Genomic DNA, 115,343 nt, shown 5'->3' with positions numbered 1-115,343 from the left:
ACGGCATTGAGCAGTACCACTATTCCCGGTATCCGCTGGGAGGATTTGCAACTCTACGAACAGCTAGGCGAAGGGGCTTCCGGCGTGATCTACCGTGCCAGCACCCGGCATGACGACACCGCAAATCCGCTTGCCGTAAAACTGTTCAAGGGAGCCCTGACCAGTGACGGGTTGCCACGCAGCGAAATGGCAGCGTGCATCGCCGCAGGACAGCATCCGAACTTGATCCCGATACGGGGCAAGCTGACAGGCCATCCCGAGCATGCAGACGGGTTAATCATGCCTTTGATTGCCCCGGAATTTCGTAACCTTGCCGGACCGCCCAGCCTGGCATCGTGCACGCGCGACATCTACGATGACGACCTGTCGATGGGTGGTGCCGAACTGCTGGCTATCGCACTCGGGATGGCTTCTGCAGCAGCCCACTTGCACCAACGCGGGATTTTGCATGGCGACCTGTACGGACACAACTTGCTTCATACCGGCGATGGACGCGCCCTGCTCGGCGACTTCGGTGCTGCGTCATTGTTTGATCCGGATAGTCTGCAAGCAGAGGCACTACAACAGATCGAAGTACGTGCCTATGGCATTCTGCTAACAGAATTAATAGCCTGTTGTCCGACTCCCTTTATGCCGCTTGCAGACATTGCCCGCGCCTGTCTGTCTGAAGACAATCGGTCACGACCGTTATTCAGCGAAATTGTGCATATGCTTTTGCCGCTGGCATAACTGCTGACCATTATTTTTACCACCCACGTCACTGCTTGTCCGGCAGGGGCGCTGTCGCGGTGCTTGCATTACCAACCTGATGAATGGCAAGTGCTTCACGCCGGAAGCCCCGTGCGACCGAATGATAGAAGGCGTGCGGGCTGAGTTGCCGTGCAACAAACGAAGCAATCAAGGTGGCAGCAAGCAGATAGAGCGTCGCATCATGGCTTTTGGTCATTTCCATCACGATGACACTGGCAGTAATGGGTGCTTGTGTGGCGGCAGCCAGAAAGGCAGCCATCGAAATCAGCGCAAATATCCGTGGCTCCATGAGCCCGCCAAATAACAGCGAGATGTTCTCACCGATACCTGCGCCGATCGCCAGGCAAGGCGTGAAGATACCGCCCGGAATTCCCGCAAAATACGTAGCGACCGTTGCGAGCCATTTCGCCATGCCGAACCATTGGCCGTCCGGCGATCGACCATTCAGCAGCGCTGCAGTTTGTGTGTAGCCAGTACCATAAATGGAGCCATCGACTGCCCATCCGACAACGGCAACCACCAGACCGCAACCGAAAGCAATGAGAAGCGGTCGCTTCAACGGAATGTGGCGCCAGCGTGCCGGCAACATGCCGGTTGGTCCCATCAGCAAAATTTTCGAAAACAAACCTCCTAATACTCCATTGATAAGAGCGCACAACAGAACTCCCTTCCAGGCTCCGCGCAGGAGTAATACCGACTCATCAATGCGGAAATAGGACTGTCCGCCCAGTAATGCCAGAGATAAAAATCCTGCCGTTAATACTCCTGACAAGACAATACGATCCCATCGGATAGCGCTGTTACGGCCTAACTCTTCGATGGCAAACACGATCCCGGCAAGTGGCGTGTTGAAGGCGGCAGCCAGACCGCCTGCCGCACCCGCAGCAATCAATGCTTCAGGACGGAATCCCAGACGCAGGCCCAACTTCTGGTGCCACCACTGCCCCCACGACAACATGACGGCTGCCCCGACCTGAACCGACGGACCTTCCCGGCCGCTTGACGCCCCCAACAGCAAACTGGCGGCGGTCAATCCAATCTTCCAGATTGATTGGCGTAGCGAGACAAGGGTGCGTTGCGCACCGCTGCTGGCAGGTAAAGACATGGCAGCGATGACTTGCGGGATGCCGCTACCCCGAGCCTGCTGGGCGTAGCGAATAGTCAGCCAACGCAATCCGACGAAGCCAAACGGCAACATCAGGAACGCACTCCAGGAATAGGCACCGATTATCTTGACATTCATTGACAGCATGGCTTCAGCGAGCATCGCAAATGCCAGCGAGACCAATGCAACACAGGAAGCACCGCCAAGAAAGACGGCATAGGTGAGCGTTGTACGGGAAATACGACCGCGACGCCGCGCTGCTTTCGATGAAGGAATTTTGTTCGATTCGAGGGGTTGTTGCATTGAAAAATCCGGTCGGTGAGATAACGAAAATCACTTCATGTCGCAAACAGAACTGCCGCGACAGAGCAGCACGTTACACCTTTCAGACACGGAAACCGATCCCGGTGCCAGCGAAGTTCAACGTGCAATAGTAATCTAAAGTTGACTAAGAAATATTAATTAACTACACTAGAGTAGATTTTAGGCGCTAATTAAAAGACGATAACCGACTTTAACGGTTTATTTACTACCAACTAGAGCGCATTACCCCCATTCAGTCCAGTAGTTCAAGCTTCGTTATTGCCTTGCGTTGCGCACATTCATCGCGACGCTGAGCAAGGCAGTGAAGCAAACAGTTCCAACGCCGTCGCCCACAGCGCCTACACGAACAAATAGAAAAAATGAACGGAATTTCCATGCAGTGACTTTGCATGTCATCACCCTGCCCGCTCGTCGGGAACGCCGCCTGCGTGCAACGCAGGTCCTTGCCACTTCACCTTCCAACAAAAAAAAGGGAATCGTCATGGCCAAGCAGATCACCATCAATAACGTATTCAAGATTTTCGGCGAAGCGCCGGAAAAAGCGCTCGAACTTGTCAATCAAGGTGTCAGCAAACAGGATATTCTAGCGCGCACAGGCAACTCGATCGGCGTCTTCAACGCGAGCTTTAATATCGAAGCAGGCGAAATCTTCGTCGTCATGGGCTTGTCCGGTTCCGGCAAGTCAACGTTAGTACGCATGCTCAACCGGCTCATTACGCCGACAGCTGGCACGATCACCATTGGTGGCGTCGACATCAACAAACTCTCCGCCAAGGATATGCGCGCACTGCGCCGCAAGGACATCAGCATGGTGTTCCAGTCCTTTGCCTTGATGCCGCACATGACTGTGCTCGACAATACGGCGTTTGGTCTGGAATTGGCCGGCGTGGATCGCGCCACCCGTAACGCCCAGGCACTCAAGGCGCTCGATCAGGTCGGTCTGACTGGCTGGGATGCCAGTTTTCCGGACGAACTGTCGGGCGGCATGCAGCAGCGCGTCGGCCTGGCCCGTGCGCTCGCATCGGATCCGTCGATTCTGTTGATGGATGAGGCGTTTTCCGCCCTCGATCCTATTATTCGTACCGAGATGCAATCCGAGATCTTGCGGTTGCAGCAAGTGCGACGCCGCACCGTGGTGTTCATCTCGCATGACCTCGACGAGGCAATGCGCATTGGTGACCGCATCGCCATCATGAAAGACGGCATGGTTGTGCAAGTGGGCACGCCCGATGAAATCCTGCGTAATCCCGCCGACGATTACGTGCGCAGCTTTGTGCATGGTGTTGATGCTGCGGCCGTTTTCAAAGCTGCCGACATCGCCCGGAAGGGCCAGGTCGTCGTCTCGGAACACCCGAGCCGCGGTGCCCGTGCAGCGCTCAAAATGCTGGAAGACAACGACCGTGAATATGCCTACGTCATCAGTCCCGGCCAGCATTACCTTGGCATGGTTTCAGCCGAATCGTTACGCACGGCGTTGCTTGGCCATGAAGGTCCGCTGGGCCTGGCCCACGCCTTCTTGCCGCACTCGGAAAAAATATCCGGCGAAGCGTCGGTCAGTGATCTGTTCGGGCAAGTTGCCAAAGCGCCCTACCCGATCCCGGTAGTGGCCGAGGATGGCCATTACTGCGGTGCGATCAGCAAGACCACGCTGTTGAAATTTCTTGATCGCGATACCCCACTGGTACCAGCGCAATGACGACTTCTTTGAAAGACCCATCGATGCCGGATATCACCACCACGCAGGCTGTGCCGAATGCCGGCGCAGCATCTTCACTGAATGCAGCCCCAGTTCCGGAGTCAACCACTGCTCCGGTAGACCCGTGGGCTACGGGAAGTGCAGATACCGCAGCCTCAGCTGATCCGTGGGCAACCGGTGGTGCGGACGCAGCGGGTTCGGCCGGAGCCGGAGCCGGCGACTGGATGGATGCGCCGGTCAGTAACGGGCTGGCAGATGCACCGGCAGGTTTCATGGCGCAGATACAGCAGTTTCTTGATGGTTCGTCGCCCATCGAAAGCTGGATTAACCACGGACTGGATTGGTTCGTGACGAATTTTCGGCCTTTTTTCCAGACTGTTCGGGTGCCGATCGATAACACGCTGAGTTGGGTAGAAGGTTCGCTGCAAAGCGTGCCGACCCTCGCAATGATCGCCGTTTTCGGCATGCTGGCCTGGCAATTTGCTGGCCGCGCAGTCGCCGTTGGTACCGTCATTTCCTTGCTGGTCGTCGCCGGGCTGGGTATCTGGCCAGAGGCAATGGTTACGCTGTCACTGGTGCTGACGTCGCTCGCATTTTGTCTGGCGATCGGTTTGCCACTGGGGATTTTGCTTGCCCGCAGTGACAGCGCCCAGCGCATCACGCGGCCGATACTCGATGCAATGCAAACTACGCCTGCGTTTGTCTATCTGGTGCCAGTGGTCATGCTGTTCGGTATCGGCAACGTACCGGGCGTCATTGTGACCATCATTTTTGCGCTGCCTCCTCTGGTGCGACTGACCAACCTGGGAATTCGTCAGGTTCGTCCGGACCTGATCGAAGCCGCCCGTGCCTATGGCGCATCGCCAGCTCAAATGTTGCTCAAGGTCCAGTTGCCACTCGCTTTGCCGTCCATCATGGCCGGGGTCAATCAGACGCTGATGCTGTCGCTGTCCATGGTCGTGATTGCCTCGATGATCGCCGTTGGCGGACTCGGACAGATGGTCTTGCGCGGTATCGGTCGCCTGGATATGGGACTGGCGACCGTCGGTGGACTCGGGATTGTGTTGCTGGCGATTTCGCTGGACCGGATCACGCAAGCCGCCGGCCAGTCTCGCCGCGGCGTTCGTCATTGGTATGAAACCGGACCAGTCGGCTTGTTTTACCGGATGCGGCCTGCTTCCAAGGTTGCACATCTCGTCGCACCTAAATCGACTCCAACCGAGACGGGCAAGTCGCCGCTGTCAACAGCATCAGGCGTAGCAACCTGAGTGGCACGGACGATTTGTCTTCATGCACACCGCTCATGATCAGGTGCCATGACCCGCCCCATCTTCTAAAAGAAGAAATCAGCGACAACAAGTTACGCCATTAAAAAGGAATCAACGAATGAAACTGTCAACAACAAACCATTATCTGGGTGCGATGCTCATAGCGATGAGCTTCGCCGCACCGGCTTCCGCCGCCGACCTGCCCGGTAAAGGCATCAAGGTACTGCCAGTGCAAAATACGATTGCAGAACAAACGTTCCAGACACTGCTGGTCACCAAAGCACTGGAAAAACTGGGCTACGATGTCCAGCCAATCAAGGAAATTGCACCACCCACCGCCCATATCGCGGTTGCTAACGGCGACGCCACCTTCATGGCCGATCACTGGAATCCGTTACATGAAGCGTCTTATCAAAGCGCCGGTGGCGATGCAAAGCTCTCGCGCGTTGGTGTGTATTCGGACAACTCGGCACAAGGGTATCTGATCGACAAGGCAACAGCCATCAAATACAAGATCACCAACATCAGCCAGTTTGCCGATCCGAAAATTGCCAAGCTGTTTGATACCGATGGCGACGGCACCGCTGACCTGACAGGATGCGATCCGGGATGGGGCTGCGAAGCTGCGATCGAACAGCATCTGACAGCATTCAAGCTGCGCGGTGCGATTACACACAAGCAAGGTAGTTATTCGGCGCTGATCGCCGATACGATTACCCGCTTCAAGGAAGGCAAGCCGATTTTCTATTACACATGGACTCCGTACTGGGTCAGCAGTGTGATGGTTCCGGGGCGCGATGTGGTCTGGCTGGAAGTGCCGTTTTCGTCAATGCCCGGCGATCAAGCCAAGGTCAGTACGAAACTACCAAATGGCAAGGACTACGGCTTTATCCCGAACAAGCAAAACATCGTTGCCAACAAAGCGTTCGTGGACGCCAATCCTGCCGCTGCCAAACTGTTTTCAATAATGAAATTGCCAATCGTCGATATCAGTAACGAGAACCGGCGCATGAATCAAGGCGAAGGATCATCGGCTGACATAGAACGCCATACCAATAGCTGGATCAAGGCACACCAGGCGGTATTTGATGGCTGGATTTCCCAGTCACTCGCCGCTGCAAAAAAGCAATGACGGAGACGAGAAACAAATGAAAAAATCAATCAGTATCCTGGCGCTGGGCATGCTGTCCGGCCTGTCCAGCCCGGCCAGTGCACAAGCTTCCAATGTCGAAGTGTACGGATACATCGACCTCGGTCTGGTCAAGGAGTCGGGCAACACGCCACGCATGGATCGTGGCCAGAACAACTGGCTCGGCGTCAGGGGTAGCGAGCAACTTGGCGGTGATCTGTCCGCTATTTTCAATCTCCAGATGCGCTTTAATCCCGACTCCGGCGGTCAGGAAAAATCGACCGCCTTTTTCCAGGGTGAAACGACTGTCGGACTCGCCAGCAAACGTTTCGGCTCGGTCCGTCTGGGTCGCGCACTGACACCACTGTGGGCACAAAAGTGGATTTATGACCCGTGGGCTGACAGCGCGTTCATGGGTTCGCTGGCCAACTACAACGGGGACTTCAATAGCGATGGTCTGGTCTCGGTCGACTTCCATAACTATTCGCGCGCCAGCAATGCCGTGTATTACAGCACGCCGGACATGGCGGGTTTTTCGGTGCATGCCGACGCCGAGATCGAACGTGCCATCGGTGACGATGTTGCCCGCACCGTTGCCGGTACACGCCAGAAAGGTGTCTCGTTGAATTATGCCAACGGCGGCCTCACCACGATGCTGGCCTATGAAAAAAACCATATCGACAGCGACATCACCTACGTCGCCGGTGGTTATACGTTTGGTGCGATGACGCTGCTCGGTTCCTACTCGGAAACCAAGTTCGCACGCACCGATGACAAACTCACCAGCATGATGGTGGCGGCGACTTACCTGGTCGGGATCGATACGATTCGCGGCGGCTACGGCAAGATCAAGGAAAGCGGTAACGACAAGTTCACCGTCGGGATCAACCATCCGCTGTCGAAGCGCACCAATCTCTACGCCGACCTGTACCGTGAAGAACTGCTCAATGTTGGCACCACCGGGGTTGCACTCGGGATCAACCATACTTTCTGAACTTTCTGAATCTGGGATAGCAGGCTTCGTGCGTTAATGGCGTTCAAAGGGCATCACAACCAATCCCGAGAAGGTCTGTGATGCTGACAAACCGAGTGCAGGCTCAGGCCTGTGCTAGAATCTCAGACTCGCGGCCATGGCGAAATTGGTAAACGCAGCAGACTTAAAATCTGCCGGATAACTCCTTCCCGGTTCAATTCCGGGTGGCCGCACCAAGCTCTTTCCTTTCCTTTCAACTAGACAGCCTTCTTCTCATCGCTGTCGGCAACCACCGCCAATATTCCTCTGCTTTGTGTCGAATAGTCACCATTGACATCCAAAGCGCGTACCAGCCTGGAACAAAAAATAAAGCCCCGGTAGCGAGATGTACCTAGCAAGCTGCTGGTACAGGGCAATGCGGCACTTTTTCTGCTGCCGCCAGACCTGAAACCATTCCACAGACAAGTATCGGAGTTGATTGGAACCACGGCATCAGATGCACAATGACTCCCCTACTTCATCACACTGAACAAAGCGTCATCTATGACTTAAACACATAGATAAAATGACCAATCAACGTATATGCGATTTTTTTGTTTGCTTATACTGAGTACTTTACTTAACCATAGTGAGATCCACGTGACGATCAAAGCAATTGTGTTCGATGCCTATGGCACGCTGTTCAATGTGTATGCAATAGCCAGCGAAGCCGAGCGTATTTTTCCTCATCATGGCGAGGCGTTGGCGGCGATGTGGCGCGACAAGCAAATCGAATATACCCGACTGCGGTCCATGTGTTCGATGTACAAGCCATTTTGGGAAGTGACTCAGGATGCGCTGGTGTTTTGCTGCAAGAAAATGAACCTCGATCTGGACGTCAATGCCCAAAAAAGTCTGATGGGCCAATATGCCAATCTGCCGTTGTTTCCAGAAAATCTTGAAGTATTAGAACAATTACAACAACAAGGCTACAAGCTGGCTGTTCTGTCGAATGCCAACACAGAAATGCTCGAAGGCATAGTCAAATCAGCTGGGATGGAGACGCTGCTGCCGCATCTGCTATCGGCCGATAGCGTGCAAAAGTTCAAAACCGCACCGGAGGTATATCAACTGGGCACCGACCTGTTCGGCTTGCCGGCAAGAGATATCCTGTTCGTTTCCGGAAACTGCTGGGATGTGTGCGGTGCGACCTGGTTTGGCTACGCCAGCTTCTGGGTCAACCGGACCGGCTCGCCGCTGGAAGAACTCGGCGTGGCACCACATGGACAAGGCCAGTCACTGACTGACTTGCTCGACTTTGTAGCGCAACAATCCGATCAGAATTAATACCGGAAAAGCGAGGCACCAGATCGCCTGCCCGTTTTCCAAAACCATTTTCAATTTTGTCAACCTGTGAGGTTTCATACCATGACTGCTCGTACCACCTGCCATCAGCTTCAAGTCGCTACCGTTCTGTATCGTTTCATCGAAGACAAAGTCTTGCCGGGTACCGGCGTTGACAGCGCCAGTTTCTGGCAAGGCTTCGATGCACTGGTCCATGATCTCGCCCCAAAAAATGCGGCCCTGCTGACCGAACGTGACCGCCTGCAAACTGCACTCGATCAATGGCACCACGCCCATCCGGGACCCATCAGCGACATGACGGCCTATCGTGCGCAGCTGACGACACTCGGCTATCTGGTACCACGCCCAGCCGAAGTCACCATCACCACTGATAACGTGGATGCTGAACTGGCTCTTCAAGCCGGCCCGCAGCTGGTTGTTCCTGTGCTCAATGCCCGCTACGCACTCAACGCTGCCAATGCACGCTGGGGTTCGCTGTACGACGCACTTTACGGCACCGATGCCCTGCCGGAAACCGACGGCGCAACCAAGGTCGGCGCGTCCGGCGAGAGTTACAATCCGATCCGCGGCGCCAAGGTCATCGCTTTCGCCCGTCACTTCCTCGACAACGCGGCACCGCTGGTCAACGGTTCGCACAAGGATTCCACCGGCTATCACGTCGAAGACGGCCAACTTGTCATCACTCTCAAGGATGGCAGCGTCACGCACCTGGCCGACACGAGCCAGTTTGCCGGCTATCAAGGCGCAGCGACGGCACCGTCCTCCGTGCTGCTGAAAAACAATGGCCTGCACATCGATATCCAGATTGACAACAGCAAAGGCATCGGCAAGGAAGATCCGGCCGGCGTCAATGACCTCGTCATCGAGTCAGCACTGTCGACCATTCTCGACCTCGAGGACTCGGTTGCTGTCGTCGATGCCGACGACAAAGTACTGGCCTACGACAACTGGCTGGGTTTGCTCAAGGGCACACTGGTCGAAGAAATCACGCGCAACGGTAAAACATTCACACGCAGCCTCAATCCGGATCGCGAATATATTGCCGCTGGCACAAACGGCGGCGTGGTCACGCTGCATGGCCGCTCGCTGCTATTCCTGCGCAATGTGGGTCACCTGATGACTAACCCGGCCATCCTGTTTGGTAACAATCAGGAAATCCCGGAAGGCATTCTTGACGCGGTCGTTACCGTCACCATTGCGCTGCACGACCTGCGTCGCCAGGCTGGCCAGAAAATCGGCAACTCGCGCACCGGTTCGGTCTACATCGTCAAGCCAAAGATGCACGGTCCTGCCGAAGTCGCTTTCGCCAGCGAACTGTTCGGTCGCGTCGAAGCCCTGCTGGGTCTGCCTGCCAACACGGTCAAGCTGGGCATCATGGATGAAGAGCGCCGCACCAGCGTCAATCTGAAAGCCTGTATCAACGAAGCCGGCGCGCGCGTCGCCTTTATCAACACCGGCTTCCTCGATCGTACCGGCGACGAAATGCACACCGCGATGCAGGCCGGCCCGATGATGCGCAAGGGCGACATGAAAACCAGCGCCTGGCTGGTTGCCTACGAGCGCAGCAACGTGCTGGTCGGCTTGTCCTGCGGCTTGCGCGGTCGCGCCCAGATCGGCAAAGGCATGTGGGCCATGCCAGACCTGATGGCTGCCATGATGGAGCAAAAAATCGGCCATCCGAAAGCCGGTGCCAACACGGCATGGGTGCCATCGCCTACAGCGGCAACACTGCACGCGCTGCATTACCATCAGGTCAACGTGACGGCGATCCAGAAAGAACTGGAAAAGATCGACGCCAACGTCGAAACCGACCGTCTGCTCAACGACTTGTTGCAGATCCCGGTCGTCGCCAAACCAGTCTGGTCCGCCAGCGACATCCAGCAGGAACTCGACAACAACGCCCAGGGTATCCTCGGCTATGTGGTGCGCTGGATCGACCAGGGTGTCGGTTGCTCGAAAGTGCTGGACATTCATAACGTCGGCCTGATGGAAGATCGCGCCACCCTGCGTATCTCCAGCCAGCACATCGCCAACTGGCTCTTGCACGGCATCGTCAGTGCAGAGCAAGTGCAGGAAACGCTGCAACGGATGGCCAAAGTGGTCGACGGCCAGAATGCCGATGATCCGATCTACAAGCCGATGGCACCTGCCTTCGAGAATTCGGATGCGTTCTGCGCGGCCCGTGATCTGGTCATGAAAGGACTGGAGCAACCAAGCGGTTACACCGAACCGTTGCTGCACGCCTGGCGCCTGAAGGTCAAGGCCAAGGCTGCCGCGAAGTAATTCGTCGCTGTCCTCCATAAAAAACGCCGCGAAGTTCGCGGCGTTTTTTATTCCCGAAAGCCTGACCCGGAGGACGGATCAGGAAGCAGCCAGCGCCTGATCGAGGTCGGCCAGCAAGTCATCAATGTGCTCGATCCCGACCGACAGGCGCAACATGTCTTCGCTCACGCCAGCCTTGTGCAACTCGGCCGGATCAAGCTGCCGATGCGTGGTCGAGGCCGGATGCGTGGCCAGTGATTTGGCATCACCAATGTTGACCAGTCGCGTGAACAGTTGCAACGCATCGAGCACGCGCGCACCCGCTTCGCGCGGCGCACCCTGATCCGCACTGCGCAAGCCAAATGACAAAATGCCGGAGGCGCGCCCGTTCATGTACTTCACGGCCAGTGCATGGTCCGGATGATCTTCCAGCCCGGCATACTTCACCCATGCCACTTTCGGATGCTTCGTCAAATGCCGGGCAATCGCCAGCGTGTTGTCGCAAATCCGGTCCATCCGCAAGGCCAGCGTTTCGATGCCTTGCAGGATCAGGAAGGCATTCATCGGCGAAATCGCCGCACCCATGTTTCGTAACGGCACAACCCGCGCACGGCCAATGAAAGCCGCTGCGCCCAGCGCCTCGGTGTAGACCACGCCGTGATACGACACGTCAGGTTCATTGAGGCGCTTGAAACGCTCCTTGTGCTCGGCCCACGGAAATTTGCCGCTGTCGACAATCGCACCGCCGACACTGGTGCCGTGGCCGCCCAGGTATTTGGTCAGCGAATGGACGACGATATCGGCCCCATGCTCGATTGGCCGACACAGGTAAGGACTGGGCACCGTGTTATCGACAATCAGCGGAATCCCGTGCGCATGCGCGATCTCGGCCAGCCGCGCGAAATCGGTCACGTTACCCAGCGGATTGCCGATCGATTCGCAAAAAATCGCTTTCGTGCGCGCATCGATCAGCGCTGCAAAACTGTCCGGCTGGCGCGCATCGGCAAAACGTACTTCGATGCCCATCTGCGGCAGCGTATGCGCGAACAGGTTGTAGGTGCCGCCGTAAAGCTGGCTGGCCGAAATGAAGTTATCGCCAGCTTCAGTGATGGTCTGGATGGCATACGTGATGGCCGCCATGCCGGACGCGACCGCCAGCGCGGCAATGCCACCTTCGAGCGCGGCAACGCGCTTTTCAAGTACGTCCTGCGTCGGGTTCATGATGCGGGTGTAAATATTGCCCGGCACTTTCAGATCAAACAGGTCGGCACCGTGCTGGGCATTATCAAAGGCGTAAGCCACCGTCTGGTAGATCGGCACGGCAGCCGATTTGGTGGTCGGATCCGGGCTGTAGCCGGCGTGGACCGCGAGGGTTTCGAGTTTCATGACGCTCCTGGCAAAAGTCGGGGGAACAACGGGAAAGGGGGCACGCAGGCGTGCAGCCGGTATGGTACGTGATCCATGCCTTGGGCATCCACCTCGACACGCAAGACTGTTGACATGTCGTCAAACCAATCCCCGTGCAGGCTTTGTCAGAATACTGCCAAGATTTTCCCAGCCAGAAACTCACTCGGAAGTTGTTCACCAAAACTGTGGACAACTTTGGGGACAACTACCGCGCGGCGGTCACCAAGCGCATGGGACTGGGGTTGCGACTCTCTGCCTCAAATTCAGGCAGACCGGTCGGAGTAAAAAAGATAAGACCGACAGGCAACGATATCGGCTATCCTGCCTTCAGAAAAAATTCTGGTGAATTTTCTGCACCTCGCACCGACGTATCCAACCCTGGTGCCCTCAACAAGAAACCGCTACCGCGGGATTCTTCACTCCCCCACACTCATGAACCACACCCGTTTTGGTGCCCGCGATTTTACGGCGGCGCTCTGCATCATCCTGATCTGGGGCACCAACTTCGTTGCGATGAAACTGGCGCTGCGCGGTTTTACGCCCTTTCAGCTCGGCGCACTGCGCTATGCGTTTGCCACACTCCCGCTGCTGCTGTTCATCAAGCCGCCAAAGATGCACTGGAAATGGCTGGTCTCGTATGGAATGCTGCAAGGCGTGGGCCAGTTCGGTCTGCTCTTTGTCGCGCTCAATGTCGGCATGACCGCGGCACTGGCGTCCGTGCTGCTGCAAACCCAAGTGTTCTTTACCGCCTTGTTCGGATTCATCCTGCTCAACGAAGGCATGGGCCGCTCGCTCAAGGTCGGGCTAGTGCTCGCAGCGCTGGGATTGGGCTGCTTCGCTCTGAACTATCTGTTGCCTGACGGCGCGGCGGTCGCCGCGAGTACACCACTGGGATTTGTCCTCTGCCTGGCAGCCGCAAGCATGTGGGCGGGCTCGAACATCGTCGTGCGCAAGGCCCAGAGGGCGACGGCCCATTTTGATGTGGTCGCATTCATGGTCTGGAGCAGCCTGGTGCCGATCTTGCCGTACATCGCGCTGTCAGCCCTCTTCGACGCGCCGGCTAGCCGCTGGGAGTGGCTCAATGCCCCGCTCGGGAGCTGGTCATCGGCCGCCTATCTCGGCTGGATCGGTACCATCCTCGGCTACACCTTGTGGACCGGTCTGCTCACGCGCCATCCGGTCAACCGGGTCGCGCCATTCAGTCTCGGTGTGCCGATCGTCGGACTGGCAACGGGCATGATCGTGCTCGACGAAGTTGTCACGCGCTGGCAATGGAGCGGCATTGTCCTGATCGTCGCCTCGCTGATCTGCGTGCTGTTCGGCGACCAGCTATCCCGAAAAATTCCGGCGCTGTTCAGGGCGAATGCTTAACCCAGGTCGATCGGCACAAAAATACGGACATCATTACGTTGCACCAGCAGCGCCATTTTCTTGCCTGATCTGGCGACCATCTGTTGCAGCTGTTCGCCGCTCTGCACTGCGGCACCGTTGACCGAGACAATCACGTCACCCGGTTCGATGCCGGCCTGCGCAGCGGCACCGCTGACCTGCTCGACCAGCAATCCGGACGGTACCCCGACCTGACGCTGCTCATCTCTGGCCAACTCCCTGACCACAACGCCCAGTTTGCCATGGGATGGCGTGGCATCGCCCGCCATCGCCACCGTCTTGTCACTCATCGCGCCGATGGTTGCCTCAACGGATACTGGTTTGCCGTTACGCAGCAAGCTCAGCGTCGTGCTCGTGCCCGGCTTCATCAACGCAATTTGTACCGGCAAATCGCTCGAATAGTCGATTTCATGGTCGCCGACCCGGGTAATCACATCACCGGACTGCAACCCTGCCCGCCCAGCCGGACTCTCCTTGTCGACCGAACTGACCAGCGCGCCATGCACCGATTTCAAGCCGAACGACTCCATCAGCGCCGGATTAAGCTCCTGTACGGCAATCCCGAGGTGCCCGCGACTGACCTTGCCTGATGCAACCAGTTGCTGCTCGACGTTCTTGGCGACATCAATCGGAATCGCAAACGACAGGCCCTGATAGCCACCGGTGCGACTGTAAATTTGCGAGTTAATGCCGATCACTTCACCTTGCAGATTAAATAGCGGACCGCCGGAATTACCGGGATTGAGGGCAACATCAGTTTGCAGGAAAGGAACATAACTGCCTTCTGGTAACGAACGTGCCTTCGCACTGATGATGCCTGATGTCGCGGTATTTTCGAATCCGTACGGCGAACCGATGGCCAGCACCGGATCACCGACATGTGTTGCCGCCGGATTACCGAATTTCACCACAGGCAGATCGGTTGCCTCGATCTTCAATACCGCAACGTCGCTCACACGATCAGCTCCCAGCACCTTGGCCTTGAATTCGCGTCGGTCAGTCAGTTTGACAACGACTTCGCTGGCACCATCGACCACGTGCGCGTTCGTCAGGATGAGGCCGCTGGAACTGATCACAAAACCCGAACCCAGCGAATGAACCGGTTCGGCTTCTGCACGGCGGGGCGGCTGAAAGCCTCTGAAAAATTGACTCAGATCGGGTTCTTGCTGGTCATCGGACGGATTCGCCAATGCTACCTGGTGGCTTTTGCCAGTCACGCTGATGTTGACCACGGAAGGCCCGTAACGGGCAACAATGTCGGAAAAGTTGGTAGCTGGCGCAAGCAGTGCCGGCGAGGTCGGCGCGGAGCCTGACGCGACGGCGGCAACGACAGGGACGGTTGCATGGGCAAAATTGGAATGACCACTGCCAAAACCGGCATAGGCACCCACCAGGGCAACAAACATGCCGCCGGCAATGGCAGTACGGGTAATGTTTTTAGGTTTCATCAGATTCTCCATCAAGGTTGTCAAATCACGTCGATGGGGCATCGTAGAGTGCGCAACTTAATTGAGACTTAAACCTTGAACCGTCAAGCGTAAAAATTAGCCGGCGAGATGGCGCGCTCCGCTGGCATCTGCTCCGTACAGCGCCATCTCCATGCGCACCAGCAGGCCGCCGGCGACAGGATCGTTGGCCAGCTCGAGGCTCGCACCATGCAGGTCGGCGATACGCCGGACGATCGCCAGGCCAAGGCCACTGCCGCCAGTAGGCGCGTCGGTGCCGCGAAAAAAACGGTCGAACACGCGTGGCAGATCTGCTTCGTCGATACCGGGTCCGCTGTCATGGACCGTCAGCACAGCGCGCTGACCATGAAGTCGAATGGCGACGTCGATCCGGCCGCCATCAGGCGTCGCACCCAGGGCATTGACCAGCAAATTATTGAGCAGGATAGGCAAACTGTCGGCGTCACCGGCAACCTGGCAGGACACTGCGTCGGTGATTCCGAGATCAATGCCGCGCTGGCTGGCACGCAGCGACAGGTCCGCCACCGCTTCGCGCGCGATAGCAGTCAGATCCACCGCCGACAAGTCCTTTTGGACGGCATCGGGGTCCTGGCGTGCCAGCGTCAGCAACTGATGCACCAGTCGACTGGCGCGATCCAGCCCGGCGCGTAATGCGCCGAACGCAGCATCGCGCGAAGCCTGATCGGTCGCGCGCTGCGCCAGTTCCACCTGTAACTTCAAGGCAGTCAATGGTGTACGCAATTCATGGGCGGCATCACCGACAAAAATCCGCTGGGTCGCAGCCGCATGCGCCAGACGGACCAGCAAGTCGTTGACGGCATCAGTCAGTGGCCGGATTTCATCGGGCAGCGCGGCATCCGACACCGGTGCCAGTTGCCCGGCATCCCGGGCCGCCAGCTGTGCCACCACATCATGCACTGGTGCCAGCCCGCGGCTGACCGCCAGCCAGATCAGGCCGCCCAGAAAAGGAACCAGCAACAGCAACGGCGTAATCGTTTTCAAGGCTGACCGCGCGGCCATCTCGCTGCGCACTCGCAGCGGTTGCGCAATCTGCACCACCGTCAATCCTTGCTGCGCGCTATAGACCCGCCAGGCTTCGCCACGTGCTTCGATGTTGGAAAAACCGAGCACCGCCAGTTGTGGCAAGTCCGCGTAATCATGCGAAAAATAAAGTCGCACGCCGCTGGGGTCCCATATCTGGATAACGACGGCTGGTGCTGCATCAAACACCGCGCCGGTGCCGGGTTCCGGCATCGACAGAAACCGGCTCGGCAGTGCACTGGCAACCTGCTGCATCTGGAAGTCGAAGAGGTGATTGGCTTCATCGCGCGCCTGTCGATACAGCAGCAATGCCATCAGCGAGATGACCACCGCCAGTCCGGCCGCCAGCCAGACCAGCAAGGTGCGCCGTATCGAAGTGCGCCGCAGCGTCACTGCAACGGAGCCATCATGTAGCCGACTCCACGAATATTGCGGATCAGGGCAGCCCCGAGTTTCTTGCGCAACGCGTGGATATACACCTCGACCGTGTTGCTGCCAACTTCATCGCCCCAACCGTAGATTTTTTCTTCCAGCTTCGGCACGGACATGACCGCGCCGGGACGTTCCAGTAGCGCCTGCAAGACCGCAAATTCGCGCGCCGACAACGTTACGCCGGCACCGTCGAGCGTGACAGCATGCGTTGTCGTGTTGAGTACCAGACTGCCATGCTGCACCAGGGCGTCGGCGCGACCGGTACGCCGACGCAGCAATGCCTGAATCCGGGCCAGCAGTTCCTGCAAATCGAACGGCTTGACCAGATAATCGTCCGCGCCAGCATTGAGCCCGCGTACCCGGTCGGCAACCGCATCGCGTGCGGTCAGGATCAGGACGGGGATCGTGTCACCACGCTGACGCAGCGTCGCCAGCACAGTATTACCGTCCATGCGCGGCAAGCCGAGGTCGAGCAACACTAAATCGTAGTCATGTGTTTTCAGGGCCTGAAGCCCGCTGCCCCCGTCACCGACCGCATCGACCGTGTAACCCTCGTGTTGCAGTCCTGTCGATACGCTTTCGCGCAGCATGGCATCGTCTTCGATATAAAGCAGGCGCACTGGATTTTCCTGATGGTTAATTGAGCAGCAAGCGATAAGTTTATCCGCAAAATACGGCGGCACTCTGTGCGCTGCCGCCCTCAAGAACATTTCGTTGGGCAATAACGCAATACCCTGTAGTCAAGAAGACGGGTGAGCGCGTTAGTCACCCATCACCGGGTAACCGTCCGTTCCTGGCCTCACCGAAAGCGTCTCTTGAAAACCATTTTGCTTGCCATCGCGGTGCTGCTGTCCGGATGTACCACCGACACCACCTATCAACGTTTTCCGCCACAGATCATCTACGAAGCGCCCCTGCCACAGCAAGGCATGATCGTCTATTCGGATACAGGCGATAAAGCCTGCGCGTTCAGATCACCTTGTCGGTAATGGTTTGCACAGTGGGTACGGACGCCTTGAACGAGGGTCGGTCTTCGACAACGTGAATGCAATCCCTTTTTCAGCGAGGGCAATGCGTACTTTGCGGGCTACGGGCTGGGAGTGGCGCTAATGAGCTGGAGCATCGTGTTTTACGATCAGGTGAGAGGCGGGATTTGCGGCTGCAAGGCAATGACGGCCATGCCGAATAAGGCAATTGCTGCGCCGGCCATATCCCAGCGCGTCAATGCCACGCCATCGACGAAGCGCAACCAGAGTAACGCAACGGCAATGTACATGCCGCCATAGGCCGCATAGGTGCGTCCGGCCGCCGCCGGATGCAGCGTCAGTAGCCACGCAAACAGCGTCAACGAGACGGCTGCCGGCACGAGCAGCCAGGCCGACCGGTCCTGCCGGACGACCAGCCATGGCAAATAGCAGCCGACGATTTCAGCCACGGCAGTGAGGGCGAACAAGGCAACAAGTTTGAGAAAAGGCAGCATGGCATCAAGGAAAGGTGCGCGCCCGCAAGACGGGCAGGGAAAGGAATCCGGATTGACCGCATCATAACTTGCAACGCCGTGGTGCCGAACTGCGCCGCCGGTTCAATCAATGGCCATGTGTCCAGCACATGCGCGGGCAAGGCAGGCGGCCATCATCCGCTCGAGGTCCTCGAACACGATGGGCTTGGACAAGTAATCATCCATGCCGGCGCGCAGACAGCGCTCGCGATCGCCCTGCATCGCATTGGCCGTCATTGCCACGATGGTCCGGTGGTGCGCTGTTCCCACCTCGCTGGCACGAATCAAACGCGTCGCCTCAAAACCGTCCATCACCGGCATCTGGCAATCCATCAGGATCACCGCATAGCGCTGCGACTCCAGCATCGCCAATGCTTCTTCGCCGTTGCCGGCGGTATGGGCTGCATAGCCAAGCCGGGCTAATTGCCGGACCGCGACGAGCTGGTTGATCGGGTTGTCTTCGACGATCAATACCAGGTGCGCGGAATGGTCATCAACAACCACCGCTGGCACCGGACAGGCCCACTGCGTCGCCATCGGCAAGTCGGTCGGCGCAGTCAGCGGCAGCTCCGTCCAGAACAGTGTCCCCTGCCCCGGCACACTCTCGAAACCGATGGTTCCGCCCATCAGTTCAACGAGCCGCTTCGTGATCGACAACCCCAATCCGGTACCGCCATACTTGCGCGTGATCGACCCGTCGATCTGATGGAACGGAATGAACAGGTCTGCCGCATTTTTTTGGTCGATACCGATGCCACTGTCACGCACCGAAATCCGGACACCCGATTGCGTACCCTTTGACACCAGCGGCGTCACGCCCACCTCGATCGCACCGGTCGCCGTAAACTTGAGCGCGTTACTGAGCAGGTTCAGCAGGATTTGACGCAGTCGACCTGCATCACCGATGACCAGCGCCGACAGGGCTGGATCCATCGTGCAGCGCAGGGCCAGTCCTTTGCTTTCGGCCTTGGCAGCGATGACGTCAATGCATCCTGTCACGGTAGCCGACAGATCGAAGGGAACCGATTCGACAGTCAACTTGCCCGCTTCAATGCGGGAAAAATCGAGGATGTCATTGATCACGTTGAGTAACGCATCCGCCGACGACTCGATGATTCTGGCGAATCCGCGTTGCTCGGCATCGAGCGGCGTATCGATCAGTAGCGACGTCATGCCGATGATGCCGTTCATCGGCGTGCGAATTTCATGGCTCATCGTCGACAGGAATACGCTCTTGGCCGCGTTGGCCTGCTCGGCAATCGTCTTTGCCGCACGCAGTTCTTCCTTGATCCGGTGCGGCTGGCTGACATCAAAAATCACGCCATCGACCCAGATATCAGCGCTGTGTTCGGCATGCAGGACACTCCCGCTTTCCCATACCTGCAAGGTGCCGCCGTCACGCAAGCGCATGCGGTACTCGACGGTATAGCGCCCGGAACTGGCAATGGCCTGGCACCAGACTTCGCGCACCGCGCACTGATCTTCCGGATGCACCAGCTCCAGCAAGTCCTGTTGTCCGGCGAAGAACCGTTCGGCTGGCCAGCCACTCAGTGTTTCTATCCCCTCACTGATGAACAGCATGTTGCCCCCCACCAGACGACGGAATGCCGCACCCGGCAGGTTGCCAATGAGCGAGCGGTACTGACGTTCCCTGTCGCGCAGGGTGCTCTGAAAAAGCTGTCGGGTGCGCAACAGGGCGTTCGCAGCCAGAACGATGAGCGTCAATGTGACCGTACCCAGCGTGACCGCAATCGATATGAAACCGGCCGACGCAGCCGGTATCGGTATGGCCGATTCAGCCACCCCGATAAAGCGGGCCGCAAACATCCCCAGGGTATGCATGCCAACGGTGGCAGCGCCCATCACGGTGCCGCTGATCAGCAGATTTTGCCAGCTGCGCAAACGCGTCGACTCCTGCAACCCGAAACGTACCCACAACGCCAGAATCGCTAGCAGCATCGCCAGCAGGATCGACGCCGCGAACCACCACGGATCGTAGCGCAGCAACGGTGCGAGCTGCATCGCCGCCATGCCGCTGTAGTGCATCGTGCCGATCCCGGCACCGACCAGCACGCCGCCGACAAGTAGCTGCCGCCAGCACAGCGTCGGCTGACTCAGCAATTGCAGCGCAACCCATGACGCCGCCAGGCTGGGCAGCATCGACAACAGCGTGATCCGCACATCGTAGCTAACCGGCACGCACAGACGAAATGCCAGCATGCCGATAAAGTGCATCGCCCAGATACCGCCACCCAGCGCCAGCGCCCCGGAAAACAGCGCGATCTGGCGATGCAGCGGCCTGTGCGACAGGCGACCGATGCCGGCAATCTGCAGCGCCATCGTCGAGGTAAAGACCGCGATCAGGCATGATAGGGTAATGCGCCACGGGTCATAGACGCCGTATAGAAACAGCGGCAGATCGGTCACGTCGATCGTCAAGAAAGGAAGGAAGTTCATCGCCGCGTCAGGCGCTGATAGCCATGGCGACGATCAATGCACGCTGCCAGAAAGTGGTGAACGGAAGATCGCACGCGCGCTCATCGTAAAAAATTAACGTCATGGACAGTGATCGCAAGACAAACCCTGACCGGCTTAACCCTACCGATGAAACAGTAGCACCAAGCGCACAGCCACTTTTTGTAGTGTTTTTTTTCGACCATCCGCCACAGCGAGCCTGATTGCAGGCGCGCTGCTGCATCAGGCCATCAAACCATCAAACGATACCGAACAGGTAATACGTACCGATGACCAGGAAAACAGCCGAGGTGGCAATGACAACCGACACCATGAAGATGTCGCGACACTACTCCCGACACCGCTGAACATTTTTCATAGATACCGCCAAACATGCGCGCATACCAGCGTTCGTCGAGTGTCAGATATTTATTGAGAAGAAGGCGTTGCAGTTTGAGGCGACTACCCCGCTTGTATTCAGCCACGTCGGTCCGTTCCGGGAATAGATGATCTCGCCGTAGCTTCGAAAAATTCCCGTTAGCTGCGCAACGCTACCATCTCCGAGATGCGCCGTGCTGCTTCCTGCAATGGCTCCAGAAAAACCTTGACCATCTGCTTGGCGGATTGTCGTTGCGCGCTGCCGCTGATATTGATCGCAGCGATGATTGTTCCCTGCCGATTGCGAATTGGTGCCGATAGTGAAATCAATCCCATCTCGAGTTCCTGGTCGACCACAGCCCAGCCTTGCTTGCGCACCAGGGCGATTGCCTTGCGCAAGTCGTCGCGGTCGGTGAGTGTGCGCGGCGTATGCGCTTGCAGCTCGGAGGCAACCAGTAGTGCATCCAGTTCGCTTTCATCCAGACCGGAGAGAAGCACGCGTCCCATCGAGGTGCAATAGGCGGGCAAGCGGCTGCCGACGGACAGGTTGACCGCCATGATTTTGCGCGTCGGTACCCGCAACACATAGACGATCTCGGTACGGTCAAGTACTGCGGCTGAACTGCTTTCATGAATCTGCGCGACCAGGTCTTCCATTACCGGTTCGGCCACATTCCAGATCGGAAGCGACGTCAGATATGAAAAACCCAGACCAAGAATTTTTGGCGTCAGGCGAAACAGCCGTCCTTCCGCTTCGACATAGCCCAATGATTGCAAGGTCAGCAGGATGCGGCGTGCGCCGGCGCGCGACAGTTCCGTAACGGCCGCCACTTCACTGAGCGTTTGTGCCGGATGAGCGGCGCCGAAAGAGCGGATGACGGCCAGCCCGCGCGCAAAAGAATGCACGTAGGAGTCGCTGGCCCGCTCTGTTGGCGCGTCTTCGGGTTGATCTTGATCGGCAGAAGTAATGCGCATGAGCGGCTCGTGTTGAATTGTCAAAAAAATATGCGAAAAAACCTGCCGAAAAAATCAAGGCGCGATGAAATGGATTGCGAGATGGGTGTAGCAGATTGTACCAACTCATCCATTGTTTCCTGATCGTTGGCACTGGTTTTCAAGTGTTTGCCGCCTTGCCCTGCATGCTCAAATTACCTGCGCGGGCATGAAATTATGTTGCGCTGCTGCATAAATCTTGCATTGACTTTGCATTTTTTCACGCCTAGTATCATTTCAAATTGTTCGCAAAAAGAACTAATGTTCGCATAGCGAACAACACAAAACAAGCCAAAAGAAAAACACAACACGCTTTTTTCCGTGGACAACCCCTTCCAGGAAACGCATCGATGATTGATAAAGAAATAGCTTCGTTAGCCGCAGCGGTTGCCGACATCCACCACGGTGCCACCATCATGATCGGTGGCTTCGGCAATGCGGGCATGCCGTCGGCCCTGATCGATGCGCTCATTGATCAGGGTGCAAGCGACCTGACCATCATCAACAACAACGCCGGCAATGGCGAAACTGGCTTGGCTGCATTGCTGAAAACCGGGCGTGTGCGCAAGATCATTTGCTCGTTTCCGCGTCAGGCCGACTCGCACATATTTGACGCGCTTTATCGTGCCGGCAAGATCGAGCTGGAGCTGGTCCCGCAAGGCAATCTGGCTGAGCGCATCCGTGCCGCCGGTGCCGGAATAGGTGGATTCTTCACACCGACTGGCTTCGGCACGCAGCTCGCAGAAGGCAAGGAAACGCGGGAAATCGATGGTCGCCAGTATGTATTCGAGCTGCCACTGCATGCCGATTTTGCCTTGATCAAGGCACTCGCTGCCGACCGCTGGGGCAATCTGGTGTATCGCAAAACCGCGCGCAATTTCGGTCCGATTATGGCGACAGCAGCAAAAACGTCCATCGTGCAAGTCGACAAGATCGTGCCGCTAGGCCAACTCGATCCGGAAGTGATTATCACGCCCGGCATTTTCGTCCAGCGCATCGTCGTCGCCAGCAGCGCCATCAAGGAGGCAGCGTAATGTCGGATATCGAGAAAATTGGGGCGCAGATAACCAAGCGCTTGAGCCGGACTGACATGGCGCAACGCGTCGCGCAAGACCTGCCGGATGGTGCCTACGTCAATCTGGGCATCGGCGTGCCGACCATGGTGGCCAACCATATCGGCAGCGAGCGCGAAATTATTTTGCATAGCGAGAATGGCGTGATCGGCATGGGCCCGGCACCGGGCGAGACGGATCAAGATCAGGATCTGATCAATGCCGGCAAACAGTTCGTCACGCTCTTGCCGGGCGGTTCCTATTTCCACCATGCGGATTCGTTTGCGATGATGCGCGGCGGACACCTCGATTATTGCGTGCTGGGTGCGTTCCAGGTGTCGGTGCAGGGCGATTTGTCCAACTGGCATACCGGTGCACCGGATGCCATTCCGGCCGTTGGCGGCGCAATGGATCTGGCGATAGGCGCGAAACAGGTCTACGTGATGATGGAGCACTTGACCAAGCAAGGGGAAAGCAAAATCGTGCAGGCTTGCAGCTACCCGGTGACCGCCAAGCGGTGCGTGAACCGCATCTACACCGACCTCGCGATGATCGACGTGTCCGACGCAGGGCTGGTGGTGCGCGAAATTTATACCAACATCGATTTTGAGGCACTCGAAAAACTGACCGGCGTGGCGTTGATTAATGGCAGCAACTAATGGCAGCAACTAATGGCAGCAACGAACAAGCAATATAGGATGAATGACGTATTTATTTGCGACGCGATTGATAAATCAGGCAACACCGCAGCCCCCACGTTGCATCGAGATGGTCCGCTTTGCAATCGACTATGAACCAGCATTAAAAATTATAAAAAATTTCGGAGACATGATGAACACCAAACTCAGTGACAAATACCGTCGTCCGCTCGCGGCCCTGATCGCATCGTTGCTGCTGACTGGCACCCACGCCGTCGCCCAGGAAAAGCTCGGCATTTCCGATGACGTGGTCAGGGTCGGACTATTGCTGGATCTGTCAGGCGTGTACGCCGATATCGCAGGAAAAGGCACAGCGACTGCAGTGCAGATGGCAATCGATGATTTCGGCGGAAAGGTGTTGGGCAAGAAAATTGAATTGGTATTTGCCGACCATAACAACAAGGCCGATATCGCAGCCTCCAAAGCGCGCGAATGGTTTGATACCGGCAAAGTCGATGCACTGCTTGATGTCGCCGGTTCGGCAACTGCGCTGTCGGCGTTGGAAGTGGCCAAACTGAAAAACAAGATCGTCATTTTTAACGGTCCGGGCACGCAACGCATTACCAATGACTTGTGTACGCCGATTTCGGTGCATTACGTCTACGACACCTATTCACTGGCGAATGTGACAGCCAAGGCCATGGTGAAAAATGGTGGCGATACCTGGTACTTCCTGTCTGCCGACTGGGCCTTCGGCGCGGCGCTGCAACAGAATGCTTCCGAAGTGGTCAAGGATGCCGGTGGCAAGGTGCTCGGTGCTGCCAAGCATCCCAGCAATGCAGCGGATTTTTCTTCCTACCTGATGCAAGCCCAAGCCAGCGGTGCAAAAGTGATCGGCCTGGCAAATTCCGGTGCCGACACGGTCAATGCGATCAAGGGTGCGCAAGAATTCGGCTTGATGCAATCCGGAAAACAGAAGCTGGCCGGCCTGCTGATGTTCATCAATGACATCCACGCGCTCGGTTTGCAAAATGCCCAGGGCCTGTTGTTGTCGGAAGCCTTCTATTGGGATCTGAATAACGAAACGCGCGCCTGGTCGCGTCGCTATTTTGAAAAAACCAAGACCATGCCAAACATGATCCAGGCCGGTGCCTACTCGTCGATGACACATTATCTGAAGGCGATCCAGGCAAGCGGCACCGATGACACCGCGACGGTGATGGCGAAAATGAAGGCCACGCCGATCAATGACTTCTTTGCGAAGAATGGCAAGATCCGCGAAGACGGCCGCATGGTGCATGACATGTACTTGTTTGAAGTCAAAAAGCCATCCGAGTCGAAAACACCTTGGGATTACTACAAGCTGGTGGGCACGGTGCCTGCCGACGAGGCGTTCATGCCGCTGTCGAAATCGGTGTGCCCACTGGTCAAGAAATAGGTCGTCACATCCACGACAACCGATCCCTGCGATCACGCTAAAGAGACCAGAGCCATGGCAAATTCTCGTTGGAAAAAACGTCCTCCTGGATCGAACTGGGGCGATTTTGGTCCTGATGACCAACTCGGTCGACTCAATCTGCTCACCGCTGACAAGCTGCGGCAAGGCGTCGCTGAGGTAAGAGAAGGCAAAAATTTCTGCCTCAGCTTGCCGCTGGATTATCCCGGTGGCAGTGTGCTGAACCCGAATCGTTATCCGCCTATCCTGCGGCCGACACTGCGGCGCGGCAAAGTCAATCTGAATTGTTTGTTGGGCGATATCGAACCCGGTCGTCCCGATGTGCTGTCGGACGACTTGGCTATCCTGCATTTGCAATACTCGACCCAATGGGATGGCTTGCCGCATGTCGGCTCGGTGTTCGATGTGCATGATGACGGCCAGCCCCAAGCGGTGTACTACAACGGTTACGCGGCTGGCGTGGATCTGATCGGCCCGGACAATCCGGCAGATGCCGGCCTGCCGGCCAATATTTCGCTCGCAAGTACTTCGTGCGCGCGTGCACTCGGCATCGAGCACATGGCGCAGACTTGTGTGCAGGGGCGCGCCGCGCTGATCGACTTGCGCGCGCATTTCGGCGATGCGCGCACGCTGATCGGATACGACGCGCTAATGCGTGTGCTCGAAAAGGACAAAATCGACATCGAGTGCGGCGATATCGTGTGCTTGCACACCGGTTTCGCCGATGTCTTGCTAGGCATGCAGCGCCAACCCGACCCCGTCAAACTGGCGCAATGCTGCGCGGTGCTCGATGGGCGCGACCAGCGTTTGTTGCAATGGATAACTGACAGCAATCTGGCCGCGATCACGGCCGACAATTATGCGGTCGAGGCTTTTCCTGCGGCCAGTGCCGACGCCTGCTGCGCCGGGCTGCCGTTGCACGAGCATTGCCTGTTCAAGCTGGGTATTCATCTGGGCGAGCTATGGCATTTGACCCCGCTCGCCGATTGGCTGCGGACACACGGTCGCTACCGCTTTTTGCTGACCGCGCCGCCGTTGAATCTGCCCGGTGCCTTCGCCTCGCCGGTTACGCCGGTCGCGACGGTATGAACAGGTCCTTGTACGTGGCGCAGGCCGTCTCCTTTTTTCTGGATGCGCGCAGCGGTTTCGTCACCGGACAGGTCTTGTATGTGTGCGGCGGAATGACCGTCGGCGTGGCCGGGATCTGAATTGATTGGTGTTGGGCCGCTGACTAATGAGGACTAGCGGATAACCCATAAGGCCGCCATTCCTGATAAAGCATTTTTCTGGTCTTGTTAATGAAAGGAACATCATGTTATTTCACGTTCGCATGCAGGTAACTATCCCCGATTCGATGCCAACAGAGCGCGCCGACCTGCTCAAGTCCAACGAAAAAGCGCTGGCGTTGAAGTTGCAGCAGAGCGGCAAGTGGCGGCACCTGTGGCGCGTGGTCGGGCAGTACGCGAATATCAGCGTGTTCGATGTGGAGAGTAACGATGAACTGCATCAGCTGCTTTCGACGCTGCCGCTCTACCCGTTCATGCAGATTGAAGTGACGCCGCTGGCGCAGCATCCGTCAGCGCTGGCTGCAAACTGATCAGGGAGCATGCCATGCCATACATGATAGAAACCTGGGACAAGCCGGATCATCAGCCGCTGCGCAAGCAAACCCGCGACGAACACTTGCAATTCCTTGCCACCCACGCCGCCCGATTGCTGGCCTGCGGTGCCAAACTCAACGATGACGGCAGCGATGCCGGCGGCGGCATTTATATCGTCGATGTCGACACGCGCGCAGCAGCCGAAGAATTCATCGCCACCGATCCATTCTCACGGGTTGATCTGTTTGCGCAAGTGCGCATCACGCGCTGGCGCAAGGCTTATGTAGCAGGTCAGAATTTTCTGTAAAAATTAACCGAGGTTGAAACTCAACATGCCCTACGCCGATCTTCCCGATGTCCGCATTCATTACCATCTTGACGGTGACGCCGCCAAGCCGGTGCTGATGCTTTCCAATTCGCTCGGCACCACACTCGATATGTGGGCACCGCAAGTGACCAAGCTGGCCGAGTATTTCCGGCTACTGCGCTACGACACCCGCGGTCATGGCCAGTCGCAGGTCACGCCAGGTCCTTACACCATCGCCCAGCTAGGTGCCGACGTGATCGGCTTGCTGGATCATCTCGGCATTGAGCAGACGCATTTTTGCGGGTTGTCGATGGGCGGGATTACCGGCATGTGGCTGGCCAGCACGCACCCGCAGCGCATCAGGCGGCTAGTGCTGTCGAACACCGCGAGCCTGATCGGCCCGCCGGAAAACTGGACCGCGCGCGCCCAGAAAGTATTGGCCGACGGAGTCGCATCGATTGCACCGGCGGTGGTCTCGCGCTGGCTGACTCCGGAGTTTGCACAACAGCATGCGCAGCAGGTGGCGCAACTGGAAGCGATGTTGAGCGCGACGCCGGTAGCCGGTTATGCGGCCAGTTGCCATGCGGTGCGCGATGCGGATTTGCGCGAGGCGCTCAAGCACATCACGGCACCTACGCTGGTGATCGGCGGCAGCGGCGATTTGCCGACGCCGCCAGCGGACAGCGCCTATCTGGTGTCGTCAATTGCGGGAGCCAGCTATGTCGAACTGGAAGCGGCGCATCTGTCCAACTTGCAGCAGCCAGAGCGCTACACTGCGGCCTTGCTGGCTTTTTTGCAGCAGTCGGATCAGGACTGATTGACCAGTCAACTCCAATCCGGGGCCCGGCAGTCTTCGCAGGAACAAACTGACGTACTTGCCGGAGTACCCGTTTTCATCAGCAGTGTCATGTGCGGTTGGCATCACGCGGTATCGGGATGGGCATCAAGTTCCATCCAAAAATGCATGGAGCCATTTGTTACCTGTTTGACCCGGCACCGCCTCCACAACACCTCATCCGACTAACCATCAGTCCACCAAGTTCGTTACCATGAAAATTTCATCAACTACCCTTCCCGCCTCGAAGCCTGCAGCGGCTCCCGTCAAATACACATCAGCAGAAAAACGCAAACGCGTGTTTTCAATCGTTGCCGCTTCGTCCGGCAATCTGGTCGAGTGGTTCGATTTTTACGTGTATGCATTTTGCGCGATCTATTTTGCCCCGGCATTTTTTCCCAAGTCCGACCCGACCGTACAACTTCTCAATACCGCCGGCGTGTTCGCAGTGGGTTTTCTGATGCGACCGATCGGAGGCTGGCTATTCGGACGCATCGCTGACACCCGCGGACGCAAGACGTCGATGGTGATCTCGGTCATTCTGATGTGCGCCGGTTCGCTGATGATCGCTTGCCTGCCAACCTACGCAACAATCGGCGTCTGGGCTCCGGCTCTGCTGGTGGTAGCGCGCATGATTCAAGGCCTGTCGGTCGGTGGCGAATATGGCACTACCGCCACCTACATGAGCGAAGTGGCGCTGCGCGGGCAGCGCGGTTTCTTTTCCTCTTTCCAGTACGTCACATTGATCGGCGGCCAATTGCTGGCAGTGCTGGTCGTAGTTGCCCTGCAACAGACGCTCGATGACGCTGAACTCAGGGCCTGGGGCTGGCGCATTCCATTTGTGATTGGCGCTGCCACTGCCGTCGTCGCTTTGATGCTGCGGCGCACGCTCAGCGAAACGTCGAACGCAGCCACGCGTGAAAGCAAGGATGCCGGTAGCGTGAGCGCGCTATTTCGTCACCATAAAGCGGCATTTTTTACCGTGCTTGGCTTTACCGCCGGCGGCTCGCTGATTTTTTATACCTTCACGACTTACATGCAGAAATATCTGGTCAACTCAGCCGGCATGTCGATCAAGACGGCCAGCGCCATCATGACCGGCTGCCTGTTTTTGTACATGTGCCTGCAGCCGGTATTCGGTGCCCTGTCCGACCGCATCGGCCGACGCAACAACATGCTGCTCTTTGGCGTGTTCGGCACACTGGCGGTAGTGCCAATTCTCAGCGTGCTGCAGCACGTCACTAATCCGTACATCGCGTTTGCGCTGATCAGTCTGGCACTGGCCATCGTCAGCTTCTATACGTCAATCAGCGGCATCGTCAAGGCCGAAATGTTCCCGCCTGAAGTGCGCGCGCTGGGTGTTGGTCTGGCTTACGCCGTGGCGAACGCGATCTTTGGCGGCTCGGCTGAATATGTCGCCTTGCTGCTCAAGTCGCTTGGCCATGAGTCTGCTTTCTACTGGTACGTCACGGCACTGATGGCCATCGCATTGATCGTGAGCCTGCGGCTGCCACGCCAGGCGGCCTATTTGCATAACGACCATTGAATTAATTATTGACGAAGGACAGAGATCGTTAAAGAAGCCATCGCGTTGTGCAATTCGGCGGCTTGACGGTTGAGTCCGGCAGATGCTGGCACCCTGGATCAAACACTCGCTGGTGCCAACAGTCGGTTTTCACGGTGACGGTCGCTGCTGCATCAGCGCCGGAATGGCCGCTGCGTTCTTTCCAGGCGCGTGGTGACAGGCCGTAGCTGTCGCGCGTCATGGATAAGACATTGCACCTTTATGCAGCAATTCTTGCTGTCACTCACGTCAGCGACGGGTAATAGCCGCCAATGCATTGCGCGAGCTCACGCCGGTAACGTTCATCTGCAGTTTCCTTCCCCCTGTATCGGCGCAGTTATCGTCGCTAACGTTATCCCCGCGTAGTTACCCGCAAACGGATTGGCTGCGGCATTCCCGCCGGTGGTGCCTGTGAAAAATTTGGCATTGCCAACAGTGCGCTGCGCACGACCTCATCGGCGTCGGCTTCCTTCGATCCCGTGACCAGCTCGTAACGTTTGAGTGCACCGCTGGCATCGACCCAGACATGCACTTCAAAGGCGAATTGCCGACGCCGCAACGTATCGTTCTTCGCCAAACTTTTGCCGAGATAGCGCTGTAGCTCACCCTTGAGCAGGCTGCCGTAATTGTTGAACGGATTGAACATGCCGGTTTTTTCGGCCACGGCTGTTTTGCCGGTACCGACCTTGCTCAAGTCTTCGCTGGTGATCGTGCCGGAGGCAAAGGCACTAGGGCCGTCACCGGCAGGACCATCCATTTTCAGCTCGGGCGATTGCTGCGGCTCGCTCTTCTTTTCAACCGGCTGGTTCATCTTGATTTCTTTTTGCTCTTTCGGCGGCTCCGGTTTTTTTTCAAATTTTGGTGGCGGTGGTGGTGGTGGCGGTGGTTGCGCCGGCAACAGCAAGGTAATCTTCGGAGCCTTTGACTTCGGCCCCGATTTCGCCGTGCTCATTTTGTAGACGGCATAGCCGAGCCCACCCAGAGCAACCACCACAAGCGTACCGATGAGTATGAATTTCTTGTGGCTTTTGGTGCCAACGTTGTACTCGCTCACGTCAGGTTCCTATCCGCGCCGTGACCAGTCCAACGTTGGTGATATTGAGTTTCCCGGCCAGATCGATGATGCCGACGACCATGTCGAAGTGGGCTTGCGGATCACCCTTGATGACGACCGGCATATCCGGCTCGCGCGCGTGCATCGATGCCAGGCGTGACTCCAATTCGTCCGGCGAAATCGCAGCGCCATTGAGCAGCAAGCTGCCATCAGCCTGAATCTGAATGATGCGGGTTTCCTTGTGTTCGCTCTTGCTGGGCTTGTTGCTTGGCTTGGGCAAATCAATTTTCAGACCCTGCACCGACGATGTCGTCATGATGATGAAGATCACCAGCAGCACGTACGCCAGGTCGAGCATGGGCGTGACATTGATCGTGTCGTAGGGTTTGGTTTCTTCCTGGGCTTTCATGGATTTTCCTTGTGGTGCCGGCTACGCACCGGGTGCTGCCTTGCTGGTAACGATGCCGATATCAGTGATGTCGGCGCGCTTCATGGCTTCGAGCACCAGCATGACCTTGGCGTACTGGGCATGGGCATCGCCCTTGATGACCATTGCCTGGGTCGGATTCACTTTTTTCAGGTCGGCCAGGCGCTGCCCGAGCTGGTCCGGACTCACCGGATAGGCATCCAGGAAAATGTCGCCATTCTCTGAAATCGTGATGGCTTTCAAATGCGCCTTGGCCATGCTGGCAGTCATTTTCGCCTTCGGCAGCTTGACCTTCACGCCTTGCACGGAGGCCGTGGTCATGATGATAAAAATCACCAGCAGCACGTACGCCAGATCAAGCATCGGCGTGACATTGATATCATCGAAGGGCGCGTTCTCTTCCTGGATTTGCATCAGGCTTCTCCAGTCAGCTTGTGTAGACTTCGGCCGAGCGGGTCAGGAATTCCTCGACAAATACACTGGTATCGCCGGTGGCATTCTTGATCTGGCTGGCCAGCCAGTTGTAGCCGAACAGCGCCGGGATCGCCACCACCAGACCGGCCACCGTAGCCACCAGTGCCGCGGCAATCCCCGGGGCAATCGCATTGACATTCACGTCCCCGGCCGCCGCAATCGCAGCAAAGGTAATCATCACGCCGACCACGGTGCCGAGCAGGCCAAGAAACGGACCGCCGGCAATCGCAATGGTGAGCAGCACGATGCCACTGTTGAGCTTCTGATTTTCGCGCAGCATCGACGCTTCGAGTGCGGCCCGGATCGAGTCGATGCTGGTCGCACCCAGACTGTTGGCTTTGCCTGCCGCGCTCTGGGTAGCGAAACGATGGCTGATTTCATGCAGGCCGATGGCGTACAGACGCTTGATCGGTGAATGCTTCAGCGCAGAATTGTCCGCCACCAGCGCGGCTTCGGTATGACCAGGTGTCAACAGTTCGGTCGACTTTTGCTTGAACACGGCCAGGAAAAGATTATTGGCTTTTTTAATCCGTCCCAGGATGATCGCCTTGCTGATCATCACGTAAAAACTGACGATGGCCATCACGATCAGCAAGCCAATAACGATCCAGCCATCAAGTGTCACCGCATTCATCAGAATCATGAAAGTCGAAGTGCTGGCTTCGCCGCCCGCAGCCTCTTCCGAGAACGATGACAACGGCGAGTCCGCGCTCTGGCTCGACGCCTGCGCCAGAATTGTGCCGGCGCTGCGTGCCGTGGCCGACAGGTTGATTTCATCCAGTTCGCCACGCACACCCTGGCCGATCGTGGCCTCGCCTGCCATGTCCGCCAACGCCAGCGCGCCGTTACCGACATCGATACCATCGACATACAACGTGGCCTTGCCGGCCGCCGCGACCAACGCCACGTGCTGCCAGACCGCCGGTTTCAGGGCAACGCTGGCATTGAGCGTAGTCGCACCCGCACTCGCATACAGGGTACCGGCCTTGTAGCCGATCGTCAGCGATTGCGCCCCATCGCGCTGCGCATACAAGACACCATCGTCGGTCGCCGCCGGCTTGACCAATGCCGAAAACGTCACCCCGCTGGCGCTACCAAATTTGAGCGTTGCAGACGCGGGTACGTCAATCCGTGCGGTGCCGTCAAAGGCGGCAGCAGCGCCGATCGGACCGGCAGTCACCACTTTCGCATTTGACGATTTGGCGTGATTGGCATTGACGCTGGCATCCTTGACGCCCTGGGCATCACCGAAGTGATACACAAATACTTGCGCAGCATCGTAAGTCTTGGCGGCGCTGGCCACCGATTCGGCTTTCGGGTTACCCCAGACCACCACCAGCGCATCGGTCTTTGCATTGGCCGTCAGTTTGGGCACGTTCACCCAGATATTGGCCAGTTCGTTGGTCGCGTCAAAATTTTCGATGTGATACGTCAGCGGCGTCTTGCCATCGGCGGCAAAAAAACGCAAATCGGCACCATCGGGCCTGGCTTCCGAAAACACGAAATTACCACTATGCAAGCGCACCAGCATCGGCAACTGGGTCACGTCAGTCTTGATTTCAACGCCGCTGGCGGTGGTGTCGAAAGAAAGCTTCTTTTTATGCTCCCACTCTTCGGCAGCATGACCACTTAGCGGCAGGGCCAGCACGACAATAGCCGTGGCGAGCGCTAGCGCAATAGTACGGGAACAGGTTGGCAAGCTTGGCAAAATTCGGGACCTGACATTCACGGGTAATTCCTTTTCAATGGAGGGGTGCTGCTTACTTCTTGCAGCTGTCTTTTTTCTTTTTGCGGGCTTCGTCCGAGTCGTTGGCATCGTCATTGCCACACTCGTCCTCGCCATAACCGAGCACATCGACCGCGACCGAGTTGGTGCCGCCGGAGGCGTCTGTCGAAGTCGCCGTCCGCGCTACGTCATCAGTACGCGGTGCAGCGTTGGCCGGCGCAGCCGGTGTCGCCAACGATGGCGCGGCGACAGCCGCCGTGGCACCGGACACCGTCCCGGCCGCTGAAATATTGGCGGAATTGAGAACCACGCTAGCCACGACATCGACCGTGCCGGTAGAGCGCACGCCGGCATCTCCAGCGTCAAAAATCCCGCGCGGTGCGACCGGATAAACATTGCTGTCCGGCTGGCCGGCACGGGTCTTGAGCGTGGCAATGCCGGAGCCCGAAATCGAGCCCGAGACATCCACCTTGATATTGCCGTTGGCATCGATCGTGATCAGCGGTGGCGGCGCCGACGAAGCGGTCTTGGCACCGCGACCGGCATCAATATTGCCGTACTGCGAAACCAGCGTGATGTCGCCACCGCCGAGTGTGAAGACGCGGCCCTGGTTGACCAGGAAATCGGTTTTGACGAGCGAGGCAATCGCGCCGCCTCGAATCGTGAAGATGCCTTGCCTGGATGCGTTCGCCGCCTGCACACCGGTGGTCAAACCGGCAAAGACCGAACCAGTTGGCGCGAACAAGTCAATCGAACCGCCCTGCTCGGTCTTGAGCTGGCTACTGAACAAAGCGATATCGCCGCCCTGCGTAATGGCAGTGACCGGATACAGGCTGGCGATCAAGCTGTCGAAGGCACTCAGGTTCTTGCTACGGCTATCGGCCACCAGCATGGTGTAGAACAGGCTGTTGAGCTGCGACTTGTCCATCTTGTCCAGCGCAGCGGTGCGTGTCGCTGCACTCGCAGCGAGCCGGACGGCGATGGCCGGATTGTCGGCCAGGAATTTGGCCTGCGTTTTGACATCAAGGTTGCTGAAAGCGATCCAGGCATCGATGGCGCTAGTGCTGGCCGGCAGCCCGGTTGCAAGCAGCAGGGCCGGCAATGCCGTAGCGGGCACATCGAGCACCGAACCAACCTTGTTGGCATACGCCACAAACGCGGCGTAATCCACCTTCGCGCCACCGGCGCTGAGATTGATGCTGGCTCCGCCTTCGGCCAGGTACGGGTTATCGAGATTGCCACGCGTGACCAGACCGCTACCGTTACCGAAGTCGATGTTATGCCCGGCCGTGATATCGATGCGACCGGCACCGGTAACGACGTTGGCGACCGGACTCGGTTCCGAGCCGATACCGCGTGCCTGTGTGACATCGATGAAGTCGCGTCCTGCTGCGATGGTCGTGACATCGTTGCTGCCGTTGTGTTCGATGCTGAAACCAAGATCGACAATATCGCGCCCGGCCAGAATTTCCGCAGCCTTGGCCAGCGTTACTGTAGTGGTGTTGCTGCCGTCGCCGACGATATTGCCGCTGTTGGCGATGATGCGTACCGGTTGCGTGTCGGCGGCATGCAATCCGCCGGCAGCGTGCGCAGCAATACCCGAACTTCTGCCATTGATGATATCGAAGTCGATGGCCGACAACACCCGCGGCGCGGCGACCGTCGACGTGGATGCCGGATCGTTATCGAGCATGCGGATACTGCCGTTGACGCCATTGATGAGCGCGATATTGCCAGCAGCAAGCAGTTCGAGTTGCGCCGTCGGACTGGCCATCATGCTAAAACCATTGGCCGTGCTCAGGTTGCCTTCCAGTGCCACGGCACGCAGCGTCGGAGGAGCCACTGCATACAACTGCGGAAAGCTGGTGCCGAGCGCATCCGGTATTTCGTTGCCACCCGACGCGGCGAGCTTGGCGACGTCATTCGACAGCAGCAGGTTGCCGCTCAGGGCAGTCAGATTCACGGCGCTGCTGGCACCATAGGTCGAGAAGGTACTGAACTGGCCGTATTTCAACCGGTAGTCCTGGCTCTCCTGGCTTTGATCGATGACATTCCAGCGCTGGCCACTGCCCACTCCGTAGATCGGATTGAAGCGATTATCACCGGCAACGACGTTGTTGATGCTTTGCTCGGTGAGCATCGGATTGTAAGCCGCTTCAATGGTCAGGCCGTGTCCGGCGCTGACATCGAAGCGGGCGTCGCCCACGGCCAGAATCGGATTGAGCGGCGTGGCACCGTCGAGATTGACCGGGGCATAATTGCCCGCACCGATCGTGCCATCGGCATGCACGGTAGCGCTGCCTTTCTGGACATAGAACGTGCCGCCAGCAATGTTGCCGCCAGCGCGCACGGACAAGTCACCGCCGCCTTGTTCCTTCAAAATACCGCCGGGGGTAGGCAGGTAAGCATTGGTCGCTGTACTGGCAGAAAAATTGGCGATGTTGCCACCAGCCCGAATCGTGACATCGCCGCCACCAAGCGTCGCCACGCCCTGGTCGAAATAATCAGCGCGTGACCACCAGGCGGTATTGAGCTTGATGCCGTTGCTCAGCGTTTCAAATTGCGTGTTGCCGTTGGCGTCGACATAACTACGGCCCTGGCGGAATAGCCAGTCATTGACTAACTGGGGCAAGGCCGCAGGCAGCGCCACCGGCGTTCCGGGAATCGCCGGATCGGCTGGCGTCACGGGACGCGTGGTGAGATCAGCCGGCGTGCCCGCAAAGCCGTCGTTATTGCGATAAAACCAGTTCGGATCGACATTGCCTTTGGCATCCAGATGCTGCGGCCCGGTAATCGTGCGTCCGGCTGCGAGCGAAATGGCACCGCCTCCGCTGGAAAACGTTGCATCCGACAAAGTCGCGCCGTCACCACCAAAATGCGAATTGAGCTGATTTTGCGGTGCCACGAAGTCAGCGCTGCCCGGCAGCGTGCTGGCCTTGCCCGCCGTATAAATGCTGGCACCAAAAAGGCTGATCTTGTAACTGGCGTCACTGTTCGATTTGTCGGGCACCGCCGGCGTGCCATCGGCGTTGGTGAAAAATTTCGCCATGCCAAGCGTGATATCGCGACCGGCGGCAATGTCGATGCGTCCGGTACCGGTTCGCACCAGCGCCACCGGCGCGTCGGTGGCGGTCAACGGTGCCGCCGAGGTTGGGGTACGCGCAGCGAAATCAACCTTCACGTCGCCACTACCGGCAATCGTGGCCAACGGATTGGCCCCTGCCAGATTGGCACCCGCAACCAGTCGCAGGTCGGCCGACTCATCCGAACCCAGTGCCCAGTTCGGCATCGAGAGCCTGGTGCTGGACGGCTTGACGAACCCATCGCTGATCGAGCCGATGATGTTCAGATCCCCGCTGGCGCGCAGCGTCAGGGCAACCGGCGCGCCACCAAAGCGCCAGGCACTCAGATCCCAGCCACGATCAGCTGCGTTGGCGGCGAACTCGTTGACCGACACGGTGAGATTGCCGACCGGCGCACGCACTTCGATGCCGGCTCGTACGCTGACGCTGCTGTTATTTAACCGCGTCATCATCGCTGCACTGTTGCTGCCGAAACTGACGGCATCGCGGAACATGTTGCCGCTGCTGGTGGCATCCAGATTGGTGCCACTATCGATCGCTTCGGTAATGGTGCTGCCGGTATAAACCCGGGTGCCTTCGATGCTAGTGGTCGCACTGTTGAGGATGGACGTGCCGAGGGTGGCAATCGCCACATCGTTGCCGATGCGCGGCGCACGCAGGGTCACGCTGCCGTTGCGAGCGTCCGTACTGCCGCCAACATCGATTACACCGCCGGAGAGGTTGATGCTGGCACCGCCATCAATGGCTGTTGCCGCCGAGCCGTCGGCGTTGGCAACACCGAGCACGACCCGGCCGCCGTTGCCGGTGGAACCGGCATCGCTCGACGTGACCTGAGTTCCTTTTGCGATCAAGCTGGCATCGTCGCTCAATGTGATCCGGCCATTGAGGCCAGTTGCGCTCGCCTGGCTGGCGTAGAGCTCGATACTGCCGCCCTTGCTGCCCGAAGCGTCGATGCTGGCCATGTCACCGATACGGATATTGCCGTTGTCGGCAACAATCGTGACCTGGTGGGCAATAATCTTGTCGGATCCGGCCAGCGTTACGTCGCCACTTAAAAACTCGAACTGCCGCGACTCGGTAAATTTGCCCGCATTCAGTTTTGCATTGAGGTCACCGAAATCGCGGCCGCTCCCTGCTTGATCAGTTACCAGAGAAAACTGCCCCTGAGCCGGCAACAGTCCGTCGATACCGGCTTGCGCCTCCCCTCGCATCGTACCGTCTAGCACGGCAACACCACGACCATCGGCCGTTGCTGCATACACCGAGAGCGTACCGGCGGCGGCACCGATTGCCGACACATCCAGCACGGCCGGAGCAGCGACCACCACTCTACTGCCTGCGAGCGCAATGCTGCCGCCCTGCGCATAGACAGTAGTACTTCCGAATACCGTACCCGTGCCTGCGGCGCTGATCAGGCCGCCACTGATATTGACGCCGTTGGCACCGATCAGGGCAACCTGCCCGGACGGTGCATAAATCGTCGCATCCGAGCTCACGGTGGCACCCTCGAACCGCAACTGTCCGGCGCGCCCTGCCGGTACCGGCGCTGTCTGCGCACCGACGAGCGTGGTCATGACCAGATCACCCCCGGCCGTAAAGGTGGCACCGGCCCCGCTGTCAGTGGTGATGATGCCAGCAGCCAGTGTCAAGTTCTGATCCGCAACGAGCTTTCCTGCCTTGCCCATGGCGCGCAATTCGCTGCTGGCGACCAGCGCGCTGTCGCTGAAACCGCGCACCGCGATGGAATTTTCTCCTACGTTAATCCGGTCGGCGAGAATCATGAAGCCGCCTGCAGTCGCTTCGCCAGGAATCGCCGCAGCGCTGGTAGTACTGCCGTCCAGGTTCACCGTTCGGGCACTCAGCGTCGTGCTGCGCGGTCCGGAATTATTCAGATCGACGGCCCCCTGAAACCCGGCTCCACTGAAAGACAGGCTGCGCATGCTGGCATTGCCGAGGTTGACCGTGCCGTACAAGTGGATCGCCGACGCATAGCTATTGAAGCTCAGGTCGCCGAGGGTGCTCATGGCCGCCAGTGCAGCGGTGTCGAATTTCAGTCCGCCGATTGTCGATGGTGTAGCTGGGCCGCTGCCGGTTGCTGCGTTAGGTGGAATCGCGGAACCGAAACTGATCACCGGTGCGCCGAAGCCCCACTCAGTACCCGGCGTCATGACGAGCTGAGCGGCTGAGGTGACATTACCAGTGGCATCGAGATAAGCCGAGCCACTGGCACCGACCAGGGTACCCGCACCGATATCGAGCGTACCCTTCTGGCCGATGACGCCACCGCGGCTGACTGCTACTGCCGCGCCGCCACTGACGCGCAACAACGCTCCCGCGCCGTCCAGTGCGAGATCCTGTGCGCTGCGCCCAGAGACACCAGTGCCTTGCAGGTCGGCATTGACATCGAGTCGTACCGTGTCAAGCGCCGCCAGAATGATTTCATTGCCGCTCAGCGCATGCTGGGCGTTATTGGCAAGCACCACCTGGTTGGCCATGCTGTTGAGGTGCAGGCCGTCGCTGCGCGGGTCGCGCAAGGCGCCGATCAGCAGACTGCTGGCACCGAGCCCGGTCAACCGGTCAGCCAGCAGTCGGACCGAATCACCGCTGCTCTGGTTCGCGTCCGAGACAACCCGGATACTAGGCGCAGCAAAGGCCGCCGTACCGGCGAGTCCACCACTGGCAGCGCCCAATGCGATCGTGCCATCAAGTGCCATTGATGTTGCCGTCGATGTTGTGGCGTGGAAGGCGATGTTGCCGCCGTCAATCGGCAGTGCCGGCGCATCGACGCCAGCGGCGTCGCTCTTGGCCTTGAAATAAGTCGTGGCATCCGACAACACGAACTCGGATTTTGTCTTGATCACGTCAGCCGAGCTGACCAAAAATCCGGTCGAGCGGCTGCTTGCTGCGCCTGAGCCGGACTCGGACAACCGCCCGGCCACCAGCATCGTGCCATCGGCAAGCGTGATGTTGGCGTTGGCCTGCATGTCTCGCGTGTTGGCCGCAACGGTGATGCTGAAGCCGCCCGGTAGCAACGCATAATGGGCCGGCAAAAGCGTGTAACGCCCCGCCGCCAATCCCGGCATCGCCGACAGCGTCACGCTATCGCCGGGTGCCAGGCCACCATCGCTGCCGTAATTGCCGTCGACAGGTGCCACGCTGCCATGAAAATTCGGGTTGATCGCAAAAACCGTCGTCTTGCTGCCGACGGTGTTATTTGCCAGAACATCCTTGGAGCCGCCCTTGCCTGGTGTGAATTCATAGGCGAACAACGCACCACCACCGGAGACATCCAGTATCGCGCCGCGATTTTCCTGAATCGTGGCAGCTGCTGTCAGGATCGACTTTTCGGGGGGAGCGCGTTCCGGCACCGGACCACCGCTGACCGGATTGGCCTTGAGCAGCACTGACGTGCCATTGGTCAGCGTGGTGAACCATTGACTGGCGGTGGCCACGCTTCCATTGATGATCGTGCCGAATGGAACGATGCCGGCACCGGCTACCGAGGTCACGCTGCCATCGAGATAATCAACGCTTTGGGTGACGACCGGTGAAACGGTCTTGTCGACGTTGCCCATCGTGATGGCACCAAACGGTGCGACCACCCGACCGCCCTGGAGGATATCGACGGCGTAAGCCGTCAGACTGCCAGCAGCAGACAACACCGGTTCAGCCAGGTTGCCATTCGTAGCAAAGGTTAATTTTCCAGTCCCCGCTGAAGAAGTACCGGCAGCGACATTGGTGCCGGGCGCGACAGTGAAGGTAAAGTCGCTCAGCGTGGTCGGGTACGTCTGCGCATCCGTCAGCGTGAGATTGCCGACCATGCCGAACGCACCCGTTGCAAAGCCGGTCGAAGCACCATTGGCATCACTCGCATCGATACCGATAAGGCGAATATCTCCTTTGGCGGCCAGTTTGGCGACACCAAAACCCTGCAATGCCTGTTGGCCGATCAGGTCAATGGTGGTGCCGTTTGCTTGCAGCGTGGCGTTGCCGGTACTGGCAGTTCCCGCAGTCTGATAACGAATATCGGCGCTACCGAACTGCAGATACGGCGCATTGAGTGACAGGGTATTGCCGCCAGGTGTGTCGAAGCTGGTGAGCGACAGCACCTTGTCGGCCCGCATGACCGGGGCATCAAGAATGAGCGAATCACGTGCCGCGAGGGTCAAGCCAGCGCTGCCAAGACCAAAGGCGAGCACGTTTTGGCTCTTGAAGTCCAGCCGGCCAAAACCACCACCAGCAAACGCGCTGACCAGCACATCACCTTCGCCGGCATGCCGGGCAACCGGCGACGTCGCTTGGGAACCCGTCAGAAACCAGCCGAGTTCGACTGCTTTGTTCGCACCGGTACCAAATTGATCAACAACGATCGCCTGTCCCGGCAACAGGCCGGCCGGAACGATGTTACTGCCCCCGCCGCCGGGCCCGTTCACCGAGAGCGACAAGACCCTATCATCCGTCGGGTAACCATTGCCACTCTGGCCCTCGGTATCGAGCGCCACGGTCAGTGATCCGCCTTTGGCATTGCTACCGCCCGAACTACCCTTGAACGTGCCATCAAACAGCAAACCTTCGCGAGCACGCAGTTCGATACTGCCGCCGGCACCCGCCACATCCTGTAACGGCGCAACCAAGGCTCCCGACTTCATGCGCACGTTACTGAGGCTAACGCCACTCACATCGAACGTTGCACCTTGCCTGGCCACTACGAAACCGGTCGCCGCAGCCAGTGAACCGTCGCGCATGGTACCAATCTGAATCGAACCGCCATCGAGCATATCGCCTGTCGAGATGCCGTCGGCATTGACACTCATCCGCTGTGCGGACCCCAGCGCCAGTACGTTGGCGTTGGCACCGAACCAGATACTGCGCGAGGGATCAAAAAGCGAGTCGGGTGTTGCCGTGAGGCTCAACAGGATATTGCCGCCTGGCGCAGACAACGTGCCTAACTCGGTCAACTGGGACGCGGCCAACAGTTTCATGTTTGCGCCCGGGTCCATCACCAGTTGGGCGCCTTCATTGACGATCAATTCACCCGAACGGGCAGTTCCCTGCCCTAGCGCAGTAAAGGTCACGTTCGTGGCTGGCCTGGTTGCTCCGGGACCGGCCAGATTCAGTAGCGTGGGAACAGCGACGTCAGACATGGCGCCGGAATTGATCTGCGTCACGCCATTGCCCAGCTGCCAACTTTGCGCCTGCGGCTTGACAATGGTGTTTGCCTGAATCGCAAAATTAAGTCGACCGGCCACATCGTAGTTAGTAAAGCCGCCCTGCTGGAAGAATGCCGTCTGCAGCAACAAGTCGGCCGGATCGGCAGAACCGGACGCCGGACCAATGTTGACATTGCGCGCCACCATCTTGAGCGTGCCGCCGGTAGCAAAACCATAGCCGGACAATCGCACACCAGCACCTAATCGCAGTTGTGCGGTAGTCGCCACTAACGGATTGACCGGCGTGGCCTGCAATGACAACGCACCCGCGCTGCCCTGAGCGTTCACACCCTTGACATTGCGCCAGGCACCGGCCGAAACATCAAGCGTGACACCGTCACCCACACCGAGCTGATCGGCTGCCAGGGTAATCGCCCCTCCCTTGAGCACGGTCGCCGAGGTAGCATTACCGGAAACATCGAGTGGCACACCTTGACCGAGATCGTTGGTCCAGCGACCGGCGACATCGATGACGCTGCCATCGGCCACCTGCAGACTACCGGACGCGGTCGCCGTCACTGAACCGCCGGCGATCGTGACCGGTGAGTTAAAAGTGATATTGCCGCCCAGTGCAAGATTGCCATCCGCACCGGCAAAACTTCCCTGCCCTGCGCCCAGCCACAACTTGCCGCCGGCAGCCAGCGTCAGCGGTGCATTCACTTCGATATTGCCGGACGTGAGCGCGACGATCCGGTTAAAACCAGACCGTATGAGGGCACCGGTATCGAGATCGAGCTGGGATGACAGCAGGCGCTGGTCGGCGTTGTTGAGATCAAACGGCGCGCCGGTCACGGGTGCGATGGCAGCGTCACTGGCACCCAGTATCAGCTTGCCGCGAAAACCGAACTGATCGGCCAGCGATACGTTGGCCTTACCGGTTTGCGGATTCACATAGTCGGACGTTGCATTACCGATTTGCAGCTGACCGCCCTGCGGGAAGCCGGCAGCGCTGACATCGCGCTGATGCGATCCGGCCGTTGCCTGTCCGCTCAGCGCACCTTGCAATACCAGGATCGGTGCGGAGAAACGGATACTGCCGGCGCTGCCGCCCTGGCGATAACCGGCTTCAAAATTATCGGGACCATTGGCCAGATTCACCGCTGCGGTATAGGCGACATTGGTTTTTGCCGAACCGATGTCTACCAGCACATCGTTGAGCTGGAACTTGGTGGTGTTGACGTAGCCTGACTTGTAATCGACATAGCCACCATCGACATTGATGGTGCTACCGCTGCGCTGGATGATGGCACCATCGGCAACGATATTGACGGTGCCGCCGGCTGAATTGAGTTCCGTCAGACCATGCTCGACCAGATTCAGATAGCCGCTGACATTCGCGGCAGCGGTGCCCTTGCGGGTATCAATCTGCACCTTGGTCGCGTACAAGGCGGAATTTTTCAAGACCACGTTATCGGCTAACTCGGTGCCGCGCAGGTCAACTGTGATGACATTGCTCTCCATCGCAAGTTGCGTACCGGCCTTGATGATCTTGCCGCTGGCATCGACCACATCGGCCACGCTGGTACTGCCGGACACATCGATGCTGCTACCGGTGGCCAGATCGACACGCACGGTATCGGTGGCGGGATTCATGATGACCGCAGTCGGGTTCGCTGGATCTTGCAAGCGCCTGGCACTAAGCGTGACATTGCCGCCGGGTGCCACGATGCGGGCATTGTTTTCCATGACAATGCTGGCACCGTCGAGTTTGACGACCGATTTATTGAACGTCGATGCGGGCGGGATGGTCGAGTTGTCGCCTGCGTCGGGCAGGATTTGCGTCACGCTGCCTTCGCCCAGTACCAGATTGCCGCTACGGGAGGCCGAGTAAGGATTGTTGGCGTCAGGGCGAATCGCCTGATCGCGCGCCGACAGATAAATCGACCCGTTCAGGTTGACTGACGTCGATGCCGAAACGATTCCCTTCTGGTTGACCGCATAACCAATCATGGTCGCATTGCCATGGCCAACGTCGATCGTGCCGCTCTTGCCATTTTCAGCCAGACTGGTCCCGACGACAGGCGTCGCGCCTGCGACAACGGCACTGTCATTGCTCACTTCGACCAGCAGTCCGCGCAAACTGGTGCCGGTCTGGCTCACTTGCGGCGCGGCCAGATACACCTTGCTGCCAGCAGCCAGCATGACCTGGCCATCGGGCGCACTGAGCACGCCGTTGTTCATGACGCTTGGTCCGGCTAGCAAAATCAAACCGCCATTGGCCGCCGTCAATCTGGCACCGGAAGTGCCGTCGCCATCCACCAGTACGCCGCCCGGCGTTACACCGACTTCCGCACCCAGCAACGGCAAGCTGCCGGGCTGCAAAAAACCGCCGATCACGCGCGTCTCGTCGAATTTCAGAGTACTGGCCACCAGCGTATTGACATTGACCACGCCAGTTTTACCAAAAATAATGCCGTTCGGGTTGTAGATGTAGACCCGTCCATTGGCATTGAGCATGCCATCGATCGTCGTCTGATTCAGATACGCGCCGCCGCTGACGTTGTTGAGCAGTACCGAGGTCGAACCCGGCTGTGCAATTGTCACCGTGGCTTGCGAGCCGATATCAAAACTTTTCCAGTTGACGATGCTCGTCGGTGCAGTCTGCGTAATGGTAAGCGTGTTGCCATTGACGCCGTAGGTGTTAGGCACACCACCGTTCTTGTTCGGCGCGGTTGGCGTGGACGGCAGCGCGTTGACCGGCACCCGCGTCTGTGCCTGCACATCGTGGCAACCGAGCAGGCCAGCGGCTAGCAGGATCGGCAAGCTCGCCACACATCCTGCGCCAATCAGACCCGAGAACTGCCCGGCCTGCATCAGGCAGGCGCACAGGGTACGACGCCGTAATACGGACGACTCACGTAATTTACCGGCCGCCGGAATACTGGCAGCCCGATGCAGGCCTGCAGATCGGATCGACGTCATTAGAAATTCCAGAGGGTACGGGCTTGAATTCGATTGTCACCAGCATGGGTGGTGTCACCATCGACGAGCGCATGGGCAGCATCGATTTCAAGTGCCACACCGAGCGGGGCGTTCATGCGCATGCCCAACCCGACACCACGCAATGCATGACGTGACGGCTGAGTTGCCTGTGGCTGACGCATCGTCAGACTGGCCGCATCAAAAAAGAACAGGCCGGACATTTGCCAGTCCGAGGTCGCACTCGGCTTGAATTTCGGCGTACGGAATTCCATTGTGGCGCGCACGCCGCCGTCTGCCGCACGCTCGCCTTCAAGATAACCGCGCACACTTTCCGCACCACCGGCGACAAATTGCTCGCTCGGCACCAACGGACCGGAAGCCAGTTGCCACTCCACCTTGCCGTAGACCGACCAGCGACCGAAATTCTCGGTATGTTGCATCCCGGTCCGCAGGGCAAGGAAGCCGGCGGACGCGCCAGGTCGTTTGGCATCGAAAGCGGCATCGGTATTATTGAGCAAGCCGCGCAGTCCGAAGGTCCCTGCCAGGTCGAATACGGTCGAACGGTCCTGGCCAAAAAAGTTTGCGGTATAGCTCGACGCCAGCGGCGTGTAAGTAATCGGTGAATCAGTTCCGCCGCCGCCTACAACGACCAGCGTCTGACCAATTTTCTTGTGCTCGATCCCGACCGACGCCAGATGCGAAAACGTGTCATTGGAACCCAATGGCTGGGTATAACGCAGGCCAAAGGTTGTGGTGTTACCCAGCAATCCCAGCCCCGGCGCGTTGGCCAGACTGGCGAATTCCGAACGGGATAACAAGGTATTGAACCCCAGCACCGACCCGTCATCACCGACCGGCACCACGTAACTGGCCGCCAGCACGCGGGCATCGCTAGGACGCTGCGGGGCCACTTGCGCAGTCAGGTTCAGGCTGTGTCGACTCTGAAACAGATTGTCATAGCGTAACGACGCCGACAGTCGTTGCGCAGTGGTATTCGGTGTCTGGCGATTGCTGAATTCGACACTGCCATGCAGGGCTAACTGGTCTTCGGTATCGAGCTGGACATCGACCGTACCAGGCGTTTTTCCCGGCTTGAGAATCGGCGTGATGCGCGCATCGGCGCTGCGATTGAGCGCCGCAAGTTGCTGCTGCATTTTCGGGAAATTCGGCACATTGCCTTCAGCGAGCTCCGGGATGCGTGCCTTGATGCCGCTGGGCAGCGTGTACTCCGCACCCTTGACGCGCAAGCGATCAACCACGGCTTCGACAACATGCAGCGACACGGCACCGCCCTCGATTTTTTGCTCGGGGATGGATACCAGCACGGTCAGGTAACCGGCATCGTGATACGTTTTTTCGAGTGCCGCGCGGGCACCGTCGACTTCACGTAGCGTCTTGCGCTCGCCCATGAAACTCGACATGGCTTTTTCAATCTGGGCGTCATTGAGCAGGCTGTTGCCATCGACGACGAATTCAAAGATATCGAAACTGAGCGCGCTGCCGGCACTGCTGCCAGCATCGACGGGCGACTCGGCCGCCATGGCCGGCAGGGCCTGTGCCCATGATCCCAGTACTGACACCATCAGCAAGACCCGCAACGGTGTCAGGGGAAACGGCAAACATTCGGGGAAGGCACGCAACAAGTTCATAGTGATCAGTTTCATGGTTTTTATTAACGCCCGATATTTTCTGGAACGCTGTGAAACTTTAAACAGCGTACCGGCGCGTAAGAATTCGGTACTAAAAGTTGCTCGGAAACCTGAAACAGCAAAAAACGGTCACCCGTAAAAAAGGTGACCGCTTCATTTCCCAGTACCGGATCCGAAGATCCGGCAGGGTTTCAATTACTTGTTCAGCGAGATCAGTGGCGAACAGTTGTTGCCGTTTGTACGCGTGACCTGGGATTGCTGAGCAGATACACCGCCGTCCTGGTAAGCGATACCGATCAGGTTATGCAAGGTCGAATCTTTCAGTCCGATCGTGACTACATCGGTCAATGCCAGCTTGACGGCATCTTTCATTTTGGCGCGCAAAGGAGTTGCTGCGAACGATTGCACCGACCAGCCGTATGCGCCGGTACGGAATGCGTCACGTTGCTTGGCATCGGTAGCCAACGGCGATGCACCGTCGATAGCCACAAACTTCCAGCCAGTAGCAGGCTCAGCCGTGGTCAGCGAGATCGCGCCGATGACATAGTCCGTGGTGTTTGCCAAAGCTGTGGTCACGCCGCCGCCGGTAGCATTGGCTTGTACTTCCAGAATCGCTGTTGGCAAAGTCTTGTTGTCGAGGATTGACAACGCACCGCCAGCAACACCAGCGATCAACTTACCTTTAGCATCGTGATTGATACCGCATGAGTTGTTTGCAAAGAACAGATTCGATGCAGCCTGGGTACCGGACAGGTCATCGCGACGTGCCAGAACCAGCTTGGTTGTGTCGGAGGTACCAAGGAAAGCGGCAGCTGACTTGACTGAACCTTCTTTCGAAATCAGGCTGGCATACGTTGCGCGGTTGATCGATGGACGACCAGTCGTACCTTGCAATCTTTGCAGTTCAGCGTACAGCTTGGCATTAACAGCGATACCAAAACCCTGCATGGCGATCGGGGTCGTGGTGAGTGTCGACAGCACGGCAGGCTTGACACCTTCCAGCGCGAACAACTCTGACGGGGCGACGTCTGACAAAGCCATGTCGGCCTGAACGCGAGCGTGGGTGGTGCAGTTCAGAACTGGAACAGCGGTCGTGCTGGCTGCGTCTGCGGTACATGTACCAACAGCGCCCTTGGTGCCGGTTGAACCGATACCGACGGTGACGATGTCTTGCTCAGGAATCGTGGTGTCCTTGATGGTCGACAACAACTGCGAAACGCCAGCAGCCGAACCATTTTGCTTGTTGTACACCACAAACAAACGCTTGCCGTCAGCTTTGGAGATACCGTACCAGGCTGAAACTGCTTTCAATGCCGTAGCTGAACCAGCCAGGTTGCCGTTTGCGCTACCGTTGTCAACGATCTTGATGATCGGCTTTGTTGCTGTGGTGAACAAATCAGCGACGACGACGGTGCTCAATGCGCCGCCCAAAGCGGATGAACCAGCGATGTACAGGGTGGCTTCCGGAGCGCAGGTGTTGACCATGCTCAGAGCGTCGGTGGTGACGCAAGTAACCGCAGTCGCGGCGAACGAAGCCGATGAACACAGAGCCAGTACGGCGGCTGCAACAAGTTTGATTTTCATGATTTTCCAGTAATAAAAGTTAAAGTTGTCTGTCAGTCAAATAAGTACTTCCACAACCACGCCCGATGGCCCCGGGCGTGCCGCGAGCAGCACCGGGTATAACCCGGAGGCCGCAAAAAAGTGATTGCAAATGACGCTGACTGCACCCTGAGCCAGTGGTATCGAAGCCCAAATGGAACCATGCAGCGTCATTTCCAACGTTGCTACTATAAGCATTCAAATTGACAACATTGCCGACAAGACAATCAAGAATCCTAGTGCGATCAGGTCAATCTGACTGATCCGTTCGGCTCAGCCGATTCTCCCCAATCTAGGTTTTCGGACTGAGCAGTTGTAGCGAGTAGCAGCGAGCGATCGCCTGGACACGGTTATGTACGCCGAGCTTGCGATAGATGTTTTGCAGATGGTTTTTGACGGTCAGGTGGCTGAGGTAGACGATGTCACCGATCTCGGCATTACTTTTGCCTTTGATGACCCACGACAGGATTTCCAGCTCACGTGCGGTCAGTGTATGGTCGCTGCCCTGTGTGACGACCTGCCCTGCGCCCGACGCCATGACGCGCTGAAAAGCCAGATACAGATGGGGCAACAGCAATTCAAAAAAGAACACATGCAAGGCGCTAGGGACTTGCGGCATCGTGAACAGCACGAAATAGGCGGAACCACCGCGCAAGCGTTCGGTGCCGTGCACCAGCGCATTGCCCAGTCCGTTGTGGTCCAGCTCCGCCTGCAACGCTGCGAGCGGATGGCCGGGAGCGTGGGTGTCAGCACCGATAACACAAGGCGAGTCACTTGCAGACCGGCAGTGGCGCGCCAACCGTATTGCAAGCCCGGTCTCTGCATCGCAGACCTTTGCCATGAAACCGTTCTCGCGCACCGTACCGTCGAAACATTCGACGTAGACGACTTCATCCTGGTCACCAAGATGAATGCACACCATTGCCTGATGTGGCAACAGCCCCTGCAACTGGCCCTGCGCCCACAAATAGAACTGTCGCAGATTACGAACGTAGACTGCCGCCTCGCTGACGCGAATCAGGTATTCCTCTTCAATTTTGCTGAGGATGGCAATGAACTTCACGATTCGGTCCCGACGGCGACAGGTTTCGATACGGACTGAACAGCAAATCGATATCCGAGGCCGCGAACCGTCTCGATACGATCCTGCTCGTCGATACCTTCCAGGGCGTTACGTAATCGACCGACGTGGGCGTCAACAGTGCGCTCTTCGAGGAAGGTATTCATGTTCCAGACACCATCGAGCAACTGCGCGCGGCTATAAACGCGCCCCGGCTGCACCATAAAAAAATGCAACAAGCGAAACTCTGTCGGACTGAGTTCGGCCACGCGGCCACCGGCAGTGACCCGACGGGTCGTCGGATCAAGCTGCAATTCACCGTGACGCACGGTATCCGTGGTCAGATGCGGCGAACGACGACGCAACAAGGCGTAGATCCGTGCAATCAGCTGTCGCGGACTGAATGGCTTGGTGATGAAATCATCGGCGCCGCTCTCCAGTGCAAGCACTGCATCCTGGTCCCCGGAACGGGCCGTGACCATGATGATCGGGATATTGCTCGACTGCGCACTACCGCGCAATTGCTTGATGAGCGTGATGCCGGATTGCCCTGGCATCATCCAGTCGCACACCACCATATCAGGCTGGATGTCGACCATCTGCATGCGTGCCGACTCAGCATCGCCGGCACGCATGACCTTGTAGCCCGCGCAACTCAATGTGACAGCGATGAGCTCCTGGATGGATGGCTCATCTTCAACGACCAAAATAACTGCGCTCATGATTAGATTTCATAAAGTTGACTTCGCCAGGCTTCACGGAACCTGGCACTGGATGCGCACACAGCGCGGCTGTTTTCACCAACACCAAGGACACAGACTTCTTGTTGCTTGTTAAGTACTTATGGAACCATTTACAAATAACGACGTAGAAGATCACGCGCGACCCATCCGCACAGCGTGTCGAGCATCGCGCTGGCTAGCGTGGTCAGTCAGTCAAGAGTCTTCTGGCAATTCAGGAGGGGAATAACGGGTTTAAAAAGGCGACGCGGCTATCGGACCCCCACTGACATGTTGCCGGTCAGAGCTAATCCAATTTTAAAACCGCTACCCGCGGGCTGGGCGGGCTGGGACCAGTTGACCGAATTATTGTTGCCAACTTCACTCACGGTTGCCGTGTTTCCGCCGTTTTGAACGAAAGTTATCGTGTTACCACTGCCATCCTGTGACGAGGAGAAGCTGTTACGGCCGCCCAATTGAGTCAAGTCCGTCGTGTTGTTACTGCCGGTTTGTGTGACGCTGGCGATGTTGTAATCTGAATTAGCCTGATTGATGGTTGCACGGTTCAAGGTGCCCAGCTGCATCACTGCCGCACTATTGCCGTTGGCGCCAGACTGATCGATTACGGCAACGTTACCGGCACCGCCGAAAATATCCATCACCTGATCGATGGTTGCCAGATTACTGTTTCCAATCTGCGTGATGGTTGCTTCGTTGCCGTGCGTCGAAGCATTACCGAAGTCCGAGATGCTCGACAAGTCTCCCGCTGCGGAAGGCGCCACAGCACCTGCCAGCAGCGCGGCAAAAAGAACGGAAGAAGTAGCAATGCGATTAAGGCTCATCGTGTTTTCCAATGCCATGTCGAGGGCGATCAACGTCGCCAATATTGAAGAAAAATACTTTCGGCCAAGCCTGCAGGCCCGGCCGGTGACGTCGATGCCGGTGCCACCGTTTCACGTGCAGGTGCTTCGATGTTGTCAATTTTTGTGACCGGCGCGCCCTGTGTCGTCGCCGTTGCCGTTGCCGTTGCCGATTTTGGCTGAACGCCTTGCGCTGGCGGAAGCGGTGCGGGTGCCGATGCTGGTGCGGCAGACACATTACTGACCGGCGCGCGCTGCGCTGCCGGCGCCCGCGTTTTTGCCGCCGCTTTGGCGGGTGATACCGGCAGCAGCGGTTGCACGGGAGCGACCAGATCATCAGCCATCAGTGAACGGCGTTGTATGACCGGCTCGTCGGCATTGGCGTCCTCGCTGACGTTGCTCAGGCTTTCGGCCAGATAGGCCTGGACGACCGGAGAGTACAAATCTTCTTCATCCCTGAGCTCAAAAAAGCGGTCGCGCACGCCCTGTACGGTCATGTGAATCACTGCGGATTCGATTGCTTCGCGCACCGCCAGTTGTGCCGGTTCGTTGGTCGTATAACCAGTTTCGCCTTGCAGCAAACGCTGGTACGACGTGAACTTGTACAGACTGGCCGAGAACTGGTAGGAATAGATTGTCTTGGTGACTGATACCGCATCGAGTACCTGGCCGTCGCGGATGTCGATGGCGCGCAAGATCACTGTTACCTGATCGACGTGATACTGCGTACTGGTGCCGATGCCGAGATAACTGGCTCCCTTGCCACCGGTGCGTACATTCGATTCATAGGCGATGACACCACCCTCGATGATCATGCTGGCCGGCATCAGGTTCGGCAAATTGATCAATGCCTTGCCTTTGTCGGCAGGCGATTCGATGGCGCGCACGATCTTGCGCTCTGTCAGCAAGTTCTGCAAACCTTCCCGTTCGACCGGCACATACCAGCCTGAATCCTTCAAGGCCTTGACCAGCATTGATGCCGCTCCCTGCGTCACGGACGTGGAATAAGAACTGTCCGGCGAGGGTTTGAACTGGCCGGTCTGGTCCCTAAAACCATACACGGCGACCGCAATCTTGGTTTTTGGCGGCGGCAGTTGCATCAGGTCGCGCGTGATGTTTGACGACGGCGTCAGGCGCGCGTTGGATCTCACATTCGACGGCGGAATCACGGAACAACCGGCCACCAGCAGCGTCACCAACAGCAGCGGCAGGCAGCAACGACGGGCGCGAGATATCAGACCAGAACTCATCATTGCGCCAGCGCTCCCGAACTAACGGTGAAAATCGCCGTGGCACCACTACTTTTATCGGTAGTCTGGATGGTCAGGTTACCGCCCCCCGTATCGGCAATATTGATCGTGTAACTGGCCGTGTCATAAGTTCCGGGAGTCAGTGGATTACTTCGTCCAAATAGCGTATTGACCGCATCGGTAGACAATCGATTCAAGATCGCGCTCTGCAGAGTATTGTTGAAATTTTGCAGAGGCGAGTTCGTTGGAGCCTTGAAACCATTTTGAGCTTGCGCCGCAGCCAGCAAACCGGGTGCATTGTTCGGATTACCGCCAAATGACGGATTGACTGGCGTATAAACCAATTCGGTTGCACCCGCGCCAGCACAAGACAAGAGCGCAACAGGAACGACCAGCGAGAAGCGGAGCAATTTTTTTAAGGAGATCATTGTTATCAACATTGGGTTTTATAGTGGTCACGGGAAATACCTGCTCCCGTACCCGTCAAGCACTTACAGTTCATCCGGTGCCAGATCAGAATCGGCCGCCGAATTGGCAAACATATCCAGCGAAATCAGATTGCCGTACACCGTTTCGACCGCCTGCTCGGTGAAGGCCCTGATCAGGTTGAGCTTGTAAGGTAAAAATCCGGAATACATTACCTTTTGGCCGAAAAGCACCGTGATCTGATTGCCTGTGCGCCGCGAAGCACGCTCGGCGATCGTCAGGGTAAATTTTTCACCTTCCGATTTCTCACGCCAGAATTCATTGAAGTTGCGGAAAAACTCTTGCCCGAGACCGGTCGTCGTAGCGTTGACTACCAAACCACCGACACCATCTGCCGTCACCGCTTCAGGTGCCTGCAGGCCCGTCATTGCGTTGACTGAATCGACATCGGTGGCCTCTTGTGCACACACTGGCAACGTCACCACCAATAGCGTCATCACCATCGATAAACCGGACAGAAAAGAAGGCAATCTCAATAAAAACTTTAACGGCATTGTCGTTTTCCTTCGGCAATTTCTACCTATATGACTGGTCTTAATTGATCAGTGACAAAGTTGCTAAATGTTATCTATGCAACCTGACATCGCCATGACAAAATGTCCATTTGATAGTGTTTATTGCAAGTCCTGCGGACTGACAAGACGACGGCCATCACCATTGATAATTTCCGGCGGCAATGATCGCGCGACCGGTTCGGCGGGCGTACCAACCAGACTCATCGGATTGGTCAGCGTGCGTGTGATGACGCGCTTGAGCAAGGGGTCCGGCGCTTCGACAGGCGCAATGCTGGCCTGATCGGGACCGAACAACCAGTCACGAAAAATCTTCTTGTCCTCGAACGCCTGAAAGCGTTCATCGAAGTTGGCCAGCTTGACGGGCCTGGCGTCGGACAGGCTGTAGACACCGACCACTCCTGACTTGCCGGACAGAAAACTGATGCCCCACGCGGTGCCGCCTGTCAACGGATCGACCGGGATTTTTCGCAAATGACGGCGCACCACCGGAAAGCGCGGGTCAAGCAATAATTCCTGTAACGATTCAGGTTGCTCCGGCTGTCCCGGTAGCGTCGCATCAGCGTAACTCTTGAGGGCATCACTAAACTGCGCGCCGGTGTTAAGCAACGCTTGTTCGAGCTGCGTGCGCTGCAATGCGGCACCCGTCCGGATGCCAACCGCCGCCACTAATCCGAGCAGAGCGATCAGAACCATCAAGCCGACATACGCGAAACCGGCCGCGCGCGATCTACCATTCCGCATAAGGTTTGCCATTGCGATCGAGACCGGGTGCGCTGCTGCGAATGCTGTACATCTTGCCCTTGGTTGTATCGTCCGGGGCGACGATGATCCAGCCATCGGATTCGGCCAGCGGATCGATCGGCACAGCACGCAAATATTTTTTCTCCACGAGCTCATCGAGGGTATCCGGGTAGCGCCCGGTGTCGCCGTAGTACTGATCGATGGTCGCGCGCGTCGTGCGCAAGTTGTCTGCCAAAATGACTTCCCGTGTCTTGTCGATGCTCGGAAAAAAACGCGGCACGGCCAGCGTCAGCATCAGCGAAATAATGCCCAGTACGACCAGCAACTCGATCAACGTGAAGCCACGCTGCTGCAACCGATGAGTACGCATGACGTTCACCATGACCGGTACGGTGCATCGTTCAGGCCGATGCGCTGGGAGCGCGATGCGATGTCATATACATCGTCACCCTCACGCGGATCGGCGGCGTCGCTGGCATAACTGCGTAACACCCAGGTTTTGGCGGCCGGTAACGTGCTGTCGCCATTGAACGGATCACGTGGTATCCGGCGCAAGAAATATAGTTTGGCGCGCTTCGGATTGCGCTGATCCGGCACCCCTTCGACCAGCACTTCCAGCGTGGCAGGATAGCCATTTCCCGGTACTGCTTTGGCAATCCGTCCCTCGTCATAAGCATGCTTATACGTGTCGATTGCCTGCCGCACTTCATGCAAGGCTTGGCGCAATTGCTGCTCCTGTCGGCGCTGCACGACTACTTGCACGACCGGTGCCGCCAGCGTACCGAGCAGTCCCAGCACGGTCAGCGTCACCATCAGTTCGATGAGCGTGAAACCGCGGCTGAAGTGACCCACCCCGCGTTTCATTGTCCGGCGCTTTCCGGTGCGGCAGGCGTCACTGCTTTTGCCTCGCCATTGAGCGGGGTCATGACAGTCACCGTCGCGGTGGCTACCGACCCGGCACTGACCGGTGCACGACGAAAGCTGCCATCGGTGCCGGCTGAAAACTCGGAGTCGCTTGCTTCCGGACGTTGAATATTGCGTATCAGATGCGGCGTGATCGACAGCACAATTTCCGTCTTCTGCGCATTGTCCTGCGTGCTGCCAAACAGACGACCCAGAATCGGGATATCACCCAGGCCCGGCACCTTGACACCAACGCTGCGGTCCTCGTTGTTGATCAATCCGGCCAGCACCTGATTCTCTCCATCCTTCAACTGCAGCAAGGTACTGGCCTGACGCGTGCCGATCTGGTAAGCGGTGGTACCTGACTTGGTTTGTATCTGGCTGACCAGATTACTGACTTCCAGCGAGACCCGGATCGCCACTTCATTGTTAAGGTAGATGGTCGGCTCGGCATTGAGGGTCAGACCCACATCGATATAGCTGACGGACTCGGAAGCGAAGCCGCCCGCTCCCGGTGAAATCGTGGTGGAGATAACCGGCACCTTGTCGCCGATGACGATCCTGGCTTTTTCCTTGTTGCGCACACGGATGCGCGGGTTTGCCAGAATCTTGGTATCCCCATCGGTCTTGTTGGCACTGATGGTTCCGACCACACCAGTCACGGCGACCGAATTCTTGCTGACTTTCTGCAGGTCAGCCAGAGTGAGTGCGCTGCCACCGCCAAGCGACAGAGGCGTCAGGCTGACATTGGCCGGCCAGGCGACACCCAGCTCGAGCAGGCGACTGCGCTTGATTTCCAGAATCTCGACTTCCAGCATGACTTCCGGCTCCGGCACATCCTGCAGTATGACCAGCCGTTCGGCCAGGCGGATCGCTTCCGGTGTGTCGCGCACGATCAGCAAGTTGAGCTTTTCATCGGCTACGACATCCTTTGTCTTGAGGATGGTCTTGAGCGTATTGGCCAGCGCCTTCACATCGGCGTTCGCGACGAAAAAGGTCTTGACGATGAGCTCCTGATATTCCTTCGTCTTGGCCGGACCGTTCGGATAAATCAGGATGGTGTTGCCATCCATGACGCGCTGCTCCAGCTGGTTAGTCGTCAGCAGCAGATAGATGGCCGATTCGACCGTACTGTTCTTGAGAAAGATCGATGTCTTGGCATCGCTTTTGACGTCCTTGTCAAAGACGAAATTCAAGCCCGAGCGCAGGGCAATCACGGCAAAGACCTGCCTGAGCGAGGCATCCTGGAACTCGATCGAAATCGCTTTTTTGAACGCGACATCCAGCACTGTTTCAGCAGCCGGCTGGGCGGTTTTTTCCGCCAGCATGCGCGACAGGTTGCGCGCTTCTTCCTGATCGGGACGCTCGCTCAGGATTGTCGCCAGCGTGCGTTTTGCCGCGTCGAACTGTTTGTTCTCGATGCTGGCGGTCGCGGCAGCCATGAGCTTGTCATGCCGTTCGTCCATCTCGAGCCGGCGCAAGCCAGTCAAGGCGCGCTCGTTTTTTCCATCCTGGGCCAGCACCCGTTGCAAGCTCGCGCGAGCGAGGTCGCGCTGATTCCCCGCTGCCTCGCGTTCGGACTGTACAAGCAAGCGCGTAATGATGCGTTCGCGCGATTGCAGAAAAGCCGCACGGTATTGCGGGTTGTCGGGTTCGTGCACCATCGCCTCCTGGAACTTGGCCAAGCCAGCGTCAAGCTTGTTCTGTGCCACCAGATCGCGGCCGTCCTGATAGGCTTGCTGGGCCGCACAGCCACCCAGAAGAAACGCCAGCATGGCAAGGCCGAGGGCGCGTTGAATCGTCGGGAACAACCGTATTTGGCGAGACATTAGTCGAGTACTCCGATTTGAATCTGTTGAAGCCGGTTCATTGGCAGGTAGGTGAGCGATAGCAGCGGTGGCGCAATCGATTCGACGCGGTACACGCCATCAATGACGCTCTTTGCCGTTACGACGTAAGTTTTGTCGGCGCTAGCGAGAAATACCTCGAGAACGCCGTCACTGACCGCTTTGCCGATATAGGTCAATGGCATTGGCGGCGGTTCTGCAGGCAGCGGCTTGACTGCTGCCGGCGCAACCGGCAACGGCGTCCAGTCGGTGTGCGCAAACAAGCCAGTTTCCGCGCTGGAGCCGGCTTGCACATCGGCCACCAGCAGAGCGCCACGCGGTTGCAATGCCACGATCAGCGGTCCCGTTGCGGTGGCCGTAGTGCCGGATGCAGCCGGTTTCGTCACCGCGACCGGGGTGCGCGCGACCGCTTCCGCGACGTTGCTTGAAGGTGTGCGATCGCCAAAGGCCAGCAGTGCACCTGCCATCAAGAGCGCAGCTGTCATCAGCAAATGGCGTGGTGTCATGGATGGCCTCCAGGCGTCGTCGGTAACAGGTATAGCGTCAGCCGTACCCGTGCTTCTGGTTCGGCATCGGCGATCTGGTCCCGCTTGAAATTGATCTCATCGAGCGAGGCGAACGGAATGGCACGCAATGCGGCCAGACTGAATTGCCAGATTGCCGGATAGGCACCCTTCAACGGCAAAAGAATCTGGTAACTCGCCACCCGACCAATCGGATCGTAAGCCACTTTGTATTCGCTCTGACGTAATTGCAGGCCCGCTTGCGCTGCCAGCGCAAACAAGATGCGGACCTGTTCTCCAACCTGATCCTGCGCGCCCAACGCCTCATAGAATCGCGCTAGGTTATCGCTGGCTGTGACCTGCGATGCGACTTGAGATGCAACGCCCGTCGGCAAGACAACCTGCGTTGACATCGCCAGTGGTACTGTCGCCGCACGTTCTTGCGGCAGTAACCAGAGCCAGAACACGGCACCGCCCAGGCACAACAGACTCGCTGCGCAGATTGCGACACCCCAGCGCATCAGGCGCAAGCGTGCGCGCAGCAACAGCCGCATCAGCGTCACTACTAACGACCCGTTCATGGTGTTCCCCACATTGCGTCGATCTGAAATCGGATCGGATTATTGGGATCTTGTTCGTTGATCTCATGGCGCATCAGCGTCGCTCCGCGCAAAATGGCCTGGCGGTCGAGTTGTCGCACGTAGCCGAGCATGACCTCACTGGTACGGGCCTCCGCCGTGATCCGCAGCACATGCTTGTCGGCATCCGGCTCCAGCGTCAACAGCGCCACCGTATCGGGCGTGGCGTTGGCAATGGCGTCTCTCAAAACCTGCCATGGCACATTGAGTTGCAGGACAGCCCGGTTGACGGCGGCAGCCTGCGCTGCCGGGATCACGATCACCGGGGCGGCCTTGACGGTTGCGGCCGAACGGCGCGCGCGCTGCTGCTCCAATGCGACCTGTCCGGCCTGCTGCTGACGCACTTGCGAAAGACGATTGGCCGCCAGCAGTGCCGCCAGACAAAGGACCAGGCCGATGAGGATGCCGGCCAACGCCCAAGGCTGTTGTAGCAAACGCCGCGCAGTCGGTGGCGCAAAATCGATCGATAACCGGTTCACCAGCGTGCTCCCGATAACGCCAGCCAACCAGCCAGCGAATGTGTCTGACCCTGCCGGCCTGCACCGTCGAGGATCTCGCAACGAACTGGTCCGGTGCCGAGCAAGGCAGTCGGCAGCGCACCGCAGACTTGCAACCGCGTCGGTGCTGCCAGTCCCAGCAACAGTGCCTCGCGTGCGAGGCTGACAGCCAGCCAATCCGCTTCACCATTGGTCGGCAAACTCAGCGTACGTAATGCGCACAGACGTGCCCCGTCAACGACGCCAAGCGTCAGCAAGGTGCCATGAACGACGCCAAACCAGGCCCCGGATGCAAGATGTTTGCACCACCGGTTCCAGCAGTGAATGAACTGCGGCGCGTTGCCAACAATGGCCAACTTGTGTGCCTTCGCACTGCGCTGGACAACATCGAGCATGGTCTGCGGCATCGCTACCGCCAAAAATGGCGCGTGGATAGCGCGATCTGCCTGCATGGTCCAGCCGGCCAGCGACTCGCCATACAGTGCGTGAAACCGTACGGCGATCGCCGCATCAAGATCACTCAGACGCAGCGCTTGTGGCGGTGGCGTGACTTGCCAGAAGCGGGCCAGATCGTCAGCGATCACCACCTGCAGCGAAGCACCCTGACAACGGGTGCTGGCAAACAGCGTTTCCAGCGCACTGGCAAGCGCGGCGAAGCTGCCGTCTTCCGATGGCGCAATCGACTGTTCGGCGAGCACTCTCCCGGGCGCACCGTTCCAGCGATGCAGTCGCAACAGGCTCACCGCGGTGCCGCTAATTCCCAGTCGCAGCGGCGGGTTCAATAGCTCAAGCATGCAAAGTCACCCGTTTGATTTCAGTGAGCGTGGTCGCGCCAACACGCACCAGATCAAGCGCAGCCAGACGCAAGCTACGTGTGCCGTTCTGGTAGGCCGCTGCCTTGATCTGGCGGATCGGTCGCTTGTCGACAATCAGTTCGCGGATCTCGTCATTGAGGGTCAGGATTTCGGCAATCGAGCGTCGTCCCTTGTAACCGGTACCGCGACAATCGCCGCAGCCCTTACCCTGGCGAAAATCGTAGTCCACTGTCTCGGCCCGGGTCAGGCCGACGGAAGCCAATTCCTGCTCGCCCGGAACATGCGGTACCGAGCAATGCGGACAATTAGTGCGCACCAGCCGCTGCGCCCAGATACCGTTGAGCGCCGAAACAAACGCATACGGATCGATCCCCATGTGCGTGAAGCGGCCAAAGACATCGAACACATTGTTGGCATGCACGGTGGTCAGCACGAGGTGACCGGTCAATGCGGACTGCACTGCGATTTCGGCTGTCTCGCGGTCGCGGATTTCACCGACCATGATTTTGTCGGGGTCATGGCGCAGGATGGAGCGCAAGCCCTTTGCAAAGGTCAGGCCCTTTTTTTCATTCACCGGAATCTGCAAGATGCCGGGCAACTGATACTCGACCGGGTCTTCGATCGTGATGATTTTTTCGCGACCGTTATTGATCTCGGTGAGCGCGGCATACAAGGTCGTGGTCTTGCCGGAACCGGTTGGCCCCGTCACCAGCAACATGCCGTACGCTTCCTGCGCCAGCATACGCAGCGAAACCAGCGAGGCGGCGTCAAACCCGAGCGCTTCGAGTGTCAGCGCACCGTAGGCTTCGATCATCGCGCGCTTGTCGAGGATACGAATCACTGCGTCTTCACCATGGATGCTGGGCATGATGGACACCCGCAAATCGATGTCGCGCCCGCCAGCCTCAACCCGAAAACTGCCATCCTGCGGCACGCGGCGCTCGGCAATATCGAGTTCGGCCAGCACCTTCAGGCGCGAAATGACTTGTTCGGCGACCTCGATGCCATTGACCGACGTCGCATGATCAAGAACGCCATCGACCCGGTATTTGACAGCCAGTCCTCCGGCGGTACTTTCGAGATGGATATCGGACGCCCCGGCCTTGAGTGCATCGTAGAGCGTCGAATTAACCAGCCGCACTGCCGGACTGGCCCCTTCGGACACCGAAGCAAACGACAGCACCGCCGTAGTCTTGCCCTCGCGGCGCGACTCGGCAGCACCCGGCAGCAAGCTGTCGGTCGCACGGACCGATTCTTCCTGCCGTGACAAATACGCTTGAATATCGGCCCGCAGCGCCAGTCGCACTGGCAACGCCCTGCCAGCACCCGCACCTGCGCGCACGCCAAGCAAGGTTTGCAGGTCCAGATCGAATGGATCATCGATCACGCCGATCACCTCGCCGCTGGATTCGCGCAGCAACACGCAGTGACGTCCCTGCGCCTGACCCAGCGGCAGCAAATCAAAGGCGGCTGTCAGCGCCAGCATGTCGGCCGTTTCCATGACGGCGAGTCCGAACGGTTGCGCCAGCGCCTGTACGACCAGCCGTGGTTCCAGCCCGCTCTGCGCAGACAATTCTTCAACCAGTGCGCGCTGCGATACGCGGCACTGCGCACGCGCGCGGACGAGCATGGCATGGTCGAGTACCGGCAGCATCGCTGCCGCAGCCAATGGCTGGTTCATGACATGTCTCCGGCCAGATCAAAAATCGGCATGTACAACATGACCACGATGGCACCGACGATCAGCCCGATGCCGGCCATCAGCAGCGGCTCGAAGGTCCGTGTGAAGCGTTCGATCCAGCGGCTGATTTCGCCATCGTAAAACGCTGCCGACTGCGTCAGCATCGGCCCCATGTCGCCGGTACGTTCGCCAACCCGCAACATGCGTAGCGAGATCGGCGTGGTCAGACCGTTGGCCTCGAAGGCGACTGACATCGGCAAGCCGGCTTCGATACTTGCACGCGCCGCCTGCAACGCACTGCGCACACCCGGCGAGACCATGCCCTGCACGGTGGCGATCGCTTGCACCAGCGTAATACCACCTTCGCTGAGCATGCCCAGCGTCAGGTACAACCGCGACAATTCAAAAATCCGTACCCGTTCGCCCACACCGGGCAAGCGCACCAGCAAACGCACGACACCACCATCGGCCATCATGCGCCGCAGCGCCAGCACCAGTGGCACGCCCACTGCCAGCGCCAGCGCCAGCAACAGCATCGTGTGCTGGGTAGCGAACTGGCCCCAGTACAGCAATTGCTGTGACATCCACGGCAAGTTGCGACCGGCTCCCTGATAGACCTCGGCAAAACGCGGCACCACGTAGCCGATCAGGAACGCACTGACGCCGCCGCCGACGAGCAGCAAGATCATCGGATAGATGGCGGCACTGACAATTTTTTCGCGCACCTTGTCGATACGCTGCTGGTAATCGATAAACCGTTCCAGCGAGCGCGGCAAGTCGCTGGTCCCTTCGGCCGCCTGAACAATGCCAATGTAGAGCGGCGAAAAAAGGTCGGGCTGATCGGCCAGCACGGCTGAAAAACGCCGGCCTTCACGCAGGCCACCGAGCAGCCGGCCGAGGACGTCGCGCGTCGCCGGGCTGGATTCTTTTTCAAGCAAGGCTTCGAGTGCTTCGACGATGCCTAATCCAGCCTGCAACAAGGCCAGCAATTCCTGGCTGAACAGCACCAGCGACAACGCGTTGCCGCGCTTGCCAGCGGCACCGCGCTGCGGTCCGATGGCGCTGACAAACAGGCCGCGAAGTTCGACTTGATGGCGGGCATCGGCTTCATTGCGACCATCGACCGTCAATTCGGTAATCGACAGGTCCGCCGCGAGGGTACGTACGGTAAATTTCATGGGGCAGCGTTCAGGTCCTGGAGTTACTGAGAAATGATGTCAGCGTCTTCACCGGCACCACCGGGCTGGCCGTCACGGCCCAGCGAAGTGATCTCGAAGTCGGACTTGGTACCCGGTGCGCGATAGGCATACGGATGTCCCCACGGGTCCGGCGGCACGCTTTTTTTCAGGTACGGACCATTCCATTTGACGCCAGCTGCCGGTGGCGCGACCAGCAAGGCAGACAAGCCTTCTTCGGTAGTCGGATAGCGACCGACATCGAGCCGATAGGCGTCGAGCGACTTTTCGAACGCGCCGATCTGGGCCCGCGCAATCGTCACCTCTGATTTCCCTAGCTGGGAAAAATACTTCGGTCCGACATAGGCGGCGAGCAAGCCGATGATGACGATGACTACAAGCAGTTCGAGCAGCGTGAAACCGCTGGCCTGCGTAGTGGGACCATGCTGTTTTTTTGCCGGATTATTCAAGAGATCACCATTCCATGTTGCCCAGAACATTGCGGATTTTTTTTGCCATCAGATCCAGATCGCCCTGCTGGCGCACCTTGCGCCGCTGGATTTTTTCCTGCTCATCCTGATCACGCTCGGCCTGATCGCGCGCGATCCGGGCCGCTTCTTCATTGGCCCGCGCCTGCTTTTGCCGCGCCAGCAACTGACGATCAGCAAGCTGCTGATTAACCAGTTCGGTATCGAGCTTGTCGCGGTACTCGTCGACCATGTTTTCGAGTTCGACCTGCTTGAGACCGGTCAGCACGTCCGGCCGCGCAGCCGAAGCGAACCAGCCGTTGGCAGCAGGCTTGGCCAGCAAACTGATACCCAGCCGATACAAGCTTTCATTCTTCGTCACGGCATCGGCCAGCGCTTGCTTGTTTTGTGCCAGGGCCGTTTCCAGCTCACGCTTTTCCTGCTCGCGCTGGCGCAATCTGGCGCTGGTGTCGGTCAGCGTCGCTGTCGATGCCAGCAGGCTTTTTTCGGACTCGGCCAGTTTGCTGGTCAGCGCGGCCTTGTCGGCTTCAACCGCCTTCAGTTCACGCTCGAGCGTGCCACGCTGCCGGCTTGCCGCGTCCGCACTGCGACGCGTTTGATCGAGTTTGTCGGCGCTCTCCTTGAGTTGCGTGTCGAGCTCGACCTTTCCTTGCACCAGCTGATTTTTTTCCTGCTCCACGCTGCGCAGCTTTTGTTGCAGGCGACGCATTTGCTCGGTCGCGCGCTTGCCATCTTCAGCGGCACCTGCCGGTGCCGCTCCGAGCAAACCGATCAGTATCAGTGTCAGCCCGCCCAGGCTGGTCGCTTTCAAAAACACGCCGGCACGCATCAGAATCTCGAGTTCAGGTCGATTTGGATGACATCGGTGGCGTACTTGGACTGCGGCACCGTCGCGGTCGTCATCGGCACGATCGGGTCGATCAGATTCGACGACAACCAACGGGCCGAGACCCAGGTGTTTTTAGCCAGACCGAAATTCATGCCGAGAATGACGCCCTTGCTGTTCGTGCCGCCAAGGCCGAAATCCGAATTCGTAAAGGCGTCCAGCACCGCATCACTGCCGAGGTAACGATAGCTAATCGATGCGTTCCAGGCACCGAACTTGTTGGTGACGACATTGCCCACCTGTGCCTTGAACAGATAGCCCAGCGACTTGCCGTCAGCAATGGCGATGCCGGTACGGGCCTTGATCTCGTCACGCTTGAACTTCAGGTTCTTGACCACATCGCCGGTCAGAATCACGTGCATCGGATCGAACTGCGCCACATCCAGGCTGGCGGTGAGATCAAGTTCGCGGAAGCCCGATGCGAGACCCCAGTTGGTAGCGGGATCGATGCTGGTCGGTGCATTGAGTCGAAAAAGCGTATTGCCACGCTGACGATAACCGGCGCCGTACTCGGAGCGGGTCACGTAATCCGTGCGGGTCAGATACGTCGCCTGTGTCTCGGCAATGCCTTCGATATTACGGAAGTCATACAGGCCAAGAGCGAGCTTGAAACGGTTTTCCTTCAGGCCAAATTGCCAGTCCACCCCGGTCTGCATCCCCAACAGGCTGCGGCTGGTCGACTGGTTCGGCACGCCTTGCGACAAAGGAAACCAGCCAGCAGTCAGAAAGGTGCCAACCGTATTGCTCAGTGGCGGCTTCACCGTCACCGACACGCCCTCGAAATTGAGGTCATCAGCCCACAGCAAGTCAGTACCCACAAACGGATTGCGGAAGCGACCGCCATTGAGCGTCACCCAGCTCAACGGCTTGACACGGATTGCTGCGCGGTCGAGCACGATGCTGGATTTATTGAAGAAATTATTCCCGCCCAGCGTCTGATTGGTCGAGGTCGGAGCACTGGTGCTGCCGGTTGACAGGGCCACGCTGGCAGTGATGATGTCGGTGAGATCCGCTTCCATGCCGATGCGCGCACGCAGACGCTCGCGGCTGCTGTCATTCTGGGTATTGCCGGTATGCAGATCCTTGCCCGGCCCGCCGAGCGCCAGAAATTCCGGCGAACGCGTCACTTGCGACGCACTGTCATACGACTTGACGGCCGTATTGTCAGCACTCAGACGAGTCGCTTCACCGCGCAAGCGCACATCGCCTTCGAAGCGGATGCGACTTTGCACTTCGCCGCTGGCATCGACTGCCATCACACGGCCGCCGCCGGTTTGCGCCAGCACTTCCGCCTTGATCTGCTCGCGCATCTGCGCCTTGAGCGACTCGGGCACGTACTGCACCCGCACCACTTTTTTGCCGTCAGCGCCCAGCTCCGGCGGCGGCAATTGCTCCAGCCTCGCGACAGCCTTGGCTTCGGCTTCGCGCATCATCGCGTCAACCTTGGCGCGCGGCAGCACACCATTTTTGACAAGGCTCTCCATCAAACCAAGCACGGTGGCGCGCAAGCGCTCCAGATCTTCGCGCTCATCAGCGTGGGCAGGCACGGCGACACCAAGAATCCCGGTGGCCAGCAAGACAAGGGCAGCACGCTTTTGGCCGTGAAATCGAAACTTGTTCATGAAAATTTTTCCGAATGAATGGGGACAGACGCGATTGCGACAGGCATCACGGTGCATTGGATTCGAGGCTGCAGCGACAACGGATCGACTATCACCACGCGACCGACCTCTGGTTATTGCTGCTTTCACTGCTTATCCAATACGGGTTATTTAGAAATCAACGATTGCATCACGCCGGTTTGACTACCCGACAAACCAATTTTTCATGACTGAAAACGCTTGCTCACAAACTTCAACGACCCGGCAACCATGGGCATATGGTGGCCGGGTGCGTACGCTGCCAGACCAGCAATCAGGTCAGGCAGCGCTTCCGGTTCCGGGCAATCTGACCCGGGAACGGAGTGCGATCAACGCGTCGGGACGGACTATTAACGCTGGTTGATCTTGGCGGTGTTCATGGCACCGAGCTGGATGATGGCAGCCGAGTTTGGGTTGTTGGTGCTGTCCTGCATGATGATTGCGGTATTGATACCGGTCTGATCGATCGCTGCAAAGTTACCGCCGCCGAACTGAGCGACTACCGCCACGCTGTCCGCACCGTCGATTGTCAGGCCAGCGATCAAGCCGCCAGCAGCTGCTGTGTCGGCGAATGTCGAACCAGCGCCTGCGAAATCGCTAAGGGTCGACAGATCGGTTGCTGCGAAGCTCGAACCAGCGATCATCGAGAGGGCCAGAACGAGTGCTTTGATTGATGTTTTCATGATGAGATTTTCTTTAAAGTGAGGGGATTAAATTGGCAGTAATCGCGCCCCCATGAATGCGATCACTAATACAAATTTTTAAGACGACATGAACGTTGCTGCTTGTTGCGGTGCCGGCGAGCGTGATGTGCATCACAGTCAATCCGGCATGCATCTCTCATGTTTCACTGCAGCCTTTGCGCTATCTGCTCACTGCTACAGTAGACCGAAGCTTAAGGTTCTTTTTTGACAATTTTGTGAAAGAGGCACTGTTTTTCCGTGATGGAAAAGATATTTTTTCCAGCTCTTGTACGACATGAAAAAAAAGAAAATAAAACATTAAATAACTTGCACAAGAGAAATCTTTTCACTACTATGAAGTTGCGTTAGAGAAACAAGTAGTCGGTCAAGCGCAAGGAAATTCGTGGGGCCACAAGGCTCCCCGGCTTTCTTACAAGGGCAAACCAATCGAAAGGTTGGGACGCAAAACTAGAGGACCCTCGCTGCGTGCAGGGTAGCCAGATACCGTGAGTTCCGGAAACCGGGGCTCGTACAAGAAAGGTAATGCCATGAAATTTTCCATCGCCACCCTGTTGTTCGCGATCGCTGCACACGCCCCGCTGATGGTTCAGGCAGCTGATATTGCTCCAGCCAGCCAGAGCAACTACAGTGCCCGTCAGGAAGCGCTGATTGACAGCTTCATCAAGCAAACCGATGCGCTAGGCAACGGCATCAGCAGCGCCAATATTGATGACCTGGCTTCCATCAACCAGGCCACCGACGGCAACTTTGCCGCCATCACCCAATTCGGTAATCACAACCACGCCGACATCGCCCAGTCGGGCGGTAGCGGCAACGTCGCGATGATTACCCAGGTCGGCAACAACATGACCGCCCTTATTGCCCAACGCGGCAGCAACAACATTGCGATGATCAACCAGCGTTAATGTGACGGTACTGACGCTGGCGACCGGGCATGGTCGCCAGTGGATTTTCTTCGATCAGGGAGCCGTGATGTCGGCGCTAGTCGTGCCTTTTTTCACGGACAGGCTGTAATTCTTGCTGTCCTTGCCGGCGAGCGTGTTGGTGTAGGTCACCACCTTGCCATCGGCGATCCTGCTGCTGGAAAAACTGCCCGTCTGAGTGAAGGTGACGATGTCGCCGTGCAGCAAACCATCGATGGTTCCACCACTGACCAGTGCCAGCTTGGTGCCGTCAAACACCTTGCTCAACGCTTCGGTCAGCCCACCGACCACCAATTGCAACTGCGAGATGTTGGCCTTGGTCGCAATCTGGTCTGCCAACACCTTGTAATTGCTTGCATCGATCCCAGCCAGCGAATTGACATAAATCACCGACTTTGCGTTACCCGCATTCTTGTCAGCGAACACTCCCGACTGCAGCAGTCCCACCGTATCGCCGGCAATCACACCGGTGAGCTTGCCGCCGCTAAGCGTGACAGCGGTGGTGGCGTCATAGACCTTGTTGGCGGCGACCGTCGATCCTGTTACCGACAGCAACTTGGGCGTGATGGTCCCAACCAATCCATTCGGCTCTACCACTACGTAATTTCCGGCAGACGCGCCGCCAAGGATATCGGTGGCGGTAACCGCAATACCGTTACCGGCATTTTTTGTGACGAACACGCCGGATTGCGTCAGCTTCAGCTGGTCACCGCCGATGACGCCATTAAGGGAGCCGTTGCCGAGCTTGGCCAGTGTGTTGCCGTCATAAACCTTTGACTCGACCACGGTACCGCTGACCGTCAAGGTTTTGGCGGTGATGCCAGCCTCGGCCTTGCCGCCAGCCGAGAGCAAGTTATAGTTACCCGCGTCGCTCCCGTTGAGACTGTTTTTGTACGTGACGATCTGCTTGGCACCGACATTTTTGCTGGCAAACGTGCCGGATTGCACCAGTGTGGCGACGTCGCCGGCAACCAGACCCGACAGGGCCCCGCTGAGGTTAGCGACATTGCTGCCGTCGTATATCTTGTTTGTTGCGACGGTATCAATCACGTTGAGGTCACGTGCGACGATATTGGCAGTTGTCACGCCGCCCGCTGACGACAAACTGTAATTGCCGCTGTCAATACCGTCCAGACTGTTCCTGAAAACCAGCGACTTCGCCTTGCCGACGTTCTTGTCGAGGAACAGGCCGGACTGGCTAAAATTCACCGTATCCCCCGCAATGACACCACTGACCCGACCACCACTGATACTGACCGCAGCGCTGCCGTCATAGATCTTGTTGCCATTGGCGACACCCAGCACACCAAGCTGCTTGGGCGTGATGTCTGCAGTCAGGGAAAACGACGGCACAGACAGCAAATAATTGCCGGAAGCACTCCCGCCCAGGCTGTTAAATGCCTGCACGGCAACGCCGCTGCCGACGTTTTTCGTGGCGAAATTGCCGGATTGGCCGAGTGTCACGATGTCACCGTCAACCACGTTGCCGAGCACGCCGCCGCTGACGCTGGCAACCGTACCGCCGTCATAGACTTTTGCTGCGGCAACGCTGCCAGTGACTGACAACTGACGCGCCGTGATATCGGCCGTCAATGCAGTCGGCTGGACCAGCGTGTAGTTGCCGGCCGAACTCCCCGAGATGGCATCAGTGGCCTGCACAACGATGCCGTTACCCACCGTCTTGCGGGCAAAATTGCCGGACTGGGTCAGCACCACGGTGTCGCCGGCAACGACGCCGCCGAGGCTGCCACCATTGAGCTGTGCCGTCGTGGTGCCGTCGTACACCTTATTCGCGGCGACCGTACCGGTAACGGTTAGCGCCGCCGGGTTGATGGTCAGGGTGCCGCCGACGAAGTCGATTGCATAGCCTTGCTGAGTCGAATACAACCCGCCCGGGGTGATCGTGTAGCTACCGACACGGGTGGCGGTAACGGCGCTGCCATCATAACTGGCCGTACCGAGCAAGCGACTATCCGGCGTCGACGACAACGTCACGCCACTGGTCGCGGCGACTTGCCCGTTGTAAGTCTTCGTGGCGCTGTTGGCGGTGACCGTCAGCGGGGTCATAAATGAGCGCAGCAACGGCGACGTGTGGCCGTCATAACCGATCCAGGCCGACTGGAAATTCCAGCCAGCGTTATGGTTGCCATTGTCGAGCGTGGCCGAACTGAAGTTGGCCGATGTCTGCATTTGTGCGCTGGTCAGGCCGGTTGCATCGCTCACCGTTGCCGCATCCGTCCCGATGCCGGTAAGCGTGCTGCTGCTGTTCCAGAAGCTGTTGCTGATACTGCCACCATTGGCACCGACGAGCCCGCCGACGTCATTATTGGCAGTCACGACACCGGAGGCGTACGCGGTGTCGATCGTGCCCGTGTTGTTGCCAACCAAGCCACCGACTTTGGTAGAACCACTGACTTTGCCGCTGGCATAGGCGGTCTTGATACTGCCGTCGACATTGGCACCCACCAGCCCGCCGACCTGATTCGATCCGGTGACGGTATCGCTGGCGTACACATTGGTGAGTGTGCCGCCATTGTTGTACCCCACCATGCCGCCGACATACAGGGCACCGGTGATGCTGCCACCGGCCAGTCCGACGTTGGCGATCTTGCCGTTGAACACATTACCGAACAAACCAACCCGGTTACTGGCTGGCGTAGTAATGGTCAGGCCGCTGATGGATTGACTGGCACCATCGAACACACCGGAAAACGGATTGGCGCTGCTGCCAACCGGCACAAACCCGCCCGCTCCCCAGACATCTTTCCCGCTGGCGGTGGACGAAGCGTCGATGCTGTTGCCCATCAGGTAGTTGGCACTTGGCACCATCGCCATCAATTGCAACTGGTGGGCATTGCCCACCGTCGTCGCGTACTCGGAGGCCAGCATCGGTGTGGTTGCGCCCACGGCACCGCCGGCGTTGTTCAGGTTGCCGTCTGCATTGACCAGCACCCAGCCTGGTGCGCCGGGCGTGGCGGTAAAGCCGAAACCGGCGAAGCTCGCGGCAGTGCGCATCTGTACCGTGGTCAGTCCGCTGACGGCGCTGAGGCGGCCGGTATTGGTGCCATTAGCAAGACTCTTGACGTCGCTATTCCAGTAACTGTTGCTGATCGCACCCTTGTTCGAGCCGGTCAGCCCGCCGCTGCTGGTGCCGCTGACGGCACCGCTGGCATAAGTATTGTTGACAGTGGAGTTGATGCTGTTAAAGCCGACTAGCCCACCGGCCACACTGTTACCGCTGACCGCCCCCTTGGCATAAGCGAAGGCGATGCTGCCGGCATTGTTCCCGGCCAGACCACCGACCCGCACGGTGCCGCTGGTAATGCCGCTCGCGTAGGCATTGCTGATCGCGCCGTAATTGACACCAACCAGGCCGCCCGTATCGCTGCTGCCGCTGACCGCGCCGGTTGCATGGACGTTGCCGAGACTGCCGTTGTTCTCGCCAACCAGGCCACCAACCTCGAAGCTGCCGCTGCCGCCGGCGACACCGCCGGCACTGCTCGCATTGCTGACCACGCCGCCGTTTGTGCCGACCAGTCCACCGACGTAGTACGTACCCGCGCCGACCACATTGGCACTGCTCGTCACATTGGCCAGCAGGCCATTGTTGACACCGGCGATGGCACCAACGCTCGTGCCATCACTGTTGCCCTTGATGCTGCCGCCGGTCAGGGCCAGGTTGCGCACCACGCCATCCACTGCGACCGTGCCGAACAATCCCAGATTGCTGAGACCGGCCGGTGCATTGATGGTCAGCCCCGTGATGCTGTGACCTAGTCCGTCCAGCACGCCGGCAAAACCGGGATCGACCGACGCCAGTGGGGTAAAACCGGCACGGCCGTTCCATGCTGCGGTGCTGGTAGCGTCGATATTGCTGCCCAGCGCGTAGTGCCCGGTCAGATTGCCATTGATACCCTGCAAGCTCGCCGCGGTGGCGTCGCCGGCCACGCCCAAGCTATTGATGACACTGTACGGCGTGCCGCCAATGACCAGCGCCGTGGTCGAACTGGCCGCGACATTGGGCAGGTTGATCGCCGCACCGCTGCCGAGATTGAACACGCCGGTGCCGCTAGCGGCCTCGGCACCGTTGGTGGTATTCGGGTTGATCGCCAATCCCGCACCCGCACCATTGGCGGTGATGACGGCATTGACATTGACGTTGTTGGAAGCAGTCAGGGTCAGGACGGTATTGGCATTCCAGGTCACGCTATCGTTGACGTTGATATTTCCTGCGCCAGCGACCGCGCCGCCACTGCTCTGTAGCGTGACACCGGTGCTGCCAAGCTGGCTCGACAGCGTCGCACCGGTGATGTCGCCACCACTGGCAGCGACGGCAAAGTCATGGGGATCGATCAGCCAGTTGCCGGTTTTCCCGCTCGCCGCGACGGTGGTGACGCGGGCATCGCTGGCGACCCGCACGGTCGCCGCCGAGGTCTCGACGAAGCCGCCGTCACCACCCTGCGGTGCCGACGCATCAAGGGTGCCACCGACTTGCACGCGACCGTTTTCCATGTCTCCCAACAAACGGATGACGCCGGCATGATTTTCCAGCGTGCGTGCACGGATCACGCCGCTGTTGTTGACCACGGCCGACACAAGCTGATCAGCCGCCCGGGCCGTCAGCATGACGCTGCCGCCATCGGCCTGGATCAATTGCCGGTTCTCGGCCAGTGCCTGCAGCGCACCCTGGTCGACCTGCACGCTGATGAGCTTGTCGCCTGCAAAGTCGAGCGTGGTCTGGTTGCCGGCGGCCAGTGCTACCGTGCCCAGATTGGCTTGCAAGGTACCCTGGTTGCTGACGTTGGCTCCGAGAAAAGCGATGTAGCCGCCGTCAGCGGTAACCTGTCCTAGGTTAGTGACGCTGGCGTTGCTGGTACCGCTGAAGACACGCTTTCCAGCCATGAAATCGGCGTCGCCCAGTGTGAGCGTCGAGGCGACCAGACCGCCAACATTGACTTGCGCGCCCTTGCCGAACAGGATGCCGTTCGGGTTAAGCAGGAACACCTGGCCGTTGGCACTGAGGTTGCCGTAGATCGCGCTGGCATCGCTGCCCAACACCCGGTTCAGGGCGATCGCGGAGGCATTCGGCTGCACGAACCGGACTGTCTCGCCGCTGGCGACATTGAAGCTTTGCCAGTTCAGCGACAGGCGCGCGCTGCTCTGGTTCACCGTCATGGCCGTGCCGGATTGTCCGATGCTGCCCGTTCCGGCACTGACTTGCCCTCCCTCTGGCAAGGCATGCGCCATCCCCGCCGCTCCCAGCACGACCGCCGCCAGCGCCAGATTGGCAGCGCCCAGTTTGCGCCGCGATTTACCGCCCTGCTTGTGGCGACCGCGTGCGGTTTCCGGCGCAGGGACGTACTGCTGCAGTGACTCGTTCCAGGTAAGACGGTAGACGTGGTTCATGGTGGGCTTTCGGGTTGGTCGTTTCGGAGTGGGTTGGAATGTATGGTAAAAATTGTTGTCAGAAATAGGTCTGCACGTTGAGCCAGAGTCGCGGGTTACGGTCGTGATCCGACAACGGCACAGGCCCGTTGCGCCAGGCCAGCGCCGTACTCACCGCCAGGCCGGAACGCGAATAACCGAGTCCCAGACCCGCGCCCCGCAAGCGCTGGCGATTGCCTGCGTCGGCCTCAATCGGAGAATGATTCAAGCGCCCGGCCGCCGCGTCATAAAAGCCCGACAGCAGCCAGCCATCGGCCAGCGCATAACGCAAATCCAGATTGACGAGCAAGGCATCGTCACAAGCAGCTTCGCCTTGCGGATAGGCGCGCACGCCCTGAATGCCGCCCAGGCTCATTTTTTCTGACGAGTCGAGATTCTTGTCGGCGAACTGGGCACTGGCTTGCGCCATGACGCTCCAGCCGCGAACCGGCAGATCGATGGTTTGCTGACGCGCCCCCGTGGCCAGCCACTTGCCATATCCACCGGCCGTGCGATGACCGAGCGCATCCAGCACGCTGGTGGTCGGATCAAGTTGCAGCCGGCCACTGGCATGGGCGAGGCTCCACGTGCTCACGCCACCCCCGGCCAGTCCATCGGTCAGGTCGCCTGAGACACCCAGATTGAGGACTTGTGCGCGGCGCTCGGTGCTGATGCCAAGGCTATCGGTGCGATCGACCTGGCGTTTGCGATCCAGATTGATCTGCAGTGACACATTGGCGACCCGACTGCGCTGCAGCGGATACAGTGCGTAGAGGCTGGCAATATCGGCAGTGCCGTGGGCGTCAAGGCTGGCAAAATCCAGACCAAGCCGGTAGGTCATCGATGACCACGCCACGCCGGCCTGCCAGCCAAGGCTTCCGAGCGGCAGTTGCCAGGCTAGCCGGGCATACCGGTAATCGCCATCGGACAGATAGCCTTGCACCGACAGTGCGTCGCCCAGTGACAACGGACCATGGATGCTGGCCTGCACGCCGGGACGCAGGGCACCGGTGTAGCGGTTGCCATAATTGTCGATGCCGGCACGACCACTGACCGGGGCCAGGCTGGTAAGACGCACATCGAGGTCGGTCGTACCGAAGGACGCACCGGGCATGAGCGTCGACGCCACTGCGGTGCCAGGCACATCATTCATGAGCAGCAAAGCGCGTTCCAGCGCAGGCCCCGACAGGGGCTGACCGGCCTGCAGTCCGTTCAGGTACGCCTGGGTCAGGGCCGGTGGCAGTGATGACCGGTTATCCACAGTCAGCGTTCCCAGCCTGCCCTCCAGCACCGCGATCTCGACACTGCCATCAGTGATCTGCTGGGCCGGCAAGATCGCTTGCGCAACAAAGTAACCGTGCTGGCGATAAAAAGCGGTCACGCGGGCCGCGGCAACATCGAGCCCGGCAAGATCAAGTTCCTGCCCGATCAGGTCGACCAGCAGCGCGGCCAGTGTCGCTGTCTCGAAGAGGGTATTGCCGCTGAAACGTATGGCTTGCACGCGCACGCGCGCACTGTCTGGCGCGGTGGACTCGGCGGGTGCCTGCGGGTCCAGGCGTGGCAGAACCGCGCGGCGTGTTGGCTCTGGAAATTGCAGGCGTTGCTGGTCCTGCATCAGACGACCGGCGTCAGGTTGTGTCTGTGCAGCGGTCGTGCAGGAGGCCGTGACCAGCACCGTCGCTAGCAGGAAGCGCCGCGTGACACACGACCTGAAACGAAACAAATCGGCCAGGTCAATCTCAGACAAGGAAAGCAACACCATGGAGTCTTTCAGGTTGAATAACATCTGCAATCATGAAAGTCCACGACGCGATTATTCCCGCGCGCAATACTTGATTGTCAACCTGACATCATAGTCAGCGAATGTTGCATTTTCCCTAAGGCTTGACCTGATTGTTTAGTCTGAACGGTTCATTATCATAGGCAGTAAGAACTGCCGCGATCACTCTCCCGCTGTGCGCCGTCCAATCCACTAAAACCGTCGCCCCAACGAAATACGATTTTGGGAAGCTGCTGAAAAATTAGCATGCTGATCGCGTGCTATCCGCGCAAAGTAGTCGCCAATATCGTAGGTCACCGTCAAGGCAAGCCCTTGTACGTTGTCGCCATTTCCCGTCCTGCCGTGTTTATAGGAGGCATCCGCTGTCCAGCGTTCCGCATCGTTCGGTTTGTACCGGACGACGGCATGCGTCACGTGCTGTTTGGTATCGAGCCGGTCATCCCAGATATGAAACAGCGAGAGCTCGGTTTTGGGTAGCGCGCGCGAGCCGATGCCTAACGTGATGGCGTCATTCGGATCGAAATTCAGATTGAAATAGTCTTTCAGATTTGTCCGGCCAAATCCGACGATGGCAAAATTGCTGCCACCGATTTCGGCCGTGACGGAACCACCCAGGAATCCACCCGACGCAAGCTGGGCAGAAAAGACAGGACGCACTAATCCAAAGTCATGCCGGTACTCATAACCCGTCCTGCTTTGCTGAAAGTTTTCCTTGTCGTGATAAACGCCGACCCAGACGGTATGTTCACCCAGCACAGCGCGCAGATTCAGATCAACGGCGTCATTGTTATCTGACGAGAAGTAATACGACGGTGTGAGTTTGTAGCTGATGGGATTACTCCCGAATTGTGCCGTATCGGGGCGCAACTCTTGCGCCTGTGAACAGGCCGATGCGGTAGCCATCACCAGCACGAGCGAGCCTATTTCCATCCATTTAAGCGCGCGCATAGGTTCTCTTTCTTTCATTAAGTTTTGTCACGATCCACTTGCAGCGGCATCGCGCGCAATCCAGCGGTCTACCTTGGCCTCAAGCAGGCTGAGCGGCAAGGCCCCATCGCCCAGCACGATTTCGTGAAACGCCGGCAAACTGAATTTCGCGCCAAAGGCGGCTTGCGCGCGCTGCCGCAGCGCCATGATTTTCAGCGAACCGATTTTATAACCGAGCGCCTGACCTGGCCAGGCCATATAGCGTTCAATGGCACTTCTGGCGGTTGCTTCGTCGTAACCGAGCGTGTCGCGCAGGTACTGGATGGCTTGCTCCCGGCTCCATCCCTTGGAGTGCAGTCCGGTGTCGACCACCAGCCGTGTGGCGCGCAGCATTTCATCGTTGAGATGACCGAAATAGGTTTCCGGCTGCTCGAACAACCCCATGTCCTTGCCCAGCGTTTCGGCATACAGTGCCCAGCCCTCGACGTAGGCATTATTGCCGCCGAACTTGCGGAAATCCGGCAGCGTCATTTCCTGCATCCGCGCGATCTGAAAATGATGCCCCGGCAAGCCCTCATGCAGAAACAGCGTGGTCATACCGACGCGACTGTATTGCCTCGGGTCGTTGACTACGGCCCAGAAAACGCCCGGGCGTGAGCCATCCGCGGCGGGGGATGTGTAATGGTCGGAGGCGGTCAGGCGCGTCAGTTCAGGCTCTGGCCGAATCTCCAGCGCCGACTTGGGCAACGTCGAGAACAGCGCAGGCAACCTGACTTGCAACGTGGCGTCGAGCGAGCGGTAGACGTCCAGGATTTCCTGCTCGCTTGCAAAGGAGCGGAAGCGGTCCTGGGCTTGCACCCAGACAGGCAGGTCGGCAGGAGCGCCGGTGTAACCCATCGCCGGGCCGAGCGTCGCGAACAGGCTCTGGATACGTGCGGTTTCTGACAGGCCGGTGGCGTGAATCTGTTCCGGCGTCTGGGTGGTGGTGGTTTGCTGGGCGACCGACGCCAGATACCAGGCCGCCCCGTCTGGCAAGCCATCCCAGCCGGAGGAACTGCGTGCAGCGGGCAGGTACGCGTTTTCCAGAAAATCTGCCAGCTTGCCGAGTGACGGGTTCAGCCGTTGGTCGATCAGGCTGCGGTAAGCCTTGGTCAGATGACGCTGTTCATCCCGGCTGAAATTGGCCGGGAGATTCCTGATCGGCGTGTAGAACACGCTGCCATCCGCGCGGGCGCTGACCAGCTGGCGGAACTGCGGAAGCGCGGAGACGACCAAGGTACGCGGCAACACAACGCCCCGCGCCATCCCGCTTCGCATGTTGACAATGGCCTGATCGATCCAGGCCGGCAGCGCTTTCAGGCGGCTCAGATAAGCACGGTATTGCGCGGGCGTCGTCAACGGTTGTGATCCCTGCCCGCTGGCGTAATTCGCCAGCGTCACCGGTACGCTATCCATCTGGTTGATTGGTAGCAGATGGGCAGGAAAGCGCTCGAAATTGAGTGCATCGGCCAGTTCATAGTCGAGCAGGTCGACATTGAGCCGAGCCTGCGGACTCAGTGTGGACTGCGCCATCGCGTGCAGCGTCTTCTGAAACTCATGCAGTTCGGCAAAGTGGCGCGCCCTCATGACAGGATCGATACCGATGCCCAGCTGATCGTCAAAACGGTTATCGCCGCTTCCGGTTGCGCCAAGCGGGTCGAAGCGTGCCTGCGCCAGATAGTACCGGGTGGCGAGACGATCGACCTGCAGGTCGGAGCGGGATGCCGTAGCCACCGCGCCGCTAACAGGTGCAACGGGTGCAGCCATCAGGTCTGCCTGCGTCACGGACACCAGCGCGGCGAGCACGACGACACACAGCAAGCGTCGGGAAAATAATGACATCGGGGAGGCAATTTTAGACACGGATACTTTCATCTTGGAATCAGAGTTGATGGCAAGATTACACTGCTTTCATCAACAACCTCGTCGAAAACTAGTCGGGCTTCCGAGTGATCGACAATTTGCGCTGACCGCCGCACGCTTGCCGGCCGAACCGATAACCCTGGACACCTAATTTGCCCTCGCTACCGGAATTTCGCCCCAGCATGTCGTGTAGTTCGGCGTCTTGCGCTCGCGCTTCATGGCCCAGTCGTTCCGGATACCGGACGCCGCCACCGTGACCGCGCCCTTGCCGAATCGCTGGTTCAGCCCGTCCAGCGTACGCATCATCGCTTCGGATTTCTCGCCATCGCCGAAGGTCGTAAATAGCGATTGCTGCTGCACGGACGCACTGGAAATCCCCTGCAAGATGACCCCTGCCTTCTTGTAATAGAAGCCAGGCCGATAAATCTGCTCCAGGCCAAACAGCGCCGCGCGGATCAGCAACCGGGTGTCGCACGATGCATTCGGCAGCGGCACGACGACCTCGTTGCTGTATTGCCGGTCAGATGCCTTGAAGCGATTTGTCTGCACGAAGACCTGGATCGCTTCACATACGGAACCCTGATGACGTAACTTTTCGGCGGCGCGCGTCATGTAAGTCGCGACGGACTCACCGAGTTCATCGATGGTCAGCACCGGCTGGCCGAACGAGCGCGAGGCGATGATCTGTTTTTTGGCCGGTACCACCTCTTCGAGCGCAAGGCAGGAAATCCCGTTGAGTTCATTGACAGTCCGTTCGACCACGACGCCGAAGCGCGATCGCACCCACGCCGGCGACGCGTCCCGCAACCGTGCCACCGTATCGATGCCGGCGCTCTGCAACTGCTCGGACAGACGCCTGCCGACACCCCAGACCTCGCCAACCTCGATCGTCGACAAAATCGCATCGCGGTCTTGGGGCGTCATCGAGGTCAGGTCACAGACGCTATCGAAGACCGGTCTTTTTTTGGCAATGTGGTTCGCCAGTTTCGCCAGCGTCTTGCTGTGACCGATGCCTACGCACACCGGCACCCCGACCCACTGCTTGACCCGCTGGCGTATTGATTGCCCCATGGCGGCAGGCGATTCCCACAAACCGTTCAAGCCATTGAGGCCGAGGAAGGATTCATCAATGCTGTAGACCTCAACGTCGGGACTGTAATCGCGCAGCACGGTCATGATCCGGTTGCTCATGTCGCCGTACAGTGCGTAGTTGCTACTCAGGGCAATGATGCCGTGCTGCTTCGCCAGGTCTTTCAGCTTGAACCACGGCTCGCCCATGGCAACCTTCAACGCCTTCGACTCCGCCGATCTTGCCACCACGCAGCCATCGTTATTGGACAGGATGACGACCGGCTTGCCTTCCAGCGACGGGTTGAACACCCGCTCGCAGCTGACGTAGCAGTTGTTGACATCCACCAGGGCAAAGAGCGTCGTTGTTGCGGACTTGGTCTCCATGGTCAGACATCAAACCGGCAGACCACACCGACCACCACGCCCCAGATTTCCAGTGTCTCGCCGTCGCCAAACTGGATCGGGGCGTAGCGTGGATTTTCTGCGCGCAGTTCGATGACGCCGGCGCGCTTGTGCAGTCGCTTGATCGTGTAATCTGCATTCACGACTGCGAGCACGATGTTGCGATGCTTGGGAGCGACCGACCGGTCAACCACGACCATGTCGCCATCGAAAATGCGGGCACCCGTCATGCTGTCACCTTGCACACGGAAATAGAAAGTGGCCGTCTTGTTGCGCACCAGATAGGTATTGAGGTCCAGTCCTTTCTCAAGGTACTCCTCTGCAGGAGACGGAAATCCTGCGGAAATGCGTTGTCCGTAAAACGGGCGCAGGCACACAGGTGCCAGTTCGCTGGCCGGAACGAGGCTCAACGGCAGCACCGTTGCGCGGGAAGCATCAAAGAGAGGAAGAATGGGCATCGGGTGTTTCCGTCAATATACTGTTTATGCATACAGTATAAGCGGGTGGCAAATGCGTTGTGTGTTTTGTTTCTTGGAATCAGCAGGGGACGATCAATGGTTGGCGGGTCCCAATGCGCTGTAGCACCCGACCTGATCTAGCGGATGCGTTGGCACGAGCCGTTGCTGATGCGCTTACCCTGCACACACTAAAACTTATGCCCGTAATCTGTGAACAACATTGTGCATAACCCTGTTGAACACCTCCGCAGACCAGTACTGGCATGGCATTACAGCAGTGCCTTTTATTTATGCAGCGACCGCTGCGGCGTGCGCTTCGCCGTTGATTGCCTCAACCTTGCCGATTTGGGTGACAGCTTGCCTGGAAACCATCGGGAAAATTCAGAGACCGCCACTATGCTGAAAAAAGGGGCTATCCGCACTGACCAGCCCGTACCTTAGCGCCAGCAACGCCAGTCCGACGACGTCACGTACCCCTAACCGCTCCATGATTTGCGCACGGTGTGCAGCGACGGTTTTTTCGCTCAGGTCCAGCTCGAAGGCAATTTCCTTGGTGCTCTTGCGACCGGCAATCATCGTCAGTATCTGCAATTGCCGGCCGGTCAGTGATTGCAACGGGTTCGGTGCGGCCACCGGGGCACGGATGAAGCGGTCGATCATCTTCGTCGACACTGCCGGACTGAGGTAAGTTTCATGCCGCCGGATCGCCTGCAACGCGATGTCGAGTTCGGCCGGCGCGGCCTCCTTGAGCAGATACGCCGACGCACCCAGCCTGAGCGCCTCGGTCACTAATTCTTCTGACGCATGCATGCTGAGAATGACGATGGCCACCTGCGGGTACTGCTGACGCAGCTGGCGCACCAGATCGAGTCCGTTGTGGTTGCCCATCGTGAGATCAGTGACGACAATATCAGGCTCGCGTTGCGCCACCCAGGCCAGCGCCTCGACCGGATCGGAGGCCTCGGCAATGACGATAAAGTCGTTCAGCTGATCAATCAAACTGCGGATGCCAGCTCGCACCAGCACATGATCATCGACCAGCAAAATAGTGGCCTTGTTGCTGGTACCGGGATTATTCATGGCTGCTCACTCGTGTTTGTCTAGCGCCAGCGTGGCGATGATGCGGGTACCCTGACCGGGTGCCGACTCCACCGACAGACTACCACCGAGTAGCGCGATCCTTTCCTTCATGCCCGGCAAACCGCTGCGACTGCCATCGGCCAGCACCCGGCTCGCCAGCGTCGAGCGATCGAAGCCTTTGCCGTTGTCGCGAATGATCAATTCCAGCTCGTAACCCGACTCGCCCCCATTGACTTCCACCACCACGCGACTTGCCATGGCATGCCTGAGTACATTGGTCACGCACTCCTGGACGATGCGGTAAATCGTGATCTCGACCGCAGGAGCCAACACGACAGGTAACCCTGCGTACTCGAAGATGCAGGTTGTCACGGTACTGGAAAACTGGCGTTGCAGTAATTGGCCAATGGCCGATTCAAGGCCGAGATAATCGAGCACGGGCGGGCGCAACGAGACCGAGATCACCCGGATTTGGGCAATCAGTGCATTGACGTCAGCATCGATGCTGGTCCACAAGGCACGTGGCTCCGGTGCGACCAGCAAGCGGTTGAGCTGATGCAGGTTGAGCTTGAGCAAGGCCAGCCGCTGGCCCAGTTCATCGTGCAATTCGCGCGCCAGGTTGATGCGCTCCTGCTCCTGCGCCTGAATCAGTTGAATCGACAGTTTTTCGAGCGTGGCATTGAGGTCGAGAATCTTGCGTGCAGAGCGCTGCCGTTCCGTGATGTCGAGATGCATCACGATGGCACCGACTCGATCGACTTCGCCCAGCGGCGCAACACTGAGCAGAAACCAGTTCGGTCCGGCCGGCGTATCGCAGGCATACTCGATCGAAAACGTCTGCCGGCTACCGTCGAGTATGGCGCGGATACCGTCAGCTACCTGTCGGCTTTCGACCGCTTCGGGGCCGGTAGAGGCATCGCAAATTGCCAGATAATTGCTGCCGATACCAGCATCGTGCGACGCGGCCATGCCATTGATACCGGCATGGCGACGCCAGGTTTGATTGACCGAAATCAGCACGCCCTGCATGTCGAGCAGCGCAATGTTGGCCGGTGCCGCATCGAGGATGGCGGCCTGCAGCGCCATGCTGGTAAATTTCAGCGGCGACGCGACGCTCAGTCGCAGCAGGTTGCGCACACGCAGGCACAGTTCGTCGCCATCCAGTGGCAACGCCAGCACCTCATCGGCACCGGCGGCCAGACCGGCAAGGCGTGCCTCGCGCTCGCTGGAACTTGCCAGCAGGATGACAGGAATCCCGGCGCTGCCAGGGTCGGCTTGCAGCCACGCCAGCAAGCCAAGACCATCCTGTTCGGCTCCGGCGAGGTCAATCACAACCAGACCGGGCAGCTGCTGGCGCATCGCGTCCAGTGCAGCAGCACAATGGTCGGCCGACTGCAACCGATAGCCATGCGGCGCGAGCACGCCAACGAGCAAGGCACGGTGACGGGTGTCGGCACCAACCAGCAGGACAGTCGCTTTGCCGTCCGTCTGGTCCGGCATGCTCAGGCGTTCCGGCTACCGGCCCGCACTACGATGGCACCGGCCACGCCAGCGAAGATCGAGCCAATCAGCACGCCGATCTTGACTTCATCGATCAGCATGGCCGAATCGGCAAACGCCAGCGAGCCGATGAACAGACTCATCGTGAAGCCGATCCCGCACAGCAGCGCCACGCCATACAGTTGCGTCCAGTTGCTGTTCTTTGGCAATTGCGCGAGACCAAACCGGATGGCCAAAGCGCACATGACAACGACACCGATTTGCTTGCCAATGAACAGACCCAAGCCGACGCCCAGCGGCACCGGATCCAGCAGATTCTGTGGATTGAAACCGGCCAGCGAAACCCCGGCATTGGCAAAGCCGAACACTGGCACCACCACGAAAGCAACCCATGGATGCAAGCCATGCTCCAGCTTGACCAGTGGCGATTTGCGCGCACTGATGGCGGGGTTACGCAACGGGATGCAGAAGGCCAGCGCGACGCCGGCCAGTGTCGCGTGCACGCCCGACTGGTAGACAAAAATCCACAGCACGACGCCGCCGATGGCGTAGAGGGCCAGATTCTTGACGCCCGTTTTATTCATCACAAACAGCACGGCCAGCACGGCCAGCGCCGCACCCAGCATCGGCAACGACAGACCCGAGGTGTAGAACAACGTGATGATGACGACCGCGCCGAGATCATCGAGGATGGCCAGCGCAGCGAGGAAAATTTTCAGCGACGGCGGCACACGCGGCCCGAGCAGGGCCAGTACGCCAAGCGCAAACGCGATGTCGGTAGCAGCGGGGATCGCCCAACCAGCCAACGTCTCGGGACTGTTCCAGTTGAAGCCGACATAAATCAGCGCCGGCACAATCATGCCGCCCAATGCGGCAACGCCGGGCAAGGCGCGCTGCGACCAGCTCGACAGCGCACCGATGAGCAGTTCGCGTTTGATCTCCAGTCCGACCATCAGGAAGAACACCGCCATCAACGCATCATTGATCCAGTGCGAGACCGATAATCCCAGCAGCTTGGCATGCAGAGTCGCCACGTAAGTCGCATTGAGCGGCGAATTGGCCACCGCCATGGCGGCAATGGCGGCGGCCATCAGAACGACGCCACCAGCGGCATCGGATTGAAAAAAGCGGACAAGCGGAGAAGCGGGCGGACGTGATTTCATGGATGCGACGAGACCTTTGCGGAGCGGAGAAATGAGTGAAGCGTGGTTGCCGGCGTTGATCCTGCCAGTAATGCACCGCGAATTTCCCTGCGGTTATACAGCACAAAGCCAGTCATGCACGTACCCGGCGCATCGGTATTTTCAGTCACCCATCAATATGCTACCAACAAGTACTTATTTCATACCGGCGTACCGAATAGCGAACCGACCCCGGCCGTGATCGCCATTGCCAGTGCACCCCAGAACGTGACGCGCCACGCTCCGCTGAGCACCGCTGCCCCGCCGACGCGGGCAGCGGCACCACCCAGCAATGCCAGAAAGAGCAGCGAGGTGCCGGCGATCCACCAGATCAGTGTCGTTTCCGGCACCAGCAGCAGTACCGCCAGCGGCAGTGCTGCACCGACCGCAAAACTGGCCGCCGAGGATAGCGCCGCCTGAACCGGCTGCGCATTGACCACACTCGACATACCGAGTTCATCGCGTGCGTGGGCACCGATGTCGTCATGCTGCATCAGCTGCGCGGCCACCTGCTCGGCCAGTCGCTGTTCGACACCACGGCTGACATAGATCGCGGTCAGTTCGCGCCGCTCGTCCAACGGATCGTCCCGCAGTTCGGCGCGCTCGCGGGCCAGGTCGGCGTTCTCGGTATCGGCTTGCGAATGTACCGACACATACTCGCCGGCTGCCATCGACATCGCGCCGGCCACCAGCGCAGCCACGCCGGTGGTCAGGATGCTGGCATGACTGGCATGGGCGGCAGCGACGCCAACCAGCAGGCTGGCCGTCGAGACAATGCCATCATTGGCACCAAGGACAGCGGCGCGCAGCCAGCCGGCATGCTGATTTCGGTGACGTTCGCGGTGGCGCATGACAGAACCTTTCGTTGGTAGGCAATTTTTCCGGGGCGGCCAGATTACCGTCTTGGCAGCATCCGTCGCAACGTGTCATCGCGGATCACATAATGATGCAATAACGCGGCAGCGGCATGGAGTCCGATCAGCACATAGCCAACTGTCGCACCGGTTTCGTGGATGTCCTTGATCCAGTGTGCAGTCTCCTTGTTCTTGCCGATCAATGCCGGCAACGACAAACCGAAAAACGGAATCGGCTTGCCCTTCGCACTGAGAATCAGCCAGCCAAGTAACGGCATCAGAATCATGAACACGTACAGCAAGAGATGCATCGATTTTCCGGCACGCTCCTGCCAGCGCGCCGGTGCCGGGGTAACCACCGGCGCGCTGTCGGTCAAGCGAAACAACAGACGCAACAGCACCAGCGCCAGCACCGACAGTCCGAGCATGAAATGCCATGTCTTCATCGCCGCCCGCTCGGCACTGCCTTTCGGAAAAATGTCATTGAGTTCCATCGTCGCAAATACCGCGACCAGCAACAGCAGCATGAGCCAGTGCGCACTCATCGCGAGTACGCCGTAGCCTGTTTTATCGTTACGCAAATGCATTGTCTTCTCCTGAGATGGGAAACCATACTTTGACCGTCAGCCCTGCCCCATGCAGTCCTTCAGTCAATACCAGACGCGCGCTATGGGCTTCGGCGATGCGCTTGACAATCGATAAACCGAGTCCGCTGCCGGGCATGCCCGCAGCAGCCAGTCGCACAAACCGGTCGAACACGCGCTCACGCATGTCGACCGGAATACCGGGCCCGGAATCGGCCACCGACAAACAGACCGCGCCATCGACCACCCGGCAGGCCAGCCGGATCGCCCCGCCCGCAGGTGTGTAGCGCAACGCGTTGTCGAGCAAATTGCGCAACAGGATCAGAAAACTGTCCTGATGAATCCGGCACAGGGCCGGCTGCAATTGCGCCGTCAGGTGCAGTTGCAAGCGCTCTGCTTGCGCCACCCAGTCCGGCAACTGCGTTGCCAGCAGGTCGGCCAGGTCGAGCCGCACCGGGACATGCTGGTTGTCATATTGCGGATCGAGTCGCGACAGCGCCATCAACTGACCGACCAGCCGCGAGGCGCGGTCGACGCTGATGCCGAGCGCGCCGATGAACTCGTTGCGCTCGGCATCGTTGCGGGCGCGCTCGATCACTTGCAGGTTGGTCTTGATCGCGGCCAGCGGCGTGCGCAATTCATGCGCGGCATCAGCGGTAAAGCGTTGCTCGTGTTCGAGCGTGCTGCGCATCCGGCCGATCAGGCGGTTGATCGCTTGCAGCAACGGCTGGACTTCGCTGGGTACGCCGGCCAGGCTGACTTCGTACAGATCGGTCGGCGTGTGGCGCGATACCTCATCGGTCGATACCTGCAAGGTGCGAAAGGCGCGATTGATGATCCACCAGATTGCCAGCGCCATCAGCGGAATGACGACCAGAACAAACAGCAGCAATTTCCAGGCAAAGCGCGCACTGATCTGGTTGCGATGACTGTCCGGCTCACCGATCTGGATCTGCAATCGTCCGTCAGCATTCCATGCCGCATAAGTGCGCCACGATCTACCGGCGATGACACTCTCGCCGAAACCGCTGGCACGGTTGCCAACAAAAGATTGATCGGGCGCGCCCTGATTCTTGTACAGCAGGCGTCCTGTGTTGTCCCACATCTGGAACAACAGATATTCGCCGTGGGCATTCTTGATCGGTGCCGACATGTGCGCGGCACCCATGGCCATGCGCTCTTCGATTTCATGATCGGCCAGCGCCAGCAGTAACTGGGCCGTCTCGGCCAGCGACTGGTCGAACAGCTCGTGACTTTCCTGATCGGCCTCGATATACACGACCATCGCGCTGAAACCCCACACCGAGATGGTCAGGGCCAGCAAGACTGCCAGCAAGGTGCGGCGCAACGACCAGCCAGCGCGAAACAGACGGGTCATGGCCGGTCCATCGTGTAACCGACTGCATGGACGGTGCGGATCAGTGTCTTGCCGAGCTTTTTGCGCAAATGATGGATGTGGACCTGAATCGCGTTGCTCTCAATTTCTTCGCCCCAGCCATACAGGGTTTCTTCAAGCTGTTCGCGCGCCAGTACCTGGCCGGCATGTTCGGCCAGCAGCAGCAGGATGCCGAACTCCTTGCTGGTCAGCGCAACCGGCTGGCCATGCTGGCGTAACTGGCGCGTGGTGACATCGATCTCGATCGTGCCGTGGCAAAGTGTATCGACACTGCGGCCGGCAGCACGCCGACTGGCCGAACGGATGCGGGCAGCGAGTTCGTCGAGGTCGAATGGCTTGATGATGAAATCGTCGGCACCGGTATCGAGACCGCTGATGCGATCGCTGATCTGGTCGCGCGCGGTGACGATCAGGACCGGTTGCACGAAGCCGTTGGCGCGCAACTTGCGCAGCACCGACATGCCATCTTCGCCGGGCAGGCCGAGGTCAAGCAACAGGCAACCGTATTGATGCAGACGTACCGCCGTGCGCGCACTATCGGCCGACTGGACCCAGTCAACTGCATAGCCGGCTTGCTCCAGACCGATCTGGGTAGCGCGGCCGAGCTGGGGATCGTCTTCGACCAATAACAGGCGCATGGATGCTCCGTGGGGTGGTGAGCCGGTAGTGTAAGGCGGGCTTATTAAGCAGTTCTTAAGTCGATGCACACCCTTGCCGACTTGGCGAGCAGGTGCGCGCCAAGCCGCTTGCCCAGACACAGCACCGTCAGCGTCGGCGGCAAGCCCCACGGTTCAGGAATGACCGACGCATCGCAGACAAACAAGCCCGGCGTCGCGGTCTGCAGATCGCTGTCCACGCCCTCCCCGATACGCACGCTGCCACCCGGATGCGCCGCAAAATGCCAGCTCTTGAAAACATGCTGCGCGCCACTGGCACCGAGTACCTTGCGAGCCAGCGCAATGCCCTGCTTGAACTTGGCCCGGTCGACCGGTTGTAATGTTTTGTCGACCCAGCGCGCACCGATGCGCCCGCCAATCGCGTCCCGGATCTTGACCATCACGCACAGCGTCTGATGATGCGCGAACAGCCGGTCAACCCGTCCGACCTGCGTCGCGAAAGCCTGATACATCGGCTTGGGCAACGTCAGGTCCGACAGGATGATGCCATCGGTCTCGAGATGCATGCCAGCTGCCATCGGTACTTCGGCACCGCCATCGAGATCGTCAACGCTGCCCATTACGGCCACCACCGGATCGCTGAAAAACGCACTATGGCCCTGCTGCAAACCCGACGCCTGCAACAATTTCGGGCTGCCGATACCACCGCCTGCCAGCACCACCACCGGGGCCATCGCGCAGGCCGTCACCCCATTGCGGACATACTCGACACCGGCGGCGCGTCCGTCCTGCACCAGTACCCGCAGCACCTTTGCGCCATCACGTAGCAGAGCGCCATGCCCGATCGCCTCGTCGAGAAAATCACGTGCGGTCCATTTGGCACCAAACGGACAACCGTAGACACAGCGCCAGCAACCGCTGCGGCAACTTTGCGGGCGGATCATCTTGTCGAGCTTGTGCCACGGCAATCCCAGCGACAACGCGCCGGCCATGATGCGGGTCGCCATCGGGCCGACCAACTTGTCGGGCAGCGGTGCCATCGGCAACTCATCGCGCAACGCCTGCAGTGCCGGAGCCAGATCGACGCCGTGCGCGGCGAACATCGCCAGCGGTGGAGGCATCGCCGTGGCGAAATTGACCATCGAACTGCCACCAGCGGTAATCCCCTGCACCAGCAACGACGCGTCACGATGCAAGAAAGCGCCCTTGCCCGGCACCGCCGCCATCACCGCCATCTGGCCCAGCGTGCCACGGATCTGTGCGGCACTGCCTTGTTCCAGAACCAGCACCCGCCTGCCGCCCTGCGCCAGTTCGCGCGCCACGGTCGCCCCGCCGGGACCGCTGCCGATGACGATGGCGTCGTAGGTGTCATGGGTGGACGTGTGGCGGGTTGTGGGCATGGGGTCGGAAGAGAAAGTTGGATGGGGGATGCTACCGCATTGTGCTGCGAGATGATTTTACTGAGGGCATTGAACAGGTGTCGGTCGATGGCGTTAGCGTATCGGTATTTAACGCTGCAAAGACCATGACTGACTGCTTCAAATACCCCAACAAGATCGGTATTGACGTTGTGTTGGAAAGCATGAGTACATGATTGATTCATTTGAACATGTGTACTAGTATCGGTACATATACATGGAGGTAGCGATGGATGCAGTCAATTACACATTTACCCGGCAGAACCTGACTGCCATCATGGACAGGGTCGGACAAGATCACGCGCCGTTGATGATTACCCGGCAGAAAGGAGCGCCGGTCGTGATGATGTCGCTTGATGATTACAACGCATTACAAGAGACAGCCTATCTGTTACGCAGTCCCAAAAATGCACAGCGCCTGTCGCTTGCGGTTGAATCATTGCGTAACCAGGGTGGCACCGTGCGGAACCTGGCCGATGAAGATTGAATGGTCCGAAGAAGCCTGGGAAGACTATCTTTATTGGCAACAAACCAATAAGGCTTCCTTGAAGCGCATTCACGCGTTGATCAAGGATATTCAACGCAATCCCTTCGACGGCATCGGTAAGCCGGAACCACTGAAGCATCATCTGGCTGGCTTCTGGTCGCGGCGGATCGACGATGAGCATCGACTGGTGTATGCGGTTGAAGACGATCGATTAAAGATTGCACAGTGCCGCTATCATTATTGAGTGTCATGGTTGAAGTACGAAAGTCTTCGAGCTGCCCTTCTGCAAAACGGCACAGCACGTTTTGGGCAAGTTTCCGACCAGTGCACCTGAATTCTTGAAGAAAAGCTGTTTGTAATGCTTGCAGCGAACAACGCTGTAACGCCGACATAACTGACGCAATATTGGCATGGGCTCTTGCTGCGGTCATCCGTGCGTTCCGATTCAATCTGGTCATTGATGGTCGACGTTATTCCATCGGCAAACCACGTCTGCAGACCAATAGATCATCGCCAACACGCGGACAACGCCCCGCCCCTTGTCCTCGATCAAAGCAGACATGATCCATTTAAACGAAGGTAGAGCATCTGTCTGGAACAGGGTGGCCGTGATGTGTCGGCCCGGCGAGCAGGAAATGGCGAGGCATCCGCACGGCTCACTCACGATCAATTCACGATCATTAACGTGTATTGCGACAATTGCGCGAGGTACTGAGATGGCAAAATTAGCATCAGGGAATAACACCCATATTTTTGGCCAGCGCCGGCCGGCCGCCAGTGGCGATACACCGATTCATCTGAGCCCGCCGCGTAACACCCATTTCAGGGACTTGCCGCCTCCTACGGGTCAATCTCCGTTCCGGCTGGATATCAAAGACGTCGTCGCCGGCGACATCTACGCGTCCATGGTGCGCGCCGAGTCGGTGACGTTTCACCTCAACGGCGACATGGGCGGGATCCAGTATGCGGTCCCTCAAGAGCTGGTCGCCAGCGGCATGGAAGCCGATTTTGCGGCAGCCGCCAAGGATGGCCAACCGCCCGCGTTTCTGTATGTCACAGGCGATTGCGTTTATTTCAATGGCCAGGTGTCGGAGTATTACAAGCAGTTTTACCAGCCCTACGAATATTACCTGGCACCGATTTTTGCGATACCGGGAAACCATGACGGCGAGAACCTCGACGGCGACAACACGCTCGATGGCTTCGTACGCAATTTCTGCGCGCCGACCGCCGTCAAGATGCCCGAATCCGGCGAGTCGCACCGGACCGCCATGGTGCAACCCAACGTCTACTGGACGTTAATAACGCCGCAAGTCAACATTGTCGGCCTCTACAGCAACGTTCCGGCCGGCGGTGACATTCGTTCCCCGCAAAAGGAGTGGCTGGTTCACGAACTGACGACGCTGCCATCGGAAGTACCCCTGTTCGTCGCCCTGCATCATCCCGTCTACTCGGCAGACAACCATCATTCCGGCAGCACCTACATGAAAGGCCTGCTCGAAGAGGCCGGGAACGACGCAGGCCGCCATCCCGACGCGGTACTCGCCGGCCATGTCCACAACTACCAGCGATTAACCCGTACCTTGTCTGACGGCAGCAAAGTGCCCTATCTGGTGACGGGTGCCGGCGGGTATCACAACCTGCACCAGATCATGAAAGTCGACGGACAGCGAATGGTCACGCCGGTGACGTTTCCCGATGAGACGGGCGACCCCGTCACGCTGGAGGCCTATTCGGACGATCACCACGGTTTTTTGCGGCTGGAGATCTCCCGCGGGTTGATGACAGGACGGTATTTTGAAGTGCCTCGTCCGCAAGAGCCATACAGCAAGGGAAACCATCTGATCGATTACTTTGAATTCGATTGCACCCGCAAAGTCTACTTGCCGAACACGTTGTAAGTCGTGCCTGCAACGTGTCCATGCAACCGGTCAATTTCTCGACCAGTACTATCGCGAAGCGGCATCTACCATCCGGTTGTAAAAGTCTATCGCGCGGAATCCCGCGGAATCCTGCGGAATCCGACACTTACTCCTTCGGAAAATCCGTAGCCAGACCCGCCGCGCCCCAGGCTTCGACTTCCGCGACGGTCTTCTTCAGGCTCGTCGTCACCGCATCGAGACCGAACGCACCAAGCACAAAATGACGTGGCGGGTGAGCCTGCTCGGTCAAATCCATCATGGCCAGCGCGATGCGTACCGGGTCCCCCGCCTGACTCCCGCTGCCGGCACTGGTGCGCTTCAGTCGGGCACCTGCTGTTTCAGCGTAGTCCGCAATCAGATTAGGCGTTTGTATCATCGAGCGACCGGCCCAGTCAGTGCGCGCCGGGCCGGGTGCCACACAGGTGACCTTGATGCCCAGCGGTTCGCCTTCGGCAGCCAGCGCATCGGACCAGCCTTCGACCGCATGTTTGGTGGCGGCGTAGTAGCCGGATCCGGGAAAGCCGAGGTAGCCAGCGACCGAGGTAATGTTGATGACATGACCGCTGCGTTGTGCGCGCATGCCAGGCAGTACCGCACGCGTCATCGCAAACAGGCCAAACACGTTGGCGTCGAACTGGGCCCTGATCTGCGCTTCTTCGCCTTCTTCCACTGTCGACATGTAGCCATAGCCGGCGTTGTTGACAAGGACGTCGATCCGGCCAAACTGCGCCACGGATGCCTTGACTGCGGCATCAATCTGGGCTGCATCATTGACGTCAAGCGAGAGCGCCAGCGCACGATCAGGGAAGTCGGCCGCCAGACTGGCAACGCGCGCACTATCGCGCGCCGTCACGACGACTCGCCAGCCACGGGCCAGTACTTGCCTGGCCAGTTCGTTGCCTAAACCGGTCGAGCATCCGGTAATGAACCAGACGGGAGTGTGTTGAGTAGATGACATGATTCCTCCAAAACCGTCGAGGATACGCCTTGTATGTTTGTCGCGTTGGTACATGGTTGCCGACTTCTTTTAGTGTCGCGCGGCCTTGCCGTACTCTGCAACACGACGCGTCGGTGTCTCAAATCAGCTAGCGGAAAATCAGGTAGGATCGTTTCGGCTCGATTAGCCGGGGGTCGCGGGAATGCAATCGATGCCATGTTAATTGGCATACGTGATCGTTAATCACGTGGATACGCAGCGCAACTCCGCCACCATCCCGCCTCGATTTACCCATCGGCTGACGATCAGCCAACCCATTCACCCTTAGCGCAAGGAATACACCATGCATACCGCCCTACTCATCATTGATATCCAAAACGACTATTTTCCAGGAGGCACGATGGAACTGGTCGGGGCAGACGCCGCATCCCGTCAAGCGAAACTCTTGCTGGACGCATGGCGTGCGAACAACCTGCCGGTTTTCCATGTTCAGCACATCGCACCACAACCCGACGCAACCTTCTTTCGGCCCAACACCGTTGGTGCCCAGATCCACGAAAACATGGTGCCGATTGCAGGTGAAACGCTCATCACCAAAGCCACCCCGAACAGTTTTCACGACACGTCGCTGCTGGAATCGCTCCGCGCGGCGCACATCACCCATCTTGTGGTCGTCGGAATGATGACGCACATGTGCGTTGACTCGACCGTCCGGGCAGCCTCCGATCTGGGCTTTGTGTGCCAGGTCGTGCATGACGCCTGTGCAACCAGGGATCTGACGTTTGGCGTGCACACCGTGCCGGCCGCTACCGTGCAGGCGACCTTCATGGCGGCGCTCAACGGTACATTTTGCAGTATGGCGCTGACGGCGCAGGTGCTGGATGATTTGCCGACACCGTCGATCACCTGATCGGTCTGCCGGTGTCGGTCAATAGGACAACGGCCTCAACGGGCCGCGTGTAAAAGCTGCTCGAAATCGTTGTCAAGACGGACCAGTGCAGCATCGATCCTGGTACGGTGCTCAGTGATCCATGCATCCTGCTGCGACAGGGATCGCTGTGCACCCTTGAGCATGCGATCCATCTCCACCGGTTGCGGACCACCGGAGGTAGCACGGTTGTTGACGATCGCGACGGGATCGAGGGTGGAGCGGAATTCCTGTTCGCTCATCGGCAGTTCGCCACCACCAACATCCTTCACCGCGTCGCGATAAATGCGCTGCGCCTGGTCGTAGGGAAAGTCGAGCGGCTTGATCTGGTGTTCTTTCGCGAAGTCGACAACCTCCGACGCAAAATGGTGTCCGAGCCGAAACGGCAGTTTGTACTTGCGCATCAGCACATCGGCCAGTTCCTGCGATGCGGTCCAGTCGCTGTTCAATTCTTCCAGCGAACGCTGAGGATCGACCACCAGGGCGTTAAGAATTTTGTCCCAGCCCTTGAGCAAGGTGATCGCGCTGTTGACCATGGCACTGCTGGCGCTGACTTCCTTGGCGTCGCCCATGCCGGGCGTGATGTTGTGGGCCTGAATGATCGTCCCCATCGCCAGCGAAACAGCGGTCGACGCCTCCCGCCGCGTCGCATTGAGCAAACCCGGGTTGCGCTTTTGTGGCATCGCACTCGACACATACGTATTGCCGCCGCCTTCCTGCAGCAAAATCCATGGCCGCGGCTGGGCGTACTGCGTCATCACGTCTTCGATAAAACTCCCTGCGTGCAAGGCAATGCTGGTGACGACGGCACCCACCTCGACCGGCTCCTCGGTCGACGAAATCTGTGCCGCATCGTAGGCATTGTCGACAATGGACGCAAAGCCAAGATAGCTCGCCATGCGCGGACGATTGAGTGGCCAACTGGTACCGTTGAGTACCGTGGTGCCCATCGCGCAGCGGTCGATCCGGCCGTACGTTTCCCGGATGCGTTGCGCATCGCGTTCAAGGCCGGCTGCATGCCCGAGCAGATAATGGCCGAAGCTGTTGGGCTGAGCTGCGACGCCGTTGGTGTAATTCGGGACGATCGTGGCACGGTGTTGTGCGGCGAGTCGGACCATCGACGCGGAGGTCCGATTCAGTTGTTCTGCGAGGTTAAGCAAGTCCTCGCGCAACATGGCGGCGCGGTAGGTGGCATGCATGTCCTGGCTTGATCTTCCGGCGTGCAGCAGAGTGACCTCCGGCCCCGCAGCCGCGATGAGTAACGGCTCGAAAGTAATGACACTCGATGGCCGCTTCGCACCCGGCCTGCTGGCGTCGACCAGCACTTTCGCAATGCCGCCCGCGATGCGCGGCACCATCGCTTGATCGAGCAATCCCTCGTCCGTATTGATGACGGCAGTCGCCTTGTTCATCTCGCCGAGCCAGAAGAATTCATCCCGGCGAGGTGCCGTCTCCGCCAGGACGGGAGCGACCTGAACGGAAAGAATCAGCGCGAGGGCGAAGGTGGGTAATCGAGACATGGGATCCTATCGAAATCAGTGTGGCAGCTGCCGCCGGAATTATAGGCGCGGCATCGTTGTCGCAACCGCACACCGGCCACTTTTTGGCTGCACCAGGTATCGCTTTTCCAGTGTAAAACACAGTTCCAATAACTTTCCTCTACTATCTTGTCGATTCCGCGTGCGGACCACCAATTTCGTCACATTACAAAATCACGAGAGACTCTCCAATGACCGGAACCACGAGCAAGACCGACACGACGGCTTCCGTCGACGGAGCCACAGACAACGCGCAGGATTCGCTACTGGCGCGTAGATTAAAAGTCTCTGACATTAACGTGGTTGACCAGGCGAGACTGAAGAAGGCACTCGGCGGAACCATTGCCGGCAACACGATGGAGTGGTACGACGTCGGCGTGTTCGGCTATCTGATCACGACGATGGGCCCGGTGTTCCTGCCCGAGGCCGACAAGACGACACAGACCCTGTTCCTGCTCGGCACGTTCGCCGCGACCTTCATCGCCCGTCCGCTCGGTGGTGTTTTCTTCGGCTGGCTCGGAGACAAGATCGGCCGCCAGCGGGTGCTGTCCATGACCTTGATCATGATGGCGCTATCGACATTCGCGGTCGGCATGCTGCCCACCTACGCGACGGTCGGCATGTTCGCCGCCGCGCTCCTGGTCCTGACCAAGCTGGTTCAAGGTTTCTCGACCGGCGGCGAGTACGCCGGTGCCACCACCTTCGTGAGCGAGTATTCATCGGACAAGCACCGTGGCTTCTTCGCCAGCTTGCTCGATATGGGCAGTTACCTCGGCTTTGCCCTGGGTGCCTCGCTGGTGGCGATACTGCAATCCACACTGGGGCAGTCGGTCATGGAAGACTGGGGCTGGCGTATCCCGTTCCTGATCGGCGGACCGCTCGGTCTGATCGCCATCTGGTTCCGGCTCAAGATCAAGGAATCTCCCGCATTTCAGGCCACCCTCGATGCCAACAAGCAGGCCGACGCAGAGCCGTCCGGCAACGACGACTCTGCCCGGTCTACCGGTCCGGTCGCCATCTTCAAGGAACACTGGCGCGAAATCATCGTGGCAATGATCCTGGTCGCCGCCGCCAATACCCTCGGCTACGCTCTGACCACGTACATGCCAACCTATCTGACCGCGACCAAGGGATATGACGAGTTGCACGGAACGCTGCTGACCATCCCGATCCTGCTCATCATGTCGTTCTGCATCCCGCTAACCGGACGCCTGTCCGACAAAATCGGTCGCCGCCCGGTGCTCTGGATGGGTGCCGGTACCGCCATCGTGCTGTCGATCCCCGCGTTCCTGCTGATCGACATCGGCCAGACCTGGACCACCCTGCTCGGCCTGGCCATGATTGCCTTGCCTGTCACGTTCTACGTGGCGAACCTCGCCTCGGCCTTGCCGGCGCTGTTTCCAACCGAGAGCCGCTACGGTGCCATGGGAATCGCCTACAACTTTGCCGTCGCCATCTTCGGCGGCACAACGCCCTTCATCATCGCGGCACTGATCGCCGCCACCGGCAACGACATGATGCCGGCCTACTATCTGATGGGCACCTCCGTCATCGGTGGTATCGCGATTTTCTTCATGAAAGAAACGGCCGGACGCCCGCTGCTCGGTTCGATGCCGAGCGTGGATTCCATCGCCGAGGCGCGCAAACTGGTCGCCACCCAAGACAATAATCCCAACATCGACACCGACCAGATGCCATTTGACGATACCTACAAACCGCCGAGCCAGGCCAGCTAACGGTCTGGTCACACAGGCTCCTAACGGTTCCGTTGCTGCGCCTCTTGCAATGCATCGTTCAACACGGCACCGCGATTGTCGAGTACCCATTGAGGGCCGATCATCGCGTCTTGGGAACGACCGAGATTGACCGTATCAACCACCGATTGCAACAGCGCAGTCCGGCCGTCTTCCATCGCGCAGATCGCCTGACGGAATTTTCCTGGAAACCCGGGGAGTTGATTGGCCGCTTCGGTCAGCATGTCCCAGCGAATCTGGCGCTGCTGGTCGCGCGGCAGCGTGATGGCGATTCCCTCGTTGACGTCGATTGGTTGTTCGTACCGGGCCATGAAGGCGGTCAATGCGCGCGCTTCATCGGTGCTCAGCGGCAAGGCCAAACTTTGCGCCTTGTTGTTGGCAATGCTGATTCCCTCCCAAATCGCCGCCGTAGCGGTCGGCACGGTGACTGAATTCCCGTCACCGGAACGCTCCTGGTGCTGCTGGCCGAGGGTCGGGATACGACGATCCAGTTCGAGTTTGCCCTGCCTGTTGCGCTTGACGTTGACTTGCGCCGGACTGTGCGGACCGACCGTAAATGAGTCTTCCGGAAACGGTGCCCGATTGCGTTGCCGTGTCACATCCGTGCCGGAATGCGAAAAAATCTTGTCGGCCATGTCCGGCCTGAGCAACCAACCCAGATACGCCATTTCAGAACAGGGATTGGAAATGACAACCGTCCTGGCCTGCGGCGACAGGTCCTTGAAAATCGGGGCGAGAATTTTCACATTTGCTTCAAGGAGCTTGCTGCGATCAAAAACGATATTGCCATCGGCATCTTTTGGCCAGCCTGCCGAGGAAGTGAGAAACACGGTGTTCGGCACAAACGCTGCCGGCACCGTGGCACTGACGAGCGATTTCGGTTCACTCAATTCTGCAAACGCGCCGAGGAGGGTCGAACTGGGTTTGCGGACGATACCGCACACCTGCACGCCATTGGCACACAGCGCCCTCGATATGGCATTACCGATGTTGCCGCTCGCGCCGTAGACCACCGTCGGCCCGAGCGTCATGATCTGTTCGCGCGAGGCCTGCCGGTCCACCGGTACGCCAGGAATGCGGGCAGGACGGCCAAGCTGATCCTTGTCGGCCGTTGCGAGCCGGGCCTTGTCAATCGCACCGGCCATGTAGTTCACCATGCGTTGATTCAACCGCAGGGCCTGCGCCAAATGGTCTTGCAGACCGGTGGGATCAGCACGGAACATCGCTTCAAATTCGACGCGATCAATCGTGCCCGCCTTGTTGAAATTGGCCATGATGACGGTGCCCCGATCAATCGTCAGGCCGGACAAGCGACTGAGCCAGTTCGCATCGCTATCGCCAAGCGGTCGCGCCACGACAGCGCGCTCGCCGGCCAGCATGTCGGCAACGGCATAGGAGGCAGCAACCGGTGTTGCCGGCGTCGGTAACGGTTTTTCCTCAGCGGGAGTGGTGGCGTGTCCGTACAGTTCGAGGTCACGCCGGATCGCATGTAACAGCGCCGTTTTTTTGATGGCGCTATCGATGCTGGTGGCAGAAATAATGACGCGGCCGTTTTTTTTCAATAAAGGCGCATCGGCGGTTATTTTCGAGGCGCTGCAATCAGGAAAAATGACGGTGTCGCTGGCACCGAGTGCGCCGGTATTTCTGGTGTGGACGACGTTGGTAATCCCTTTCGGAAAATCGGCAAAGATATTGGGTGGTGCCTCCTTCGTCGCAAAGACAACATTCGCCCCGGTGTACAGCGCCAGTAAATCCATGGTTTCGGGCGTGACTTTCTCGGCGGGTTCGTTGATGCAACCAATGCTGCCGAGGCGATCCAGTCTGGCGGCATTGGTATTTTTGGAGGGCGCTGACGCGTCAGGCAGCGCACGCATGGCGCGCATCCGTTCACGATGCACCGATGAAAGAACCGGTTTTTCGTTTGAGCCCAACGCACGATCCGGATATCCCATCGATACGGACTGGTCGGCAGAATGAGGGATAAAAGCCGAACGGGTGCTACCAACCATGCCCAACGCTGTGGTGAGCGTTGCTTGATATTTCAACTTCATGTTTTGTCTCGCTAAGTGGATAGGGTGCACGCAGATACACGGTAGAAATGCAAACTGACAGACCACGGTACAACGATGACGCAGCGCCACATCACGCACGCAGTTGTCATGATGAATCGACCGTGCAAGCGTCCTACTGAGTATCCCCGGCGTGCATTCCGTTCCATCACCGGATGAAAAAAAGTCACTGGCGACTCCGGCAAGCGTCGACGTGCATCAACGCCGATTCATGTGCAACAATTGCCGCCCATTGCAGCGCTCAGCACAGCCCTTCTCACTTGAATCGACCGTCCCATGAAAATTACCCGCATCACCCTGGCATTGATCCATTGTTTCCTGATCGCAGGAACAGCAACCGCAACCGCTACAGCGGCGACCACCGGAACCCTGCAAAAGATCGAACGCAGCGGCACCATCCACATCGGTGTCAGGGATTCCGTCATCCCCTTTTCGTATCTGGACGACAAGCAGTCGTATCAGGGATATTCCATTGACCTGTGCCTGAAAGTGGTCGAGGGCCTCCGGCAGCAACCGGGCCTGTCCGGACTGAAAATCAAGATGGTTCCGGTCACACCAGCGACCCGGATTCCGCTGATGGCCAACGGTACCGTCGACATGGAGTGTGGCTCGACGACCAACAATCTGGAGCGACAGAAGCAGGTAGCGTTTTCGCCGACGACATTCGTGGCCGGTAGCCGTTTTTTGTCGCTTGTGACCTCGCAAGTCGCCACGCTCGACGACATGAAAGGCAAGCGCTTTGTGACGCTCGCCGGCTCGACCACGATTCGTGATCTGCTGAAGGTCAATGCAGAAAAAAAACTCGACCTGAAGATCCTGACGGCCAATAACCAAGCCGAAGCCTTCCTGATGGTCGAAACCGGCCGTGCCGATGCCTTCATGACCGACGACATCCTGCTGGCGTCGCTGATGGCAAATGCGCGCACGCCGGCCGACTTTACGATCTCCCAGGATCCCTTGTCCGTCGAACCGTACGCCATCATGATTCGCCGCGATGACCCGGAATTCAAGGCGTTTGTCGACAGTGCCATCGGGGCGCTGTACCAGTCTGGCCAGATCAGCCCGATCTACAAGAAATGGTTCCAGTCAGCGATTCCGCCCAAAGGCATCAACCTGAACACGCCGATGAGCAAGGCACTCAAGGCGGTGATAGCGCGACCAACCGATTCCGGCGATCCGCAAACTTATCTGGATCTGGCCGGTGTGTCGGGACCCGGTGCGATCGGCAAATAAGTCTGCAAACCGATCTAAGCGCCCTGCCGCACAGACTCGCACCAACCTGACGTCGTAGCCTGTTTGTGACCGATAAGAGGCTGGCGCAACAGACGCCAGCCCTGTTATGACAGGAGATTCAGTGGAAAAGACGCAAATGCGAGACCCCGACGAATTCGATCTGGTGGTGGTAGGCGGTGGCATCAACGGTGCGGGCATCGCGCGCGATGCGGCAGGACGTGGCCTCAAGGTCCTGCTGTGCGAGAAAAATGACCTGGCCGAACATACGTCGTCGGCCAGTACCAAGCTGGTCCACGGCGGGCTGCGCTACCTCGAATATTACGAGTTCAGCCTGGTGCGCAAAGCGCTCCGGGAACGCGAAGTATTGCTCAACCTGGCACCTCACATCATCTGGCCGCTGCGCTTTGTGATGCCGCATGTGGCCAGCCTGCGGCCTGCGTGGATGATACGCGCCGGTCTTTTTTTATACGATCACCTGAGCCGCCGCAAATTTTTGCCCGCCTCGCGCGGCGTCGACCTGCGCCAGCACGTCGCGGGTGAACCGCTGCTCGACTCGCTCGAACGCGGCTTCGTCTATTCCGATGCCTGGGTTGACGATGCCAGGCTGGTGGTACTCAATGCGATCGATGCGAAGGAGCGCGGTGCGACCATCCTGACGCACACGGTTTTCATGTCGGCGCAACGCGTGGCCGACCGATGGCAAGTGCAGTTGCGTAGCGATGGTCAGCCGGAACGAACAGTGCGTGCCCGCGCCATCGTCAATGCCGGCGGCCCGTGGGCCAGCAATCTGCTGAAACAGAATTTGGCGCAGCCCCGTCACGCGGACCTGCGACTGGTCAAAGGCAGCCACATCGTGACCCGGAAACTGTTCGATCACGATCATGCCTACATTTTTCAGAATCCCGACAAGCGCATCATTTTCACGATCCCGTACGAAAATGATTTCACGCTGATCGGCACCACCGACATGGAATACCAGGGCGATCCGGCCGAGGTATGCATCGCGCCGGAAGAAGTGACCTATCTGTGCGAGGCGATCAACCGCTACTTCAAGCAACCGATCACACCGGACGACGTGGTCTGGAGTTACTCCGGCGTGCGCCCGCTGCTGGCCGAAGAAGATGCGGCCAATCCGTCGGCGGTCACGCGGGACTACCATCTCGAAGTCGAGGTACCTGACCATCAGGCGCCATTGCTCTCAGTTTTTGGCGGCAAGATCACGACCTTCCGGCGTCTTGCCGAAGACGCGATGGACCTGCTCGCAGAACCGCTCGGCATCGACCGCCCGGCCTGGACGGCCACGGCGACACTGCCCGGTGGCGACCTGCCGGACGCGGACTTCGATGCGTTCCTGCAGGCTTTTTCGGCACGCCATGCATGGCTGCCGCCGGCACTGGCCAAGCGCTATGCGCGGTCTTACGGCACGCGTGCCGAACGGCTGCTTGACAGCGCCACGTCGATGACCGCACTCGGTGAAGAACTCAGTCCGGGCCTCTACGAAAGCGAGGCACGCTACCTGATCGATCAGGAATGGGCGACCAGCGCCGACGATATCCTGTGGCGGCGTACCAAGCTCGGTCTGCATGCCACGCCTTCATCACGCCAGCGCCTTGACGACTGGCTCGCCGTCCAGACCAATGGCGTAACCTTGACCGTTTAGCACCGGTTCATGCAACAACCCGTGATCGCCCGCGCAGCGCGTGCTGCACGGGCCATTGACCCGCATGTCCAACACTCTTTTTCCGAGGTGAGACAGATGACCAAGACCACCAAGGCCACCAAGGCCGACCAGTACATTCTTTCACTCGACCAGGGCACCACCAGTTCGCGCGCCGTGCTGTTCAACCGCACCGGCGACATTGTGTCGGTCGCGCAAAAGGAATTCCGGCAAATTTATCCCAAGCCCGGCTGGGTCGAACATGATCCACAGGAAATCTGGTCGACCCAGGCCGGCGTCGCTGCCGAGGCGGTCACTCATGCCGGACTGAACGGCACCTCCATTGCCGCCATCGGCATCAGCAACCAGCGCGAGACCACCATCGTCTGGGACCGCGAGACCGGACGCCCGCTCTACAACGCCATCGTCTGGCAGGACCGGCGCACCGCCGATTTTTGCGATGAACTCAAAGAACTCGGCCACGAAAAAATGGTCCGGTCCAAGACCGGCCTGCCGATTGATTCGTATTTTTCCGGCACCAAAATCCGCTGGATTCTCGACAACGTCGATGGCGCACGCGAGCGGGCCAACGAGGGCAAACTCTGCTTCGGCACGGTCGACAGCTGGCTGGTATGGAACTTCACCAAGCATGAACTGCACGTCACCGATGTCACCAACGCGGCGCGTACCATGCTGTTCAATATTCATACGCTGGAGTGGGATGACGAACTGCTCGAGATGCTCGATATCCCGCGCAGTATGCTGCCGGAAGTCCGCTCGTCCTCCGAAATCTACGGCAAGACCAAGACCACTGTCTTCGCCAGCGCGATCCCGCTGGCCGGGATTGCCGGCGACCAGCACGCCGCCCTGTTTGGCCAGATGTGCACGCAGCCCGGCATGGTCAAGAACACCTACGGCACGGGCTGCTTTCTGGTGATGAATACCGGTGACAAACCGGTCGAATCCAAGAATGACCTGATCACCACCATCGCCTGGAAAATCGGCGACCAGGTCAACTATGCGCTCGAGGGCAGCATCTTCATCGGGGGTGCCGTGGTGCAGTGGCTGCGCGATGGCCTGGGCATTATCAACAATGCCTCGCAGATCGAAGCACTGGCGCGTTCGGTGCCTGATAGCGATGGCGTGTATCTGGTGCCGGCCTTCGTCGGTCTCGGGGCACCGCACTGGAATGCACGCGCCCGCGGCACCCTGTTCGGACTGACGCGCGGCACCACTGCCGCCCACGTGGCCCGCGCCGGACTCGACAGCATTGCCTATCAATCGCACGACGTGCTCAGGGCCATGGAAGCCGACATGGGCTGCAAGATCACCGAACTGCGCGTCGATGGTGGCGCGGTCGCCAACGATCTGCTGATGCAGTTCCAGTCCGACATCCTTGGCGTCGAAGTGGTCCGGCCAAAAATTACCGAAACCACGGCCCTCGGTGCCGCCTATCTGGCTGGTCTCGCCGTCGGCTACTGGAAAGATATCGACGAAATCCAGGGCCAATGGGCGCTCGACCAGCGCTTCACACCGGCGGCCGACGGCAGCGTCGCGAAGCAGGGACTCAAGGGCTGGAAGCGCGCGATCCACGCCACCAAGGTCTGGGCCGATACGGTTTGAGATAACCCTCCCCCGAGGCAGCCTTCAGGACACGGTCGTCCGGCTGCCACGCTGCGGGGATCACCGATGCGCCTCGCATCGGCCCGCGTAGTTCACTTGCGCTAGTGACCGGAGCACCATCATGACGAATCCTTTGTTCGCTGAATTTATCGGCACCGCTTTGCTGGTCCTGCTGGGCGACGGCGTCGTCGCCAACGTCGTACTGAAAAAAACCAAGGGCCACGATAGCGGCCTGATCGTCATTGCCCTCGGCTGGGGCATGGCAGTATTTGTCGGTGTGCTGTGCACGGCGGCGGCCAGCGGTGCCCATTTGAATCCGAGCGTGACGGTCGCCCTGGCACTGGTCGACAAATTCCCGTGGGATCAGGTGCCCGGCTATATCGCCGCGCAGATGGCTGGCGGAATGGCCGGCGCGTTTCTGGTGTGGGCGGTCTACCAGAAGCATTTCGAGGCGACGCCGGACGCCGATACCAAGCTCGCGGTGTTCTGCACCGGGCCGGCGATTCGCGGCGCATGGGGTAGCCTCGTGTCGGAAATCGTCGCCACTTTTGTACTGGTGTTTGCAGTCCTGAACATGGCCGCGCCGCGTTACGGACTGGGCGCGATGAATGCCTTGCCGGTCGGTTTGCTGGTAGTCGGCATCGGTGTCTCGCTCGGTGGCACGACCGGCTATGCGATGAGTGCGGCACGTGATCTTGGCCCGCGCCTGATGCACGCCCTGCTGCCGATTTCCGGCAAGCGTGACAGTGACTGGGGCTATGCGTGGATCCCGGTGGTCGGGCCAATGATAGGTGCCGCCCTGGCTGCACTGCTGTACAACGCCAAGTTCTGATCAGGCGGCACTCAAAAAAATTCGCCCGCCGGAATCTACCCGGAGGACGAATTGACTACCGAATTGACTACCTAAGGTTCGCTAGAAAAACTCAGCAGGCGCTCGCCCGTACCGGAACCGGCAAATTGAACAGCGGCCGCACAAACAAGCCCGCCCAATTGCCGACCAAAGCAAACACGATCCACATCCAGCCATGCAAACTACCTGATGCAATCCCGCTGAAAAACGCGCCAATATTGCAGCCATAGGCCAGTCGTGCGCCATAGCCCAGCAGCAAACCACCGATCACCGATGCCAGCAAATGACGGCCGGAGATCGACCATTCCGGCTTGAATTTGCACGCCATCCCGGCCGACAGCAGCGCGCCCAGCATGATGCCGAAATCCATCACCGAGGTGGCATCGGACAGCACCGGCGCAGCCAGCGCCTGTTGCATCGCCGGTGCCGAATAACCGGACCAGGTCTCGATCGGTACCTGCATTGCCTGCAACGCCATGCCGCCCCACAGCCCGAAAGCCGACGTGATACCCCACGGCCGGCCGGCAAGATACAAGGTCACAAAATTGAGCACCGCCAGCCCGACTGCACCTGCCAGCAGTGGCCACGGACCACGCAACCAGGTGGCATTGCGAATTGTCAGGATCGGTTCGACGACGCCATGACGGGACCGCTCGATACGTGTCACCACCCAGTATGCCGTCGCAAATACAGCGATGTTCAGCAAGAGTGCCAGCGGCCAGCCAAAGGCCTTCACCAGTGACACTGGCGCATGCGATGGCAATGACTGCCACCAGCCAAGGTGGGTGATCCCAATGACCGAGCCCACCACGAAAAACAGCAAGGTCACGAACATCCGTGTGTTGCCGCCGCCCGCGGCGAACAGCGTTCCCGACGCACAGCCGCCGCCCATTTGCATGCCGAGTCCGAACAGAAAGGCACCGACGGCCACCGATACGCTCAACGGTGACACGAAACCGGTGACCGGCTGACCAAACAGCGAGCCATTCGCCAGAGCCGGAAAAATCAGCAGGCAAGCCACGCCCAGCATGACCATCTGGGCGCGAAAACCGGCGCTGCGCCCATCGGCCAGCAAGACCCGGAACGCCGATGTGAAACCGAACATCGCGTAATACAGCACGATGCCCAGTGCGCTACCGGTCGCAAACAGCAAGGCCATTCGGGTCGAGACAGTCTGGTTGATGACGACCGCCAGAACCAGCATCAGCGCCAATGCGCCGATGATGACCCGAATCTGTACTGCGGGTTGGTCCGGCATTTGCCGGGAGAGGGTTGCGCTACGGTTCATGATGTCGATTCTTACAGTGAGGGTGGAGACAAAAAAATTACGTTGCGGTCAATTGATCACGAATCGGCAATTGGCGAATACGCTTGCCGGTCGCCGCAAAAATCGCATTACACAGCGCGGGCGCGACCGGTGGCAACGGTGGCTCGCCGACACCACCGGGGGCCACCGCGTAGTTCGGTGCCACAGTATGCACGCGGATTTCACGTGGTACTTCGTTTTGCCGCAACAGCTCGAAGTCATGGAAGTTCGATTGCTCGACACGACCCTCCTTGAAGGTAATCTGTCCCTTGATGGCCAGCGTCAGACCCATGATCAACGCGCCTTCGACCTGCGAACGAATCCGCTCCGGATTGACTTGCGGTCCGCAATCGATCGCCATGTCAACGCCCACCACTTCCATCACACCCTTGTCGTCGACGGCTACTTCGATCACGGTCGCGGTGTAACTCATGAACGAGTAGGCCATCGCAATGCCGAGCCCGTGACCCTTGGGCAGCTTGCGACCCCAGCGAGCCTTGGCGGCAGCCAGTTCGACCACGCCGCGCATGCGGCCGGTATCGATCGGATAAATTTCCGGTGATTCGCCGTAGTTGCTGGTGTCGCCCATGGCCGTCGGATTGAGTTTGCGGGCCGGGCCGATCAGTTCGAGCAAGTAGTCTTTCGGGTCGCGCTTGGCAGCAGCGGCGAGTTCGGCAATAAACGATTGCACGCCAAACGCATGCGGAATGTTGTAGACCGAACGGAACCAGCCAATCCGTGCGTGGGCGGGCACTTCCGGCGTCTCGATGCGGATGTTCGGAATGGCGTACGGAATATTGATCGCGGTTTGTCCCATTTCACCAATGCCCAAACCCATCGCGCCCGGCACGAAGGTCGAACGGATAGTCGGTGCGGCCGAGCGATGCAGCCAGGCGGTCGGCTTGCCGGCGGCATCGACGGCTGCCTCGAAATGTTCTACCGAGACGGTATGCAAATAATCGTGGCGGATATCATCGTCGCGGGTCCATTGCACCTTGACTGGCTTGCCATCCATGGCCTTCGATAACAGCGCTGCTTCGGCGGCAAAGTCGGGTTTGGATTTGCGACCGAAACCGCCACCGAGCAAGGTGATATTGACTGTGACTTGCTCGGGCTTGATGCCGAGGTGCTTGGCGACGATTTCGGCAGTGGCTTGCGGTGCCTGCACCGGTGCCCAGATTTCGCATTTGCCGTCGACGAAGTGCGCGGTGGCGACCGGTGGCTCCATGGTCGCGTGGGCCAGATGCGGCAGATAGTATTCGGCGCTGACGGTCTTCTTCGATGCGGCCAGTACCTCCATCGTCTTGCCTTCATCGCGCACTGCCTTGGCCGGTGCACGCGCCACGACTTCCATCGTCTTGCGGAATTCGGCCGAGTTGTAGCTCGCGTTCGGACCGTCTTCCCATACGATTACCAGCGCTTCACGGCCTTTCATCGCCGCCCAGGTATTGGTCGCGATCACCGCCACGCCACCCAGCGGATTGAAGCCGACCGGACCCGGCGTGGCCTTGATTTCAACCACCCGCAGCACGCCCGGCAGGGTCAGCGCCTTGGCCGGGTCGAAGCTGACGACTTTGCCGCCCAGCACAGGCGGACGCGCCACGACCGCGTAGACCATGCCGTCGAGCCGGACATCGATACCGAACCTGGCGCGACCATGAACGATGTCGGCACCGTCGATGAGCTTGGCATTGTTTTTACCGATGTAGCGAAATTGCGCCGGCTTTTTGAGTACCAGTGTTTCGGTTGCCGGAATTGGTAGCGCCGCTGCCGCCACAGCGACCTGGCCGAAACCGATCTTGCGACCGGTCGGAACGTGCACCAGTTCATGATTGCGGGCCTGTACTTCACTGACAGGTACTTTCCATTCGGCGGCAGCAGCCGCTTCGAGCATCATCCGCGCGGCGGCACCGACCCGGCGCAACGGGGCCAGCGACTGACGCAGGCTGCGCGAACCGTCGGTATTCTGATTGCCGTACAGCGTCTGGTTGCCCTGTGCCTGGACGACCTTGACTTGCTTGAGGTCGGCTTCGAGTTCTTCGGCCACCACCAGCGGAAAACTGGAGCGTACGCCCTGCCCCATTTCAGAACGGTGACAGATCACCGACACCATGCCATCGGCAGCGATCGAGACAAACACCAGCGGGTTGTCGACCAGACCGCCCGGCATGCCAGCACCGCCATATTTTTTTGCAGGGGGTGGTGTCGCGGTTTGTGCAAACAGATTGCCGGACTGGGTCACGGCGATCAGGAAACCGGTCGCACCGACTGTTTTTAACAGGCGGCGGCGCGATGGATCGCTCGGTGTACCGAGCGTGATGTCGTTGTTCGTCATGCTTTTACTCCTTGTGCGGCAACCGTCTTGATGGCTGCGCGAATACGGGTGTAGGTACCACAACGGCACAGGTTGCCGCTCATGGCGTCATCGATGTCGCTGTCGGAAGGCTTGGGCGTGCGCTTGAGCAAAGCGATGGCCGACATGATTTGTCCGCCCTGGCAATAACCGCATTGCGGTACGCCGGCCTCGACCCAGGCGACCTGCAACGCCGCGCCCAGCTTGTCGTTTTCGACCTGCTCGATGGTCGTGATCTGTTTGCCGACAGCGGCAGAAATCGGCGTGATGCAGGAACGGATGGCAACGCCATCAAGATGAATGGTGCAGGAACCGCACAGGCCCATGCCGCAGCCGAACTTGGTGCCGGTCAGGCCCAGTTCATCGCGCAGGGTCCAGAGCAGGGGTGTGTCTTGCGGTACGGTGACGGTGTGAGCACGTCCATTGATAGTCAACGAAGTCATGGTGATATGTCCGGGGAGATGAGGAAACTGCACATCGGCATCGGTGTCGGTGTCTGGACGCGATGCCGGTCGTTAAACGCAACGGCGGTGTCAATGGAGTTGCAGCAATAAATCATTCGAGTAGTAACTCTATACCAGCGAGTAATAGTCCGCTTGGCATTAATTCATGTTAGCTATCAGTGTAGCTGCACACAATATCCCGGCGTTGACGTTAGCTGGCGGACAGATGAACGCGATTGCGTCCGGCTCCCTTGGCCAGATACAGCGCGTCATCGGACGCGCGCAACAGGTTGGCCATGGTGCCCGGATTGCCGGCATGATGGATCGCCACGCCAATACTGATGGTGACTTTGCCCAGCGGCGATTGCGCATGCGGCATCGCGAGCTGTTCGATGAGCAGCCGGACCGCCTCGGCCAATTGCAAAGCGTCGTGGTTATCGGTGTTGGCCAGCACGATAGAAAACTCTTCGCCACCATACCGTGCTGCCAGGTCAGCGCTGCGGCGCGTGCCGCCCTGCAGGACGGCGGCGATGCGACGCAGACAGTCGTCACCGGCCTGATGCCCGTAACAGTCATTGAATTTTTTGAAGTGGTCGACATCAATCATCAGCACGGCCAGCGGAAAGCCAGTGCGACCGGCGCGGCCCCATTCGCTGGACAGGACTTCATCGAACCGGCGCCGGTTCGCCAGTCCCGTGAGGCCATCGGTGGCTGAGAGCGTGGCCAGCTTGCCATTGGCGTCTTCCAGCTGCGCCGTGCGTTCGGCCACGCGCAATTCCAGACTGTCCACCATCCGCGCATGGGCAATTGAAATCATTGCCTGTCCGCCTAGCGTGCGCAGGAACTCGGCACGCTCGGCGGTGAACGATGAGTCGGTCAGGTTATTTTCAAGATACAGCAGGCAGGCCACCTGTCCGCCCTGCCGGATTGGCAGGCACAGCACCGACCGCGGCTGCTGTCGTTGCACATACGGATCGCCTGAAAAATGGGGCGACAAACTCAGGTTGTCCTCGATGATGACCTCGCCGGTGCGCACCACAAATCGCAGCAGCGACAGCGGGAATTGCACGTCGGCGGCGCTCTCGAGCGACACCACACGCGACTCCAGTACGGTGAGGCGGCTGTCATCCATCTCGGCTTCGACACGCCAGACAGCGGCATCGAGCAGCAGCAGTCGCGCCACCTGCGCACCGGAATTTTCGCGCACGATGGCAATGAGGTGCTGCAGCACGTTGCGCAAGCCGATTTCATCGGACAGGGCCTGCGATGCCTTGATGATCGATGCGAGGTCGAGCGCCGCATTGCCGGATGCGCCAGTCGTGTTGGTCGCCGCGACGAAATGTGGCGCAACGGTGCCGCTACCCGCATTGACCAGACTGCCATGTAGCGCGGCAAGTTGCGCCACCTTGCCGTCGGCACCCCAGCGCCGGTACAAGCCCAGCGCTTCTTGCAGGAACGTGGCGGCAACACGCGGCTGGCAATGCGCCAGCCAGAACTGGCCGCACAATTCATTGGCCAGCGCTTCGACATGAAGATAGCCGCTGTCATGCGCCGCATCGATCGCTTGCTGGTAAAAGCCCAGTGCCAGCGGCATGTCGTTGTGAGTGCGCGCCAGCTCCGCTTGCACCAGCCAGTTGCCGGCGGCGTGGTTGGCAGGATTCAGTTGCGCCCAACTGGCCAGCAGCGCCATGAGTGCCGTCACGCGTTCGAGCAATGCGTCGGCATCGGCACGCTGCGGTTGCCGTTGCAGTTGGCGCAGCCAGATCAGTGCCGCATACAACGTCGTTTCCGGCACCTTGGCCTGGCCGCGAAGTATCTGTACCACCAGATCGCGCTGATGGGCCTGCTGTTCGGCGTCGGCACTGTCGAACAGGTAGGCGTTACGGATTTTGCCCTGATAAAAATAGGCGAGATACAAGCGCGAACTGCCGTAACGCGCCAGAAAACCGGCCTCGCTGAAATCGTCGTCATCGTAACTGTCTGTGCTGCGGGTCAGACCCATCAGGCAACGGGCTGGCTGCAGCGCACCGGCGATCGTGCAATCGACCATGTCTTGCTGACCGTTACTGCGCATGATCCCGAGGTCACGCGTGGTGGCTTGCAGCAGGTCCGGCAGATAGTGACCAAGAATGAGCCGGTCAGTGGCCCGCACTGCCGCGACCACACCGACATTGACAAAGTCGCCGCTGTCGCGGGCATCGCGCAAGGCGTCATCGTACAGCGCGATCGAACTGCTCAAGGGTTGCGTCCAGTGGCTGATCATCGCGCCAAACATCAGGCCGGTCAGTACGCGCGCCTGCATGTTCTCGCCACGGTTGGCCAGCTCCAGCGCCATCGCACCGAAGCGGTAACTGCGCCGGTCGTGATACGTCCCGGAAAGGAAAAAAGCATAGGCGACATAGGCAACCGGCGTGAATTCGCTATTGCCCTGCTGCAGCGACAGGCGCGTCATCGACACCACCATCGTCATGCTCAGGTCTTGCTGACCGGCGTAATAGCTGGCTTGCCACAAGCGCTGCATCATTTGCATCGTCGCGCGCGCGAACGGGTCCTGCATCGGCGCGGCCTCCAGCAAGGCGTCGATATCGCAATCGCCGTAGTGTTGCGCAAGGTCGGCAACCATGTCCGCAATGCCGGCCTTGAGCACGCGACTGTCGTCGCTGACCGTCATTCCCAGTAAACCCAGTGCATCACGCAAGATGTGGATCGCTTCGGGCAAACGACCCTGCAACTGATACTGGCTGGCTTGCTGCCCGATGCAGCGAATGGCTTGCAGTGCATCGGTACTGTGGGCCCGCACCAGCGGATAGATCGCCTCGGCCTGTGCAAACTGATTGCACAGACACGCGGTCTCGGCGGCACCCAGTTGCAGGTCGAGCATCAGCGCGGTGTGCGTTTGCCATGCGTGGTCGGGCAACAGCGCGATCCCGATGTGCATGTGGCGCGCCGCTGCCTCGAACGCCGCCGCACCGCGCGCCTTGACGCCGGCGCGGTAATTCAATTGGGCGAGGTGGAGCAATTCGGCGGCGTCGGTCATGCCGTCACGTCCGGCATTGAACTGGTCGACGATGGCAAATAACTGGGCATCGGGATCAGCATCGGTGGCGTGACGCAGCAGTTCCCGCCCGATCTGCAAGTGACTGGCCTGGCGCGCTGCCATATCGGTGCTGGCATAAGCGGCTTGCTGGACCCGGTCATGCAGGAAGCGATAGCGCACCTGTGTCGCGCCCTGCATGTCAGAGCCAATATATTTGTACTGCTCACCGAGCGGATGCACCAGCCCGGCCTGCAGTGCCGGCCATAAATCCCGCTGCGTTTGCCAGCCGTGTTGACCACTGACCGCAGCCAGCGTATCGAGGTCAAAGCGGTTACCGATGCAGGATGCCAGTTCCAGCAAACGGCGTGCGGGCGACGGCAAGCGGCGGATTTTTTCAAGCATCAGGTCGATCACGTTATCGGTGTAATCGGTGTTGGCAATCGCCTCCAGATCCCAGCGCCAGCTCGTCGATGCGTGGTGATAAACCAGCTGCCCGGCCTCATGGATGGTGTGCAGGAACTGGTTCAGGAAAAACGGATTGCCACGGGTTTTTTTAAAACACAGGCCAGTCAGTGCGGCAGCGTCAGCGGGCGTGACATGCAAGGTCTCGGCAACCAGTTGGCCGACCTGCGTCTCGTCGAGCGGTGCCAGCAGCATGACCTCGATCGGAAAGCCGGCCTGTTGCAGACGCTCGCGCAGCGCAGTGAGCCGATGGTCGGCGTCCACTTCGTGGTCCCGATAGGCACCAATGCAGAGCAGGTACCGATCCTGTGGCGTCGCCATCACTGTCTCGATCAATGCCAGCGTTGGCGTGTCGACCCATTGCAGGTCATCGAGAAAAATAACCATCGGGTGGCTGGCCGACGAAAAGACGTCGACGAAGCGGCGAAACAACCGGTTCAGCCGGTGCTGGGCTTCGACCGGTGGCAATGCAGTCACCGCCTCGGTGACACCCACGATGAGCGCCAGATCAGGGATCAGCGCAACAAGCACGCCGATCTGTGTGCCCAGTGCCTCGCGCAACGCGCTGGCCCATTGCCGCACCTGGCGTTCCGGTTCGCACAACAACTGCCGGATTAATTCCTGCAATGCCTGCACCAGCGCGGCATAGGGTACGTCGCGGCGGAACTGGTCGCATTTGCCGGAGATAAAAAACCCGCGCTGCGCCACGATCGGCTTGTGCACCTCATGAATCAGCACCGACTTGCCCACGCCGGAATAGCCCCCTACCAGCAGCATCCCGGCCGGGCCGGTACTGGCTTTGGCGAACGCCGACAGCAAGGTCGCCACATCGTGCTCGCGGCCGATCAGTGTTTGCGGAATCAGGAAATGGCTGGTGGTGTCCGTCAGCTCGAACGGTGTTGCCTGGATCGGCCTGGGCAACTGCGCCAGGCTGCGGCACAGCGCCAGGTCTCTGACCAGTCCGGGCAAACCCTGATAACGCTGTTCGGCATTTTTTTCCATCAGGCGCTGTACGATTGCCAGTAGCGGTCCCGGCAATGCCGCCAGCGCGGGCAGCGACCAGTCAGGCGTGACGGCGAGATGACTGTGCACCAGCTCCATCGCATCCGCGCCGGGAAACGGCGGCTGTCCGCTGAGCAATTCATAAAAAGTCGCGCCCATGCTGTAATAATCGGCGCGGTAATCGACCACCCGATTCATGCGTCCGGTCTGTTCCGGTGCCATGTAGCGCAGGGTTCCTTCGAGCGCAGCAGGATGGTTGACCTGCGGGATTTCCTGCTCCAGTTCGCTGGCAATGCCGAAGTCAATGAGCTGCAGCACGCGACGCTGCGGATTCCAGACCAGATTGGACGGATTGACATCCTTGTGAATAATGCCTTTGCCGTGGACCACCGCCAGGACCGCGCAGAGCTGCAACGCGATCTCGAAAAATACATCCAGTGTTGGCTTGTGGCCGCCATCAATGAGCTTGTCAAGCGAATCGCCGTTGCCATCCTGCTGCAGCATGGTCCAGTAGCCCGCATCGAAACGCAACGCCAGTGGCTGCGCGATACCGGGATGCGGGCAGCGGGCGGCGATGGTGAATTCACGCTTGTACCTGGTGGCCTCCTGAAACGACACGGCCGTCTTGTTCAATATCTTGACTATGACCGGCCGTGCATCGGCACCCCGACCCTGTCGCGCACGATAAACCCGCGAGTGTGCACTGGTGTGCAAGCTGTCGGTAATGTCGTAGACGAAAGGTCGGTTCAATGTATTCCTTGCCACTTTGGCGCATGCATCGGCTCAATGCATTGTGTGCAATTAACTTGGGCTCAATACTAGTGGGCTGCATCTTACATCGACAAAGTTGCACCAAATAGTTAGCGGGCAAACCGCGCGGAAAATTCCAGCGCCTGCCGATACGCTATTAACCTGGAGTAATTTTATTCTACTCGTAAGATTTGTTTTTTACGCAAAAGTCAAGTCCGCCAACAGCACAGCCTCTGCCCAGAGACCCTGCGCAACCCATGATAGCTGTCATTGAGTAACAGTTTTTCATTATAACTTTTATTACCTTGAGGAAATTTAAATGAGATGTTGGCTACCAGCGGTTGATGTAATTTGGCGCGTTGCGCTCGGATAATCTGGCTGGGAGGCCCGTTCATGAAAACCCTGGTATCCAAACAACGATCGGCCAGACGCGACGTGGCCCAACTGGTGACCGCCTGTTGCGCGGCAATGTGCCTGACATGGTCAGCGATGGCGATTGCTCAGACGGTGCCTCCGCCGCCAGCGCCATCTCCCAAGCCATTACTGCTGACCAGACTGCAGACTTTGGGGCAACAGCTAGTCTCTGATCGCAACCTGTCCGAACCTGCCGGCACTGCTTGCGTGAGCTGCCACACTGCTCAGACCGGTTTTGCCAATAATCACGGTTCGCTTATTGGCGTCGCTCTCGGTAGTCGCCCTGGCGCAGTCGGATTGCGCAATGCCATGTCTCAGGCCTATCAATCATTCGTACCACCGTTTCATTTTCGGGTCGTCGATGGCGATACGGATGCGGTGGGAGGGCATTTTTGGGATGGTCGTGCCGATACCATGGCATTGCAGGCGCTCGGGCCTTTTCTGGCAAGTGCCGAGATGAACAACCCGAATGCCGTGGCCGTCGTGAAGAAGGTAGCGAAGTCGGGGTATGCCAATTTGATGCGTGAGGAATTCGGTTCCAAAATCTTCGACAAGCCGGATCTGGCCTTTCAAAACATGGGCGTTGCTATCGCCGCATTTGAAGCGACCTCCGCGCTCCAGCCGTTTTCATCCAAGTACGACATGGTTGTGCAGGGAAAGACTAAGCTGGCAGCGAACGAAGAACGCGGCATGCAATTGTTCATGGATACCAAGCGGGCCAATTGTGCGTCCTGCCATCTGATGAAGCCGACTTCTGGCAAGCCCGAGGATTCGCTCTTCACGGATTTTGCCTACTACGCTACCGGGATTCCGCGCAACAAGCTCATTCCTGACAATGCCAACCCGGGGTTTTATGACCTCGGGCTGTGCGGTCCGAAACGGACCCGACCGGCGCTCGGTGCCAATGTCCCCGGCAATATCAGTATCGAAAAGTTCTGCGGCACATTCCGCATGGTCTCGCTGCGCAATGTGGCCAACCGGCAGGCGTTCATGCACAACGGCTTCTTCAAGGATTTGCACGACGTAGTGGCTTTTTATTCCACCCGCAACAGTGACCCGAAGCGCTGGTACGGATCTACTGGCATACCCAATGACCTGCCGGTCGCCTACCAAACCAATATCGTGAATGACCGTGCACCATTCGACCGGCCAAAGTCAGCCGGACCGCTACTCAACCAAGGTGAGATTCAGGATATCGTCGCCTTCCTGGGCACCTTGAGCGATGGGTACGTGCTGCCGCCACGTGCCCCAATACTTAGTTCATTGCGATAGTCCGCCAGCCGTCAGCGGCGCCGTCAGTTGGCACTGACGGCGAGCAAAAATGGTCCGGGTGCGGCTTTCCGGTTTTGCGGTACGTCGTCGCAATTCAGTGGTCTGAGCGTTTCATGTAGCGCGACGATAAAAGATTAGACCCGTACTTTCTTAATTAGAAATCAGGACCAAAACAATAATTAATACGATACTGAGCGCCGCCTGGCGTCAACCCATTTACCGAGTCAATTCGTGTTCCTTCGCGTAAGATGCCTTCAATTACCTGGACTGGCCCACTTGCAAGAAAAATTATGATGCATGAATTCTTAATGACACATCGGGCCGAGCTTGAGCGGCGATGCCGCGAGAAAGTTTCAAGCCGCCCCGGTAGATCGCCGAACACGCAGCAACTGGAACAAGGTATTCCCATGTTCCTGGATCAGCTGATTCGTACGCTGCAAGCGGAAAACCGAGGAGCAGAGTCCGAATCCCGTGCTCTCTCAGGCCCCTCGTCGGGTGATCCCTCCGGCGATTCGGACATGGCGGCATCGGCGGCTATCCACGGAGCCGATCTTTTGACCATGGGATACTCGATCGATGAGGTGGTCCATGATTATGGTGACCTCTGTCAGGCTGTGTCTGACCTGTCAATTGACCTCGACCAGATATTTACGGTCCACGAATTCCGGACGCTCAATCGCTGCCTGGATAACGGCATAGCAGGTGCCGTGGCGGCATTTAGCGAAGATCGTGACCTGGTGATCGCCGATAGACAAGCTTTGGAGACGAACGAGCGTCTGGGCTTTCTCGCCCATGAACTACGCAATCACTTGAACACAGCAATGCTCGCGCTGGCAGCCATCAAGACAGGCAATGTTGGCCTGGTCGGTCCTACCGGAAGCGCACTCGATCGTAGTCTGGTCGGCCTTCGAAGGCAGATCGACCGGTCGCTTGCTGAGGTCCGTATTGGTCCCGGCATGACGTTACATCGCTCGGTTTTCAGTCTCGCAAATTTTATTAAAGAAATAAAATATTCTGCTTCGCTTGAAGCTGACCTGTTGAAGTGTGGTTTTCACGTTGAACCGATTTCTCCTCTGTTGTCGGTGGATGCTGATAAGGACTTGCTCTTTTCAGCACTGGGCAATCTGCTGCAAAACGCGTTCAAATTTAGTGGTAACGGCGGTGTCGTTACACTCAGCGCCAACGTTGAGGTGGACCGCGTGCGAATTAAAGTTAAAGACAACGGGCCAGGACTGAGCGAACAAGCCGTACAGGACATGTTCTTGCCGTTCACACAGGGTGGATCGAACAGGAGTGGCCTGGGACTCGGGCTCTCAATTGCGCGGCGCAGTGTCGAAGCAAATGGCGGATTACTTACTGTCGAAAGTACGGTCGGTCAAGGATGCTTGTTCATCATTGATTTGCCTGACAGATCCGTCACTGGAGAAGCCGCCAGCCAACACGTTTGAATTGTTGTCGCATCTGGGTTTTCTTTGCTTCTCGGACAAGCTGATTTGCAGATAATTCGATCCGAAACTGACGCCGAATGCGTGCGCGGTTGATTTGAACTGCGAGTCGCTCAGCTACTACGACATCCTCGAAAAACCTTGAACGTGGATGACGGTGCCTCCAGCGCGACGGCAACGATCTGCTGTTGCGGCATATCGCCCTGCTCCGTCAAGTTGTTCGCGAGGTCCGACACCGTTTCCCTTTTGTGATTCACGCGTGGGTGGTCTTGCCCGAGCATCTTCATTGCATCCTCGAACTACCCGAGGGGGAGTGGGACTTCGCAGTGCGCTGGCGACTGATCAAGATGCATTTCTCAAAAGGGATTCCGGCGCACGAGCCACGTAACGTGTCGCGCATGAAGCGTGGCGAACGGGGTGTCTGGTAACGCCGCTATCGGGAGCATTGGATACGGGACGAGGACGATTATCGTGCACACATGAATTACGTGCACATCAATCCACCCAAGCATGGGCTCGTTGCGCGTGTCGGTGTCTGGCCGTATTCAACGTTTCACCGGTTGGTCAAGGAAGACGTTTATCCGGCGGATTGGGCGGGCAGGTTTGAGGACAATGTTGTGGTACCGGATTAGCGAGCGCTGTGCAATGCCCTTCGGTTATTGCACCCTACGTGAGATGCCGATCGGAGCTTCATGATGAAGCGATCAGCCTCCTCACATCCGTATCAACGAAACTTGTCCTTGCGGCCAGTCTTGATGTCGATAAAAAATTTCACGCCTTTTTCAGTCAGCTCGATGGCGTCCGGCGGTTCGTCGCCGGCCAGCACGCCGGACAACACGGCCAGACCCTCGCCCTTGCGCAATAACGCATCAGCCCGCTCGTACACATTCTTGCAACCCGTCTCGGCCATCAGGCTTTGCACGATCGCCACTTTCCAGGCATCGACCCCGGCGGCCTGAAATTCGCACACCAGATAGCCCTTAGTGCCGCCGTACCATTCGACCAGCAAGCCCGACAAGCCATCCTCGTCACCACTCACCAGGACGACGGGTTTGGTCGTGGCACCGCTGCGCTTGGCAACGGCGACTTTGACGCGGCGCTTGATCAATGCATGGTCAACCGGTTCGTTGGCATCGAAGCTCCAGATCCGGGCGCGAATCTGTGATTTGGAATTGTAGGCAGCGCGGGCAATGAACTGGCCAGACGACGAATGCACCAGCGCGGTAATACCGGCAGTCATTTTTTCTTGCGGGCGGCCGTCGACCCGTTCGACTGCCGAGGCATACACCCACGGCTGGCGTTCTTCGAGCAGGCTTTTTTCCTTGCCTTGTTTGATAGTAATGATGAGCATGACGTGTTTCCGGATGAGATATCGCAATAAGAGACGTCGAAGGTCCGACGAGACTGCGCAGTGTAATAAGGTTTTA

At 58.7% G+C, this 115,343-nt stretch carries 86 protein-coding genes, 1 tRNA gene, 3 pseudogenes and 1 riboswitch (1 of these 91 only partly in view); of the genes and pseudogenes, 32 read left to right on the top strand and 58 right to left on the bottom strand.

What is annotated here, in order from left to right; translation table 11 throughout:
- Positions 1 to 729, top strand: partial view of a leucine-rich repeat-containing protein kinase family protein gene (locus tag QN370_RS00945; protein ID WP_322127415.1) — the 3' portion only. It extends 573 nt beyond the left edge of the window; the window shows 729 of its 1,302 coding nt (coding positions 574-1,302); the start codon falls outside the window, past its left edge; the stop codon is at positions 727 to 729.
- A 28-nt stretch (positions 730 to 757) separates the two neighbouring features.
- On the opposite strand, the gene QN370_RS00940 is transcribed toward QN370_RS00945, so the two are convergent.
- Positions 758 to 2,158, bottom strand: coding sequence for a chloride channel protein (locus QN370_RS00940; protein WP_322127416.1), 1,401 nt, complete (start codon positions 2,156 to 2,158; stop codon positions 758 to 760).
- A 502-nt stretch (positions 2,159 to 2,660) separates the two neighbouring features.
- Between QN370_RS00940 and proV the strand changes: the two genes are divergently transcribed.
- From proV to QN370_RS00905, 7 genes are all read left to right on the top strand, one after another.
- A complete protein-coding gene (proV, locus tag QN370_RS00935; protein ID WP_322127417.1) occupies positions 2,661 to 3,875 on the top strand; it encodes a glycine betaine/L-proline ABC transporter ATP-binding protein ProV in 1,215 nt (404 codons plus the stop codon).
- Positions 3,872 to 5,143, top strand: coding sequence for a glycine betaine/L-proline ABC transporter permease ProW (proW, locus tag QN370_RS00930; protein WP_322127418.1), 1,272 nt, complete (start codon positions 3,872 to 3,874; stop codon positions 5,141 to 5,143). The genes proV and proW overlap by 4 nt, the downstream gene beginning before the upstream one ends.
- A gap of 118 nt (positions 5,144 to 5,261) precedes the next feature.
- Positions 5,262 to 6,275: a glycine betaine/L-proline ABC transporter substrate-binding protein ProX gene (gene proX / locus QN370_RS00925; protein ID WP_322127419.1), complete on the top strand. Its 1,014-nt coding sequence runs from the start codon at positions 5,262 to 5,264 to the stop codon at positions 6,273 to 6,275.
- A 16-nt stretch (positions 6,276 to 6,291) separates the two neighbouring features.
- The gene (locus QN370_RS00920) at positions 6,292 to 7,266 is read left to right on the top strand and encodes a porin (protein WP_322127420.1); all 975 of its coding nucleotides are present in this window, start codon (positions 6,292 to 6,294) and stop codon (positions 7,264 to 7,266) included.
- Between the two features lie 130 nt (positions 7,267 to 7,396).
- A tRNA-Leu gene (locus QN370_RS00915) sits at positions 7,397 to 7,481 on the top strand.
- A gap of 403 nt (positions 7,482 to 7,884) precedes the next feature.
- The gene (locus QN370_RS00910; protein WP_322127421.1) at positions 7,885 to 8,571 is read left to right on the top strand and encodes a haloacid dehalogenase type II; all 687 of its coding nucleotides are present in this window, start codon (positions 7,885 to 7,887) and stop codon (positions 8,569 to 8,571) included.
- 81 nt (positions 8,572 to 8,652) lie between these two features.
- Positions 8,653 to 10,872 (top strand): malate synthase G, encoded by a 2,220-nt coding sequence (locus QN370_RS00905; protein ID WP_322127422.1) that lies wholly within the window; start codon positions 8,653 to 8,655, stop codon positions 10,870 to 10,872.
- Between the two features lie 78 nt (positions 10,873 to 10,950).
- Here the strand turns inward: QN370_RS00905 and QN370_RS00900 are convergent, their stop codons facing one another.
- Positions 10,951 to 12,237, bottom strand: a complete 1,287-nt coding sequence (locus tag QN370_RS00900; protein WP_322127423.1) for an O-acetylhomoserine aminocarboxypropyltransferase/cysteine synthase family protein — start codon at positions 12,235 to 12,237, stop codon at positions 10,951 to 10,953.
- 453 nt (positions 12,238 to 12,690) lie between these two features.
- Here QN370_RS00900 and QN370_RS00895 point away from each other — a divergent pair, with 453 nt between their 5' ends.
- Positions 12,691 to 13,629 carry an EamA family transporter gene (locus QN370_RS00895; protein WP_322127424.1) on the top strand — a complete coding sequence of 313 codons (939 nt, stop codon included), beginning with the start codon at positions 12,691 to 12,693 and terminating at the stop codon, positions 13,627 to 13,629.
- Here QN370_RS00895 and QN370_RS00890 read toward each other — a convergent pair.
- The 3 genes from QN370_RS00890 to QN370_RS00880 all read right to left on the bottom strand — a co-directional run bounded on the left by QN370_RS00890 (position 13,626) and on the right by QN370_RS00880 (position 17,206).
- Positions 13,626 to 15,095: a Do family serine endopeptidase gene (locus QN370_RS00890; RefSeq protein ID WP_322127425.1), complete on the bottom strand. Its 1,470-nt coding sequence runs from the start codon at positions 15,093 to 15,095 to the stop codon at positions 13,626 to 13,628. The two genes, QN370_RS00895 and QN370_RS00890, sit on opposite strands and share 4 nt — an antisense overlap.
- Before the next feature lie 96 nt (positions 15,096 to 15,191).
- A complete protein-coding gene (locus QN370_RS00885; RefSeq protein WP_322127426.1) occupies positions 15,192 to 16,547 on the bottom strand; it encodes an ATP-binding protein in 1,356 nt (451 codons plus the stop codon).
- Positions 16,544 to 17,206, bottom strand: coding sequence for a response regulator (locus tag QN370_RS00880; RefSeq protein WP_322127427.1), 663 nt, complete (start codon positions 17,204 to 17,206; stop codon positions 16,544 to 16,546). The genes QN370_RS00885 and QN370_RS00880 overlap by 4 nt, the downstream gene beginning before the upstream one ends.
- Before the next feature lie 195 nt (positions 17,207 to 17,401).
- Here QN370_RS00880 and QN370_RS00875 point away from each other — a divergent pair, with 195 nt between their 5' ends.
- Positions 17,402 to 17,575, top strand: a complete 174-nt coding sequence (locus QN370_RS00875; RefSeq protein ID WP_322127428.1) for a hypothetical protein — start codon at positions 17,402 to 17,404, stop codon at positions 17,573 to 17,575.
- Between the two features lie 146 nt (positions 17,576 to 17,721).
- Here QN370_RS00875 and QN370_RS00870 read toward each other — a convergent pair whose 3' ends face one another.
- From QN370_RS00870 to QN370_RS00860, 4 genes and pseudogenes are all read right to left on the bottom strand, one after another.
- Positions 17,722 to 18,066 (bottom strand): YnfA family protein, encoded by a 345-nt coding sequence (locus tag QN370_RS00870; protein ID WP_416172138.1) that lies wholly within the window; start codon positions 18,064 to 18,066, stop codon positions 17,722 to 17,724.
- Between the two features lie 102 nt (positions 18,067 to 18,168).
- Positions 18,169 to 20,541, bottom strand: coding sequence for an MHYT domain-containing protein (locus QN370_RS00865; RefSeq protein WP_322127429.1), 2,373 nt, complete (start codon positions 20,539 to 20,541; stop codon positions 18,169 to 18,171).
- A 248-nt stretch (positions 20,542 to 20,789) separates the two neighbouring features.
- Positions 20,790 to 21,053: pseudogene (locus QN370_RS20675) on the bottom strand (YjbH domain-containing protein); the annotation flags it as partial.
- 22 nt (positions 21,054 to 21,075) lie between these two features.
- On the bottom strand, positions 21,076 to 21,891 hold the full coding sequence (locus QN370_RS00860) for an IclR family transcriptional regulator (RefSeq protein ID WP_322127430.1): 816 nt from the start codon (positions 21,889 to 21,891) through the stop codon (positions 21,076 to 21,078).
- 368 nt (positions 21,892 to 22,259) lie between these two features.
- Between QN370_RS00860 and QN370_RS00855 the strand changes: the two genes are divergently transcribed.
- From QN370_RS00855 to QN370_RS00815, 9 genes and pseudogenes are all read left to right on the top strand, one after another.
- The gene (locus tag QN370_RS00855) at positions 22,260 to 22,943 is read left to right on the top strand and encodes a 3-oxoacid CoA-transferase subunit A (protein ID WP_322127431.1); all 684 of its coding nucleotides are present in this window, start codon (positions 22,260 to 22,262) and stop codon (positions 22,941 to 22,943) included.
- The gene (locus QN370_RS00850; protein ID WP_322127432.1) at positions 22,943 to 23,620 is read left to right on the top strand and encodes a 3-oxoacid CoA-transferase subunit B; all 678 of its coding nucleotides are present in this window, start codon (positions 22,943 to 22,945) and stop codon (positions 23,618 to 23,620) included. The genes QN370_RS00855 and QN370_RS00850 overlap by 1 nt, the downstream gene beginning before the upstream one ends.
- Before the next feature lie 172 nt (positions 23,621 to 23,792).
- Positions 23,793 to 25,037 carry an ABC transporter substrate-binding protein gene (locus QN370_RS00845; RefSeq protein ID WP_322127433.1) on the top strand — a complete coding sequence of 415 codons (1,245 nt, stop codon included), beginning with the start codon at positions 23,793 to 23,795 and terminating at the stop codon, positions 25,035 to 25,037.
- A 54-nt stretch (positions 25,038 to 25,091) separates the two neighbouring features.
- Positions 25,092 to 26,144 (top strand): cyclase family protein, encoded by a 1,053-nt coding sequence (locus QN370_RS00840; protein WP_322127434.1) that lies wholly within the window; start codon positions 25,092 to 25,094, stop codon positions 26,142 to 26,144.
- Between the two features lie 14 nt (positions 26,145 to 26,158).
- A pseudogene (locus QN370_RS00835) lies at positions 26,159 to 26,263 on the top strand (short-chain dehydrogenase); the annotation flags it as partial.
- A gap of 104 nt (positions 26,264 to 26,367) precedes the next feature.
- Positions 26,368 to 26,652 carry a muconolactone Delta-isomerase gene (gene catC / locus QN370_RS00830; RefSeq protein WP_322127435.1) on the top strand — a complete coding sequence of 95 codons (285 nt, stop codon included), beginning with the start codon at positions 26,368 to 26,370 and terminating at the stop codon, positions 26,650 to 26,652.
- Between the two features lie 14 nt (positions 26,653 to 26,666).
- The gene (locus tag QN370_RS00825) at positions 26,667 to 26,963 is read left to right on the top strand and encodes a YciI family protein (protein ID WP_322127436.1); all 297 of its coding nucleotides are present in this window, start codon (positions 26,667 to 26,669) and stop codon (positions 26,961 to 26,963) included.
- 25 nt (positions 26,964 to 26,988) lie between these two features.
- Positions 26,989 to 27,780: a 3-oxoadipate enol-lactonase gene (gene pcaD, locus QN370_RS00820; RefSeq protein WP_322127437.1), complete on the top strand. Its 792-nt coding sequence runs from the start codon at positions 26,989 to 26,991 to the stop codon at positions 27,778 to 27,780.
- A 232-nt stretch (positions 27,781 to 28,012) separates the two neighbouring features.
- On the top strand, positions 28,013 to 29,344 hold the full coding sequence (locus QN370_RS00815) for an MFS family transporter (protein WP_322127438.1): 1,332 nt from the start codon (positions 28,013 to 28,015) through the stop codon (positions 29,342 to 29,344).
- 370 nt (positions 29,345 to 29,714) lie between these two features.
- On the opposite strand, the gene QN370_RS00810 is transcribed toward QN370_RS00815, so the two are convergent.
- The 27 genes from QN370_RS00810 to QN370_RS00680 all read right to left on the bottom strand — a co-directional run bounded on the left by QN370_RS00810 (position 29,715) and on the right by QN370_RS00680 (position 64,896).
- Positions 29,715 to 30,416 (bottom strand): hypothetical protein, encoded by a 702-nt coding sequence (locus QN370_RS00810; protein ID WP_322127439.1) that lies wholly within the window; start codon positions 30,414 to 30,416, stop codon positions 29,715 to 29,717.
- Position 30,417: 1 nt separating this feature from the next.
- Positions 30,418 to 30,825, bottom strand: coding sequence for a biopolymer transporter ExbD (locus tag QN370_RS00805; RefSeq protein ID WP_322127440.1), 408 nt, complete (start codon positions 30,823 to 30,825; stop codon positions 30,418 to 30,420).
- 21 nt (positions 30,826 to 30,846) lie between these two features.
- Positions 30,847 to 31,257 carry a biopolymer transporter ExbD gene (locus QN370_RS00800; RefSeq protein WP_322127441.1) on the bottom strand — a complete coding sequence of 137 codons (411 nt, stop codon included), beginning with the start codon at positions 31,255 to 31,257 and terminating at the stop codon, positions 30,847 to 30,849.
- Between the two features lie 13 nt (positions 31,258 to 31,270).
- Positions 31,271 to 33,046 carry a DUF2341 domain-containing protein gene (locus tag QN370_RS00795; RefSeq protein WP_322127442.1) on the bottom strand — a complete coding sequence of 592 codons (1,776 nt, stop codon included), beginning with the start codon at positions 33,044 to 33,046 and terminating at the stop codon, positions 31,271 to 31,273.
- 31 nt (positions 33,047 to 33,077) lie between these two features.
- Positions 33,078 to 44,258, bottom strand: a complete 11,181-nt coding sequence (locus QN370_RS00790) for a filamentous haemagglutinin family protein (protein ID WP_322127443.1) — start codon at positions 44,256 to 44,258, stop codon at positions 33,078 to 33,080.
- Positions 44,258 to 45,922, bottom strand: a complete 1,665-nt coding sequence (locus QN370_RS00785; protein ID WP_322127444.1) for a ShlB/FhaC/HecB family hemolysin secretion/activation protein — start codon at positions 45,920 to 45,922, stop codon at positions 44,258 to 44,260. The genes QN370_RS00790 and QN370_RS00785 overlap by 1 nt, the downstream gene beginning before the upstream one ends.
- Positions 45,923 to 46,102: 180 nt before the next feature.
- Entirely contained in the window at positions 46,103 to 47,491 is a 1,389-nt protein-coding gene (locus tag QN370_RS00780) for a hypothetical protein (protein ID WP_322127445.1), read from the bottom strand.
- 310 nt (positions 47,492 to 47,801) lie between these two features.
- On the bottom strand, positions 47,802 to 48,572 hold the full coding sequence (epsA, locus tag QN370_RS00775; RefSeq protein ID WP_322127446.1) for an XrtB/PEP-CTERM-associated transcriptional regulator EpsA: 771 nt from the start codon (positions 48,570 to 48,572) through the stop codon (positions 47,802 to 47,804).
- Positions 48,569 to 49,291 carry a phosphate regulon transcriptional regulator PhoB gene (gene phoB / locus QN370_RS00770; RefSeq protein ID WP_322127447.1) on the bottom strand — a complete coding sequence of 241 codons (723 nt, stop codon included), beginning with the start codon at positions 49,289 to 49,291 and terminating at the stop codon, positions 48,569 to 48,571. The genes epsA and phoB overlap by 4 nt, the downstream gene beginning before the upstream one ends.
- A gap of 269 nt (positions 49,292 to 49,560) precedes the next feature.
- Entirely contained in the window at positions 49,561 to 50,163 is a 603-nt protein-coding gene (locus tag QN370_RS00765) for a hypothetical protein (RefSeq protein ID WP_322127448.1), read from the bottom strand.
- Positions 50,160 to 51,401 (bottom strand): CsgG/HfaB family protein, encoded by a 1,242-nt coding sequence (locus tag QN370_RS00760; RefSeq protein ID WP_322127449.1) that lies wholly within the window; start codon positions 51,399 to 51,401, stop codon positions 50,160 to 50,162. The genes QN370_RS00765 and QN370_RS00760 overlap by 4 nt, the downstream gene beginning before the upstream one ends.
- A complete protein-coding gene (locus QN370_RS00755; RefSeq protein ID WP_322127450.1) occupies positions 51,398 to 51,826 on the bottom strand; it encodes a curli assembly protein CsgF in 429 nt (142 codons plus the stop codon). The genes QN370_RS00760 and QN370_RS00755 overlap by 4 nt, the downstream gene beginning before the upstream one ends.
- A 63-nt stretch (positions 51,827 to 51,889) precedes the next feature.
- Complete coding sequence (locus QN370_RS00750) at positions 51,890 to 52,378, bottom strand: CsgE family curli-type amyloid fiber assembly protein (protein WP_322127451.1); 489 nt, start codon at positions 52,376 to 52,378, stop codon at positions 51,890 to 51,892.
- A gap of 120 nt (positions 52,379 to 52,498) precedes the next feature.
- On the bottom strand, positions 52,499 to 53,140 hold the full coding sequence (locus tag QN370_RS00745; RefSeq protein ID WP_322127452.1) for a type II secretion system protein: 642 nt from the start codon (positions 53,138 to 53,140) through the stop codon (positions 52,499 to 52,501).
- Positions 53,127 to 53,510 (bottom strand): type II secretion system protein, encoded by a 384-nt coding sequence (locus QN370_RS00740; RefSeq protein WP_322127453.1) that lies wholly within the window; start codon positions 53,508 to 53,510, stop codon positions 53,127 to 53,129. Before QN370_RS00740 ends, QN370_RS00745 begins: the two co-directional genes overlap by 14 nt.
- Before the next feature lie 5 nt (positions 53,511 to 53,515).
- Entirely contained in the window at positions 53,516 to 54,004 is a 489-nt protein-coding gene (locus tag QN370_RS00735) for a prepilin-type N-terminal cleavage/methylation domain-containing protein (RefSeq protein ID WP_322127454.1), read from the bottom strand.
- Positions 54,001 to 55,872 carry a secretin N-terminal domain-containing protein gene (locus QN370_RS00730; RefSeq protein ID WP_322127455.1) on the bottom strand — a complete coding sequence of 624 codons (1,872 nt, stop codon included), beginning with the start codon at positions 55,870 to 55,872 and terminating at the stop codon, positions 54,001 to 54,003. The genes QN370_RS00735 and QN370_RS00730 overlap by 4 nt, the downstream gene beginning before the upstream one ends.
- A complete protein-coding gene (locus QN370_RS00725; RefSeq protein WP_322127456.1) occupies positions 55,872 to 56,396 on the bottom strand; it encodes a hypothetical protein in 525 nt (174 codons plus the stop codon). Before QN370_RS00725 ends, QN370_RS00730 begins: the two co-directional genes overlap by 1 nt.
- Positions 56,393 to 56,974, bottom strand: coding sequence for a hypothetical protein (locus tag QN370_RS00720; protein ID WP_322127457.1), 582 nt, complete (start codon positions 56,972 to 56,974; stop codon positions 56,393 to 56,395). The genes QN370_RS00725 and QN370_RS00720 overlap by 4 nt, the downstream gene beginning before the upstream one ends.
- Positions 56,971 to 57,510, bottom strand: a complete 540-nt coding sequence (locus tag QN370_RS00715) for a PilN domain-containing protein (RefSeq protein ID WP_322127458.1) — start codon at positions 57,508 to 57,510, stop codon at positions 56,971 to 56,973. The genes QN370_RS00720 and QN370_RS00715 overlap by 4 nt, the downstream gene beginning before the upstream one ends.
- The gene (locus tag QN370_RS00710; protein WP_322127459.1) at positions 57,507 to 58,322 is read right to left on the bottom strand and encodes a hypothetical protein; all 816 of its coding nucleotides are present in this window, start codon (positions 58,320 to 58,322) and stop codon (positions 57,507 to 57,509) included. Before QN370_RS00710 ends, QN370_RS00715 begins: the two co-directional genes overlap by 4 nt.
- Positions 58,315 to 60,024, bottom strand: coding sequence for a GspE/PulE family protein (locus tag QN370_RS00705; RefSeq protein WP_322127460.1), 1,710 nt, complete (start codon positions 60,022 to 60,024; stop codon positions 58,315 to 58,317). The genes QN370_RS00710 and QN370_RS00705 overlap by 8 nt, the downstream gene beginning before the upstream one ends.
- A complete protein-coding gene (locus QN370_RS00700) occupies positions 60,021 to 61,202 on the bottom strand; it encodes a type II secretion system F family protein (protein WP_322127461.1) in 1,182 nt (393 codons plus the stop codon). Before QN370_RS00700 ends, QN370_RS00705 begins: the two co-directional genes overlap by 4 nt.
- 23 nt (positions 61,203 to 61,225) lie before the next feature.
- On the bottom strand, positions 61,226 to 61,669 hold the full coding sequence (gspG, locus tag QN370_RS00695; RefSeq protein WP_322127462.1) for a type II secretion system major pseudopilin GspG: 444 nt from the start codon (positions 61,667 to 61,669) through the stop codon (positions 61,226 to 61,228).
- Between the two features lie 4 nt (positions 61,670 to 61,673).
- Complete coding sequence (locus tag QN370_RS00690; protein WP_322127463.1) at positions 61,674 to 62,498, bottom strand: hypothetical protein; 825 nt, start codon at positions 62,496 to 62,498, stop codon at positions 61,674 to 61,676.
- 17 nt (positions 62,499 to 62,515) lie between these two features.
- A complete protein-coding gene (locus QN370_RS00685) occupies positions 62,516 to 64,195 on the bottom strand; it encodes a putative porin (protein ID WP_322127464.1) in 1,680 nt (559 codons plus the stop codon).
- Between the two features lie 368 nt (positions 64,196 to 64,563).
- Positions 64,564 to 64,896 (bottom strand): hypothetical protein, encoded by a 333-nt coding sequence (locus QN370_RS00680; RefSeq protein WP_322127465.1) that lies wholly within the window; start codon positions 64,894 to 64,896, stop codon positions 64,564 to 64,566.
- Positions 64,897 to 65,323: 427 nt separating this feature from the next.
- Positions 65,324 to 65,405, top strand: a riboswitch (cyclic di-GMP riboswitch).
- Between the two features lie 39 nt (positions 65,406 to 65,444).
- On the opposite strand from QN370_RS00680, the gene QN370_RS00675 reads away from it, so the two are divergent.
- Positions 65,445 to 65,822, top strand: a complete 378-nt coding sequence (locus tag QN370_RS00675; RefSeq protein ID WP_322127466.1) for a hypothetical protein — start codon at positions 65,445 to 65,447, stop codon at positions 65,820 to 65,822.
- A 54-nt stretch (positions 65,823 to 65,876) separates the two neighbouring features.
- On the opposite strand, the gene QN370_RS00670 is transcribed toward QN370_RS00675, so the two are convergent.
- The 14 genes from QN370_RS00670 to QN370_RS00605 form a co-directional block, all read right to left on the bottom strand.
- Positions 65,877 to 71,246 carry a YDG domain-containing protein gene (locus QN370_RS00670; protein WP_322127467.1) on the bottom strand — a complete coding sequence of 1,790 codons (5,370 nt, stop codon included), beginning with the start codon at positions 71,244 to 71,246 and terminating at the stop codon, positions 65,877 to 65,879.
- Between the two features lie 58 nt (positions 71,247 to 71,304).
- Positions 71,305 to 73,011, bottom strand: a complete 1,707-nt coding sequence (locus QN370_RS00665) for a ShlB/FhaC/HecB family hemolysin secretion/activation protein (protein ID WP_322127468.1) — start codon at positions 73,009 to 73,011, stop codon at positions 71,305 to 71,307.
- Between the two features lie 225 nt (positions 73,012 to 73,236).
- Complete coding sequence (locus tag QN370_RS00660; protein WP_322127469.1) at positions 73,237 to 73,992, bottom strand: hypothetical protein; 756 nt, start codon at positions 73,990 to 73,992, stop codon at positions 73,237 to 73,239.
- A gap of 27 nt (positions 73,993 to 74,019) precedes the next feature.
- On the bottom strand, positions 74,020 to 75,852 hold the full coding sequence (locus QN370_RS00655) for a DUF885 domain-containing protein (RefSeq protein WP_322127470.1): 1,833 nt from the start codon (positions 75,850 to 75,852) through the stop codon (positions 74,020 to 74,022).
- A 168-nt stretch (positions 75,853 to 76,020) separates the two neighbouring features.
- A complete protein-coding gene (locus QN370_RS00650) occupies positions 76,021 to 77,328 on the bottom strand; it encodes a Y-family DNA polymerase (RefSeq protein WP_322127471.1) in 1,308 nt (435 codons plus the stop codon).
- A gap of 2 nt (positions 77,329 to 77,330) precedes the next feature.
- Complete coding sequence (locus tag QN370_RS00645; protein WP_322127472.1) at positions 77,331 to 77,804, bottom strand: translesion error-prone DNA polymerase V autoproteolytic subunit; 474 nt, start codon at positions 77,802 to 77,804, stop codon at positions 77,331 to 77,333.
- 381 nt (positions 77,805 to 78,185) lie between these two features.
- Positions 78,186 to 78,884, bottom strand: coding sequence for a response regulator transcription factor (locus QN370_RS00640; protein WP_322127473.1), 699 nt, complete (start codon positions 78,882 to 78,884; stop codon positions 78,186 to 78,188).
- 6 nt (positions 78,885 to 78,890) lie between these two features.
- Positions 78,891 to 80,384, bottom strand: coding sequence for an ATP-binding protein (locus QN370_RS00635; protein WP_322127474.1), 1,494 nt, complete (start codon positions 80,382 to 80,384; stop codon positions 78,891 to 78,893).
- 2 nt (positions 80,385 to 80,386) lie between these two features.
- Positions 80,387 to 81,547, bottom strand: coding sequence for a Na+/H+ antiporter NhaA (gene nhaA, locus QN370_RS00630; protein ID WP_322127475.1), 1,161 nt, complete (start codon positions 81,545 to 81,547; stop codon positions 80,387 to 80,389).
- 179 nt (positions 81,548 to 81,726) lie between these two features.
- Positions 81,727 to 82,416: a VIT family protein gene (locus tag QN370_RS00625; RefSeq protein ID WP_322127476.1), complete on the bottom strand. Its 690-nt coding sequence runs from the start codon at positions 82,414 to 82,416 to the stop codon at positions 81,727 to 81,729.
- 44 nt (positions 82,417 to 82,460) lie between these two features.
- Positions 82,461 to 83,006, bottom strand: coding sequence for a cytochrome b (locus tag QN370_RS00620; protein WP_322127477.1), 546 nt, complete (start codon positions 83,004 to 83,006; stop codon positions 82,461 to 82,463).
- The gene (locus tag QN370_RS00615) at positions 82,993 to 84,381 is read right to left on the bottom strand and encodes an ATP-binding protein (protein ID WP_322127478.1); all 1,389 of its coding nucleotides are present in this window, start codon (positions 84,379 to 84,381) and stop codon (positions 82,993 to 82,995) included. Before QN370_RS00615 ends, QN370_RS00620 begins: the two co-directional genes overlap by 14 nt.
- The gene (locus tag QN370_RS00610; protein ID WP_322127479.1) at positions 84,378 to 85,037 is read right to left on the bottom strand and encodes a response regulator; all 660 of its coding nucleotides are present in this window, start codon (positions 85,035 to 85,037) and stop codon (positions 84,378 to 84,380) included. Before QN370_RS00610 ends, QN370_RS00615 begins: the two co-directional genes overlap by 4 nt.
- A 44-nt stretch (positions 85,038 to 85,081) precedes the next feature.
- Complete coding sequence (locus QN370_RS00605; RefSeq protein WP_322127480.1) at positions 85,082 to 86,416, bottom strand: GMC family oxidoreductase; 1,335 nt, start codon at positions 86,414 to 86,416, stop codon at positions 85,082 to 85,084.
- Positions 86,417 to 86,663: 247 nt separating this feature from the next.
- Between QN370_RS00605 and QN370_RS00600 the strand changes: the two genes are divergently transcribed.
- The 3 genes from QN370_RS00600 (at position 86,664) to QN370_RS00590 (ending at position 88,822) form a co-directional block, all read left to right on the top strand.
- On the top strand, positions 86,664 to 86,921 hold the full coding sequence (locus QN370_RS00600; RefSeq protein ID WP_322127481.1) for a type II toxin-antitoxin system prevent-host-death family antitoxin: 258 nt from the start codon (positions 86,664 to 86,666) through the stop codon (positions 86,919 to 86,921).
- Positions 86,911 to 87,165 carry a Txe/YoeB family addiction module toxin gene (locus QN370_RS00595; protein WP_322127482.1) on the top strand — a complete coding sequence of 85 codons (255 nt, stop codon included), beginning with the start codon at positions 86,911 to 86,913 and terminating at the stop codon, positions 87,163 to 87,165. Before QN370_RS00600 ends, QN370_RS00595 begins: the two co-directional genes overlap by 11 nt.
- A gap of 472 nt (positions 87,166 to 87,637) precedes the next feature.
- Positions 87,638 to 88,822, top strand: a complete 1,185-nt coding sequence (locus tag QN370_RS00590; protein ID WP_322127483.1) for a metallophosphoesterase family protein — start codon at positions 87,638 to 87,640, stop codon at positions 88,820 to 88,822.
- A gap of 127 nt (positions 88,823 to 88,949) precedes the next feature.
- Here QN370_RS00590 and QN370_RS00585 read toward each other — a convergent pair whose 3' ends face one another.
- Entirely contained in the window at positions 88,950 to 89,801 is an 852-nt protein-coding gene (locus tag QN370_RS00585) for an oxidoreductase (RefSeq protein WP_322127484.1), read from the bottom strand.
- A gap of 322 nt (positions 89,802 to 90,123) precedes the next feature.
- Between QN370_RS00585 and QN370_RS00580 the strand changes: the two genes are divergently transcribed.
- Positions 90,124 to 90,690, top strand: coding sequence for a cysteine hydrolase family protein (locus QN370_RS00580; protein WP_322127485.1), 567 nt, complete (start codon positions 90,124 to 90,126; stop codon positions 90,688 to 90,690).
- A 35-nt stretch (positions 90,691 to 90,725) separates the two neighbouring features.
- Here QN370_RS00580 and QN370_RS00575 read toward each other — a convergent pair whose 3' ends face one another.
- Positions 90,726 to 92,228: a lyase family protein gene (locus QN370_RS00575; RefSeq protein WP_322127486.1), complete on the bottom strand. Its 1,503-nt coding sequence runs from the start codon at positions 92,226 to 92,228 to the stop codon at positions 90,726 to 90,728.
- Between the two features lie 209 nt (positions 92,229 to 92,437).
- On the opposite strand from QN370_RS00575, the gene QN370_RS00570 reads away from it, so the two are divergent.
- On the top strand, positions 92,438 to 93,982 hold the full coding sequence (locus tag QN370_RS00570) for an MFS transporter (protein WP_322127487.1): 1,545 nt from the start codon (positions 92,438 to 92,440) through the stop codon (positions 93,980 to 93,982).
- A gap of 20 nt (positions 93,983 to 94,002) precedes the next feature.
- On the opposite strand, the gene QN370_RS00565 is transcribed toward QN370_RS00570, so the two are convergent.
- Complete coding sequence (locus tag QN370_RS00565) at positions 94,003 to 96,051, bottom strand: hypothetical protein (protein ID WP_322127488.1); 2,049 nt, start codon at positions 96,049 to 96,051, stop codon at positions 94,003 to 94,005.
- Positions 96,052 to 96,345: 294 nt separating this feature from the next.
- Between QN370_RS00565 and QN370_RS00560 the strand changes: the two genes are divergently transcribed.
- From QN370_RS00560 to QN370_RS00545, 4 genes are all read left to right on the top strand, one after another.
- A complete protein-coding gene (locus QN370_RS00560) occupies positions 96,346 to 97,302 on the top strand; it encodes an amino acid ABC transporter substrate-binding protein (protein WP_322127489.1) in 957 nt (318 codons plus the stop codon).
- A gap of 136 nt (positions 97,303 to 97,438) precedes the next feature.
- Positions 97,439 to 98,962, top strand: a complete 1,524-nt coding sequence (glpD, locus tag QN370_RS00555) for a glycerol-3-phosphate dehydrogenase (protein WP_322127490.1) — start codon at positions 97,439 to 97,441, stop codon at positions 98,960 to 98,962.
- 96 nt (positions 98,963 to 99,058) lie between these two features.
- Complete coding sequence (glpK, locus tag QN370_RS00550) at positions 99,059 to 100,582, top strand: glycerol kinase GlpK (RefSeq protein ID WP_322127491.1); 1,524 nt, start codon at positions 99,059 to 99,061, stop codon at positions 100,580 to 100,582.
- Positions 100,583 to 100,703: 121 nt separating this feature from the next.
- A complete protein-coding gene (locus QN370_RS00545) occupies positions 100,704 to 101,414 on the top strand; it encodes an MIP/aquaporin family protein (RefSeq protein ID WP_322127492.1) in 711 nt (236 codons plus the stop codon).
- A gap of 91 nt (positions 101,415 to 101,505) precedes the next feature.
- Here the strand turns inward: QN370_RS00545 and QN370_RS00540 are convergent, their stop codons facing one another.
- The 4 genes from QN370_RS00540 to QN370_RS00525 form a co-directional block, all read right to left on the bottom strand.
- The gene (locus QN370_RS00540) at positions 101,506 to 102,720 is read right to left on the bottom strand and encodes a YeeE/YedE family protein (RefSeq protein ID WP_322127493.1); all 1,215 of its coding nucleotides are present in this window, start codon (positions 102,718 to 102,720) and stop codon (positions 101,506 to 101,508) included.
- Positions 102,721 to 102,757: 37 nt separating this feature from the next.
- Positions 102,758 to 105,073: a xanthine dehydrogenase family protein molybdopterin-binding subunit gene (locus tag QN370_RS00535; protein ID WP_322127494.1), complete on the bottom strand. Its 2,316-nt coding sequence runs from the start codon at positions 105,071 to 105,073 to the stop codon at positions 102,758 to 102,760.
- On the bottom strand, positions 105,070 to 105,534 hold the full coding sequence (locus QN370_RS00530; RefSeq protein WP_322127495.1) for a (2Fe-2S)-binding protein: 465 nt from the start codon (positions 105,532 to 105,534) through the stop codon (positions 105,070 to 105,072). Before QN370_RS00530 ends, QN370_RS00535 begins: the two co-directional genes overlap by 4 nt.
- Positions 105,535 to 105,745: 211 nt before the next feature.
- A complete protein-coding gene (locus QN370_RS00525) occupies positions 105,746 to 110,785 on the bottom strand; it encodes a diguanylate cyclase (protein ID WP_322127496.1) in 5,040 nt (1,679 codons plus the stop codon).
- 393 nt (positions 110,786 to 111,178) lie between these two features.
- Here QN370_RS00525 and QN370_RS00520 point away from each other — a divergent pair, with 393 nt between their 5' ends.
- From QN370_RS00520 to QN370_RS20670, 3 genes and pseudogenes are all read left to right on the top strand, one after another.
- Positions 111,179 to 112,471, top strand: a complete 1,293-nt coding sequence (locus tag QN370_RS00520) for a cytochrome-c peroxidase (RefSeq protein ID WP_322127497.1) — start codon at positions 111,179 to 111,181, stop codon at positions 112,469 to 112,471.
- 290 nt (positions 112,472 to 112,761) lie between these two features.
- Positions 112,762 to 113,919 (top strand): HAMP domain-containing sensor histidine kinase, encoded by a 1,158-nt coding sequence (locus QN370_RS00515; protein ID WP_322127498.1) that lies wholly within the window; start codon positions 112,762 to 112,764, stop codon positions 113,917 to 113,919.
- Positions 113,920 to 114,089: 170 nt separating this feature from the next.
- A pseudogene (locus QN370_RS20670) lies at positions 114,090 to 114,344 on the top strand (REP-associated tyrosine transposase); the annotation flags it as partial.
- Between the two features lie 296 nt (positions 114,345 to 114,640).
- On the opposite strand, the gene QN370_RS00510 reads toward QN370_RS20670, so the two are convergent.
- Positions 114,641 to 115,267 (bottom strand): SAM-dependent methyltransferase, encoded by a 627-nt coding sequence (locus QN370_RS00510; protein ID WP_322127499.1) that lies wholly within the window; start codon positions 115,265 to 115,267, stop codon positions 114,641 to 114,643.
- Positions 115,268 to 115,343 lie beyond the last annotated feature (76 nt).

Source organism: Actimicrobium sp. CCI2.3 (assembly GCF_035019065.1).
Classification (GTDB): Bacteria; Pseudomonadota; Gammaproteobacteria; order Burkholderiales; family Burkholderiaceae_D; genus Actimicrobium.
The sequence above is the reverse complement of the archived record's forward strand: the minus strand, read 5'-3'. Positions and strand labels throughout refer to the sequence as shown.

Coding starts and splice junctions, on each gene's coding strand:
- QN370_RS00660 (WP_322127469.1), bottom strand. CDS start 73,992: ATGCGCGCGCTTAAATGGATGGAAATAGGCTCGCTCGTGCTGGTGATG.
- QN370_RS00845 (WP_322127433.1), top strand. CDS start 23,793: ATGAACACCAAACTCAGTGACAAATACCGTCGTCCGCTCGCGGCCCTG.
- catC (WP_322127435.1), top strand. CDS start 26,368: ATGTTATTTCACGTTCGCATGCAGGTAACTATCCCCGATTCGATGCCA.
- QN370_RS00600 (WP_322127481.1), top strand. CDS start 86,664: ATGGATGCAGTCAATTACACATTTACCCGGCAGAACCTGACTGCCATC.
- QN370_RS00865 (WP_322127429.1), bottom strand. CDS start 20,541: ATGAACTTCCTTCCTTTCTTGACGATCGACGTGACCGATCTGCCGCTG.
- QN370_RS00655 (WP_322127470.1), bottom strand. CDS start 75,852: ATGTCATTATTTTCCCGACGCTTGCTGTGTGTCGTCGTGCTCGCCGCG.
- phoB (WP_322127447.1), bottom strand. CDS start 49,291: ATGAGCGCAGTTATTTTGGTCGTTGAAGATGAGCCATCCATCCAGGAG.
- QN370_RS00900 (WP_322127423.1), bottom strand. CDS start 12,237: ATGAAACTCGAAACCCTCGCGGTCCACGCCGGCTACAGCCCGGATCCG.
- pcaD (WP_322127437.1), top strand. CDS start 26,989: ATGCCCTACGCCGATCTTCCCGATGTCCGCATTCATTACCATCTTGAC.
- QN370_RS00510 (WP_322127499.1), bottom strand. CDS start 115,267: ATGCTCATCATTACTATCAAACAAGGCAAGGAAAAAAGCCTGCTCGAA.
- QN370_RS00575 (WP_322127486.1), bottom strand. CDS start 92,228: ATGTCTCGATTACCCACCTTCGCCCTCGCGCTGATTCTTTCCGTTCAG.
- proV (WP_322127417.1), top strand. CDS start 2,661: ATGGCCAAGCAGATCACCATCAATAACGTATTCAAGATTTTCGGCGAA.
- nhaA (WP_322127475.1), bottom strand. CDS start 81,547: ATGAAATCACGTCCGCCCGCTTCTCCGCTTGTCCGCTTTTTTCAATCC.
- QN370_RS00790 (WP_322127443.1), bottom strand. CDS start 44,258: ATGACGTCGATCCGATCTGCAGGCCTGCATCGGGCTGCCAGTATTCCG.
- QN370_RS00605 (WP_322127480.1), bottom strand. CDS start 86,416: ATGCCCACAACCCGCCACACGTCCACCCATGACACCTACGACGCCATC.
- QN370_RS00750 (WP_322127451.1), bottom strand. CDS start 52,378: ATGCCGTTAAAGTTTTTATTGAGATTGCCTTCTTTTCTGTCCGGTTTA.
- QN370_RS00545 (WP_322127492.1), top strand. CDS start 100,704: ATGACGAATCCTTTGTTCGCTGAATTTATCGGCACCGCTTTGCTGGTC.
- QN370_RS00825 (WP_322127436.1), top strand. CDS start 26,667: ATGCCATACATGATAGAAACCTGGGACAAGCCGGATCATCAGCCGCTG.
- glpD (WP_322127490.1), top strand. CDS start 97,439: ATGCGAGACCCCGACGAATTCGATCTGGTGGTGGTAGGCGGTGGCATC.
- QN370_RS00680 (WP_322127465.1), bottom strand. CDS start 64,896: ATGAAAACATCAATCAAAGCACTCGTTCTGGCCCTCTCGATGATCGCT.
- QN370_RS00700 (WP_322127461.1), bottom strand. CDS start 61,202: ATGAAATTTACCGTACGTACCCTCGCGGCGGACCTGTCGATTACCGAA.
- proW (WP_322127418.1), top strand. CDS start 3,872: ATGACGACTTCTTTGAAAGACCCATCGATGCCGGATATCACCACCACG.
- QN370_RS00675 (WP_322127466.1), top strand. CDS start 65,445: ATGAAATTTTCCATCGCCACCCTGTTGTTCGCGATCGCTGCACACGCC.
- QN370_RS00905 (WP_322127422.1), top strand. CDS start 8,653: ATGACTGCTCGTACCACCTGCCATCAGCTTCAAGTCGCTACCGTTCTG.
- QN370_RS00920 (WP_322127420.1), top strand. CDS start 6,292: ATGAAAAAATCAATCAGTATCCTGGCGCTGGGCATGCTGTCCGGCCTG.
- QN370_RS00840 (WP_322127434.1), top strand. CDS start 25,092: ATGGCAAATTCTCGTTGGAAAAAACGTCCTCCTGGATCGAACTGGGGC.
- QN370_RS00580 (WP_322127485.1), top strand. CDS start 90,124: ATGCATACCGCCCTACTCATCATTGATATCCAAAACGACTATTTTCCA.
- QN370_RS00640 (WP_322127473.1), bottom strand. CDS start 78,884: ATGAATAATCCCGGTACCAGCAACAAGGCCACTATTTTGCTGGTCGAT.
- QN370_RS00620 (WP_322127477.1), bottom strand. CDS start 83,006: ATGCATTTGCGTAACGATAAAACAGGCTACGGCGTACTCGCGATGAGT.
- QN370_RS00520 (WP_322127497.1), top strand. CDS start 111,179: ATGAAAACCCTGGTATCCAAACAACGATCGGCCAGACGCGACGTGGCC.
- QN370_RS00515 (WP_322127498.1), top strand. CDS start 112,762: ATGATGCATGAATTCTTAATGACACATCGGGCCGAGCTTGAGCGGCGA.
- QN370_RS00560 (WP_322127489.1), top strand. CDS start 96,346: ATGAAAATTACCCGCATCACCCTGGCATTGATCCATTGTTTCCTGATC.
- QN370_RS00780 (WP_322127445.1), bottom strand. CDS start 47,491: ATGAAAATCAAACTTGTTGCAGCCGCCGTACTGGCTCTGTGTTCATCG.
- QN370_RS00595 (WP_322127482.1), top strand. CDS start 86,911: ATGAAGATTGAATGGTCCGAAGAAGCCTGGGAAGACTATCTTTATTGG.
- QN370_RS00615 (WP_322127478.1), bottom strand. CDS start 84,381: ATGACCCGTCTGTTTCGCGCTGGCTGGTCGTTGCGCCGCACCTTGCTG.
- QN370_RS00540 (WP_322127493.1), bottom strand. CDS start 102,720: ATGAACCGTAGCGCAACCCTCTCCCGGCAAATGCCGGACCAACCCGCA.
- QN370_RS00685 (WP_322127464.1), bottom strand. CDS start 64,195: ATGAACAAGTTTCGATTTCACGGCCAAAAGCGTGCTGCCCTTGTCTTG.
- QN370_RS00860 (WP_322127430.1), bottom strand. CDS start 21,891: ATGCGCATTACTTCTGCCGATCAAGATCAACCCGAAGACGCGCCAACA.
- QN370_RS00670 (WP_322127467.1), bottom strand. CDS start 71,246: ATGAACCACGTCTACCGTCTTACCTGGAACGAGTCACTGCAGCAGTAC.
- QN370_RS00745 (WP_322127452.1), bottom strand. CDS start 53,140: ATGCGGAATGGTAGATCGCGCGCGGCCGGTTTCGCGTATGTCGGCTTG.
- QN370_RS00635 (WP_322127474.1), bottom strand. CDS start 80,384: ATGCCGGACCAGACGGACGGCAAAGCGACTGTCCTGCTGGTTGGTGCC.
- QN370_RS00710 (WP_322127459.1), bottom strand. CDS start 58,322: ATGCTTGAGCTATTGAACCCGCCGCTGCGACTGGGAATTAGCGGCACC.
- QN370_RS00645 (WP_322127472.1), bottom strand. CDS start 77,804: ATGCCCATTCTTCCTCTCTTTGATGCTTCCCGCGCAACGGTGCTGCCG.
- glpK (WP_322127491.1), top strand. CDS start 99,059: ATGACCAAGACCACCAAGGCCACCAAGGCCGACCAGTACATTCTTTCA.
- QN370_RS00730 (WP_322127455.1), bottom strand. CDS start 55,872: ATGTCTCGCCAAATACGGTTGTTCCCGACGATTCAACGCGCCCTCGGC.
- QN370_RS00725 (WP_322127456.1), bottom strand. CDS start 56,396: ATGACACCACGCCATTTGCTGATGACAGCTGCGCTCTTGATGGCAGGT.
- QN370_RS00895 (WP_322127424.1), top strand. CDS start 12,691: ATGAACCACACCCGTTTTGGTGCCCGCGATTTTACGGCGGCGCTCTGC.
- QN370_RS00815 (WP_322127438.1), top strand. CDS start 28,013: ATGAAAATTTCATCAACTACCCTTCCCGCCTCGAAGCCTGCAGCGGCT.
- QN370_RS00625 (WP_322127476.1), bottom strand. CDS start 82,416: ATGCGCCACCGCGAACGTCACCGAAATCAGCATGCCGGCTGGCTGCGC.
- QN370_RS00705 (WP_322127460.1), bottom strand. CDS start 60,024: ATGAACCAGCCATTGGCTGCGGCAGCGATGCTGCCGGTACTCGACCAT.
- QN370_RS00650 (WP_322127471.1), bottom strand. CDS start 77,328: ATGGAGACCAAGTCCGCAACAACGACGCTCTTTGCCCTGGTGGATGTC.
- QN370_RS00565 (WP_322127488.1), bottom strand. CDS start 96,051: ATGAAGTTGAAATATCAAGCAACGCTCACCACAGCGTTGGGCATGGTT.
- QN370_RS00530 (WP_322127495.1), bottom strand. CDS start 105,534: ATGACTTCGTTGACTATCAATGGACGTGCTCACACCGTCACCGTACCG.
- QN370_RS00570 (WP_322127487.1), top strand. CDS start 92,438: ATGACCGGAACCACGAGCAAGACCGACACGACGGCTTCCGTCGACGGA.
- QN370_RS00590 (WP_322127483.1), top strand. CDS start 87,638: ATGGCAAAATTAGCATCAGGGAATAACACCCATATTTTTGGCCAGCGC.
- QN370_RS00740 (WP_322127453.1), bottom strand. CDS start 53,510: ATGCGTACTCATCGGTTGCAGCAGCGTGGCTTCACGTTGATCGAGTTG.
- QN370_RS00535 (WP_322127494.1), bottom strand. CDS start 105,073: ATGACGAACAACGACATCACGCTCGGTACACCGAGCGATCCATCGCGC.
- QN370_RS00870 (WP_416172138.1), bottom strand. CDS start 18,066: ATGCTGCCTTTTCTCAAACTTGTTGCCTTGTTCGCCCTCACTGCCGTG.
- QN370_RS00585 (WP_322127484.1), bottom strand. CDS start 89,801: ATGTCATCTACTCAACACACTCCCGTCTGGTTCATTACCGGATGCTCG.
- QN370_RS00720 (WP_322127457.1), bottom strand. CDS start 56,974: ATGAACGGGTCGTTAGTAGTGACGCTGATGCGGCTGTTGCTGCGCGCA.
- QN370_RS00890 (WP_322127425.1), bottom strand. CDS start 15,095: ATGAAACCTAAAAACATTACCCGTACTGCCATTGCCGGCGGCATGTTT.
- QN370_RS00760 (WP_322127449.1), bottom strand. CDS start 51,401: ATGATGAGTTCTGGTCTGATATCTCGCGCCCGTCGTTGCTGCCTGCCG.
- QN370_RS00735 (WP_322127454.1), bottom strand. CDS start 54,004: ATGAAACGCGGGGTGGGTCACTTCAGCCGCGGTTTCACGCTCATCGAA.
- QN370_RS00785 (WP_322127444.1), bottom strand. CDS start 45,922: ATGAAACTGATCACTATGAACTTGTTGCGTGCCTTCCCCGAATGTTTG.
- QN370_RS00850 (WP_322127432.1), top strand. CDS start 22,943: ATGTCGGATATCGAGAAAATTGGGGCGCAGATAACCAAGCGCTTGAGC.
- QN370_RS00805 (WP_322127440.1), bottom strand. CDS start 30,825: ATGAAAGCCCAGGAAGAAACCAAACCCTACGACACGATCAATGTCACG.
- QN370_RS00940 (WP_322127416.1), bottom strand. CDS start 2,158: ATGCAACAACCCCTCGAATCGAACAAAATTCCTTCATCGAAAGCAGCG.
- QN370_RS00755 (WP_322127450.1), bottom strand. CDS start 51,826: ATGATCTCCTTAAAAAAATTGCTCCGCTTCTCGCTGGTCGTTCCTGTT.
- QN370_RS00800 (WP_322127441.1), bottom strand. CDS start 31,257: ATGCAAATCCAGGAAGAGAACGCGCCCTTCGATGATATCAATGTCACG.
- proX (WP_322127419.1), top strand. CDS start 5,262: ATGAAACTGTCAACAACAAACCATTATCTGGGTGCGATGCTCATAGCG.
- QN370_RS00610 (WP_322127479.1), bottom strand. CDS start 85,037: ATGCGCCTGTTATTGGTCGAAGACGATCCCCAGCTCGGCCGCGCTACC.
- QN370_RS00855 (WP_322127431.1), top strand. CDS start 22,260: ATGATTGATAAAGAAATAGCTTCGTTAGCCGCAGCGGTTGCCGACATC.